At 59.6% G+C, this 104333-nt stretch carries 110 protein-coding genes, 3 other RNA genes and 2 pseudogenes; 83 read left to right on the forward strand and 32 right to left on the reverse strand.

Features of this window, described 5'->3' with window-relative positions:
- On the reverse strand, positions 1-3969 hold a 3969-nt coding region (locus VNV36_RS05730), incomplete at its 3' end, for a dermonecrotic toxin domain-containing protein (RefSeq protein ID WP_325716913.1).
- 336 nt (positions 3970-4305) lie between these two features.
- Entirely contained in the window at positions 4306-5205 is a 900-nt protein-coding gene (locus VNV36_RS05735) for a homocysteine S-methyltransferase family protein (protein WP_325716914.1), read from the reverse strand.
- Between the two features lie 114 nt (positions 5206-5319).
- Between VNV36_RS05735 and VNV36_RS05740 the strand changes: the two genes are divergently transcribed.
- From VNV36_RS05740 to VNV36_RS05750, 3 genes are all read left to right on the forward strand, one after another.
- On the forward strand, positions 5320-6141 hold the full coding sequence (locus VNV36_RS05740; protein WP_325716915.1) for an ABC transporter substrate-binding protein: 822 nt from the start codon (positions 5320-5322) through the stop codon (positions 6139-6141).
- A complete protein-coding gene (locus VNV36_RS05745; protein WP_325716916.1) occupies positions 6138-6974 on the forward strand; it encodes an amino acid ABC transporter permease in 837 nt (278 codons plus the stop codon). The genes VNV36_RS05740 and VNV36_RS05745 overlap by 4 nt, the downstream gene beginning before the upstream one ends.
- 192 nt (positions 6975-7166) lie before the next feature.
- Positions 7167-9401 carry an autotransporter domain-containing protein gene (locus VNV36_RS05750; protein ID WP_414705498.1) on the forward strand — a complete coding sequence of 745 codons (2235 nt, stop codon included), beginning with the start codon at positions 7167-7169 and terminating at the stop codon, positions 9399-9401.
- A 71-nt stretch (positions 9402-9472) separates the two neighbouring features.
- On the opposite strand, the gene oadA is transcribed toward VNV36_RS05750, so the two are convergent.
- Positions 9473-11281, reverse strand: coding sequence for a sodium-extruding oxaloacetate decarboxylase subunit alpha (gene oadA, locus VNV36_RS05755; RefSeq protein WP_325716918.1), 1809 nt, complete (start codon positions 11279-11281; stop codon positions 9473-9475).
- Between the two features lie 12 nt (positions 11282-11293).
- Positions 11294-12709 carry an acetyl-CoA carboxylase biotin carboxylase subunit gene (locus tag VNV36_RS05760; protein WP_024014853.1) on the reverse strand — a complete coding sequence of 472 codons (1416 nt, stop codon included), beginning with the start codon at positions 12707-12709 and terminating at the stop codon, positions 11294-11296.
- Positions 12710-12899: 190 nt separating this feature from the next.
- Here VNV36_RS05760 and VNV36_RS05765 point away from each other — a divergent pair, with 190 nt between their 5' ends.
- Positions 12900-13862 (forward strand): LysR family transcriptional regulator, encoded by a 963-nt coding sequence (locus tag VNV36_RS05765; protein WP_325716919.1) that lies wholly within the window; start codon positions 12900-12902, stop codon positions 13860-13862.
- Here VNV36_RS05765 and VNV36_RS05770 read toward each other — a convergent pair.
- The 3 genes from VNV36_RS05770 to VNV36_RS05780 form a co-directional block, all read right to left on the reverse strand.
- Entirely contained in the window at positions 13804-14007 is a 204-nt protein-coding gene (locus tag VNV36_RS05770; RefSeq protein ID WP_325716920.1) for a PA3496 family putative envelope integrity protein, read from the reverse strand. The two genes, VNV36_RS05765 and VNV36_RS05770, sit on opposite strands and share 59 nt — an antisense overlap.
- A gap of 163 nt (positions 14008-14170) precedes the next feature.
- Positions 14171-15037 (reverse strand): transcriptional regulator HexR, encoded by an 867-nt coding sequence (hexR, locus tag VNV36_RS05775; protein WP_007962240.1) that lies wholly within the window; start codon positions 15035-15037, stop codon positions 14171-14173.
- Between the two features lie 126 nt (positions 15038-15163).
- The gene (locus VNV36_RS05780) at positions 15164-18037 is read right to left on the reverse strand and encodes an EAL domain-containing protein (RefSeq protein ID WP_325716921.1); all 2874 of its coding nucleotides are present in this window, start codon (positions 18035-18037) and stop codon (positions 15164-15166) included.
- Here VNV36_RS05780 and VNV36_RS05785 point away from each other — a divergent pair.
- From VNV36_RS05785 to VNV36_RS05800, 4 genes are all read left to right on the forward strand, one after another.
- Positions 18036-18248: a hypothetical protein gene (locus VNV36_RS05785; RefSeq protein WP_325716922.1), complete on the forward strand. Its 213-nt coding sequence runs from the start codon at positions 18036-18038 to the stop codon at positions 18246-18248. The genes VNV36_RS05780 and VNV36_RS05785 overlap by 2 nt on opposite strands.
- A gap of 48 nt (positions 18249-18296) precedes the next feature.
- Positions 18297-20480, forward strand: a complete 2184-nt coding sequence (gene uvrD / locus VNV36_RS05790; RefSeq protein ID WP_325716923.1) for a DNA helicase II — start codon at positions 18297-18299, stop codon at positions 20478-20480.
- Positions 20481-20778: 298 nt separating this feature from the next.
- Positions 20779-21654 (forward strand): Tim44 domain-containing protein, encoded by an 876-nt coding sequence (locus VNV36_RS05795; RefSeq protein WP_325716924.1) that lies wholly within the window; start codon positions 20779-20781, stop codon positions 21652-21654.
- 137 nt (positions 21655-21791) lie between these two features.
- On the forward strand, positions 21792-22199 hold the full coding sequence (locus tag VNV36_RS05800; RefSeq protein WP_122596783.1) for an SMI1/KNR4 family protein: 408 nt from the start codon (positions 21792-21794) through the stop codon (positions 22197-22199).
- A gap of 21 nt (positions 22200-22220) precedes the next feature.
- Here VNV36_RS05800 and VNV36_RS05805 read toward each other — a convergent pair whose 3' ends face one another.
- A complete protein-coding gene (locus tag VNV36_RS05805) occupies positions 22221-23984 on the reverse strand; it encodes a cation:proton antiporter (RefSeq protein WP_325716925.1) in 1764 nt (587 codons plus the stop codon).
- 278 nt (positions 23985-24262) lie between these two features.
- Between VNV36_RS05805 and VNV36_RS05810 the strand changes: the two genes are divergently transcribed.
- Positions 24263-24745 carry an acyl-CoA thioesterase gene (locus tag VNV36_RS05810; protein ID WP_016772447.1) on the forward strand — a complete coding sequence of 161 codons (483 nt, stop codon included), beginning with the start codon at positions 24263-24265 and terminating at the stop codon, positions 24743-24745.
- Between the two features lie 104 nt (positions 24746-24849).
- Here VNV36_RS05810 and pdxY read toward each other — a convergent pair whose 3' ends face one another.
- Positions 24850-25722 carry a pyridoxal kinase PdxY gene (gene pdxY / locus VNV36_RS05815; protein ID WP_325716926.1) on the reverse strand — a complete coding sequence of 291 codons (873 nt, stop codon included), beginning with the start codon at positions 25720-25722 and terminating at the stop codon, positions 24850-24852.
- Positions 25723-25839: 117 nt separating this feature from the next.
- Between pdxY and VNV36_RS05820 the strand changes: the two genes are divergently transcribed.
- Entirely contained in the window at positions 25840-26253 is a 414-nt protein-coding gene (locus tag VNV36_RS05820) for a DUF3301 domain-containing protein (RefSeq protein WP_325717013.1), read from the forward strand.
- A 6-nt stretch (positions 26254-26259) separates the two neighbouring features.
- On the opposite strand, the gene VNV36_RS05825 is transcribed toward VNV36_RS05820, so the two are convergent.
- Positions 26260-27225: a GTP-binding protein gene (locus VNV36_RS05825; RefSeq protein WP_325716927.1), complete on the reverse strand. Its 966-nt coding sequence runs from the start codon at positions 27223-27225 to the stop codon at positions 26260-26262.
- Positions 27226-27265: 40 nt separating this feature from the next.
- Here VNV36_RS05825 and VNV36_RS05830 point away from each other — a divergent pair, with 40 nt between their 5' ends.
- Positions 27266-27622 (forward strand): NADH:ubiquinone oxidoreductase, encoded by a 357-nt coding sequence (locus tag VNV36_RS05830; protein ID WP_325716928.1) that lies wholly within the window; start codon positions 27266-27268, stop codon positions 27620-27622.
- A gap of 3 nt (positions 27623-27625) precedes the next feature.
- On the opposite strand, the gene VNV36_RS05835 is transcribed toward VNV36_RS05830, so the two are convergent.
- Both VNV36_RS05835 and zigA read right to left on the reverse strand, forming a co-directional pair.
- Positions 27626-28276 carry a DUF1826 domain-containing protein gene (locus VNV36_RS05835; RefSeq protein ID WP_325716929.1) on the reverse strand — a complete coding sequence of 217 codons (651 nt, stop codon included), beginning with the start codon at positions 28274-28276 and terminating at the stop codon, positions 27626-27628.
- Complete coding sequence (gene zigA / locus VNV36_RS05840; protein WP_325716930.1) at positions 28276-29481, reverse strand: zinc metallochaperone GTPase ZigA; 1206 nt, start codon at positions 29479-29481, stop codon at positions 28276-28278. Before zigA ends, VNV36_RS05835 begins: the two co-directional genes overlap by 1 nt.
- 195 nt (positions 29482-29676) lie before the next feature.
- Here zigA and VNV36_RS05845 point away from each other — a divergent pair, with 195 nt between their 5' ends.
- The 5 genes and pseudogenes from VNV36_RS05845 to VNV36_RS05865 all read left to right on the forward strand — a co-directional run bounded on the left by VNV36_RS05845 (position 29677) and on the right by VNV36_RS05865 (position 33526).
- Positions 29677-30054, forward strand: a complete 378-nt coding sequence (locus VNV36_RS05845; protein ID WP_325716931.1) for a glutamine synthetase — start codon at positions 29677-29679, stop codon at positions 30052-30054.
- Positions 30055-30209: 155 nt separating this feature from the next.
- Positions 30210-31105, forward strand: a pseudogene (gene folE2, locus VNV36_RS05850) (GTP cyclohydrolase FolE2).
- Entirely contained in the window at positions 31102-31770 is a 669-nt protein-coding gene (locus VNV36_RS05855) for a metal ABC transporter ATP-binding protein (protein WP_325716932.1), read from the forward strand. The pseudogene folE2 and the gene VNV36_RS05855 overlap by 4 nt, the downstream one beginning before the upstream one ends.
- The gene (locus VNV36_RS05860; RefSeq protein ID WP_325716933.1) at positions 31770-32639 is read left to right on the forward strand and encodes a metal ABC transporter permease; all 870 of its coding nucleotides are present in this window, start codon (positions 31770-31772) and stop codon (positions 32637-32639) included. The genes VNV36_RS05855 and VNV36_RS05860 overlap by 1 nt, the downstream gene beginning before the upstream one ends.
- 11 nt (positions 32640-32650) lie before the next feature.
- The gene (locus tag VNV36_RS05865) at positions 32651-33526 is read left to right on the forward strand and encodes a metal ABC transporter substrate-binding protein (RefSeq protein WP_325716934.1); all 876 of its coding nucleotides are present in this window, start codon (positions 32651-32653) and stop codon (positions 33524-33526) included.
- Between the two features lie 80 nt (positions 33527-33606).
- Here the strand turns inward: VNV36_RS05865 and VNV36_RS05870 are convergent, their stop codons facing one another.
- Complete coding sequence (locus VNV36_RS05870; protein WP_325716935.1) at positions 33607-34125, reverse strand: DUF3617 domain-containing protein; 519 nt, start codon at positions 34123-34125, stop codon at positions 33607-33609.
- 131 nt (positions 34126-34256) lie between these two features.
- Between VNV36_RS05870 and cls the strand changes: the two genes are divergently transcribed.
- A complete protein-coding gene (gene cls / locus VNV36_RS05875) occupies positions 34257-35696 on the forward strand; it encodes a cardiolipin synthase (protein WP_325716936.1) in 1440 nt (479 codons plus the stop codon).
- A gap of 12 nt (positions 35697-35708) precedes the next feature.
- Here cls and cfaB read toward each other — a convergent pair whose 3' ends face one another.
- From cfaB to hflK (VNV36_RS05900), 5 genes are all read right to left on the reverse strand, one after another.
- Positions 35709-36896 (reverse strand): C17 cyclopropane fatty acid synthase CfaB, encoded by a 1188-nt coding sequence (gene cfaB, locus VNV36_RS05880; RefSeq protein WP_325716937.1) that lies wholly within the window; start codon positions 36894-36896, stop codon positions 35709-35711.
- A gap of 177 nt (positions 36897-37073) precedes the next feature.
- Positions 37074-38981, reverse strand: coding sequence for a heavy metal translocating P-type ATPase (locus VNV36_RS05885; protein ID WP_325716938.1), 1908 nt, complete (start codon positions 38979-38981; stop codon positions 37074-37076).
- Positions 38978-40027: a protease modulator HflK gene (gene hflK / locus VNV36_RS05890; protein WP_325716939.1), complete on the reverse strand. Its 1050-nt coding sequence runs from the start codon at positions 40025-40027 to the stop codon at positions 38978-38980. The genes VNV36_RS05885 and hflK (VNV36_RS05890) overlap by 4 nt, the downstream gene beginning before the upstream one ends.
- Positions 40024-41067 carry a protease modulator HflC gene (hflC, locus tag VNV36_RS05895; protein ID WP_325716940.1) on the reverse strand — a complete coding sequence of 348 codons (1044 nt, stop codon included), beginning with the start codon at positions 41065-41067 and terminating at the stop codon, positions 40024-40026. Before hflC ends, hflK (VNV36_RS05890) begins: the two co-directional genes overlap by 4 nt.
- Positions 41064-43025: a protease modulator HflK gene (hflK, locus tag VNV36_RS05900; protein WP_325716941.1), complete on the reverse strand. Its 1962-nt coding sequence runs from the start codon at positions 43023-43025 to the stop codon at positions 41064-41066. The genes hflC and hflK (VNV36_RS05900) overlap by 4 nt, the downstream gene beginning before the upstream one ends.
- A gap of 210 nt (positions 43026-43235) precedes the next feature.
- Between hflK (VNV36_RS05900) and lpdA the strand changes: the two genes are divergently transcribed.
- Positions 43236-44636 carry a dihydrolipoyl dehydrogenase gene (gene lpdA, locus VNV36_RS05905; protein ID WP_325716942.1) on the forward strand — a complete coding sequence of 467 codons (1401 nt, stop codon included), beginning with the start codon at positions 43236-43238 and terminating at the stop codon, positions 44634-44636.
- Between the two features lie 112 nt (positions 44637-44748).
- Here the strand turns inward: lpdA and VNV36_RS05910 are convergent, their stop codons facing one another.
- The gene (locus tag VNV36_RS05910; protein ID WP_325716943.1) at positions 44749-45222 is read right to left on the reverse strand and encodes an Lrp/AsnC family transcriptional regulator; all 474 of its coding nucleotides are present in this window, start codon (positions 45220-45222) and stop codon (positions 44749-44751) included.
- Between the two features lie 143 nt (positions 45223-45365).
- On the opposite strand from VNV36_RS05910, the gene VNV36_RS05915 reads away from it, so the two are divergent.
- Positions 45366-45995 (forward strand): LysE family translocator, encoded by a 630-nt coding sequence (locus tag VNV36_RS05915; protein WP_325716944.1) that lies wholly within the window; start codon positions 45366-45368, stop codon positions 45993-45995.
- On the opposite strand, the gene VNV36_RS05920 is transcribed toward VNV36_RS05915, so the two are convergent.
- The 6 genes from VNV36_RS05920 to VNV36_RS05945 form a co-directional block, all read right to left on the reverse strand.
- A complete protein-coding gene (locus VNV36_RS05920; RefSeq protein WP_325716945.1) occupies positions 45992-48127 on the reverse strand; it encodes a hypothetical protein in 2136 nt (711 codons plus the stop codon). The two genes, VNV36_RS05915 and VNV36_RS05920, sit on opposite strands and share 4 nt — an antisense overlap.
- The gene (locus VNV36_RS05925; RefSeq protein ID WP_325716946.1) at positions 48114-49298 is read right to left on the reverse strand and encodes a DUF3142 domain-containing protein; all 1185 of its coding nucleotides are present in this window, start codon (positions 49296-49298) and stop codon (positions 48114-48116) included. The genes VNV36_RS05920 and VNV36_RS05925 overlap by 14 nt, the downstream gene beginning before the upstream one ends.
- 88 nt (positions 49299-49386) lie before the next feature.
- Positions 49387-50538, reverse strand: coding sequence for an acyltransferase family protein (locus VNV36_RS05930; RefSeq protein WP_325716947.1), 1152 nt, complete (start codon positions 50536-50538; stop codon positions 49387-49389).
- Positions 50528-51457 carry a class I SAM-dependent methyltransferase gene (locus VNV36_RS05935; protein WP_325716948.1) on the reverse strand — a complete coding sequence of 310 codons (930 nt, stop codon included), beginning with the start codon at positions 51455-51457 and terminating at the stop codon, positions 50528-50530. The genes VNV36_RS05930 and VNV36_RS05935 overlap by 11 nt, the downstream gene beginning before the upstream one ends.
- Positions 51454-52758, reverse strand: coding sequence for a glycosyltransferase (locus tag VNV36_RS05940; RefSeq protein ID WP_325716949.1), 1305 nt, complete (start codon positions 52756-52758; stop codon positions 51454-51456). Before VNV36_RS05940 ends, VNV36_RS05935 begins: the two co-directional genes overlap by 4 nt.
- Complete coding sequence (locus tag VNV36_RS05945; RefSeq protein ID WP_325716950.1) at positions 52752-54338, reverse strand: glycosyltransferase; 1587 nt, start codon at positions 54336-54338, stop codon at positions 52752-52754. The genes VNV36_RS05940 and VNV36_RS05945 overlap by 7 nt, the downstream gene beginning before the upstream one ends.
- A gap of 412 nt (positions 54339-54750) precedes the next feature.
- On the opposite strand from VNV36_RS05945, the gene VNV36_RS05950 reads away from it, so the two are divergent.
- The 8 genes from VNV36_RS05950 to VNV36_RS05985 are packed head-to-tail and all read left to right on the forward strand — an operon-like array spanning position 54751 to position 63739.
- Positions 54751-55665, forward strand: a complete 915-nt coding sequence (locus tag VNV36_RS05950) for a GDP-mannose 4,6-dehydratase (protein ID WP_325717014.1) — start codon at positions 54751-54753, stop codon at positions 55663-55665.
- Positions 55662-56633 carry a GDP-mannose 4,6-dehydratase gene (gene gmd, locus VNV36_RS05955; protein ID WP_325716951.1) on the forward strand — a complete coding sequence of 324 codons (972 nt, stop codon included), beginning with the start codon at positions 55662-55664 and terminating at the stop codon, positions 56631-56633. Before VNV36_RS05950 ends, gmd begins: the two co-directional genes overlap by 4 nt.
- A 3-nt stretch (positions 56634-56636) precedes the next feature.
- A complete protein-coding gene (locus tag VNV36_RS05960; protein ID WP_325716952.1) occupies positions 56637-58079 on the forward strand; it encodes a mannose-1-phosphate guanylyltransferase/mannose-6-phosphate isomerase in 1443 nt (480 codons plus the stop codon).
- Entirely contained in the window at positions 58080-58877 is a 798-nt protein-coding gene (locus VNV36_RS05965; RefSeq protein ID WP_325716953.1) for an ABC transporter permease, read from the forward strand.
- Entirely contained in the window at positions 58877-60130 is a 1254-nt protein-coding gene (locus VNV36_RS05970) for an ABC transporter ATP-binding protein (RefSeq protein WP_325716954.1), read from the forward strand. Before VNV36_RS05965 ends, VNV36_RS05970 begins: the two co-directional genes overlap by 1 nt.
- Positions 60127-61494: a glycosyltransferase family 4 protein gene (locus VNV36_RS05975; RefSeq protein ID WP_325716955.1), complete on the forward strand. Its 1368-nt coding sequence runs from the start codon at positions 60127-60129 to the stop codon at positions 61492-61494. Before VNV36_RS05970 ends, VNV36_RS05975 begins: the two co-directional genes overlap by 4 nt.
- A complete protein-coding gene (locus VNV36_RS05980) occupies positions 61478-62608 on the forward strand; it encodes a glycosyltransferase family 4 protein (RefSeq protein WP_325716956.1) in 1131 nt (376 codons plus the stop codon). Before VNV36_RS05975 ends, VNV36_RS05980 begins: the two co-directional genes overlap by 17 nt.
- Positions 62609-63739 carry a glycosyltransferase family 4 protein gene (locus tag VNV36_RS05985; RefSeq protein ID WP_325716957.1) on the forward strand — a complete coding sequence of 377 codons (1131 nt, stop codon included), beginning with the start codon at positions 62609-62611 and terminating at the stop codon, positions 63737-63739.
- 55 nt (positions 63740-63794) lie between these two features.
- On the opposite strand, the gene VNV36_RS05990 is transcribed toward VNV36_RS05985, so the two are convergent.
- The 3 genes from VNV36_RS05990 to VNV36_RS06000 all read right to left on the reverse strand — a co-directional run bounded on the left by VNV36_RS05990 (position 63795) and on the right by VNV36_RS06000 (position 66260).
- Positions 63795-64421 carry a glutathione S-transferase family protein gene (locus tag VNV36_RS05990; RefSeq protein WP_325716958.1) on the reverse strand — a complete coding sequence of 209 codons (627 nt, stop codon included), beginning with the start codon at positions 64419-64421 and terminating at the stop codon, positions 63795-63797.
- 128 nt (positions 64422-64549) lie between these two features.
- On the reverse strand, positions 64550-65452 hold the full coding sequence (locus VNV36_RS05995) for a LysR family transcriptional regulator (RefSeq protein WP_325716959.1): 903 nt from the start codon (positions 65450-65452) through the stop codon (positions 64550-64552).
- A 241-nt stretch (positions 65453-65693) separates the two neighbouring features.
- Positions 65694-66260 (reverse strand): acyl carrier protein phosphodiesterase, encoded by a 567-nt coding sequence (locus VNV36_RS06000; RefSeq protein ID WP_325716960.1) that lies wholly within the window; start codon positions 66258-66260, stop codon positions 65694-65696.
- Positions 66261-66502: 242 nt separating this feature from the next.
- On the opposite strand from VNV36_RS06000, the gene VNV36_RS06005 reads away from it, so the two are divergent.
- The 4 genes and pseudogenes from VNV36_RS06005 to VNV36_RS06020 all read left to right on the forward strand — a co-directional run.
- Positions 66503-66835 carry a carboxymuconolactone decarboxylase family protein gene (locus VNV36_RS06005; protein ID WP_325716961.1) on the forward strand — a complete coding sequence of 111 codons (333 nt, stop codon included), beginning with the start codon at positions 66503-66505 and terminating at the stop codon, positions 66833-66835.
- Between the two features lie 38 nt (positions 66836-66873).
- The gene (locus tag VNV36_RS06010) at positions 66874-67980 is read left to right on the forward strand and encodes an alkene reductase (RefSeq protein WP_325716962.1); all 1107 of its coding nucleotides are present in this window, start codon (positions 66874-66876) and stop codon (positions 67978-67980) included.
- Between the two features lie 30 nt (positions 67981-68010).
- Positions 68011-68229, forward strand: a complete 219-nt coding sequence (locus VNV36_RS06015; RefSeq protein WP_134175963.1) for a tautomerase family protein — start codon at positions 68011-68013, stop codon at positions 68227-68229.
- A gap of 128 nt (positions 68230-68357) precedes the next feature.
- Positions 68358-69046: pseudogene (locus tag VNV36_RS06020) on the forward strand (NAD-binding protein); the annotation flags it as partial.
- A gap of 57 nt (positions 69047-69103) precedes the next feature.
- On the opposite strand, the gene VNV36_RS06025 reads toward VNV36_RS06020, so the two are convergent.
- From VNV36_RS06025 to VNV36_RS06040, 4 genes are all read right to left on the reverse strand, one after another.
- On the reverse strand, positions 69104-69451 hold the full coding sequence (locus VNV36_RS06025) for a thioredoxin family protein (protein WP_325717015.1): 348 nt from the start codon (positions 69449-69451) through the stop codon (positions 69104-69106).
- 46 nt (positions 69452-69497) lie between these two features.
- The gene (locus tag VNV36_RS06030; RefSeq protein WP_325716963.1) at positions 69498-70196 is read right to left on the reverse strand and encodes a DsbA family oxidoreductase; all 699 of its coding nucleotides are present in this window, start codon (positions 70194-70196) and stop codon (positions 69498-69500) included.
- Between the two features lie 21 nt (positions 70197-70217).
- Entirely contained in the window at positions 70218-70628 is a 411-nt protein-coding gene (locus tag VNV36_RS06035) for a TetR/AcrR family transcriptional regulator (protein WP_325716964.1), read from the reverse strand.
- 491 nt (positions 70629-71119) lie between these two features.
- Positions 71120-71833: a S24 family peptidase gene (locus tag VNV36_RS06040; protein ID WP_325716965.1), complete on the reverse strand. Its 714-nt coding sequence runs from the start codon at positions 71831-71833 to the stop codon at positions 71120-71122.
- Positions 71834-72008: 175 nt separating this feature from the next.
- Between VNV36_RS06040 and VNV36_RS25730 the strand changes: the two genes are divergently transcribed.
- The 52 genes from VNV36_RS25730 to VNV36_RS06295 all read left to right on the forward strand — a co-directional run.
- Positions 72009-72371 carry a helix-turn-helix domain-containing protein gene (locus tag VNV36_RS25730; protein WP_414705499.1) on the forward strand — a complete coding sequence of 121 codons (363 nt, stop codon included), beginning with the start codon at positions 72009-72011 and terminating at the stop codon, positions 72369-72371.
- Entirely contained in the window at positions 72371-74509 is a 2139-nt protein-coding gene (locus tag VNV36_RS06045) for a DNA-binding protein (protein ID WP_325716966.1), read from the forward strand. Before VNV36_RS25730 ends, VNV36_RS06045 begins: the two co-directional genes overlap by 1 nt.
- A 48-nt stretch (positions 74510-74557) precedes the next feature.
- A complete protein-coding gene (locus VNV36_RS06050; RefSeq protein ID WP_325716967.1) occupies positions 74558-75289 on the forward strand; it encodes an AAA family ATPase in 732 nt (243 codons plus the stop codon).
- Entirely contained in the window at positions 75286-75534 is a 249-nt protein-coding gene (locus VNV36_RS06055; protein ID WP_325716968.1) for a hypothetical protein, read from the forward strand. The genes VNV36_RS06050 and VNV36_RS06055 overlap by 4 nt, the downstream gene beginning before the upstream one ends.
- The gene (locus VNV36_RS06060) at positions 75518-76093 is read left to right on the forward strand and encodes a hypothetical protein (protein ID WP_325716969.1); all 576 of its coding nucleotides are present in this window, start codon (positions 75518-75520) and stop codon (positions 76091-76093) included. The genes VNV36_RS06055 and VNV36_RS06060 overlap by 17 nt, the downstream gene beginning before the upstream one ends.
- On the forward strand, positions 76093-76452 hold the full coding sequence (locus VNV36_RS06065) for a hypothetical protein (protein WP_325716970.1): 360 nt from the start codon (positions 76093-76095) through the stop codon (positions 76450-76452). Before VNV36_RS06060 ends, VNV36_RS06065 begins: the two co-directional genes overlap by 1 nt.
- A complete protein-coding gene (locus tag VNV36_RS06070) occupies positions 76449-76628 on the forward strand; it encodes a hypothetical protein (RefSeq protein WP_325716971.1) in 180 nt (59 codons plus the stop codon). The genes VNV36_RS06065 and VNV36_RS06070 overlap by 4 nt, the downstream gene beginning before the upstream one ends.
- Positions 76625-77254: a DUF3164 family protein gene (locus tag VNV36_RS06075; protein ID WP_325716972.1), complete on the forward strand. Its 630-nt coding sequence runs from the start codon at positions 76625-76627 to the stop codon at positions 77252-77254. The genes VNV36_RS06070 and VNV36_RS06075 overlap by 4 nt, the downstream gene beginning before the upstream one ends.
- Positions 77255-77305: 51 nt before the next feature.
- Complete coding sequence (locus tag VNV36_RS06080) at positions 77306-77530, forward strand: hypothetical protein (RefSeq protein WP_325716973.1); 225 nt, start codon at positions 77306-77308, stop codon at positions 77528-77530.
- An RNA gene (locus tag VNV36_RS06085) (hammerhead ribozyme type II) lies at positions 77530-77599 on the forward strand. The genes VNV36_RS06080 and VNV36_RS06085 overlap by 1 nt, the downstream gene beginning before the upstream one ends.
- 6 nt (positions 77600-77605) lie before the next feature.
- Positions 77606-78019 carry a hypothetical protein gene (locus VNV36_RS06090; RefSeq protein WP_325716974.1) on the forward strand — a complete coding sequence of 138 codons (414 nt, stop codon included), beginning with the start codon at positions 77606-77608 and terminating at the stop codon, positions 78017-78019.
- A gap of 4 nt (positions 78020-78023) precedes the next feature.
- Complete coding sequence (locus VNV36_RS06095; RefSeq protein WP_325716975.1) at positions 78024-78269, forward strand: hypothetical protein; 246 nt, start codon at positions 78024-78026, stop codon at positions 78267-78269.
- Complete coding sequence (locus tag VNV36_RS06100; RefSeq protein WP_325716976.1) at positions 78262-78600, forward strand: hypothetical protein; 339 nt, start codon at positions 78262-78264, stop codon at positions 78598-78600. The genes VNV36_RS06095 and VNV36_RS06100 overlap by 8 nt, the downstream gene beginning before the upstream one ends.
- A 157-nt stretch (positions 78601-78757) precedes the next feature.
- Positions 78758-78961, forward strand: coding sequence for a hypothetical protein (locus VNV36_RS06105; protein ID WP_325716977.1), 204 nt, complete (start codon positions 78758-78760; stop codon positions 78959-78961).
- An RNA gene (locus VNV36_RS06110) (hammerhead ribozyme type II) lies at positions 78960-79030 on the forward strand. Before VNV36_RS06105 ends, VNV36_RS06110 begins: the two co-directional genes overlap by 2 nt.
- Positions 79031-79043: 13 nt before the next feature.
- Positions 79044-79508, forward strand: coding sequence for a hypothetical protein (locus VNV36_RS06115; protein WP_325716978.1), 465 nt, complete (start codon positions 79044-79046; stop codon positions 79506-79508).
- A gap of 2 nt (positions 79509-79510) precedes the next feature.
- An RNA gene (locus VNV36_RS06120) (hammerhead ribozyme type II) lies at positions 79511-79581 on the forward strand.
- Entirely contained in the window at positions 79581-79871 is a 291-nt protein-coding gene (locus tag VNV36_RS06125) for a hypothetical protein (RefSeq protein ID WP_325716979.1), read from the forward strand. Before VNV36_RS06120 ends, VNV36_RS06125 begins: the two co-directional genes overlap by 1 nt.
- 11 nt (positions 79872-79882) lie before the next feature.
- Positions 79883-80101 (forward strand): hypothetical protein, encoded by a 219-nt coding sequence (locus VNV36_RS06130; protein ID WP_325716980.1) that lies wholly within the window; start codon positions 79883-79885, stop codon positions 80099-80101.
- Entirely contained in the window at positions 80098-80505 is a 408-nt protein-coding gene (locus VNV36_RS06135) for a gp16 family protein (protein WP_325716981.1), read from the forward strand. The genes VNV36_RS06130 and VNV36_RS06135 overlap by 4 nt, the downstream gene beginning before the upstream one ends.
- 180 nt (positions 80506-80685) lie before the next feature.
- Complete coding sequence (locus tag VNV36_RS06140; RefSeq protein ID WP_325716982.1) at positions 80686-80892, forward strand: hypothetical protein; 207 nt, start codon at positions 80686-80688, stop codon at positions 80890-80892.
- Positions 80889-81404, forward strand: a complete 516-nt coding sequence (locus VNV36_RS06145; protein ID WP_325716983.1) for a Mor transcription activator family protein — start codon at positions 80889-80891, stop codon at positions 81402-81404. The genes VNV36_RS06140 and VNV36_RS06145 overlap by 4 nt, the downstream gene beginning before the upstream one ends.
- Positions 81405-81518: 114 nt before the next feature.
- The gene (locus VNV36_RS06150) at positions 81519-81845 is read left to right on the forward strand and encodes a hypothetical protein (RefSeq protein WP_325716984.1); all 327 of its coding nucleotides are present in this window, start codon (positions 81519-81521) and stop codon (positions 81843-81845) included.
- A complete protein-coding gene (locus tag VNV36_RS06155) occupies positions 81838-82326 on the forward strand; it encodes a structural protein (protein WP_325716985.1) in 489 nt (162 codons plus the stop codon). Before VNV36_RS06150 ends, VNV36_RS06155 begins: the two co-directional genes overlap by 8 nt.
- Entirely contained in the window at positions 82323-82592 is a 270-nt protein-coding gene (locus tag VNV36_RS06160; protein WP_325716986.1) for a hypothetical protein, read from the forward strand. The genes VNV36_RS06155 and VNV36_RS06160 overlap by 4 nt, the downstream gene beginning before the upstream one ends.
- Positions 82589-82891, forward strand: coding sequence for a hypothetical protein (locus VNV36_RS06165; RefSeq protein WP_325716987.1), 303 nt, complete (start codon positions 82589-82591; stop codon positions 82889-82891). The genes VNV36_RS06160 and VNV36_RS06165 overlap by 4 nt, the downstream gene beginning before the upstream one ends.
- Positions 82891-83199: a hypothetical protein gene (locus VNV36_RS06170; protein WP_325716988.1), complete on the forward strand. Its 309-nt coding sequence runs from the start codon at positions 82891-82893 to the stop codon at positions 83197-83199. The genes VNV36_RS06165 and VNV36_RS06170 overlap by 1 nt, the downstream gene beginning before the upstream one ends.
- Position 83200: 1 nt before the next feature.
- Positions 83201-83725 carry a DUF3486 family protein gene (locus tag VNV36_RS06175; protein ID WP_325716989.1) on the forward strand — a complete coding sequence of 175 codons (525 nt, stop codon included), beginning with the start codon at positions 83201-83203 and terminating at the stop codon, positions 83723-83725.
- Positions 83722-85260, forward strand: a complete 1539-nt coding sequence (locus VNV36_RS06180) for a terminase large subunit domain-containing protein (protein WP_325716990.1) — start codon at positions 83722-83724, stop codon at positions 85258-85260. The genes VNV36_RS06175 and VNV36_RS06180 overlap by 4 nt, the downstream gene beginning before the upstream one ends.
- A gap of 6 nt (positions 85261-85266) precedes the next feature.
- Positions 85267-86862: a DUF935 domain-containing protein gene (locus VNV36_RS06185; protein WP_325716991.1), complete on the forward strand. Its 1596-nt coding sequence runs from the start codon at positions 85267-85269 to the stop codon at positions 86860-86862.
- Positions 86859-88037, forward strand: a complete 1179-nt coding sequence (locus VNV36_RS06190; protein WP_325716992.1) for a phage head morphogenesis protein — start codon at positions 86859-86861, stop codon at positions 88035-88037. Before VNV36_RS06185 ends, VNV36_RS06190 begins: the two co-directional genes overlap by 4 nt.
- A 288-nt stretch (positions 88038-88325) precedes the next feature.
- The gene (locus VNV36_RS06195; RefSeq protein WP_325716993.1) at positions 88326-88604 is read left to right on the forward strand and encodes a type II toxin-antitoxin system RelE/ParE family toxin; all 279 of its coding nucleotides are present in this window, start codon (positions 88326-88328) and stop codon (positions 88602-88604) included.
- Positions 88605-88615: 11 nt separating this feature from the next.
- A complete protein-coding gene (locus VNV36_RS06200; protein ID WP_325716994.1) occupies positions 88616-88900 on the forward strand; it encodes a HigA family addiction module antitoxin in 285 nt (94 codons plus the stop codon).
- Positions 88901-89027: 127 nt separating this feature from the next.
- Complete coding sequence (locus VNV36_RS06205) at positions 89028-90116, forward strand: phage protease (RefSeq protein WP_325716995.1); 1089 nt, start codon at positions 89028-89030, stop codon at positions 90114-90116.
- Positions 90116-90514, forward strand: a complete 399-nt coding sequence (locus VNV36_RS06210; RefSeq protein ID WP_325716996.1) for a hypothetical protein — start codon at positions 90116-90118, stop codon at positions 90512-90514. The genes VNV36_RS06205 and VNV36_RS06210 overlap by 1 nt, the downstream gene beginning before the upstream one ends.
- Before the next feature lie 29 nt (positions 90515-90543).
- A complete protein-coding gene (locus tag VNV36_RS06215) occupies positions 90544-91446 on the forward strand; it encodes a Mu-like prophage major head subunit gpT family protein (RefSeq protein ID WP_325716997.1) in 903 nt (300 codons plus the stop codon).
- A 15-nt stretch (positions 91447-91461) separates the two neighbouring features.
- Positions 91462-91746, forward strand: coding sequence for an HI1506-related protein (locus tag VNV36_RS06220; RefSeq protein ID WP_325716998.1), 285 nt, complete (start codon positions 91462-91464; stop codon positions 91744-91746).
- Positions 91746-92243 carry a gp436 family protein gene (locus VNV36_RS06225; protein WP_325716999.1) on the forward strand — a complete coding sequence of 166 codons (498 nt, stop codon included), beginning with the start codon at positions 91746-91748 and terminating at the stop codon, positions 92241-92243. The genes VNV36_RS06220 and VNV36_RS06225 overlap by 1 nt, the downstream gene beginning before the upstream one ends.
- The gene (locus tag VNV36_RS06230; protein ID WP_325717000.1) at positions 92243-92758 is read left to right on the forward strand and encodes a phage virion morphogenesis protein; all 516 of its coding nucleotides are present in this window, start codon (positions 92243-92245) and stop codon (positions 92756-92758) included. The genes VNV36_RS06225 and VNV36_RS06230 overlap by 1 nt, the downstream gene beginning before the upstream one ends.
- A complete protein-coding gene (locus VNV36_RS06235; RefSeq protein ID WP_325717001.1) occupies positions 92758-93351 on the forward strand; it encodes a hypothetical protein in 594 nt (197 codons plus the stop codon). Before VNV36_RS06230 ends, VNV36_RS06235 begins: the two co-directional genes overlap by 1 nt.
- Positions 93352-93353: 2 nt before the next feature.
- Positions 93354-93728 (forward strand): DUF2635 domain-containing protein, encoded by a 375-nt coding sequence (locus tag VNV36_RS06240; RefSeq protein ID WP_325717002.1) that lies wholly within the window; start codon positions 93354-93356, stop codon positions 93726-93728.
- The gene (locus VNV36_RS06245; protein WP_325717003.1) at positions 93728-95212 is read left to right on the forward strand and encodes a phage tail sheath subtilisin-like domain-containing protein; all 1485 of its coding nucleotides are present in this window, start codon (positions 93728-93730) and stop codon (positions 95210-95212) included. Before VNV36_RS06240 ends, VNV36_RS06245 begins: the two co-directional genes overlap by 1 nt.
- 12 nt (positions 95213-95224) lie before the next feature.
- Positions 95225-95572: a phage tail tube protein gene (locus tag VNV36_RS06250; protein WP_325717004.1), complete on the forward strand. Its 348-nt coding sequence runs from the start codon at positions 95225-95227 to the stop codon at positions 95570-95572.
- A gap of 45 nt (positions 95573-95617) precedes the next feature.
- Entirely contained in the window at positions 95618-95962 is a 345-nt protein-coding gene (locus VNV36_RS06255; protein ID WP_325717005.1) for a hypothetical protein, read from the forward strand.
- Positions 95963-96043: 81 nt separating this feature from the next.
- The gene (locus tag VNV36_RS06260) at positions 96044-98233 is read left to right on the forward strand and encodes a phage tail tape measure protein (RefSeq protein ID WP_325717006.1); all 2190 of its coding nucleotides are present in this window, start codon (positions 96044-96046) and stop codon (positions 98231-98233) included.
- A 1-nt stretch (position 98234) separates the two neighbouring features.
- Positions 98235-99593: a DNA circularization protein gene (locus VNV36_RS06265; RefSeq protein ID WP_325717007.1), complete on the forward strand. Its 1359-nt coding sequence runs from the start codon at positions 98235-98237 to the stop codon at positions 99591-99593.
- On the forward strand, positions 99586-100638 hold the full coding sequence (locus VNV36_RS06270) for a phage baseplate assembly protein (RefSeq protein ID WP_325717008.1): 1053 nt from the start codon (positions 99586-99588) through the stop codon (positions 100636-100638). The genes VNV36_RS06265 and VNV36_RS06270 overlap by 8 nt, the downstream gene beginning before the upstream one ends.
- A complete protein-coding gene (locus VNV36_RS06275; protein WP_414705500.1) occupies positions 100638-101183 on the forward strand; it encodes a phage baseplate assembly protein V in 546 nt (181 codons plus the stop codon). Before VNV36_RS06270 ends, VNV36_RS06275 begins: the two co-directional genes overlap by 1 nt.
- Positions 101180-101626 carry a phage GP46 family protein gene (locus VNV36_RS06280; protein ID WP_325717009.1) on the forward strand — a complete coding sequence of 149 codons (447 nt, stop codon included), beginning with the start codon at positions 101180-101182 and terminating at the stop codon, positions 101624-101626. Before VNV36_RS06275 ends, VNV36_RS06280 begins: the two co-directional genes overlap by 4 nt.
- A complete protein-coding gene (locus VNV36_RS06285) occupies positions 101627-102691 on the forward strand; it encodes a baseplate J/gp47 family protein (RefSeq protein WP_325717010.1) in 1065 nt (354 codons plus the stop codon). It abuts the gene before it with no gap.
- Positions 102682-103281, forward strand: a complete 600-nt coding sequence (locus tag VNV36_RS06290) for a YmfQ family protein (protein ID WP_325717011.1) — start codon at positions 102682-102684, stop codon at positions 103279-103281. Before VNV36_RS06285 ends, VNV36_RS06290 begins: the two co-directional genes overlap by 10 nt.
- A partial coding sequence (locus VNV36_RS06295; protein WP_325717012.1) for a phage tail protein occupies positions 103281-104333 on the forward strand: 1053 nt, incomplete at its 3' end. The genes VNV36_RS06290 and VNV36_RS06295, both read left to right, overlap by 1 nt.

Consider the following 104333-nt stretch of genomic DNA (forward strand, 5'->3'; position numbering starts at 1 on the left):
TTGGAACAAGCGATGCGGGTTGGGTGTGCCGTAAATGATCCGGGTAAGATCGAATACCGCCGCATTGTCCAGGAGATTGACCAGCGACGGCGCATTCTCGAAGAGCGCTTGCTGGATGTCGGAGACTTCTGGCGCCACGTATTGACTCAGCTCCGGATGTTGATCGACATGATCGGCTGCTGCATTGCGCAGCCCCTGCATCGTGAACGTCTCCTGGGCCTGCCCTTCATTCAACCCCGCCGCCAAGCCATTGAATAAGCAATCGCCATCGGCATTGATCTCCACCACGCGCTCACCCAAGAGCAAACTGTAATGGTCATGACCGGTTCGTCTTAAAACGACATCTGTGCCTGCTCTATCCGGATGCTCGCCCACCGGATAAATCGTTTCATGTTGCCCAGGGGTAAAACGCACCGACCAGGCACGTCCCGCGGATATTTCATCAATGATCAGCAAGCTGCGGTTTTGTGGCCAGATCGCCAGACGCGTCATGATTGACGGCACCAGGTCCATGATCCGATTGTTCCAAGTGCCCGGTGTGCGTATCGAATTGGAAACAGCGGAAACCGACAGGGCAGGCTTCTTTGACGGGCCAGGTAGGGCAGGCGTATCCGCCGGGCGTTTGCCGCCGCCACGGCCAACCCCCACGGCGCGCCACTCGCCATTGGGCATCCGCGCCACGGTACTTCTCATCACCCCGACAGAGCGGATGTTCGATCCGGTAACAGGGTCCACCAGCGTGGCCTCGGTTGCGTTCAACCTCGTATGGTCGTGCACCCGGAACACGGTGCCATCGGGTTGTCGTACATAGACCGGGCGAGCAATAACCCTGCCGGTGGCCATATCGCTGACGGTCGCGCGATAAAAGCCGCGTGCGTCCGCTGTCAGCCCTTGTATCACCGAGGTATCCGAGACGGCATAGGATCGGTAGACCGTCGCCTCCAAGGGCAGCCCGGTCAGAGCCTCGTCCTGGCTTTGGCGAGCCGCCAACGCCCGGAAAGAGGATTGGCCTCGTGGCGCAAGCGTCACGTTTCGGACCAGGCGCCAGCCGCCATGGTTGGCCACGGTGTGCACGAACGCCAGGGTTTTCGGGTTCAGCGGGATAGAGCCGGTCCTGAAAATCAACAGGCCGGTCTTGATGGCGCTCTTGAGCATCTGGAAACCGGGGGCCAGGAACATCGTCGCCAGTTCCAGGGCAATCTCGACCGCCACCTGTCCAAACCTGCCGAGCGTTTGATAATGAACATCCAGGTTGCTATTGGAGCGGTGGTCGGCATGCGCACTGTGGAAGTTGACATGCGCCCGGTGAAGGGCCTCAAGCAGATCGCCGCTGATCAACGCGCCACGAATCAGCGGGCGGCCGCCTCGCTGGCCCAGGGTACGTTTGATCTCTTCAGGATCGCTGGTGGCAATGCGCGAACGGAAATACGCCTGCCACTCCTCTTGCGGCAATAGCCCTGCCACGCCATCGCTCAGATCGGCAAACTCATGGAAGTCGTCGCCCTCGGGGCTGTCTGGAAAATAAACGCCAACCGTTCCCTTGATGTCCGGCCCTTCCTGATCGGAAAAGATCAGCGGGCCATCGATGCTGAGCGCATTGCTCATCCTCCCATGATGTCCTCCAGCGCCCACGCTCCCTCCAAGCAGAAGACCATGGACGTGCACCCGTCGCGCCAAGACCAGGGGGCGTGTCTGTGCCGTCGGCGAGCGCAGGACCGCATCCAGCCAGAGTGCGAGGCGCTTGCACGGCTTCGGTGGAGTGCAGGCCGTATCGAGCACAGTACTCTTGAACACGTCATAGCCCCTGAGCGCGGCTTCGTAACCTTTGAATTTCATATTGGCCAGATACGCCGTTTGCCAGGCCTTCTTGTAGTCCGGCTTGTTCATCTCCTTGCCGAGCAGGGTTTGGTAGCTTCCTCCGGCATCGATGCTCGTCACCATTCGGGCCAGTTCACGCCCGGTCAACGTGACGAAATAACCGTTGGCCGGGTGCCGGATACGTTGCCCATCCTGATCGGCAACATAGACCGCCTGCACTTCCCGCAGGGCATTGGGGTACTGAGTCGGACGCAGGTTATCGAGCATCAACTGAGTCAAGCTGGAGATACGGGACTGCCTTGAGCTGGCACTTTTCCCGAAGGAAAACGTGACCAGGCACTTGTCCGGATCGGGATCGATGCCCGGGTGCACCGTTTGTTGAAGGTAGTGTTTGACCTTCTGGCGGGTGAACTGCCACAGCGTCTGGATATCGCGGGCCCCCAGTTCATAAGCCGCTTCCAAGACCTGTTTTTCCAAGTTGCGATAGGTCGACTGCTCCGAACCAGCCGCGCTCTTGTAGAAATCCGGACGACTGCTTTCAACCAGGACTTCCTGACGGACAGCCAGCGGTCCGGCAAGTGACAACATGGGTAAATCCAGCACATCTTCAACATTCAGCGCAAAGGTCGCCAAAGCGACCGTCTCGTTTTGCGGAGCATTCAGATACGTTTCCAGGGCGGTGCCTTGGGTCTGCAGCACGTCATCTGCCGCCACTTCAAAAACATGCCCGGACAATTCAGAGGAAATATCCCGGATCGTGCGTTTCTGCCCGTCGTAGGTAGGGCTTACTTGATTGACCAACGCCTGGAAAGAACGGAAGCGCTGTATTCCCCCTTCCAGGGAGTAGAGAAACAATGAAGGTTGATCCGTGCGTTTGATCACCATTGCAGCGGGCCATTTCTGCGCGGGCGCGCTGCCCATATCGAGCATGACGGCGTAGACATGGGGAATGGGGGCTCGCAGCAAACGGTTTCTGTCCGCCATGCCCGGATGGGTGGTGATGAGGTCCAACAGGCGATCTTCTTCACCCTGCTGGCTTCGTTCACTTTGGGTTAACGCAATGCCTGAATCCCGATCGGCCTTGTACAGGTCGAAAAGGTGCAGGAATCGTCGGGACAACAAGTGAGCGAAGGCCGCTTCAGCGCTAGACGGGGTTGAGGTCTCGAGCGAATCGCCCCAGTGCTTGTTACGGCGAAAGGCGATGAAATCGTCACGGAACTGACGTTTCAGGCTGTCATTGGTTGTGGGTTGGGCGATATAGAAGACCGCCTCCATGGCCGCCAGGATGTTCCTGTCCACCGGGCTGGCAAATACGCTATCCGTCTCTTCCACGGCATCCGGACGGGTGAAGAACCCCACGCCACCGACCGAGTAAGTGGGCGGTGTGTCCGTCGCCAGACAGCTCAATAGAACTTCGGTAAAACTCTGCGAGGCAATCAAGGAACGTCCACCGGCGGCGTCGATGCTGAAGTGGTTCACATACCAATGATCCGGATCGATATTCTCAAGCAGTGATGGACGAAATTTTGTCTCGGGGATCTTTATCTTGATCCTGCCGATCAGCAGGCTCTTGAGCACCGAGTCGAACGTGGGCAGGCCGGCGAACAAACGCGCCAGTTTCACCTGATTGCTGTCCAGCAGTGCCAACTGCCGGACTTGTTCCTTGCCACGGACACTGAGCAGATTGCCTTGGGCGTCCACCTCGGTGACAACAGGCTGGCCCGTGCCCTGGTAGCCGGGTGGAATGCCCGTTTGCAACTGCTGCAAGACGTCTCGCGAAAGGGCTTTACCGTTGACCCGCAGCGACGAGAAGTCCAGGGACATATGGCTTCGATGTGGATAAACCCAGCCCTCGCGCGGCGAATGGCCGGAGGGATAGACCCGGCTTTGATGGGCGAGCAAAAAGCCTTGTGTCACGGCGTCACGCAATGGCACCGATGTGCGCTGACTGATCGCGGCCGAATCCTCGGTCTCGACCTCTTGATACGTGACCGTCACCTGCGCCTCGCCGACAAGGCCCCACTGGCCCAGCCATTGATCGGCAAAGGCATGCGGTTGGAATCGAAGACCGTTGGATAATAGGGTGAGGGGTTTCAAGGGCACGACAGAAGGCGCGCCATGTTCATGTTCATTTTCAGAGAAGACCGTCATTTAAGTGTCCCGGTTGTGATCAGGGCTGGGACCCTATCGCGCCGTTCGAGCGCAAATGACATACATATGTATAGCGGTGGCTAGCGGGCTCGGGGAAAAGCGTAAGCCAATATGTTCTGCAAATATGCAACCCGATGGCAGGGTTGCATATTTGAAAGCATGGCTGCCAGTACATGAGTGGTGACTGACAATTGGCTATCGCGAGCAAGCTCGCTCCCACAGGGTTCTGTGTTGAACGCAGATTCTGCGGCCGCTGAAGATCACATTTGGGAGCGAGCTTGCTCGCGATGGCGGTGGACCTGTCAATGTTGCACTACCTGACAACCACCAAACGCCTCAACCCAGCTTTTGCGCCAACACCGCAATATGCTCCGGCCCGATCCCGCAACAGCCACCCAGATGACTGGCTCCACGCTGCTGCCAATCCGCCGCCCACTGCAGGTACCCCGGTGGATCGAGGTCTTCGCGCAGCGGGTCCAGGCCGTCGTTGGCCGTCGCTTCCTTCGGTTGCGGCGGGAAGGCGTTGGCGTAGGCACCGATGTGGATCTTCACCCCCAGGCGCTCGAAAGTTTCCCGTGCCGCATCGATGGCCGCGCCGATCACTTCCGGCTGGCTGCAGTTGAACAGCAGCACTTCGACACCCAGCTCGGCCGCGACCGCCGCAGCGTCCGCCACCGGTTCGCCGGAACGCAGGCGTGGCACTTCATCGGTGTCTTCATCTTTCAGGGTAAACGACAGCCAGAACGGCTTGCCGTCCTTGGGCAGCCCGGCGTGAATCGCCCGCGCTTCGACCGTCGAGCTTTGGGTCTCGGCCAGCCACAGGTCGACATGGGGCGCCAGGCCGGTCACCAACGGCGTCAGCAGTTCACTGGCACGGGATGCGTCGAACAGATCGGGCCGATAGGAACCGAACAACGGTGGCAGCGACCCGGCGACCCGTACCGCTTTGCCTGAGGCTTGCACTGCTCGCTGCGCCAACTCCCCGGCCAGCGCGGCCAAGGCCTGGCCTTCGGCGGCAAAACGCTCTTCACCGATGTGAAACGGCACTACCGCGTAGCTGTTGCTGGTGATGACATTGGCGCCGCTGGCAATGTAGGCCGCGTGCACCGCTTCTACCGCCTGGGGCGCTTCGCTCAAGGCCAGGGCCGACCACTCGGGTTGGCGGAACGGCGCGCCACGGCGTTGCAGTTCGCGGCCCATGCCGCCATCGAGAATGACTGTCGTTGCTGAGCCCATATGCGATTCACTCATAAGCTTATGAAAAATACTCACTACCGGAGTTGTTCTTATAACTATTTAATACGCAGCAATCGGTTAACTACAACTTATTTTTCTACCCAGGGACTTCACGTGAAACTACAACCATTGCTGGCCCTGGGCCTGACTCTGCTGGCCGCCTCGTCGCAAGCCTTCGCTGGCGCCACCCTGGACCGCGTCGAACAGAAAAAAGAACTGGTCGGTGTGTTGATGGAAAGCTATCCGCCCTTCTCGTTCCTGAACAATCAGAACCAGCTCGACGGTTTTGACGTCGACGTAGCCAAGGCCGTGGCGCAAAAACTGGGCGTGAAACTGCGCCTGGAAACCCCTTCCTGGGACGTGATCGCTGCCGGGCACTGGAGCGGGCGTTATGACATCTGCATCTGCTCCATGACGCCGAGCAAGGCACGCGCCGAAGTGTTCGATTTCCCGGTGCAGTATTACGCCTCGCCAGCGGTGATCGTGGTCAACGCCAAGGACAACAGCATCCACGGCGCCAAGGACCTGAGCGGCAAGAAAGTCGGCCTCACCAGCGCGTCCAGCTACGAGAGCTACCTGAACAAGAATCTGGTGATCGAAGGCGCCGAAGACACCCGCCTGAGCTATCCCTTCGAGAACGTGCAGATCGCCCCGTACGACACCGACAACGTGGCGTTCCAGGACCTCGGCCTGGGCGCCGGAGTACGCCTGGATGCGGTGCTGACCAACCTGGTGACCGCGCAGCCGCGCCTGACCGAAGACAAACGCTTCAAGCTGGCTGGGGAGCCGCTCTATTCCGAACCGAACTCGGTGGCCATCGAAAAGGGCGATGCGCAGTGGGACAGCAAGGTGCGTGAAGTCTTCGCCCAGTTGAAACAGGACGGCACCTTGAGCAAACTCTCGCAGAAATGGATCGGCGCCGACATCACCCAATGACCTCTTTTCCGTCCCCTTCTCGGCCACCGCAACCGGTGGCCGAGTCGCGTCTGCAAAAAATCTTCGGCTTTCGCACCCGGCTGTACCTGACCTGGGCGGCGATGCTGGTGCTGTTCGCGAGTTTTTTCCTGAGCTTCGACCTGAAGTTCTCCATCATCCTCGACAAACTGCCGAACCTGCTCGGCGTGCACCTGGCCCCCAACGGCTTTCTGCAAGGCGCGGTGCTGACGCTGTTTCTGTGCCTGTGTTCAATCGTCGCTTCGTCATTGCTGGGCTTCATCACTGCCCTGGCGCGGCTGTCCAGCAGCGCGGTGGCATTCGGCATCGCCAGTTTCTACGCGTCGTTCTTTCGCGGCACGCCATTGCTGATCCAGATTTTGCTGATCTACCTGGGCCTGCCACAACTGGGCGTGGTCCCCGGCGCCATCGCCGCCGGGATCATCGCCCTGTCGCTGAACTACGGCGCCTACCTGAGCGAAATCTTCCGCGCCGGCATCCTTGGCGTGCCCCACGGCCAGCGCGAAGCCTCACTCGCCCTGGGCCTGAGCGAAACCGTGATCTTCTGGCGCGTCACCCTGCCCCAGGCCATGCGCACCATCATCCCGCCGACCACCAACCAGTTCATCTCCATGCTCAAGGACTCCTCCCTGATCTCGGTGATGGGCGTCTGGGAAGTGATGTTCCTGGCGCAATCCTACGGTCGTTCCAGCTATCGCTATATCGAGATGCTGACGACGGCGGCGATCATTTACTGGTTGATGTCCATTGCGCTGGAGCTGATCCAGGCGCGGATGGAGCGGCATTATGGGAAGGCGTATCTCAAGCGCAGCTGACAGGACAGATCCGAGGAAGTTGTAGGGCGAAGCTTCAGGTCGTGGAAGCCAACGCGACGATGTCTGGATCGCAACACGACCAGCCTACAGATTTCATCTGCTGTGTCTTGCCCAAGGCGTGGCGTTAGCTGGCATCGTGGCCAAGGGTGGAATTTTTAAAGTGCGGACTCCTTTCAAGAGAGGCCGCATTCGATGTCTATTCAACACCTTTACCCACCCCAACACCTTGCCCTGGCAGTCGCCTTGGCGCTTGGTTGCGCCGATATTTCGATGGCTCAGCAACCAGCCGAGATCCCCACAACCGCCGAGCAACAAGAGCGCCTCAAGGCCTTCGCCGAAGCCACGGACACCAAGCAGCAAAATGCCAACACCTCCCGCAAAGGCGACGCGAAATGGACTGGCAAAAATGACTTGGTCATCATCAGCGGAAATGGAAAATTCCCCGGAATCATTGATGGCGGCGGTGGAAAAAACGTTCTGCGACTTGATGCCGCCAAACATCCAATATTGGCTGAAACCCGCAACTTCATAGCTTTGCAGGTTGCCAAAGGCGAATGGCAGCACACCGGGAGTTTCGCTGGCTGGGGAGTGATCGAGCCGGACACCACGTTGATCAACACTGGCCGAATCGACGGACAGCTAGGGGTTCTCGGCACGCTGGATAACAAGGGAGTCGTGGCCAATCGTGTGATTGTCGAGCCCGGCGCCCACATGATGAACTCAGGAATGGCCGGTCACGTGGAAGTGCGTGAGAAAGCCAGCTTCAGCGGCAATGGAACAGTGGAGTTCTTGAGTGTCGCGGGCCAGTTGGAAGTCGGCCCCGAAATAGGCGCACCCTCCATCACCAAGGATTTCTCGTTGGCGGAGACTGCCGAGCTGATCTACGGGGTCAATGCAGATGGCGGTAGCTCCACGATCAACGTTGAAGGCACCGCGTTCCTGAACAACGCGACGCTGACAGTTGCCGGCGTGCCGGGCGAATACATTGAGGCGCGCGAACACACGGTCATTCGCGCGAGGATGATCGAAGGCGCGTTCGGCACGGTTTCCAGTACGCTCGCATTCATGACGGCGACGCTGACCCCCACCGATACGCAAGTCAGCCTGACTTATGCCCGCAACGATGTCCCACTCAAGGAAGCAGCCACTTCCGATAACGGGCGAGCATTTACGGCCAGTATCGAAGAGCCGCAACCGGCCAAACCAGCCGAACCCATTGAGGTCCCCACCGTCGCACAGGCACCCGCAGCCCACCCAAAAACCGAAGGCCCAACAAACAAGCCCGCTGAACCGCCAGAAATCAACGGCACCACACCAAAACCCACCAGCCCATTGCACGCCGCCAAGGCAGTCGCCCAGCCCAAGGCCGCCATCAGCGCCCCGCTCGGCACCAACATGACGACCGCCGCCAAGCCAGAAGCAAAACCCAACAAAGCCATCAACGCCCTGCTCGGCAGCGATATGACGACCGCCGCCGACGCCATTGACCAACTGAGCGGGTACAACGCGGCTGACCTGGGCAATGCCACCCTGAGCAGCATCGCGCCAATCGGCACCGGCATGCTCTCGGCCATGGACCGGAGAAATTCGGAGAGCGTACATACCGACGGCCAAGTCTGGGTCCAGGCCATCGGCAACAGCGGTCGCATCGGGAAGCAATTGGGCAGCGATGCCCTGAAGCATTCGACCAAAGGTCTGATGCTGGGTACCGACTGGGCCGTCAGCCCGGATTGGCGCCTGGGTGTGATCGGCAGCAAGACGCAAACACGGCTGGACAGTCACCGATTCGACGGCCGGCTCGACAGCTGGCACGTGGGCGCCTATGCCTTGCATCAGGACGGTCCGATGGCACTGCGCCTGGGCGCCGTTTACGGTAGTCATGACGGCAGCACCAAGCGTCACGTAGCCTTCAACGGTTTCAGGGATCACCTCAAAGGTCGTTACGATGCCAACACCCAGCAAGTCTTTGGGCAACTCGGCTACAACCTGAACGTCGGGCATTTCGATGTCGAGCCCTATGTCCACGTGGGCTACCAACGCTATCAACGTGATCGCTATACAGAGAAAGGTGGCGACGCGGCGCTGCAGTTCAGTGGCCAGTCTCAGGACAATTACAACAGCAACCTGGGCCTGCGCCTCGCCCGGGCCTTCCCTCTGGACCAAGGCATGCGACTGACGCCCCGCTTGAGTCTCGGCTGGAAACACCTATACGGCGAGACCCAGGGCACTTCCCGCCAGCGCCTGGCCAGCGCCGGCAACACCTATACCGTCGAAGGCATCGAGCTGGACCGCGACAGCCTGCTCTTCGAAACAGGGCTGGACCTGGCCGTTTCGCCACGGCATACCCTGGGGGTGAGTTATAACGGGGAAACCGGTCAGGACAACCGCAACGGTGCGCTGATGGGTCAATGGCGAATGATGTTCTGAGCTTCTCGCGGGCAAAAAAAAGGGGAGCACATGCCCCCCCGAGGTTAAAACGTTGTATCGAGGCGGTTAAATCAGCCTTCGATCTCGATCAGGATCTCGCCCGGATTGACCCGGTCGCCCTTGGCCACATGGATAGCGGTGACCTTGCCGGCGATGGCCGCCTGCACTTCGGTTTCCATCTTCATGGCTTCGGTGATCAGCACCGCTTGACCGGCCTTCACCACGTCGCCCTCCTTGACCAGCACGTCGACGATGTTGCCCGGCATGGTGGTGCTGACATGGCCCGGCGCAGTGGCTTGCTTGCGCTTGCTGCTGCCGCCGCTGACAAATTCATTGAGCGGTTCGAACACGACCTCTTCGGGCATGCCATCGATGGACAGGTAGAAGTGACGCTTGCCTTCGGCCTTGACGCCCACACCGGTGATGTCGACGCGATAGGTCTCACCGTGAACGTCGATGACGAACTCGGTCGGCACGCCTTCGCCGCCCGCCGAGCTCACACTGCCCGCTTCAGGGATTGGCAACAGCACTTCTGGCGTCAGGGTGCCGGCTTCGCGTTCTTCGAGGAACTTGCGCCCGATGTCCGGGAACATGGCGTAGGTCAGTACGTCTTCTTCGGATTTGGCCAGCGCGCCGATTTCGCCGCGCAGCTTGGTCATTTCCGGCTTGAGCAGGTCGGCCGGACGCACGTCGATCACGTCTTCGCTGCCGATGGCCTGGCGACGCAGCTTCTCATTCACCGAACCCGGCGCCTTGCCGTAGCCGCCTTGCAAGTAGAGCTTCACTTCGTTGGTGATGGTCTTGTAGCGCTCACCGGCCAACACGTTGAAAAACGCCTGGGTGCCGACGATCTGCGAGGTCGGGGTTACCAACGGTGGGAAGCCGAGGTCTTCGCGCACTCGCGGGATTTCCGCCAGCACTTCGTTCATCCGGTTCAGCGCGCCCTGCTCTTTCAACTGGTTGGCCAGGTTGGAAATCATCCCACCCGGTACCTGATTGACCTGGACCCGGGTATCCACCGCGGTGAACTCGCTTTCGAACTGGTGGTACTTCTTGCGCACGGCATAGAAATACAGGCCGATTTCCTGGAGCAATTCCAGGTTCAGGCCGGTGTCGAACTCGCTGCCCTTGAGGGCGGCGACCATCGATTCGGTGCCCGGATGGCTGGTGCCCCAGGCGAAGCTGGAGATCGCGGTGTCGATGTGATCGGCGCCGTTCTCGATAGCCTTGAGCTGGCACATTGCGGCCAGGCCGGCGGTGTCATGGGAGTGGATGAACACCGGCAAGGATTGCTCGGCCTTCAGCGCTTTCACCAGCTCGCCAGTGGCGTACGGGGTCAGCAGGCCGGCCATGTCCTTGATCGCCACCGAGTCGCAACCCATGGATTCCATCTGCTTGGCTTGGGCCACGAAGGCTTCAATGGTGTGCACCGGGCTGGTGGTGTAGGCGATGGTGCCCTGGGCGTGCTTGCCGGCGGCCTTTACTGCTTCGATGGCAACCCGCAGGTTACGCACGTCGTTCATCGCATCGAAAATACGGAACACATCAATGCCGTTGACCGCAGCCTTGGCCACGAACGCCTTGACCACGTCATCGCTGTAATGGCGATAGCCCAGCAGGTTCTGGCCGCGCAGCAGCATTTGCAGGCGGGTGTTGGGCAGCGCCGCGCGCAGTTGGCGCAGGCGTTCCCACGGGTCTTCCTTCAGGAAGCGCACGCAGGCATCGAACGTCGCGCCGCCCCAGACTTCCAGCGACCAATAGCCGACTTTGTCGAGCTTGTCGCAGATTGGCAGCATGTCTTCGGTGCGCATGCGGGTGGCAAGCAGCGATTGGTGGGCGTCGCGCAGGATTGTGTCGGTTACGTGGATCTTCTTGGACATTGTCATGGTTCCTTACAGGCCTGCGTGGGCGGCAATGGCGGCGGCGATGGCCAGGGCCAGCTCTTCGGGTTTGCGCTTGATCGAGTAGTTGGTCAGTTCAGGGTGGCTTTCAACGAAGCTGGTATTGAATTGGCCGCTGCGGAATTCCGGGTTGCGCAGGATTTCCTGGTAGTACGCGGCGGTGGTCTTCACACCCTGCAGACGCATGTCGTCGAGTGCACGCAAGCCACGGTCCATCGCCTCCTCCCAGGTCAATGCCCAGACCACCAGCTTCAGGCACATCGAGTCGTAGAACGGTGGAATCGTGTAACCGGTGTAGATCGCCGTGTCGGTGCGCACGCCCGGGCCGCCGGGTGCGTAATAACGGGTGATCTTGCCGAAACTCGGCAGGAAATTGTTCTTCGGGTCTTCGGCGTTGATGCGGAACTGCAACGCGAAACCACGGTGCTGGATATCTTCCTGCTTCACCGACAGCGGCAGGCCGGAGGCAATGCGGATTTGCTCGCGAACGATGTCGATGCCAGTGATTTCTTCGGTGATGGTGTGCTCCACCTGCACTCGCGTGTTCATCTCCATGAAGTACACCTCGCCCTCGGCGAGCAGGAACTCCACGGTACCGGCGTTCTCGTAACCCACAGCCTTGGCCGCACGTACCGACAGGTCGCCGATGTATGCACGCTGCTCCGGGGTCAGCTGCGGGCTCGGCGCGATCTCGATCAGCTTCTGGTTACGGCGCTGGATTGAGCAGTCACGCTCGAACAGGTGCACTACGTTGCCGAAGCTGTCGCCAAGGATCTGCGCTTCGATGTGCTTGGGGTTGACGATGCATTTTTCCAGGAACACTTCTGCCGAACCGAACGCCTTGGTGGCTTCGGAAATCACTCGAGGGAAATTCTGTTCGAGTTCTTCGCGGCTGTTGCAGCGACGGATGCCCCGACCGCCACCACCGGAGGTGGCCTTGAGCATGACCGGATAGCCGATACGGTCACCTTCAACCAAGGCTTCTTCGATGCCGGACACATTGCCTTCAGTACCGGGCGTAACCGGTACGCCGGCCTTGATCATGCTGCGGCGAGCTTCGGTCTTGTCGCCCATGCGTCGGATGACTTCCGCCGACGGGCCGATGAATTTGATACCGCGCTCGGCACAGATCTCCGCCAGCTCGGCGTTTTCCGAAAGGAAACCGTAGCCGGGATGCAGCGCATCGCAACCGGTTTCCACCGCCAGGTTCACCAGCTTGCGCGGGTTGAGGTAGCCGGCCAGTGGCTCGGCCCCGACACTGTGGGCCTCATCCGCACGCTTCACATGCAAGGCATGCCGATCGGCGTCGGAGAAAATCGCAACCGAGCGAATGCCCATTTCGGCGCAGGCCCGTACGATGCGTACGGCAATCTCACCACGGTTGGCGATCAGGATCTTTTTTATCACTTGGAGGTTCCCTTGAGCCGGTGGCACCACGACCTGCTGGATCCAGGTCGACGCGTGACCAAATGTTTCAATTCAGTCGCAGGTTCACACTAGCGCTGCCAAGGGATTAACAAAAATGAATAAAAATTGGGTCAGGCATAAGTAAAGACTTATAGTCTTAGCACCCATCTGCCGCCAGAGCTCTAACAAAATGCGTAAGTCATTGATGCGTATGACATTGCGTCAAATGCAGGTCTTCAATGAGGTGTGCGATTTACGTTCCTACAGCCGCGCCGCCGAGGAAATGTCCCTCACCCAACCGGCCGTCAGCCTACAGATTCGGCAGCTCGAAGAACTGATCGGCCAGCCGTTATTCGATTATGTCGGCAAAAAACTCTACATGACCGAGGCGGCGCAAGCCCTTCAGCGCGCCAGCCGTGACATCTTCGGGCGTCTGGAAAACCTCGATATGCAACTGTCCGACATGCAGGGCTCGCTGCAGGGACAACTGAAACTGGCAGTGGAATCCAGCGCCAAATACTTCGTGCCGCACTTGTTCGCGGCGTTCAAGCGCCAGCACCCGGAAGTCAACTTGCAACTGACCGTGGTCAATCGCGGCCAGGTCATCCGCCGACTCTCCGACAACCGTGACGATCTGGTGATCATGTCGATGGTGCCGCAGGACATGGGGCTGGAGTTTCTGCCGTTTCTCAACAATCCGATTGTGGCCGTAGCGCGTCCGGATCACCCATTGGCGCACATGGGGCGGTTGCGCTTGCAAGACCTCGAGCCGTATACGCTGCTGATCCGCGAACCGGGTTCGGGCACGCGACTGGCTTGCGAGGACTACTTCAAGGAAAAACGCGTGCACTTCACCCAGACCCAGGAAGTGGCGTCCGCTGAAGCTCAGCGTGAATGCGTGCTCGCGGGTCTGGGCCTGGCGTTGTTGACGCGCCACGCCCTGAACCTGGAGCTGGCGACCGGCGGCCTGGTCGAGCTGCCGGTCGAAGAGTTGCCACTGCTGCGCAGCTGGTGTCTGGTGCAGGCCAAGGCCAAACGGCTGTCACCGGTTGCGCACGCCTTCCTGGCGTTTATCCGCAGCGAGCGAGCGCAGATTACTGCGTTGGTTGAGCGTTTCGACGGGAAGTTGCGGGCGCTGCCTGCCAATGAGTGATCTCGGGAAAATCGCCGATTTCGGCCTGAAGCTGGCGAAGTTCGAAGCGATCTTCAATCGCGCGGCGGAATTCCATGCGGCGCTGATCTTCCTGCTGACGACGGGTTTTCGCGGCGCTGTTGCGTTCTTCGTAGGGCTGAGCCATTTCGAGTCTCCCAGGGCGAGTACGGGAGTTTCACGATAGGCGTGAGGGATGACGGTTTGATGAAAGTCTCCGTCATAAAGCAAAAGATCGCAGCCTTCGGCAGCTCCTACAGGAGAACGCATTCCAAATGTAGGAGCTGCCGAAGGCTGCGATCTTTTTGCTCTTAATCATCCAGGGCTTTTACGGCCTTGGGCGACAACCGCAAGCTGCGCAGACTGCGCTTCACGCTCTTCAGGTGATTGACCAGGCTCGGCCCGCGGGCCATCGCCACGCCCATCGCCAGTACGTCGATCACAACGAGATGGGCGATGCGCGAGGTCAGCGGCGTATAGATTTCCGTGTCTTCGTGCACATCGATCGCCAGGTTCACGGTCGACAATTCCGCCAACGGTGTCTGGCTCGGGCACAGGGTAATCAGCGACGCCCCGCTCTCGCGCACCAGATTGGCAGTGATCAGCAAATCCTTGGAACGCCCCGACTGGGAAATGCAGATCGCCACGTCGGTCGGCTTCAAGGTGACGGCCGACATCGCCTGCATGTGCGGGTCGGAATACGCCGCCGCGGTCAGCAGCAAGCGGAAGAACTTGTGCTGCGCATCCGCCGCCACCGCGCCCGAAGCACCGAAACCGTAGAACTCGACACGCTGCGCCTGCGACATCAGCGTCACGGCACGTTGCAACTCCACCGGATCGAGCTTCTCGCGCACCTCCATCAAGGTGTGCAACGTGGTGTCGAAAATCTTCAGGCTGTAATCGGCGACGGAGTCGTCTTCATGGATCGCGAACTGACCGAAGCTGGCACCGGCGGCCAGGCTCTGCGCCAGTTTGAGTTTGAGATCCTGAAAGCCGGAACAGCCGATCGCGCGGCAGAAGCGCACGATGGTCGGCTCGCTGATGCCGACGCTGTGAGCCAGGTCGGCCATGGAACTGTGCATCACTGCCGCAGGGTCAAGCAGCACGTGGTCGGCGACCTTGAGCTCCGACTTGCGTAACAGGTGACGTGACTGGGCGATGTGTTGCAGCAGATTCAAGGGGCTGGACTCTTCTTATGGGCAAGGATGTAGCACGCTTGTAGTTATACTACATGAATGGGCATTTTGCCTGCTCAATGCGTAACTCAATGTCCCCGAATCAGGCACGATGAGGTCATGTAGCCCCTAGCGCGGATTTTCCTGATCGCGCAAAAGCCCGGCCAGACGCGCAGCCTCGACCGGCCTGCTGATCAAATAGCCCTGCACTTCATCGCAGCGCTCGGCACGCAGAAATTCCAGTTGATCCTGATGCTCGACGCCTTCGGCCACCACTTTCAGCGACAGTCCATGGGCCATGGCGATGATCGCGCGAGTGATTGCCGCATCCGCGCCGCCCTCGCTCAGACCGCGAATGAATGCCTGATCGATCTTCACGTAATCCACCGGGATGCGCTTGAGGTAACTCAACGATGAGTAACCGGTACCGAAGTCATCGATCGCCAGTTTCACCCCCAGATCGCGCAGTTGCTGGAACGTCGCGATGATGTGTTCGACGCTGTCGAGCAAATGGCTTTCGGTCAGCTCCAGCTCCAGGTAATGCGGCGCCAGCCCGGTTTCTTCCAGCACTTGGCGCACCAGGCTGACCAGCTTGCCCTGACGCAACTGATGCACCGACAGGTTCACCGACACGCGGATCGGCGCCAAACCCTGGCGCTGCCATTCGCAGGCTTGCCAGCACGCCTGACGCAAGACGAATTCGCCAATCGCACCGATCAAACCGGCTTCCTCGGCCAGCCCGATGAAATCCGCCGGAGGCACCTGTCCCATGCTGGGATGGTCCCAGCGCACCAGCGCTTCAACCGCGTTCAGGCGACCGCTCTGCAGACACAGTTTCGGTTGGTAGAACACCGTCAGTTGTCGCTCTTCAATGGCGCGGCGCAAGTGGTTTTCCAGCTGCAAGCGCTCAAGGGTGCTGGCCTGCAGGCTGTCGGTGAAGAACTGGAAATTGTTGCCACCCAGATGCTTGGCATGCTGCATGGCCATGTTCGACTGGCTGACGAGCGCGGAGATTTCCCGCGCGTTGTCCGGCAACAGGCTGATGCCCATCGAGGCGCTGACCACCAGTTCATGTCCGTCGACGCTCAGCGGCAAACGCAGCTTGCCCGATAACCGCGTGGCAACCCGTGCCAGGCTTGAGAGATTGCCGTAGGCATCGAACAGCACGGCGAACTCGTCACCGGACAAGCGCGCAATGGTGTCGGCCTCGGGCAAGGCATTGACCAGCCGCCGCGCCATCTTCTGCAGCAACTGATCGGCGACTTCATGGCCGAGGCTGTCATTGAGCAGTTTGAAGCGATCCAGATTGATGTGCAGCAACGCCAGACTGCGGCGCCCGCCCTGCCGAATCCGCTGATGAGCTTCATGCAGGCGTTCGCGAAACAACGAACGATTGGCCAGACCGGTGAGTTCGTCGTAATGGGTCAGATAGCGCATGCGCTCCTCGGACTCGCGCCGCGCCGAGAGATCGGCGAAGAAGCCGACGATATGGCTGAGGTTGCCGCGACTGTCGCGCACGGCATTGAGTTGCAGCCACTGCGGATACAACTCGCCGTTCTTGCGGGTTTCCACCAGTTCGCCCTGCCAGCTGCCGTGCTGCGCCAGTGCGTGACGGATCGCGAGGTAGTGACGGCGGGCATCGCGACTGCACGGCAACTCGACGACGTTGCGCCCGAGCATGTCGTCGATCTCGTAACCGGTGACGCGGCTGAACGCCTGATTGATCGCGATCAGCGCGTAGTCAGGGTCGAGAATCACGATGCCTTCGCTGGCCGCTTCGAACACCGTCGCCGCCAGCCGCTGTTGTTCTTCGAGACGTTTGCTGGCGCTGATATCGCGGCGGGTACCGACCATGCGGATCACCCGGCCGCTGGCGCTGCGTTCCACGGCACGGCCACGGTCTTCGATCCACACCCAATGGCCGTCGCCATGGCGCAGACGGTACTCCACCTGATAATCCTCAGTGTGCCCCTTCAGGTGCTCGACCAGCGCGAACTTGAGTGACGGTACGTCTTCGGGATGCAGCCGCGGTTTGAGGTCGCGCAGCAGCGCCGTGACGTATTCCGGGGCGAGGCCGAACAATTCCTGAATCTGTGTGTGGTGAACTTCGTCGGTCTGCAGGTTCCAGTCCCACAGCCCGAGCTCACTGGCCTTGAGCGCCAGCGCCAGGCGCGCTTCGCTTTTGCTCAAGGCCTGATTGGCCGCATCCAGTTCGCGGCTGCGCTGGGCCACGCGATCTTCGAGATCAACCTGCGCTTCACGCAACCGGGCTTCGGCACAGCGGCGCTGTTCGATCTCCCTGGCCAGTTCATGGTTGAGCTGTTCGCTGCGCGTCTGTGCTTGCTGAAGATGCTCGATCAGGTGCTGATTCTGGAAACGCCGGAGCAGTCCACGATCGATCAGCCGATTGACCTGCCACGCCACCACGCTCAGCGATCCGAGCAGAATCAAGCCAAGCCAGCCCCAACCCCGCGCCTGATCGTCACCGCCCCAGAACAGGTAGCCGATCGCCGGCAGCAGGCACGGCAAGGTAAACGACAGGAATGCCGGCAGGCTCACGGCGTAGGCGACGCTGGCGGACAGGGTTGCCGCGCCGATCAGGCCGAACACCCAGGCTTGCTCAATGAAGTTGTCGGCGGGCACCAGGGCAATACCGGCACCGGCCAGGGTCAGGCCAGTCATGGTCGAACCGAGCAGGAACATGCGGAACCAGATGGGTTGGGCCTGGCGATCGGGAATCGCCGAATCGAACGCGGCCACCTGGATCACCCGCAACGCGACCAGCGACAGCAGCCACACCAGCCAGACGCTGACCACGAAGTAGCGTTGCGGGCTCCAGAGCAGAGCGGCGCAGACCAGACCGTTGATCAGCATGAACAGGGTGGGCAACAGCGAGCCCTGATACAGCAGACGCGTGCGCTCCACCGCCATTTCGACGGCATAGTGCTTGCGGATCACCCGGGGTTCCACGGAGGGGCCCGACAGTTCGGCGCGGAGGGTCATGGGCAACGTTCTTGTTCTTCTTATAGGAGGGCGTGCGCCCGAAACGTGGACGGAGCATACACAAGCCGATCCGGTTGCCAAACTGCTGCAGATCACAATGGCGGCGAAATTTTCCGCCGCCCGGGCACGACTCAAAGCCCTCAGGCAAGACGGGCCGAAGCCTGCAGCCAGTGACCGACCGGTCGTCATCGGCAGCACTTTCATCGGCTAATGCAACGTGCGGTTTGCCCGGGCCTGCGGCGCACCCTAGAATGCCCCGATGCGCGATGATCTCTCCCTTCTGCTGAACTCCCTCAACGATGCCCAACGCCAGGCCGTAGCGGCCCCCGTTGGCCGTCAGTTGGTCCTGGCCGGCGCCGGTTCCGGTAAAACCCGAGTGCTGGTGCACCGTATCGCCTGGTTGATCCAGGTCGAAAACGCCTCGCCCCACTCCATCCTGTCGGTGACTTTCACCAACAAGGCCGCTGCCGAGATGCGTCATCGCATCGAGCAGTTGCTGGGCATCAACCCGGCCGGCATGTGGGTCGGCACCTTCCACGGCCTCGCGCACCGCTTGTTGCGGGCGCACTGGCAGGAAGCGGGCCTGAGCCAGACCTTCCAGATTCTCGACAGCGATGACCAGCAACGCCTGGTCAAGCGGGTGATCCGCGAACTGGGGCTGGACGAGCAACGCTGGCCGGCGCGCCAGGCGCAGTGGTTCATCAACGGGCAGAAAGACGAAGGTCTGCGTCCGCAACACATTCAGGCCAGCGGCGACCTGTTCCTGGCCACCATGCGCGGCATCTACGAGGCCTACGAGGCAGCATGCCTGCGTGCCGGCGTGATCGATTTCTCCGAACTGCTGCTGCGCGCCCTCGACCTGTGGCGCGATCACCCCGGCCTGTTGGCGCACTATCAGAAGCGATTCCGGCACATTCTGGTCGACGAATTCCAGGACACCAACGCCGTGCAGTACGCATGGTTGCGCCTGCTCGGCAAGGGCGGCGACAGCCTGATGGTGGTGGGTGACGACGACCAGTCGATTTATGGCTGGCGTGGAGCGAAGATCGAAAACATCCATCAGTATTCCTCTGACTTCCCGGACTCGGAGACGATTCGTCTGGAGCAGAACTACCGCTCCACCGCTGGCATCCTCAAAGCCGCGAATGCGTTGATCGCCAACAACACCGGGCGTCTGGGCAAAGAGCTGTGGACTGACGGTGGCGACGGCGAAGCGATCAATCTGTACGCCGCGTTCAACGAACACGACGAAGCGCGCTATGTGGTCGAAACCATCGAAAGCGCCCTGAAAACCGGCCTGGCGCGCAGCGATATCGCGATTCTGTACCGCTCCAACGCCCAGTCGCGGGTTTTGGAAGAAGCCCTGCTGCGCGAACGTATTCCGTACCGCATCTATGGCGGTCAGCGCTTCTTCGAACGTGCGGAAATCAAGAACGCCATGGCTTACCTGCGCTTGCTTGAAGGTCGCGGCAACGACGCGGCACTGGAGCGGGTGATCAATGTGCCGGCCCGCGGCATCGGTGAGAAAACCGTCGAAGCGATCCGTGAGCACGCCCGTCACAGCGATGTGTCGATGTGGGAAGCGATGCGCCAATTGGTGGCCAACAAAGGCCTGACCGGTCGTGCCGCGAGTGCACTTGGCGCGTTTATCGAACTGATCGAAAACCTCGCCGCCAAGTGCGCCGAGATGCCGCTGCACCTGATGACCCAAACCGTCATCGAGCAATCCGGCCTGATCGCTTATCACGAGGCGGAGAAAGGCGAAAAAGGCCAGGCCCGGGTGGAAAACCTTGAGGAACTGGTCAGCGCCGCACGCAATTTCGAGAACACCGAGGACGACGAAGAGCTGACGCCACTGGCGGCGTTCCTTGGCCATGCTTCGCTGGAGGCCGGTGACACCCAGGCCGACGAGCACGAAGACAGCGTGCAACTGATGACTCTGCACAGCGCCAAAGGTCTGGAATTCCCCTACGTGTTCCTCGTGGGCATGGAAGAAGGCCTGTTCCCGCACAAGATGAGCCTGGAAGAGCCGGGGCGTCTTGAGGAAGAACGGCGCCTGGCCTACGTCGGCATCACTCGGGCGATGCAGAATCTGGTGATGACCTACGCCGAGACCCGTCGCCTGTACGGCAGCGAAACCTACAACAAGGTCTCGCGTTTCGTACGCGAAGTGCCGAAGGGTCTGATTCAGGAAGTGCGCTTGTCCAACAGCGTCAGCCGACCGTTCGGCGGCAACCAGTCGATGAGCGGCAGCAGCCTGTTCAGCGGCAGCGAAATTCCGGAAACCGGTTTCGTGCTGGGCCAGGCCGTGCGTCATTCGATCTTCGGCGAAGGGGTGATCCTCAACTTCGAAGGTTCCGGCGCCCAGGCGCGGGTGCAGGTGAACTTCAGCGAAGGCAGCAAGTGGCTGATGCTCGGCTATGCCAAGCTGGAAGCCATTTGACGCCGGTTTCGCTTTTCTGTGGGAGCGAGCCTGCCCGCGAATGAAGTCACCGCGGTTGATCTGATATACCGCGGTACAGCTTTCGCGAGCAGGCTCCCTCCCACAGGTTGTCCGGCGCACCGAACACAATCCCTCTGAACCTATCGCCTTTTCCTACAGACAAAAGTACATCGGCCGATTGCCTTGCCAAGCTGAACGCGACCTGTCAGGCAAAAGCCCGAAACACTCTCTTGCTAGCCAGTAACACTTCAGCTGTGCAACATGGCGCGCGTGTCTCCACAAAACGGGAATACCCTTTATGAAACGTTTTCTTAGCATCGCCATGGCGTTGTGCATCGGCCTGACGATGAGCCTCGACGCCAATGCCAAGCGCTTTGGTGGTGGCAAGAGCGCCGGCGCTGCGCCGACGCACCAGACCAGCCAGATGGCTCCTTCTTCTCCAGGCGTGGGCGGCGCAGCAGCGACCGCTGGCGCTGCCGGTGCTGCTGGCGCCGCGGCCAAGGCCGGCGGTGCATCGCGCTGGCTCGGCCCACTGGCGGGTATCGCCGCCGGTGGCCTGCTTGCGTCGATGTTCATGGGCGACGGCTTCCAGGGCATGCAGATCTTCGACATCCTGATCATGGCCCTGATCGCGTTCGTGATCTTCCGCTTCATCGCCGCCCGTCGTCGCAAGCAGCAGGAGCAATTCGCTCCGGCCGGCGCGCCGATGCAGCGTGAAGTGTTCGAGCAGAAGCCTGCCGCCATGGGTTCGATCTTCGGTGGTTCGGCGGCTCCAGCTGCCGCCCGTCCGGTGATCAACGCACCAGCCTGGTTCAACGAACAGCGCTTCCTGGAAGCCGCACGCAGCCACTTCCAGTCGCTGCAGCAGCACTGGGACGCCAATGAAATGGACAAGATCGCTGAGTTCGTGACTCCGCAAATGCTCGACTTCCTCAAGCGTGAGCGTGCCGATCTGGGCGACGGCTTCCAGTCGACCTACATCGACAACCTGCAGGTGCAACTGGATGGCGTTGACGATCGTGCCGACAAGACCATTGCCACCCTGACCTTCACCGGCGTGTCGAAAACCTCGCGTTTCGACCAGGGCGAAGTGTTCAGCGAGAGCTGGAACATGGAGCGTCCGCAGGGCGACAACCAGCCTTGGCTGGTCGCCGGTATCCGCCAGAACGGCTGAATCCGTCCTGCGCTTCACTTGCGGTAACAGAACCCCGGCCTCGGCCGGGGTTTTTCATTTCACGGTTGCATCTATGGCGCGCTACTGTATAAACCGGCCCATATGAACCGCGCCATTCAAGCAAGAGGATCCCGGACGTGGAAGAAATCATCGAACAACTGCGCGAAGCCAACGAACCGGTACCGGTTCCCCTGGAGTTGCCTGACGAAGATCTGCTGGTCGAAATCGAAGAACAACTGTTCATCGATATCCCGTTTGTCTTCAAAGAGTTTCTGCTGACCGTCAGCGATGTGGTTTACGGCAGCCTCGAACCGGTAACCGTTACCGATCCCCAGTCCCATACCTACTTGCCTGAAGTGGCCGCCAACGCCTGGGATGTGGGTGTCGATCGCAGCCTGATTCCGATCTGCCAGGATGGTGATGACTACTACTGCGTCGAAGAAGACGGCACCGTGGTGTTGTGGCAGGCCGAAGAAGAGCTGATTGCCGAAGAAACCTGGGAATCGGTGTGGCACTGGGCGCGGGACGTCTGGCTGGAAAGCTGATCCGCCAGGCTCCCTGGCCGGTCAGTGCCCCGAAGACTCCTTGTGGTTGTCGAGGGTTTCCAGCAAGGCCACCTGCATGCGCGTATGCACACGGATAAACCAGCGCCAGAGCAGCGCCGCCACGGCGGCCGCGACTACGGCGATCAGTACCAGCAACTTGTTGGTTGGCAGAATACTGGCCGACAAGGCTGACAACAGCAGGAAAATCACCAGCAGCGAGAGAATCGGGATCACCTCGGCGATCACCCGACGCACTCGCTGCGTATGACGCCCGGCCATCTCCGGCTTTACGCCCATCTCGGCCAGCAGCATCGACAGCGCCTTGAGCTTGCGATAAGCGGCAATCAGAAACGCTAGCGAGACCAACAGCGCACCGCCCCAGATCAGTGCCTTCTGCCAGCTCGGATCACTGATCCAGTCCTGCAGCCACAGCGACATGCGCTCGGCGAAATACGCCCCGGCGAAGAAGATCGCAATCACCAGCGCCAGATTGACCCCGACCTGCAACAGAATCCGCCGGATCATCGACGCCAGCATCGCCCCCTCGCCTTGCGGCTGAATGCTGCGCAACCACTCCCCATACATGCCGAGCACACGGCCCAGACGCTTGGGCACGGCCGCTGACAGCTTGATCGACAGCGGATCTGCCGCGCGAATCAGATAAGGCGTGAGCAGCGTGGTGATCACTGATACGGCTACGGCCACCGGATAGAGGAAGTTACTGGTCACCTGCAAGGTCATGCCCAGAGCGGCGATGATGAAGGAAAATTCGCCGATCTGTGACAGACCCATGCCGACTCGCAGTGAGGTTCGTCCATCGTTGCCGGCGATAAACGCACCGAGGCCGCAGGAGAACATCTTGCCGAGCACCACTGCGACGGTGATCACCGCGATCGGCCAGGCATATTCGATGAGAATCAGCGGATCAAGCATCAGCCCGATGGCGACAAAAAAGATCGCGCTGAACAAATCGCGAACCGGCTCGACCAGCCGCTCGATCTTCAGCAATTGCCGCGACTCGGCCATGATCGCACCGATCAGGAACGCGCCGAGCACCATGCTGTATTCGAGCTTGACCACCAGCAGACAGAAGCCGAAACACAGGCCAAGCACGGTAATCAGCAGCATCTCGTTACTTTCGAATTTGGCGACATAGGCCAACAGGCGTGGCACCAACAAAATGCCGATGACCAGCGCGACGATCATGAACAACGATAGTTTGCCGACCGTTGAGAACACTTCCCCCGAACTCACTGTGCCGCTGACGGCGATGCTCGACAGCAGCGCAATGATGCCAATGCCGAGGATGTCTTCGACAATCAGGACGCCGAAGATCAACTGGGCGAAGCGCTCGTTTTTCATCTTCAGATCATTCAGCGCTTTGACGATGATGGTGGTTGAAGAAATGGCCAGGATCGCGCCGAGGAACAACGAATCCATGGTGTTCCAGTCGAACCAGCGGCCGATTTCGTAGCCGATCCAGATCATCAGGATGATTTCGAGGAACGCCGCAATAAATGCCGTGGCACCGACCTTGAACAGCTTGCGCAGGCTGAATTCCAGACCGAGACAGAACATCAGGAAGATCACCCCCAGCTCGGCGAGGGTCTTGATGGTTTCTTCGTCGTGGATCAGGCCGAACGGTGGGGTGTGCGGGCCAATGATGAAGCCGGCGACGATATAGCCGAGCACAACCGGTTGCTTGAAACGGTGGAACAGCACAGTCACCACACCTGCAACCAACATGATCACGGCCAGATCCTGAATAAAACTGATGGCATGCATGGTGTGGGCTCCTTGATGACGAACTCGGGGACAGACGTCAGAAAAGTCTGCTTGAGTAGGGTAAAAATCCGCTTCTGGTGTGGGAAACGCCCTTGGGCAGGGCTTTTGCAGGTTAACACCGCGACTTCTTTCTGGAGGACGGTGCAATATATGGAAACAGATCGATATCAGCGTGACGGCGGCCCGTTGCACGGCGTCCCGATAACGGTGCTTTTTGAAAAGCGACCAGGCGCTCGCAGAGGCGCTTCCAGCAATCAGCCTTGATCCGTGAGAACGTTATGGAACCCGGAAACGCCCAGCTGTCGATGACGGTACTGATGACCCCCGACATGGCCAATTTCTCTGGCAATGTCCACGGCGGCACCCTGCTCAAATACCTCGACGAAGTCGCCTACGCCTGCGCCAGCCGCTATGCCGGCCGTTACGTGGTGACGCTGTCGGTGGATCAGGTGATTTTCCGCGAACCGATTCATGTCGGCGAACTGGTGACCTTTCTGGCCTCGGTCAACTACACCGGCAACACGTCGATGGAAGTCGGCATCAAAGTGGTGACCGAAAACATCCGCGAACGCTCGGTGCGCCACACCAATAGCTGTTTCTTCACCATGGTCGCGGTGGATGACCAGCGCAAGCCAGCCGCGGTGCCGCCGCTGCAACCGCAGAACAGCGAAGACAAGCGCCGCTTCATGCAGGCGCAACAGCGCCGGCAGATTCGGCAGGAGCTGGAGAAACGTTATCAGGAGATCAAGGGCGACGCCTGAGACAAAAAGCAAAAGATCGCAGCCTTCGGCAGCTCCTACATTATGGAATGCAAACCCATGTAGGAGCTGCCGAAGGCTGCGATCTTTTTTGAACGACGACGAGATTACAGACTGATCGCTGTAGCCTCGAATTTCACCCGCGGATGGGCAATCCGGTCCTGTGCCCGCACCAGTTGCAGCTCATAACTGGCGCACGCCTGTGTTTCCAGCAACACCTCATGCACCGCAGCTGCGGTGAATTCGAACGCCGTCAGCAGGTTGTCGCCAAGCAGCACCCGCGCCAGGAACAGGCCGGACGTCAAATCGCCCACACCCACCGGCTGACGCGGAAACGCCAGCAATGGTCGGCGCAGATGCCAACTGCCCTCGGCTGTCACCAGCAGCATCTCGAAACCATCCACCGGTTTGCCCGGGTAATCCAGATGCTTGACCAGCACCGCTTTCGGCCCGCGCGCCAGCAGCGCCCGCGCCATCGCCAGGCAATCGAACAGCGACTGCGGCTTGCGCCCGGAAAAACTGTCCAGCTCCAGTTGATTCGGGCACATGATGTCCGCCACGGCCGCCGCTTCCTCAAGGAGGAAGTCGCTGACCTCGGTGGGCACGCTGCAGCCCTTCTCCGGATGGCCCATGACCGGATCACACAGATAGAGCATCTTCGGATTGACCGCTTTGATCCGCGCCACACCGCTGAGAATCGCCCGTCCCTGCGCGGCGCTGCCGAGGTAGCCGGACAGCACCGCGTCGCAGTTGCCCAGTTCGCCAATCGCGGCGATGCCTTCGATCAACGCGGGAATCTGCTGCGGTGGCAGCACTTCACCGGCCCACTGACCATACTGGGTGTGGTTGGAAAACTGCACGGTGTTGAGCGGCCAGACATTGACCCCGACGCGCTGCATCGGAAAAACCGCAGCGCTGTTGCCGGCGTGGCCAAACACCACGTGGGACTGGATGGCGAGCAGATGGGGCGTACGTTTCATTCGGGTCATTCCGTAAAACGATTGAAATTCAAGCCGCGCAGTATGCGACGAAACGCAGCCTGTACGACAGACCGGCGACGCAGTTAAGCTGACGGCAACTTTTGGAGTTCGATGTTGATGCTGACCCTGGAAAACATCTTCGTGCTAATGCTGTTCGCTGCCGCAGGAGCCTGGCTATGGCACAACCACGGCTTGCGCGAGCGCGCGCTGGAGCGGGTCAAACAGCATTGCATCAACGTCGGCGTCGAGTTGCTGGACGGTAACGTCGCGTTGAAAAAGATCGGCTTGATCAAGGATGCCAGCGGCCGCCGCCGACTGGCGCGGGTATACAACTTCGAGTTCACCGTGACCGGCGAAACCCGGCACAACGGCACTGTCACCCAGTTCGGCGCGCACAGTGCGCAGATTGAACTGGCGCCCTACCCGGCGCCGTTTGATGACACGCCCCCTGTGGTTGAAGTGCACAAGCCGCGCGCGGAGGTCATCGAATTGAGCCAGTGGCGGCAAGAACATACGAAGTGGAAGCCTTGAGCTGATTCACTGCATTCGGCATCGAGCCAAACCTGACTGTAGCTGACCGGTGTCTTGCGGCTTGGCGAAGATCAGTTCGATCCGCGAGTCTTTTCGCCATTCGCTGGCCTGCCAACTCAGCTCGGCATTGTCCAGCGCATTGGCCGACACCCAGCCATCAGCGCTGTGAACAACCAGTTTGGCCCGCTTCCAGTCGAGACCGGCCAGCCAGTCGGCGATGGTTTCTTGCTCGAATCTCTGTCCTGGATGCCAGCGCCAACCGATACTCCAGCCGCCCTCCTGTACCTGACTCAGGCAGATCGGCACTCCCGGATCACTCCAGATCGCAGGCATCTGCGTCAGTTCTTTGGGCAGAGCCAATTTATCCACCCCCTCATTTGCCTGCGCTGTCAGCCCCGGTAATTGCTGCAAAGACAGCTGTGCTTGCTGCGTCCAGATCAGCCTGACGGCCGGCAACTGACTGGCGATTTTCTGCCGAGCCGCTTCATCAAGGTTTTCAGCCTTGTTCAGCAACAACAAACCCGCGCTGGCCAACGCTTGCTGTTGAGCATCCGGCAAGGCTTTCCCTGCGTACAGCGCTTGAGCATCCAAGACCAGAATACATGGCTGAACCGCCAGCACGCCCAGCCACGGCGTCTCGTTCAATTGCTTGAGGAGCTGCGCCGGGTGACCCAGTCCGGAAGGCTCGATAAACAGTCGATCCGGCCTGGCTTTGCGCAGTAATCGCCCGAGGCCGATCTGGAACGGCGCACCATTGACGCAACACAGGCAGCCCCCGGCTACCTCGCCCAGTGCGATACCATCCGCGTCGTGAGTCAGCAGCGCAGCGTCCAGACCGATCTGGCCGAATTCGTTGATCAGCACCGCCCAGCGCTCGGCCGGGGGCCGTTGCGCCATCAACTGGCGGATCAGGCTGGTCTTGCCGGCGCCCAACGGGCCGGCGATGACGTGGGTCGGAATGTTCTGCAACATGGCGAGTAATTTTCTGCGGACGGTTATTGAGGGGACAAAGATGCGCTGTATGGGATGGTCGTTGCTGTGGGCGCTGCTGTCGAGCGAAGCCTGGGCTCAGGCCTGTGTGGTGCACACTCAGGGCGAACGGCTCGACGTCAAAGTCTGTCAGCAGAACCGCACGATCCCGCAGAAACTGTTCAACGATGGCTTTTGTCAACCGACGCTGGCCGGGCAGAAGGTCGAGGTGCAATACGTCGACCGTTGCCCGAGCGGGGCTTTCGGCGTGTGCAACAACGCGCAAGTGGCGAACATGCCTTATCGCCAGGATATCCACTATTACGGCGTGGCCACTGATGCGGCGTATCTCAAGCCGTACTGCGAAAGCCAGAGCCAGGGTGCTTGGCTCAAACCCTGAGTATCAACCGAGCCAGTCGAGAGTCAGCAGCAGACGGCGCTCACCGGGTGCCGGCTGCGGCGAACGATGGATCAGTCCGAAGCCTTCATTGCCGTGCCATTTCTCTCCTTTAAACAGAGCGACGTCACCGCTGTCGAGCTGGCGAATGGACAGTGGGTCTTGCGGTTCAGCATTGGCCTGGCCAAGTTGCGCGCGATCCATCGCCCCCTCCTCGAGCCATTGACTGCCGACGCCGGCATAGGTGGTAATCAGCCGTACGGGCACATGATCGACATGGAAACGCGGACACATGGCCTTGTCCAGCACGCGCAAACGCACACCGATACGCCGCGCGCCGAGCAGGCAGGCAAAAGCACTGATCAACCATTTCAGGTCGGCCATGAAACCTTCGCAACCCTCCAGATCACGGAGCCCGGACGCGAAGCCGGCGAGATCCGGCTCGGCGTCTTCGTCGGGCAGTTCCAGGCAAAGCGACTCCGCCAAGGGTTCTTTGAGTGACAATACCAACCGAGCGAAGTCGGCGATATGCAACGGTAGCTGGCGCTGCCAGACGGCGAGATTGGTCTGGTCATCAAGGATTCGCGTCAGTGTCTCAGGCGTCTGGCCCTGGTACTGATGACGAATACCGGTGTGCACGGGTTCGAGCACCAGCATCAGGCGACCTCATCGTGCCAAGGGCCGAATGGGTCGGGCAGCACTTGCCAGCCTTCTACACCCATTGCCATCTCTTCATCGGTCAGCAGACAGGCATCCAGTTCGGCGGCGAGCTGTAGGAAATCGATGTTCTGACCAATGAAAACCAACTCCTGGCGGCAGTCTCCTACGCTCGGCGTCCAGTTTTCCATGATCGCCTGGACGCTTTGCTGATCTTGCGGCCACTGGTTCTTTGCCACGAAACGCCACCAACGACCGGCAAAGCCATGACGCATCAGCCCGCCGGCCTGTGACCAGCTGCCAGCATCAGTGGGCTTGCTGGCCAGCCAGAAGAAGCCCTTGGAGCGCAGCAATTTGCCGTTCACCCATGGTCTGTCGATGAAACTGAAGAAGCGTTGCGGGTGAAACGGTCGGCGTGCGCGGTAAGCCGTAGAGGCGATGCCGTATTCCTCGGTCTCCGGCAGGTGCTCGCCGCGCAATTGCTGGAGCCAGCCCGGGGCTTGCGCAGCTTTTTCGAAATCAAAACGGCCGGTGTTGAGGATTTTCTCCAGCGCCACCTCGCCCATCACCATGGGAAAGATTTCGGCTTGGGCATTGAGACGCTTGAGAATCGCGGTCAGCTCTTCGCGTTCGCGCTGACTGATGAGGTCGATCTTGCTGATGAGCAGGACGTCGGCGAACTCGATTTGCTCGATCAACAGATCGGTGATGGAACGCTCGTCGTCTTCGCCGAGGGTTTCGTCGCGAGAGGCGAGGCTTTCGGCGGCCTGATAATCGAGGAGGAAGTTGACCCCATCGACGACGGTAACCATGGTGTCGAGGCGAGCAATGTCGGCGAGACTCTGCCCTTGGTCATCGCGAAACGTGAAGGTCTCGGCCACCGGCAGTGGTTCGGAAATGCCAGTGGATTCGATCAGCAAGTAATCGAAGCGGCCATCGCGGGCAAGCTTGCTGACTTCTTCGAGCAAATCTTCGCGTAACGTACAGCAGATGCAACCGTTGCTCATTTCGATCAGCTTTTCTTCAGCGCGGTTCAGGCTGACATCACGCTGGACTTCACTAGCATCAATGTTGATCTCGCTCATATCGTTGACGATCACAGCTACCCGAAGGCCCTTTCGATTACGTAGTACGTAATTCAAAAGCGTACTCTTTCCTGCACCGAGAAATCCTGAAAGTACGGTAACGGGCAACTTGGCTGACATTGGATAATCCTCTAAACGGCCGCCGATTTGCGCTTTTTACTGCGCATCGCGTATCTGCGCTGCGAATGCAGACGCGTTGAATCGGACAGCTCAGGCTGGCCTGCCGCGTATGTTATAGTATAACGGACAGAATTAACCAGTCCCCGCGCCCTTTTAAACAGTGGCGCGCTAACTCACCCTTTTGCGGAAATCGAGATGATACGTTCGCTGAGATACTTGCTGTTGAGCCTTAGCCTTTCGTTTGCTGCACCTGTCTTGGCGCAGATGCCAGCCCTGGCTAAATGCACACGCAGCGCTAACCTGCTCGCATGTGAAGACGCCGACGGCAACTCGTACAGCGTGCACAGCGTCGGCGGTACGCTTTATCTGCGAGGTTTCGAAAGGGATAGTCACCGCTATTGGGCTCAAACGAACAGCCGCTTTGGCCAACTGACCTTCTTTACCGGTATCGCATCTGACGGGGAAGCCTGGGTCGGCTACACCCGTCGCGTCGGCTGGACCACCATCAACCGCTTCTCCAGCTCGGGTGGCAGCAGTGGCAAATTCACGTGCAGCCGGATTAACGGCTGTTAAAAAATACGCTCTGCGTCGGTAGCGCAGAGCTGCAAATGTTTCACGTGGAACCTGCAATTCCGAAGGATATGAAAATCAGTTCATGAAAAAGTCATCGTCGATCATATTGTTATAATGTAACATTAATTCAGATCAACATGACCACGGTCCCGAACATGAATTCTCTGACTCTTCCGGATATCGCCACACAGTCTACCCGCCAGGCATTGCCACTCGACTGGGTGGGTATGCGCGGAATAGCCATGCCAATTTTGCTGGAAGGCCAACGCATCAACGCCAAGCTGGACGCCGGCGTCAGTCTCGACGACGGTGAAGCGCGTGGGATTCATATGTCGCGCCTGTATCTGGCACTTGAGGCATTTGCGGATCAGAGCGTTTGCCCCGCTCTCCTGAATCAGGTGCTGGAGCATTTTTTGGAAAGCCACGAGGGCTTATCTGATTGCGCTTACCTGGCTATCCATACCGAATTTCTACTAAAACGCCCCGCGTTGATCAGCCCCTTGGCCGGCTGGAAATCCTATCCGACGGTCCTTTCAGCCAGCCTGAAAAAGCAGATGTTCCACGTGGAACTCAAAATCGAAGTGCCCTATTCCTCGACTTGCCCCTGCTCGGCCGCTCTGGCGAGACAGTTGATCCAGCAGCAATTCGTCGACGATTTCGCCAATACATCGCTGCAACACGCAGATGTCCTGGCATGGCTTGGCTCGACCCGAGGGATCGTCGCCACGCCCCACAGCCAACGCAGCTACGCACAACTGAGTATCCACCTCGATGATTCATCGATGAGATACCGCTGACCGCGATCATCAATGACGCCGAAGCCGCGCTCGGCACCGCAGTCCAGACCGCGGTAAAACGCCCCGATGAGCAAGCCTTCGCTCTCGCCAACGGGCAGAACCTGATGTTCTGCGAGGATGCCGCCCGTCGACTTAATTTCGCATTACAGCGGACTCCCGGCATCAATCAGTTCCACGTGCGCGTCATCCACGCCGAGAGCCTTCATGCCCATGACGCAGTTGCCGAGAGCCACTGGCAACGGGAGCAAGCATGATTCGTTGCCAATCTCTGACCTGGGGCGCGCCCGGTCAGCCGCTGACGACGCCCCTCACCCTGGAGCTCAAAAACGCGAGTCTGACCGCTGTCATTGGAGCCAACGGTTGCGGAAAGAGCAGCCTGCTGAAAGTCATCGCGGGCCTGCAAAAGCCATTGACTGGAAAAGTCGAAATGGCTGTTCCACGCCACAGCGGCATCTCTTTTCTGCCGCAACAGCAGCATCTCGATCGCCAATTTCCGATCAGCCTGGAAGCGTTGGTCGCAGCCGGTTTTTGGGGACGCCGGCTCTCGGCCCAGTTGCGCGCACAGCGGTTGAGAAGCGCACTGGAAGACTGGCACCTGAGTGGTCTCGAGCAGCGTCCATTGATGGCCCTGTCCGGCGGTGAGTTACAGCGCGCCCTGCTTGCACGATTGAGTCTTGCGGACACTCCCGTCCTCCTGCTCGACGAGCCTCACTCAGCACTCGATGAGCTCGGCCAACAATTGCTTTGGCACCACATTCACGCTTGGCACGCTGAAGGTCGGACACTCGTTGTGGTCTGCCATGACCTCGCCGCCGTACGCCAACACATAGCGCAAACGCTACTGATCAAAAATGGCCAGTGCCTATATGCAACGAGTGCTGAGTTGATCCAGCCGACAGCGCATATGCAGGTAGCCTGATGCTCGCCACCGTCATGCATTTCTGGCAACCGTTCAGCGAGTTTGTGTTCATGCGCCGCGCACTGCTTGGCGGACTGGTGCTGGCATGCAGCACCGCACCATTAGGTGTTTTTTTGATTCTCAGGCGCATGAGTCTGATTGGTGATGCCGTGGCCCACGGTATTCTCCCGGGAGCGGCACTGGGTTTCTGGATTGCCGGTTTGAGCCTTCCGGCACTGACGCTCGGTGGCCTCGGTGCGGGCTTGGGCATGGCCGGGCTTGCCGCGTGGATCACCCGGCGAACGGGTCTGCGTGAGGACGCGAGCCTAGCCGCGATCTATCCGATTTCGCTGGCCAGCGGCGTATTGATTCTGGGCATTGCCGGCAAGCGTCTAGACCTGCTGCATCTGCTGTTCGGCTCAGCATTGGCCGTGGACGGCCCAACGCTGAGCGGCATGTTGTGGGTCTCGGCCATCAGCCTCGTCGCCATGGCCGTGATCTACAAACCGCTGGTGCTGGACACACTGGACCCGTTGTTCTTGCGAACCGTCAGCCGTCTCGGGCCGCTCGCTCATGCTGTGTTCCTGACGCTTGTAGTGCTGAATCTGGTGATCGGTTTTCAGGCCATCGGCGCACTGATGGTGGTCGGGCTGATGATGCTCCCCGCCGCCGCGTCACGATTCTGGAGTCGGCGTCTACCGATCCTGATAGCCGTCGCCGCCATCTTGGGTTGCCTGTCGGTATGGCTTGGGCTGCTGGTGTCGTTCTACTACTCGCTGCCCAGCGGCCCGGCCATCGTGCTGGTCGCCGGTGTCGGTTATCTGCTGTCTGTGGTGCTTGGTCCGGTTCACGGCCTGCTGCGCCGCCCGCCTTTGCTCACATCCCAATGAGGTGTTCACCGATGCGCGTTCTACTTGTGCTGTTCAGCCTGATGCTGTCGATGTCATTGTCGGCTGCCGAAAAACTGCCGGTGGTCACCAGCTTCAGCATCCTCGCCGACATGGTCCATCAGGTCGGGGGCGAGCATGTGCAAATCACCAGCATGGTCGGTCCCGACGCCGACGCTCATACCTACGAGCCCACCCCGGACGATGCCAAGGCATTGCTCAAGGCTGGATTGATCATCAAGAACGGTCTCGGTTTCGAGCCATGGCTTGATCGCCTGGTCACCAGCACTGGCAGCAAGGCGACGGTCATCAGTGCCAGTCGCGGGGTGATCCCCCGCTCACTCGATGAAGACGGCGAAATCGTCCCCGACCCGCATGCCTGGCACAACCTCGCCAACGCCGAGGTGTACGTCGCCAACATCACCAAAGCGCTGATTGCGGTAGACCCGGCAAACAGAGCCGACTATGAGCGCAACAGCCAGACTTATCTCAAGCAGATCTACGCCCTGCTCGCCGAAGCCAAAAGCAAACTCGGTGCGCTACCGCCGGGCAATCGCAAGATCGTCACCAGCCATGACGCCTTCGGCTACCTCGGCCAAGCGTATGGCATCGACTTCATCGCACCACAAGGTTTGTCCACCGAGCGCGAACCCTCCGCTGCCGAGGTCGCTGCGCTGATCACGCAGATTCGCCAGGCCAAGGTCAAAGCGGTGTTCATGGAAAACATCAAGGATGCACGCCTGCTCAAGCAGATTGCCGAAGAAAGCGGCGCGCATATTGGCGGTACGCTGTACTCGGATGCGCTGGCGGCGAGTGGCCCGGCGAGTACTTTCACTGGTCTGTTCGAATACAACCTCGACACGCTGTACAGGGCGTTGAGCCAGCCATGACCTGTGTGCTGTCCTGGTGATGCGCGAGCAGGCTCGCTCCCACAATGAAAACAGATTCAACTGTGGGAGCGTGCCAAGGTTTAAGCGCGAGGTTTTACCGCGCCGCAATCCTGGCCCAGCCAGACGGCGCGGGTCTCCAGACTGCCTTTCTGGTTAATGCCGATGGCGTTGAACGTACCGTTGGCGACGGTGGTGAACTCCCGATCGCTGAGGAAGGTTGCCACGCCGGTGCCCTGAGCTTTCGGGCAACTGAAACGGAATTTCCATTGATTGCCTGTGCGCTCGGTAATCTGCTGTTTGCAGCCTGACCGCGGGTCGGCCAATGGAATATCGTTGGTCGCCACTTGCTGTGGTGTCAGACAGGCGCGGATGCCCTTGCCGCCAATATTGATGCCATTCTTCTCCAGGGCAGCGCGCTGTTGCGGCGTGATCTGGCCCTGGATCTGGCCAAGGATCGATTGCACATCCATCGCTTGATCATCGACCTTCAGATTGCTCGAAGTCATCTCCCATAACCCCGGCTGCAGCATCTGCGCCTGCGCCACCATCGGCAATGCCAAACCCAGGCCCAGCGCCAAACCCAGCAGACGAACGTTCATCGAGAAACTCCTGATCAGTTGTGGCCGTTAGACGCCGGCCGTTTGCTTCGGTTCATGCACCGATTAAATAGAGACATTCATGGCAGAACATGGTCTGTTAAGCATTGATTCTCGCGGAGCAAGGCTGCCCCATGGATTATTTTGGACCGCACATTTTCGGTTACCTGATCGCCCTTCTGCACACCCTCGGTTCGATTGCTGCGATCCATGCGGTACTCACCGTGCGCACCGCGCAAGGCTCGATTGCGTGGGCATTGTCGCTGATCTTCATTCCCTACCTCACGCTGATCCCGTATCTGGTATTTGGTCGCAGCACCTTCGATGGCTATATCAAGGCGCGCCGCCAGGCCAACGAGCAAATGCGCCTGGCGATCTCCGAGCTGAACTGGCGCCCATGGGTGGAAGAAGCCCTGGCTGCTCGCGCCTCGAATGCCTACGCCTCCTTGCGCGCCATGCCCAAACTGGGGCGCATGCCGTGCCTGGCAAATAACGAGGTGCAACTGCTGGTCAACGGCACAGCAACGTTCGATGCGATCTTCCAGGCCATCGAGCAAGCCAGGGAAGCCGTACTGATCCAGTTCTTCATCATTCACGACGACCGGCTCGGCCGGCGCTTGCGTGATTTGTTGCTGAAGAAAGCGGCTCAAGGCGTGTCCGTACACTTGCTCTACGACCGCATTGGCAGCCACGCCCTGCCCCATCACTACGTACAGGGACTGCGCGATGCCGGTGTCGAGGTCAAAGCCTTCGCCACGCGCAGTGGCTGGCTCAACCGCTTTCAGGTCAACTTCCGTAATCACCGTAAAATCGTGGTGGTCGATGGCGTGGTCGGCTTCGTCGGCGGGCATAACGTCGGCGACGAATACATGGGTGAGAAACCACCGCTGGCACCGTGGCGAGATACCCATGTAAAGGTGCGCGGCCCGGTGGTGGCGTGCATGCAGGAGTCGTTTGCCGAAGACTGGTTCTGGGCGGCACGCACGCTGCCGCCATTGATACTCCCGGATGAATACCCGGCAGATGGCGTGCTCTGCCAGCTGCTCGCCAGCGGCCCGGCCGATGCCTACGAAACCTGCTCGCTGTTTTTCGTCGAGGCCATTCATGCGGCGACACAGCGCGTGTGGATTACCAGCCCTTACTTCGTCCCGGACGAAGCCGTTTTTGCGGCGCTGAGGCTGGCGGTGTTGCGCGGCGTCGACGTGCGGCTGCTGCTGCCCTCGCGGCCGGATCACCGCATCGTCTATGCCGCCTCCAGCCTGTATGCGTTCGAAGCGGTGCGGGCCGGGGTTCGGGTGTTCCGCTATCGCCCGGGTTTTCTACATCAGAAAGTCGTGTTGATCGACAGTGAGATCAGCGCCATCGGCAGCGCCAATCTGGATAACCGTTCGTTCCGCCTGAATTTCGAAGTGATGCTGCTGACCGTCGATAGCGAATTCGCCGCGGCGGTGGAGCGCATGCTCAACGAGGATTTCGCGCAGGCCGATGAAGTGGCCAAAGAAGAAAGCCGGGAGATCCACCGCCTGCAACAGATCGGTATGCGGATCGCCCGGCTGATTTCTCCGATACTCTGACAACTGCTCAGACTAAGGGTGGTAGATGTCGTCCCGGGTCCATGGCAATTCGTGGCTGCCATCCGGATGCGCTTTGACGGCGAGGATCTGGTGCAGATTGATCCAGCCACGGGCGAACGCATACGCGCACCCGGCCAGATACAGACGCCAGATACGCAAGGCCTGCTCGGGTATCAGCTTCGCTGCGGCCTCAAGGTTATCTTCCAGCCTTTCGCTCCAGTGATCGAGGGTGCGCGCGTAATGCAGGCGCAGACTCTCGACATCTACGATCTCCAGGCCTGCCTCACTGATCTTGGCAGAGATCATCGCCAAGTGCGGCAGTTCACCGTTGGGGAATACGTACTTTTCAATGAAATCACCGGCACCGCGCCCCACCGGACGGCCATCGGTGTGCTTGGCGGTGATGCCATGATTCATCACCAACCCGCCGTCCTTTACCGCACCAAACAGGGTTTTGCAGTATTCGGCGAGATTGGCATGCCCGACATGTTCGAACATGCCGACGCTGACGACCTTATCGAAACGGCCGTCCTGCGGTAGATCACGATAGTCGAGCAGTTGCAGTTCGACCTGGTCTTCCAGCCCCTCGGCTTCGACCCGCTCACGGGCCAGCGCCAATTGCTCTTTGCTCAGAGTGATACCGAACACTTTCACGCCGAACTCACGCGCCGCATACCGCGCCAGACCGCCCCAACCGCAGCCAACGTCCAGCAGGTACTCGCCCGGCTGCAAGCGCAGTTTGCGGCACAGATGACGGAACTTGGCTTGCTGCGCCTGTTCGAGGGTTTCGCTGCCGGTTTCGAAGTAGGCGCAGGAATACGCCATGTCACTGTCCAGCCACAGCTGGTAGAACGCATTCGACAGGTCGTAGTGGTAGGAAATGGCTTTGGCGTCGGTGTCCTTGTCGTGATGCGCACGCACCGGGTGACTGCCTTCGTCTTCGTCGAGCAGCGCGCTGCTCAACTCATCGCAGACGCGGATGACCTCGCTGATCGAGCCTTCCAGTTCCAGCTTGCCCTCGACAAACGCCGCCCCCAGCGCATCCAGGCTTGGGTGGGTAAATTGAGTGACCATCTGCGGATCCTTGACCACGATGGTGACGCTGGGCGTCGGGCCCAGATTGAACTCGTGGCCGTCCCAGAGGCGCAGGCGAAGTGGCAGCTGCAGGTTCTGTAGGGCCGGTGGAAGTTGCGCAAGCATGGAAAATCCCCCCTTGTTTCAGACGTCTGATCTGAGGGTAGACCAACCTGGAAAAATAGCAGGCTATCGATTTGATTAGCCTTGTCTATCGTCGCCGGCGCTGCGGCTGCACGCCAGAGAACACGCGCCTTACGATAAATGACTGCTGGCGTGCGCCACGGTTCGATGAATTTTCTTTCATTTATCGCCGGCATCAAGCTTGAGCAAAGGCTCTTGAAAACGCAGCAACCGTCCAGCGTTACCCAATACCAACAAGGTACTCAGGTTATGCAGCAATGCCGCGATCATCGCACCGGCGGCACCGAGCCAACCGAAGGCAGCGAACATTACGATCGCCAGCGTCCAGCCCAGACCGATGATCACATTGACCTGCAAAGTACGCCGGCATTGTCGACTCAAACGCACGCACGTACCTAGCCTGCGCAAATCGCTGCCGATCAGGACGATATCCGCCGAGGCCAGAGCGATGTCCGCTCCTCCGGCGCCCATCGCCACACCGACCACACCGGCCTTGAGTGCGAGGGAGTCGTTGATGCCATCGCCCACCACCATCGGCCGAAAGCCCTTATCAATTTCCCTGAGCACTCGATTCAGCTTGTCCTCAGGCAGCGCTTGCGCCTGGACTTCTTGCAGCCCGACTTCATTCGCGAGGTTTCGGGCAACACTGTGACGATCGCCCGTGAGCAGTAATTGTCGTCCCAGGCCCAATTCGCGTAATTCACCCAGGGCAAATCGAGCTTCCGCTTTGACGGTGTCGGCCAGCAACAGCCAGGCGAGGAATTTACCGTTCAAAGCCAGACCGGCGATCGGGCCGTCGTGATCAGGCACAGCCGTCGTGGTGATGCCCAATTGCGCGAACAGCTCAGGGCGACCAAGTGCCGCTTCGCCCTCCTCCGTCAGCGCAACAACGCCCAGGCCTTGTCGTTCGTGGATATTTTCCAGCGGCCAATAGGCTGGCTGATCAATCAGCCCCGCCAATGCGCGACTTACCGGATGACTACTCGCCGCACCAAGACTGGCGGCCAGTGCCTGCACCTGGACGGCATCCGCGTTCAGGCTGTCGATCGACTGCAAACGCAAGGTGCCGTAAGTCAGGGTGCCGGTCTTGTCGACCACCAGCGACGTCAGATCGGCGAGCTCTTCGAGGAAGGCCGAACTGCGAATCAGAATGCCGTGGCGCGCCGCCACCGCCACACCGGCAATTGCCGTCGCCGGTGCCGAGAGCACCAAAGCGCACGGACATGCCGCAACCAACACGGCGAGCATCGCCTGCGCATCGTTGGTGACGAACCAGGTCACCGCCGCCAGGAGCAATACCAGCACCATGTAACTGCCGGCATAGCGTTCGAGCAATCGTGTGATCGGCGGCTTCGAGCGCTCGGCGTTTTGCATCAGGGCGATGACTTTGCCCAAGGTCGATTCATCGCCAGTGCGGGTAACTTCGACGCGCAGCAGGCCATCCAGGTTGATCGCGCCACCAAACACAGGCATGCCGACGCCGGCTTCTACCGGCACGGACTCACCGGTAATTGACGCGGTGTCGAGGCTCGCCTGGCCTGACAACACCCGACCGTCCGCTGGCACGCGATCGCCGGCCCGCACCTCAACAATATCGCCGGCGCTGAGCGTGGCGTTATCCACCTCAATGATCGAATCGTCGGCTTGCAGCTTGCGCGCGTGGCTGCGGGTCAACTGGCCGAGCGCATGGATCGCTTCCTGGGAACCGATGACGCTACGCTCTTCCAGCACGTGGCCGAAAATCATGATGATCGGCAACAAAGCGGCGGTGAGCAGATCGCCGGTCGCCCAAGCACCGAGCATCGCCAGGGCAATCAATTGATCGGTAATGCCGTGCAGGCTCGGGTAGCGCAGGCTGTACCACGCCGAGCGCATCACCGGAACCGCCACCAGTAACGAGGCAAAACCGAGCAGTAACTGACTGACGCCCATTTGCTCCGGGAGCAGCCAGCGCCACAGCAAACCCAGACCCAACAGCCCAAGCGCGAGCATTGCCAAGGTCAATTGACGCGCGGCGCGCCTTTGTTCGACAGACGACAGCAGACTCGGTGCAGTGGTCGCAGTCATTGGCTGGCTCCCTGGATGATCAGACGGGCATCGTCTTGCGGATTGACGGTGGTCACGTCACTGGCCTGACCGAGAATTTTTGGCATGCGTTCGCGGTACAAACGCAGGAGCATTTGCGGATCGGCGGACTTGGCCAGACTCACAACGGTTGCGGTATCGGCCGAGGCTCTGGCCAATCGCTCTCCGGCCTGTGCATGCGCCACTTGCAGCGTGCGGTCAGCCTGTTCGTTGGCAGCCTGGGTGAGTTTTTCGGCCTCGGTACGAGCATTGGCCACGGCTTTGTCGGCCTGCTGACTGGCGGTCAGAACCGCATTGAATGCGCTGACGGCAGACTCCGGCAGACTCGATTGCACATCGACCCGCGAGACTTCAATACCGATGCCCTGCCCGCTGGCCTTCAACGCGGCGAGACGCTCGTTGATGCCTCGCACCAGATCGCCGCGCAACCGTTCACGACGCTCGGCGGCTTGATTGTCAGCGCCAATCAATTCCGGGCGGGCAACCAGAATGGTGTCCAGATCCCGCGCCGCTGTCAGTGTCACGGCGCTGCGCGTCACCACCCGATCCAGTGCAGGCAATACATGTTCGCCCTGCAACACGAACTCGTAGGGATCAGAGACTTTGTAAAACACTCGCACGTCCAGTTGCACCACGCCGGCATCGCCGGTCAGTAAATAACCAGATCCGGCAAGGGCATCGCTCAGCGGCGTGGCAAAGGACGCAACACGATCAGCCTTCAGCGCCTCGTCGCTGCGAAGCAGATTTTCCACCCGACGTTCGATCACTCGATCTGCCGCGGGCAACACCTCCACCTGCTCAAAGGGTTGCGGCCATGCCCACAACAGCCCTGCGTTCTGGATGCGATCCAGTGCGCCGAAATGCAGTACGACAGCGCGATTTTGCGGGTCGATCTGCCGCACATTGGAGAACGCCCATGCCAACGCGGCCAACACCGTGACCGCATACAGAGCAATAAACGCCAGACGTCCGGCCTCAATCCACGGACTGTTCAACGTATGTGTTCCACGTGGAACTTCGTCAGTCATGGCTGCGATCCGGATTTGGCGTCGAGCATCGGCGGGCCGTCAACCAGTACGCGAAACGGCGCTGCATCGGTGCGCAAAATCAGTCTGGTTTCCGGCGTGACGATAGTGCCGAGGGTGTCCAGCGAGCGCAGCAGGTTGTAGAGCTGCGGCGAGCTGGCGTAGGCACGACCATAAACCTGTGCGGCTTCGACACGGGATTGCGCTTCGATATCGGCGGCTTTCACCGTTGCATCGGCCTGCACGATTCGCGCATCACGCTCGGCGGCGGAACGGATTTGCGCCGCTTCGCGTTTACCGATAGCCGTTCGCTCGGTGGCGATGGTTTCACGCTCAGCGCGCATGCGATCAACGGTGGCACTGAGCGTTACGGACGGCAGCGTCAGCCGCTCGATACCAACCTGCACCACTCGCACACCGTACGTGGCGAGCAGTTGTTGATCGATCTGCTGGCGCAACTGCGCTTCGAAGTCAGCGATGCGCACCTGGCTGGCATCAGTGTTGACCAGATTGGCCAGATCGAAACTGCTGGCCGTGGTTTCCAGTGCCGAGCCAACAAAGGTGCGAATCTGTCGAGCGGCTTCGTCTGGCTGGTTCTGCACGGCGCGCATGAAACGCTGCACATTTTCAGAATCGCCCTGCACCTGCCATGCCACATACGCCTGAACAATGATGCGCAAACCATCGCGGGTGCCAACGTCCTGCAAACCGCTGGAGGTTGTACGCAGACGCAGATCCACCGGAATCGACGCTTCGAACGGCGCGGGCCAGCGCCAGCTCAAACCGGGATCAAGCAGCACTCGTGACGGATTGCCGAAACGGGTGATGACCGTGGCCTCACCGGAGCGCACCTGCACCAGACTCGCGGCGGCAATGGCAAATGCCACCAGCAACGCAGCCCAGCCCATGCGCCGCCACGGAAACGGCCCGGCTTCTTGTGGATCACCGTGATGGTGATGATGACCATGATGATGGTGATGCCCGCCATGGCCGTGATCGTGGCCGCTGTGGTCGTGGGCGTCGTGAACAGGCGACTGGCTCAATGGGTGGCTCCTGGTTGAGCGGTGGTACGGGAAGGCGTCGGGTCAGCCGGCAGCGTGAAAGTGCGCAGGTCGATGGTTGGCGCTTGATGGCTACCACCCAGTCGGTGATCGAGGAGCAGCAGCCTGGCTTTGCTCAAGCCTTGGCTGAGCTGGCTGAGGTATTGCTCCAGTACAAAGGCTTGGCCGGCGCTGGCGAAGGCTTTTTGCTCGGCGGTGAATTTCAGATCTGCAGTTTGCGCGGCAGCCTTGATCTCCCGCGCGTTGGCGGTCGCCTGATCGCGCGCCGTGCTCGCCTGCAACTGCGCCTGATTGCTGGCTTGCGCCGCTGCGCCTCGTTCGCGGGCGATCAATGCCTGCGCGCCGATCTGCGCTGCTTGCACATTGTGATAGGCATTGGCGGCGCCAGCCGGCGGATGAATCGCCTCAACGACCGTAGCGAGAATTTCCACGCCGCTGTCGAGCTTGTTCAAATCGCTTTGCACGGCGTGCCCAATTTCATCGGCCAATCCTGCCCTGTCATCGCCGAGTAAACCGTCGAGGGTTCGCGAGGCGAAATCGTGAACCAGAATGCGACTGGCGGTGCTGCGAATCAGCGTGGGTACATCGGCGTTGTTGTAAGTCGCGGCGAGCGCCGCTTGGTCGCTCAGGCCAATGCGGTAAACAAAACGCACGTCCATGTTGACGATTTGCAGACTTTGTTGCGCGCCACGGCTACTGGCGATGACCTGGGACTTGTCATTGACGTGACTGGCGTCCCACAAGCGGTTGGCCGTCAGCGGGGCTGGACCTTCAGCAGAGTCGCTCGGCACCGCCACGGATTTATCACCGACGCTGGTGGCCAGTTCGTGCACAACACCGTTTTCAACGCTCAGCACACGCCCGAGCGGCCAAGGCAAACCGGTGTGCAAACCCGGACCGAAGACCTGCACCGGTTTGCCGAAGCGCTCGTAGATGCCACGTCCTTGCAGCGCAACTTCATGCACCCCCGTCAGCAGCCAACCGCTGACCATCACCAGCGCCAGCACCGGCAACAGTGCCCGGCGCATATAACTGAAGGCCCAGATCTGGCGCAGATCGATGCCAAAGCGGTTGTGCAATTCATGCTGTAAAACAAACCACGGCTGCGGCGGCCAGCGCAGCATGTCGGCAACAAAACTGCGCGCCAGCAAAGTCGGTTCGAGTTGTTCGCGACGGGGGCTGAAGGCTGACAGGATCGCGCGCAACAGCAGTTCGATGGCCACCAACAGCGGCAGGATTGCGCTCAGCACTGCAACGCGAACCGGCCATAATCGGTTTTCGCTGGCGAACAATAGACACAGCGCACCGATCACCAACGTCATGATTGCGACCCGCGTCAGTTGTGCGAGTGCAGGCGCTTCCGGCCATTGCGTCGCTGGCTCGCGCGCCAGGTGCCGCTCCATCACCAACAAAGCGAACGCCAGCGACAAGGCCAGTGCGGCGCCGATGCTCGCGGACTGACCCATCGCCGTCGCAGGCAACGCAAGATTCCACGCCCGCTCGATACTGAACAGCACCAACAACGCCCAGCCACCCAGCCATAAAGCGGGGGTGCCGATTTGCCCGAGAAGATGGCGGCTGCGCTGGCTCAAACCTTCCAGAAGGCGCTCGTACCAGCCATCGGCTGCGGTGCCCTCCTCCGCGGCTGTCGGTTGCGACGCTGTCGGATTCATCGCCCGTGCACGCCACCGGGTCACCGACCACGCTGCTTGCAACCCGGCGAGCAGCACCAGCAACGCTGCGCTGACGTTAAGCAACAACGGCACCCACAACGATTGTGGCGCAAACAGCCCAACGAAAAAGGCCAGCACCCAGCCCAGCCCGGCCAATCCGCCGAGGCCATAAGCCAAGCGGCGCAACTTGCGCTCCTGTGCGGCCGCCTGTTGAAAGCGCGGCAGCCCGGTCACTGATGTGGCGTCCATTTCAAGATCGACTTGCATATCACTCCGATAACGTTGGCACAGCACTCATATCGTTACGATATAACGGGAAGCGTGAAATATTTGTACACAATTGCGCTTATTCAAAGATGACCCACCTGTCGCTTGGCTGAAGCCTTGACCGAAATGTCCGGCAAAGCTCATATTACGAACATAATTTTTATCACAGCTAACCTTGGCTATCCCCCTCGAGCAATCTGGAGCAAGCACATGAGCAACTATGACGTAGTGATTCTGGGCGGTGGCCCCGGCGGGTATAACGCAGCCATCCGTGCCGGCCAGCTGGGCTTGAAGGCGGCTTGCGTCGAGGGGCGCTCGACTCTCGGCGGCACTTGCCTGAACGTCGGCTGCATGCCGTCCAAAGCCTTGTTGCACGCTTCTGAGCTGTACGCCGCTGCAGTGGGTACGGAGTTCGCCAACCTCGGCATCGAGGTCCAACCGACGCTGAACCTCGCACAGATGATGAAACAGAAAGACGAAAGCGTCGCCGGCCTGACCAAGGGCATCGAGTTTCTGTTTCGCAAGAACAAGGTCGACTGGATCAAGGGCTGGGGTCATATCGACGGCCCGGGCAAAGTCACGGTAACCGACGATCAGGGCAACAAGACCGAGCTCAGCGCCAAGGACATCATCATCGCCACCGGCTCCGAGCCCACGCCCCTGCCCGGCGTCGAGATCGACAATGACCGCATCCTCGATTCCACCGGTGCGCTGTCGCTGAGCGAAGTGCCCAAGCATCTGGTGGTGATTGGCGCGGGCGTGATTGGCCTGGAACTGGGTTCGGTATGGCGGCGACTCGGCGCTCAGGTCACCGTGGTCGAATACCTGGATCGCATCTGCCCCGGCGTCGATGGTGAGGCCGGCAAAACCTTGCAGCGCTCGCTGAGCAAACAAGGCATCGCCTTCAAATTGAGCTCGAAGGTCACCAGCGCCACAAGCTCCGCCACTGGCGTGCAATTGAGTGTCGAGCCCGCCGCCGGCGGCACAGCCGAACGGCTTGAAGCCGATTATGTGCTGGTGGCCATCGGGCGCCGGCCGTACACCCGAGGCCTGGGCCTGGAAAACGTCGGCCTGAGCACCGACAAACGCGGCATGCTCGCCAACAAAGGGCATCGCACCGAAGCCGCCGGGGTCTGGGTGATCGGCGACGTAACGTCCGGGCCAATGCTCGCGCACAAGGCTGAGGATGAGGCCATGGCCTGCGTCGAGCAGATCCACGGCAAGGCTGGCGAGGTCAATTACGCGCTGATCCCCAACGTCATCTACACCCAGCCGGAACTGGCCAGCGTCGGCCTGACCGAAGAACAGCTCAAGGCCGAGGGCCGGGCCTATAAGGTCGGCAAGTTTCCCTTCACCGCCAACAGTCGAGCGAAGATCAATCATGAGACCGAAGGCTTTGCCAAAGTCCTCGCCGACGAGCGCACGGACGAAGTGCTTGGCGTGCACCTGGTCGGGCCGAGCGTGAGCGAGATGATCGGCGAGTTTTGTGTGGCGATGGAGTTCAGTGCGTCGGCCGAGGACATTGCCCTGACCTGCCATCCGCACCCGACCCGGTCGGAAGCGTTGCGTCAGGCAGCGATGAATGTGGAGGGGATGGCGACGCAGATGTAGTCAGCGAAATACGGACGTTTGGTTAACCGCCATCGCGAGCAGGCTCACTCCTACAAGGAGCATCGCATTAACTTGCAGGAGTGAGCCTGCTCGCGATAGGCGCGACTCGGTTTCAAAACGGAAGATGCCCTAACGGCAACACGCCCGGGGCTTTCACCGTATGAATGGCAAAGTTGCTGCGAATATCGCTCACCCCCGGCAACTTGAGCAGATGCCCACTGACAAAGCGGTCATATGCACGCAAGTCAGGCACCACCACCTGCAACAGGAAATCCGATTCCCCGGAAACCAGAAACGCTGAGATCACCTCCGGCAGTGCAGTGACGGCCGCATAAAAAGCCTCGGCGCGTTCTTCGTTATGCCGCTCTACCTTGACCCCGACAAACACGGTCAGCCCCAGCCCGACTTCATCGCGATCGAGATTGGCCTGGTAGCCGCGAATCACCCCCGCCTCTTCCAGCATGCGCACCCGACGTAAACACGGCGAGGCCGACAGGCCGATTTCCTCTGCCAGCTCGACATTGCTCAGGCGCCCGTTGCGTTGCAGCGCGGCGAGAATCTTGCGGTCATAGGCGTCGAGTTTCATCGTTGGCAGATCCCAATGGTTCTTGCGTAGAAAACCAGCAGGTTATGCCAAACACACGTGGTTTTGAAGCTAACTACGCAAGCACCTGCCCCGCCCTCTCGCTCTAGACTGCGCAGGCGAATCGACCACGAAAAGGGTATGGCATGGCAAATCTCTGGCTGTTTTTTCTCACACTGGCGGTGGTTCTGTTGCTCCCGGGACCGGACATGATCCTGCTCTTGCAAACCGGTGCCCGCCAGGGTCGTGGCGTGGCATTTGTCACCGCATTGGGCCTGGCGGTCGCGCGCGCCTGCCACGTTGCACTCGCGGCATTGGGCATGGCTGCGCTGTTCAAGGCGGCGCCATGGACCTTTGACGTGGTGCGCATGGCCGGGGCGGCGTATCTGTCGTGGATCGGCATTCAATGCCTGCGCAGTTCGCTGGTGCCGAACCTGAGCGGACAAGAGCTGGCTCACCACGAGGGTCAGTGGCGAGAGGCAATCCGTCGCGGCCTCCTGACCAACCTGCTCAATCCCAAAGCCTTGCTGTTCTGTTCGGTGCTGCTGCCACAATTCATCGTCAGTCATGGCGCGCCGGTACTGACTCAGTTCGCCGTACTTGGGCTGGTGCTGGTCGGTGTCGGTCTGCTGTTCGACAGCGCGTTTGCCTTGACCGGCGCGGCCCTGGGCCGTTGGCTGCAACACAGTCCAACGGCCCAGCGCATTCAGCAATGGCTGTTCGGCGGCCTGCTGATTGGTTTTGCCGTACGTCTGAGCTTCGTGCAGCAGGCTTAACCTTTACGGATCTTGCGCTGGCGACGGGTGATCAGCAGCAACGCGGCAGCGGCGAGCAGCACGAACGCGCCGATCTGCACCGGCCACTTGTACGGTCGCAGGGTCGCGCGCACGGCATCGGTGACCTGCGTGACGTAGCGCTTGTCGGCATTTTCGAAGTCCGGATAAGGGCACTGATTACCGAAGTCTTGCGCCCAAGGTACGTAAGGTCCTTCCTTGACGTAGCGCTGATACAACGCGCTCTGATCGGCAAGGCTGCTGTCCCAGCCGGCGGCGTTGCACAACACTGCGGCAAACGCCTGACTGGTGTGCGGCAGGTTATCGGCGGCGCGACTGGCCAGTGCCGTGGCGACGAAACGGTAGTGGTAACGCTGATCCGGTTGTGCGGCGCTGGCCTGCTGGCGCTGCGCTTCAGCGGCGGAAAGCAGCGGGCCGACGTTCAGCTCGGTGCTTTCCAGTGCGTAATTGCCGCCGAACGTGGCGTAGTCGGGCGCCATCTCGTAGCCAAGGATGTCCATGCCCCACTCGCGGGCCGTCCACGCCGCGTTGTACAGCGCACTGGCACGTTTGCTCGGCCACCACGCAGACTCCGCCTTGAGCCGTTGCTCGCCATAAAGTCGCGCTTTGTGCTTGAGATCGTCATTGGCGAAATAACTCACCGCTTCCTCGTAATGACCCTCACGCAGCAAACGCCGACCGAGCAGATTGCGCAGATTGGCGGCAACCGACAGGGGCACATAGTTATCGCGCTCCTGCTGAGTCAATGGCGGCGGCGCCGGCACATGCTCATCGACGTACTGCTTGAGCTCAGCGACCGTCAGCACCCGTTCGGCAACGGTGGCGGCATCGAACCAGTAGATATCCTTGCTGCGATACAACTGCACAAAGGCTTGCAGGTATTCGCCGCGCTGCAGCGCCAGGATCGCGCTTTCGCCATCGACCCGACATTTCGGCTGCACCGTTTCGTACGCCCAGTCCGGGGTGCGGCGATAGCCCCAGTCTTCGTTCTGCGGAAAGGCCTGCGCGGCTTTGGCGTAGGCTGCTGCGGCGGCAGTCGTGTCGCCATCACGCACCGCCAGTTTTGCCCGCAGCCACCAAGCGAGCCCACCGTCGCCAGCGTTTTCGAGAAAGGCCTTGGCAGACGCGTAATCGCCTTGTTGATAACTCATCGCCGCCAGTCGATCAGCATTATCGAGGGTGCCACGGGTGCTGTTCTGCAACAGCGTCACCAGTTTCTTCTCGTTCGGCGGCTGCTCACCGAACGACCAGCCCTGGCGACTCACCAGAGACGCGGTAACCAATTGCTGCACCGCCGGCTGCTGCAGCAGTTTCGCCAGCTCGGCCTCAGGCAACTCGGCCAGTTCGTTCATCAATTGCTTGAGCGAGGTGTAACCGACCGCTGAGCCGTGCAGGTTCTGTGCTTCGTACAATTCGATGGCGCCGCTCCAGTCGCCGGTACTGAGCAACACTCGAGCTTCCTCGCCGAGACTGGCGACGCCCAGTTCCAGCGGATCGCTGAAGCCGTCGATGCTCCACTGCCGCGTCTGACGGAACGCCGCACGGGCCTGCTCCAGTACATCGATGCGGTCATGCGCCTCGCTGCTGCGGGCGAAGGCGATGCGCCCGAGGGAATACGCCGCCCAGGTACTGCGCAACGGACGCTGTTCTGCCGGCAGCGCCAGCACCTTGTGGAAATACTCCGTGGCCAGGGGCTGATCGCCCGTGGCAAACGCCACCGCACCCGCCACGTACAAGCGGATTTCCGCCGGCAGACTGGCGCCCTGCTCTTCGGCCTGACGCGCATCGCTGAGCCCGCGCAAGCGTTTGACCAAAGCCTGCTGCGCGGCGCTCAGGCCAAGCTGCTCAGCCTGTTCGCGGGCAAGTTGAGCTGCATTGTCTTCGGCGTAGTCGTTGGGGTTGTGGGTCGCAGCGGTGACGTTTTTCAGCCCGACAATGGTTTTACCGAGGCGACTGAGTTCGAAGCTGAAGCTGCCCTCGGGCAGATCGGCCAGCGTCTGCGCGCGATTGTCGAGCAGGCGCATCGGGAAGTCCGGGCCGCAAGCCAGCGCCGATCCCAGCGGCAGGCTGAGGCTCAGGCACAGCAGGTGGCGGGGCCAGTTACGGGTCAACATGCGAACCTCCTTGATCAATATTTGCACAACGCGCCCAACCGATAGCGCGCTGCCCGCCCGCCGGCAAGCGGCCGTCACGCAGGCGGGTGAAGGTAAGCAGATTGGCACTTTGTTGCAACGAGTAACCGGCGAGCGCATCGGCGCCAGTACAGTCCTGCGCCTTCAGCGTGATTTGCGCGGGCCACGGGCTGTCGAGATTGCCGCGGTTTTCGAGCTGGATGTCATAGAGTCCCGCCTGCCCTTCGAACGACAGGCCCAAGTGACTGCTGAGCAAGTCGCCTCGAGCGACGGCGCGCAAAGTGGTCAGGCTCCAGGCGCGACGATCGTTGGCCAGGGGCAGACGAAACCAGATCAACCCGGCAAGATGCTCGGGCGGATCTTCGCGCAAGGTCTTGCCAAGTTGGCTGAGCTGCAGCGGATCGGCGAGCAGCTCGCGGCGCTGACCGCCGCGCTCAAGTTGCACCTCGCTTTCCACTACGGGCGCGCCGCCGTCAGTGTCCAACAGCGCAACGCCGTAGGCCGGCAGCGCCAGATAGAACGGCTTGTCGCTGACGCGGGCCCAGGCCTTGGCCCACTTCAACGCCTGCTTGGGATCGAAAAGACCCAATCGCGGATCGCTCACGGCGTGGACTTGCAATACGCTGCTGTCGACGCTTTGCAACAGTGCCGGCAAATGCACGCTGTCGAGCCAGGCTGGCAGCGCGGTGATGCTCAAAGGCAACGATGGCGGCAAGGTCGCGCGCAGATCTCTGAGCAATTGGGCATATCCAGGCAGCCGTGCAGTACCGGCGTCGTGATCGATCTCGACGCCGCTCAGCGTCAGGCCTTGCGCCTGCCAATCGGCGATGACTTGCAGAATCTGCGCGGTGACCTGCTTCTGCTCCAGCGACTGCAACTGGCCATCGAGGCGAATCACGGCGATCAGAGGGCGGCCATCAGCCTTCAACAATGCCGGATTGACTTGCGCCCGGCTCCAACGCTCGCCAGGAAAGGCCTGCAATGCCAGCACGCGCAGCGTCGAGAAATCATCGCGACTGTCACGCAATGCCGGTTCATGGGCCGACGTCCATTGGCGCTGCCAGACGTAGAGTTGTTGATCGAGAGCTGGCGCCTCGTCTTGCTCGCAACCGGCCAGCAAGACGCCGATGAGCAGACCCACAATAAACCGCATACCTTGAACATCCTTGAAACCACGAGGCAGCAAGGTTACACAAAACCCAGTGGAAGCGAGCCTGCCCGCGAAAGGGATCAAAGGTCGATCAGAGCACAGCTTCAGAGGACGCAACAGGCGTTCGGGACGTACTCAAACGTTGCACCAGTGCGGCGCCACGGTTGCGCATGGGCATTTCGACCACGCGATAATTCAGTTCACTAAGCAGGGCAATCAAGCCGAACGCAAACAGCAGAGTGAGGATGGGATGCCCGGCCGGACTCGGCAAACCCGCCGCCTGCAAACGGAAAATCACTTCACGGACCAGGAAATACACCGGAATGTGGATCAGATAGATGCCATAGGAACGACTTCCCACCCACGCCATCACCTGCTGCAAGCCTCCGGCGGGCAACAGGTAATTCTGGTTGTAAGAGGCGATCCACACCAACACCGCACTCAATATGGCGATGGCGCCGATGCGGTAGTGGCTCGCGGAAAAAGCATCGGTGGCCAGGTAACTCATCAGCAATCCGACGCCAATCAGCGTCGAGATCCCCGTCCAGGGGCGAATCAGAAACGTCGGCTGCCAGCGCCGATAACTCGATTGCGAGCTCCACATGGCCAATAGCACGCCAAGGGCCAGCGCATCGGTTCGCACCACCATCAGCAGCGGCGTGCGTACCATTAGCAGTTGCACTGCAACCAGCGCCAGCAGCACCCAGACCAAATATCTGCGGCACAGCACAATCAGCAGCGGAAACAACAGGTAGAACTGTTCCTCCAGGGCCAGACTCCAGTAGACGAAACTGCTGCCGTACTCGTATCGAAAGAACGCATCGGCAAAGCGGAAATTGGCGTACTGCAATACCCCGGCCAACGTGGCCTGAAGATTGGCGTGAACCGTGCCGAATGCTCCGGAACGGTTGAAAAACATGCACATCAGCAACACCAGTGCCAGCCAAAGCCAGGCCGAGGGCAGCAGGCGGAAAGCGCGGCGCAACCAGAAATTGCGGGTCTGCTCCCAGTACTGCTCACGCGTGCTGCAACTGCGAAGCGTGGGAACCAGACTGCGAGCGATCACGAATCCGGAAATGGCGAAGAACAGATCCACGCCCCACCAGGGCTGCGCCCAGGCATGAATGGCTTCAAGCAGCGGCACCGGATCGCGGAACAGATTGCCAGCCAGGTGATGGAACAGCACACCCAGCACGGCAATGGCACGCAGCACCTCGATGTCCATGATGCGTTTACTGCTCATCCGGCATCTCCGCATCCAGCGGTTTACGGGCAATGATTACCTGGCTTTTGGGCATGAACTGGTCAAGCACCTGTTTGATCGCAAGCCCGTCTGGCCGGTCGAGCATTTCTTCCCAGGTTCTCGCCCATCCACCCATCAGATGCGGAAAAGGTGCCTGAATGCGATCGCGCACCGCGCCACCTGGATCCTTGCCGGCCGCTTTTTCGCTGGCCCAGAAGAAAATCATCCCCATCACCCAGAAAAAGCCGGTGGACTGCCGATGTTCGATGATCAGCCCCGCGTCTTCGACCAATGCAGCAAAGCGCTGCGGGTCAAAAATCTGCACGTGGTTGGGCGGCTGGTAATAACTCTGCGGAGCGATACCTTTCTGCAGGTGCTCGCCAACCGGGTCAGGCACGCTCAGCAGATACAACGCACCGGGACGCCCCATACGCGCCAGTTCGGCCATGAACGCTTCGGGTTCGTCGACATGCTCCAGCACTTCCATGCATACGACCCGGCTGGCGCAGCCATCGGCCAACGGCAATGGCAAGGTGTTGCTGACCAGTCCCAGACTTCGCCGGGTGCTGCGGTCTTCGACCTGACGCGCCAGTTCGCGAACCTTGTCGTATTCGCTGTCAGTGAAAATCACCGATGCGCCCTGTCGTACGGCAAACAATGTCGCGGCGCCCTCGCCACAACCGACGTCGAGCAAGGTGTCGTCAGGCGTAATGGCAAAGCCCTTGAGCAATTCGCCGCTGTCATTGAGAAACCAGCCGTCCAGAACCGCATCACGCAAACCGACATCACGGGGCGACCAGACAAACAGCGGTTCAGGTTCTGCATCCGGCGTCTGTTCAACCATCTGTTCATCGACGGGTTCAACCACTTGCGGCGGTTGCGGCTCGGCAAAAAATCGACGAAGCAATCGACTTATCATGCGCGGGTTGCCTCCCGGGCCAGCTGACAGCGCTGCTCCAGCAACTGCGCCAGAAAGGCCTGCAATCGCTGCTCGGCCACCGCTTGACTGCAAAATGCCTGCAAACTCTCGACTGCCTGCGCCGACATCGATGCGTAACGCCGGGGATCGCTCCTGGCAACATCGTAGCTGGCTTGGTAGGCGGTACAGATCGACGCCCAACTCGTTGCATGGCGCAGGGTCCGATAGGCCGAACGCGGATCGTGGGGCCAGGCCGTAAACTCCTCGGTCGACTCGATCAGGAAGGCGTTATCGGCATTCAGATAATCGATCATCGCTGTGGTGCGCGGCGCCACCGCCGGTTTGCCGCAGGACATGAATTCCATCAATGGCAGGCACTGGCCCTCGCCGTAAGAGGTGTTGACGACAAAGCGCGTCGCCTGTACCAGGCGTTCATAGTCGGCATCGGCCAGGTAGCCATAGATCAGCACAATGCGGCAGCGATAAGGCTGGTTCTTGTACAGGTGATGGAGGATGTCGGTGAGTGCTTCTTCGGCATCGTGGTGGGTGAGTTTCAGCACCAGGGTTGCGTCAGCGTTTTCACGCATAGCGGCACAGAAGGCACTGATCATGTCTTCCCAGTTCTTGCGCCCGTCGCGCGGGTTGAACACCGACGTGTACACCACACCTTCAAGCAACAACTCCTGCTCGGTGACCGGCGCAAGGAAATCGATTCCGGGCCCACGGCGCAATTGCACAGGAGCGAAAGCATTCAAGTCGATCTCACGACTATCAACCACCAGGCCTTTGATTTTCAAACGGACTGAATCGACGGCCGGCTGCCCCTGTAACTGGACGCCTCGCTCCGCAAATCGATCCCAGACAGGTGCCGGAACGGCGACTATCGGGTAATCAGCCGACATTGCCTTGCGCACGGCATCAACCGTGTAACTGGAGTGGGTAATCGCGGCACCGCAGGCGGCAAGTACCGTGCGCCAGTCGTTCAGCGGATCGCCAGCGAATGGCTCGTCGGGAATGGTGCTGAACTCCCAGGCAAATACCGGCAAGGTCGGACAGGCCAGATGCACCGGAGTGCGGTGCGGTGGTGAGAACGACAGAAATACGCAAGGCTCGCCACGTGCCTGGCACTCTGCATACAACGCATCGACTTCGCTGTTCGGGTCCATGACCTCGATCACCCGACCGAGACGTTCGAGCACCGGCCGATATTCCTTGAGCACGAAGTAATAGCTGTACTCCGAGCGGCCCAGGTTGCGGCTGATGGTGTGCTGATTGGTTTCCGAATGGATGATGATCAGCATGGAGCACCATCCGTAACCTGGGCAACGTGACCGGACTGTGGTTCGAGCCGGAAAAAATCCTCGACACGCTTTTGCAGCACCGAAAACGCGCTGTAATCCTGCATGCGCTGCGCGGCAGCCATCGACATTCGCTGATAATCCTGAGGCTGTGTCGTGGCCATTCGGTAACTGTCTTCGTAGGCTTTTTTCAAGGAGCCCCAGTCTGGCCGGTGACGATGCGCGCGAAACAGCATGCGCGGGTCGTGAGGCCAAGTGCACGCCTCAACGCTGGAGTCGACCACGAACGCCACAGACTCGTCGATATAGTCCTGCATCGCCGTGTGGTCGGGAGCGATCACCGGTTTGCCGCAGGCCATGAACTCCATCAGCGGCAGACACAGACCTTCACAATGCGAAGCGTTGACGTAAAAACTCGCCGACTGGTAAAGCCGCGCGTATTGCGCATCGTCCATATAACCGTGAATCATCATGACCCGGCAGGAAAAAGGCGCCAGTTGCGCCAGCGGGGTCATCAAGTGTGCATAGACGGCCGCCAGGTCGCTCTGGGTAAATTTCATCACCAGTGTGGCGTCGGGAGTGTCGCGAAAGGCCGCGCAGAAAGCGGTGAGGATCTGTAGCCAGTTCTTGCGCCCGTCCGCAGGGCGGAACACCGACGCGTAGACCACACCGTCGACCTTGGCTTGAACCTGCAGTGAGGTGTCCGGCATATCTCGCGGTGGCGGTGGCGGTTGCACTGACACTGGCAAAGGTAGAGGGCCGGCAATACCGGGCAGATGTCTGGCGAGCCAGTCCTGCCAGGAATGCCCAAGCAAGTCGTGGATCCCCTCCCAGTACCAACTCTGCAAAAACCTCACCCGTGGCACCACGGGGGTCTGATCATGGCCGGCATTGAGCAGCCAGAGGCGCAGGTAATGCTTGGCGATGACCAAGCGTCGCTTGAATGTCAGCGGTGGTGGTCGCGAGGCCTCCAGCTGAGCTTCGATTTGCGCGAGTTCTTCGGCGGTGAGGGGCTTGGGCAGCAGATTATCCGGATGCAGGTTCATCTGGCGGGAATCGAAAATGCACCCTTTGAGCGTCAACGTCGTACCTGTGTTGACCGGTGTGCTGAGGTGCTGCTTGCGGATGGACGCAAGACCCTCTCCGAGCGGGGCGGGCAATACCAGCACAGGGAAATCCTCTCCCATCGAGCGACGAATCGCTCGGGCGGTATGGCTGGACAGTGTGATCACACGACCATGGCTTGCCAACATGCGCGTCCAGTCCTGGCCAGGATCATCGCCCCATTGTTCATCGGGAATCGAGTCGTACTCCCAGGCCACCACGCAGACGGTCGGGCATTCGAGGTCGATCGCGGTTTTCTGTGGCCGGGTAAACGAGAGGAAAACACTCCGCTGGCCGGCGGCGAGCAACTCCCGATAGAGCGGATCGACCTCCGCGACAGCAGTGACGACGTGAACTCGCCCGAGCGTTTCGAGCAACGGACGATAAGCCTTCAGCACGAAAAAATAGCTGGCATCGGGATGCCCGAGGTTCTGCCTGATGGAATGTTCGTTGATGTCCGAATAAAGAATGAAATTCATGGCATTCCACAATGAAACCGCCTTCCCGGCAGCCTCATGTTATGACGGCCAGGCGTCGAACCGGATCGGTGTCGGTTCTTCGCCTCAAGTCCCGTCTTGTTCTTGTTTTAGTGGTCGGTTTCACCTTTTGCACGATGAGCCTGAGATCCCGGGCGACCGTGACGAGGGCCATTCTAAACACATCCATCGCGACTCCGGGAACCGCCCGGCGAGAATAAATCGGCTACGCTGACGAGAACTCACCGGTCACGATCTGCCCTGTTGAAATTGCCGCGCAATTGGCCCAGATTGGCAGCCAAACAACTACAACAACGGCTTCGCCTGCTGTTTCCCCGGATATTGGCTCCGGTCTGACAGACTTATCCCCAAAGCATGCGGATACAGGCGCGAAGTCATGACCAAGGGGTCGCTGTTGAAAAAACGTCTGTTCGTCACAGGCCTCAATGGCTTCGTGGGACAACACATTCAGTCGCGTCTGGCCTTGCCGGGTTCGTCGTGGGAACTGCTGCCTGCCGCTGCGACCTACGATCTCACGGACGCCGACAGCCTCATCGATCTGTGGCCACAATTGCCGGATGCGGTGATCCATCTGGCCGGTCAGACCTTCGTGCCGGAAGCCTTTCGTGACCCGGCGCGCACCTTCGAGATCAATCTTTTCGGCACGCTCAATCTGCTACAGGCGCTGAAAGCCCGAGGCTTTGCCGGCACCTTTGTGTACGTCAGCTCCGGCGACGTCTACGGCCAGGTCAGCGAACAGAATCTGCCGATCACCGAACAGCAACCACCGCTACCGCGCAATCCTTATGCGGTGAGCAAACTCTCGGCGGAATTTCTCACCCTGCAGTGGGGCCTGAGCGAAGGCTGGCCCGTGCTGGTCGCCCGCCCCTTCAACCACATCGGCACGGCGCAGAAAGACAGCTTCGTCATCGCCAGCGCCGCCCGGCAGATCTGCCGCATCAAACAGGGCCTGCAAGCACCGCAACTGCAAGTCGGCGATATCGACGTGACCCGCGACTTTCTCGATGTCGGCGATGTGATTTCAGCCTACTTCGCGCTGCTGGAAAACGGTGCACCGGGGCAGGTCTACAACATTTGCTCGGGCCGCGAGCAGAGCATCCGCAGCCTGATCGAGCAACTGGCCGATCTGGCTGAAGTCGACGTTGAGCTGGTGCAAGACCCGACCCGCATGCGCCGGGCCGACCAGCGCCGCGTCTGCGGCAGCCATGCAAAACTGTCCAACGCCACCGGATGGGCGCCAGCCACCACCACACAACAATCCCTGCGGGCGATCCTGTCCGACTGGGAGACGCGAGTACGACAAGAATGACAAAAAGTGCACTGATCACCGGCATCACGGGCCAGGACGGCGCCTATCTGGCCAGACTGCTGCTGGACAAGGGGTACAAGGTTCACGGCCTCGTCGCGCGACGCAGCAGCGATTCGCGCTGGCGCCTGCGCGAGATGGGTATTGAAGCCGACATTGTCTACCTCGACGGTGACATGGCCGATGCCTGCTCGGTGCAGCGTGCGGTAATCAAATCGGCACCGGACGAGGTGTACAACCTCGCAGCTCAAAGTTTTGTCGCCGCCTCGTGGGATCAACCGGTGACCACCGGTATCGTCGATGGTCTGGGCGTGACGCACCTGCTCGAAGCGATCCGCCAATTCAGCCCGCACACGCGTTTTTATCAGGCCTCGACCAGCGAAATGTTCGGCCTGATCCAGGCTGAGCAGCAGGACGAGAACACTCCGTTCTATCCGCGCAGCCCTTACGGCGTAGCGAAGCTCTACGGCCACTGGATCACCGTCAACTACCGCGAGAGTTTCAACCTGCACGCCAGCAGCGGCATCCTCTTCAACCATGAATCGCCGCTGCGCGGCATCGAGTTCGTCACTCGCAAGGTCACCGACGCCGCTGCGCGGATCAAACAGGGCAAACAGCAGGAGCTGGCCCTGGGCAACATCGACGCCAAGCGCGATTGGGGTTTTGCCGGCGACTACGTCGAAGCCATGTGGCTGATGCTGCAACAGGACAAACCGGACGACTTCGTGGTTGCCACCGGCGTCACCACCACCGTGCGCGAGATGTGCCGGATCGCCTTCGAGCATGTCGGCCTCAATTACCGTGATTACGTGAAGATCGACCCGGCGTTCTTCCGCCCCGCCGAAGTCGAAGTGCTGCTCGGCAACCCGGCCAAGGCCCAGCGCGTGCTGGGCTGGAAGCCGAAAACCGACCTGGACAGCCTGATCCGCATGATGATGGATGCGGACATGACACGTGTCGCCAAGGAGTAGGCCATGCTGATTCCGGTGATTCTGTCCGGCGGTGCCGGCACCCGTTTGTGGCCAGTATCGCGCGAAGGCCATCCCAAGCCGTTCATGACCCTGCCCGATGGCCAGTCATTGCTGGGCAAAACTTACCAGCGTGCAGCGGCGTTGCTCGATGGCTGGGGCGACATCGTCACAGTGACCAATCGCGAATACTATTTTCAAAGCAAGGATCACTATGGCGCGGCGCAGGTCTCGCGTCATCGCGGGCACTTTCTGCTCGAACCCGCCGGGCGCAATACCGCACCGGCGATCGCGGCGGCGGCGCTGTCGTTACAGGCGCTGCACGGCGACGAAGCGATCATGGTGGTGATGCCGGCGGATCATCTGATCGTCAATCAGGACGCACTGAAAAGTGCTGTCGAGCACGCCGTGAATCTGGCAAAGGACGGTTATCTGGTGACATTCGGCGTGGTTCCGACCACACCGGAAACCGGCTTCGGCTACATCGAGACCGGTGCGCCGCTGGATGCCAGAGGCGCCGCCAAGGTGCAGCGCTTCGTCGAAAAACCCGACCTGCAAACCGCCACGCATTATCTGGAAAGCGGCAACTTCCTATGGAATTCGGGGATGTTCTGCTTCACCACCGCGACCCTGATCGCCGAGTTGCAACTGCACGCATCCGAGCTATTGGAACAGACTCGCGCCTGCATGGCCGCCAGCGCACCGGTCGAAACGGTTGGCTGCCTGCAACAGGAGTTGTCACCGACGCTGTTTGCCGAAATCACTGACATTTCGATCGACTACGCGCTGATGGAGCGCTCGGAAAAAGTCGTGGTGGTGCCCGCCGGTTTCGACTGGAGCGACATTGGTTCGTGGAACGCTGTCGCTGCGCTGACTCCCGCCGACGCCGACAACAACCGCAGCAGTGGTGAAGCGATCTTCATCGACAGTCGCAACAACTTCGTGCAGAGCGAAGGTCGGCTGGTGGCGACGGTGGGTGTGGATAACCTCATCGTTGTCGACACCGCGGACGCGGTGCTGGTCGCGCATGCCGACCGCGCGCAGGATGTGCGCCGAGTGGCCAGGCAACTCAAGGACAAGTCCCACGAAGCCTATCGCCTGCACCGTACGGTCAGCCGTCCATGGGGCACTTACACCGTGCTGGAAGAAGGTCCACGCTTCAAGATCAAGCGCATCGTGGTCAAGCCCGGTGGCAAGCTCTCGCTGCAAATGCACCATCACCGCAATGAACACTGGGTCGTGGTCGAGGGCATGGCCAAGGTCACCAATAATGGCTCCGGCACGACGCTGGTGGCGAAAAACGAATCGACGTTCATTGCCGCCGGACACAAGCATCGTCTGGAAAACCCGGGGGTGATCGATCTGGTGATCATCGAAGTACAGAGCGGCGAATACCTGGGCGAGGACGACATCGTGCGCTTCGAAGATCAATACGGCAGGACGGTCTGAATGCTGCTTCCCCTGTACCGCTCGCTGCACAGCTATCGTGGATTCATTCTTGGAAGCGTGCAGCGGGAATTTCAAGCGCGTTATCGCAACTCCCTGTTCGGTGCGCTGTGGCCGATCTTCAATCCCCTGTCGATGATTATCGTCTACACGGTGATCTTTTCGCAGATCATGCGTGCGCGCCTGCCGGGTGTTGACGACAGCATGGCCTACAGCGTTTACCTGTGCGCGGGACTGCTGGCGTGGGGGTTGTTTTCGGAAATAACCCTGCGCAGCCAGAACATGTTTCTTGAAAACGCCAACCTGCTGAAGAAAATCAGCTTCCCGAGGATCTGCCTGCCGGTAATCGTGTTGATCAACGCCGCAATCAATTTCGCCATCATCGTCGCCCTGTTTCTCGGATTTCTGCTGATCACCGGGCGCTGGCCGGGCATGGCCTTGCTGGCGCTTGTTCCACTGATCGCTGTGCAAATGATGTTCTGCGCCGGGCTGGGCATGGTGCTCGGGGTGTTGAATGTGTTCTTTCGCGATGTCGGTCAATTGTTCGGCATCTGCCTGCAATTCTGGTTCTGGCTGACGCCGATCGTGTATCCCATCACTATATTGCCCAATTGGCTGCAGAGCCTGCTGCGATTCAACCCTCTGACCAGCCTGATCGCCAGTTATCAGAACGTATTCCTTTACGGTCAGTGGCCAGACTGGAGTTCGCTGCTGCCAGCACTCGTGATCGGCGCAATTTTCTGCGCTATCGGCCTGCGCCTGTTCCGTCAACGGGTCGGTGAAATGGTGGATGAGCTCTGATGGGACATATCCGTGTGACCGGACTGGGCAAAGCCTACAAACAATACCCCAGTCGCTGGAGTCGTCTGGCCGAATGGCTGATTCCTTTTTCCCCATCGCGGCACAACCAGCATTGGGTATTGCAAGACCTCACGTTCGAGATCCCTGCCGGCCAGGCCGTGGGCATCGTCGGGGTCAACGGCGCGGGCAAGAGTACCCTGCTGAAGATGATTACCGGCACCTCCCGACAAACCTGCGGCACCATTGAGCTTTCCGGCCGGGTCGCCGCTCTGCTGGAACTGGGCATGGGTTTTCATCCTGACTTTACGGGCAGGCAAAACGCCGTGATGGCCGGGCAATTGCTCGGCATGCAACTCGAGGAAATCAACGCATTGATGCCACAGATCGAGAGCTTCGCGGAAATCGGCGACGCGATTGATCATCCGGTACGTACTTATTCCAGCGGTATGCAAATGCGCCTGGCATTCAGCGTCGCCACCGCACGCCGTCCCGACATCCTTATCGTCGACGAGGCCCTGTCCGTTGGGGATGCGTATTTCCAGCACAAGAGCTTCGAGCGTATCCGCAGTTTCCGCGCGGCTGGCACGACCCTGCTGATCGTGTCCCATGACCGTTCGGCAATTCAGTCAATTTGCGACACCGCCATCTTGCTCGATGGTGGCCGTCTGGCCATGCATGACAGGCCTGAAGCCGTCATGGATTTCTACAACGCCTTGCTGGCCGAACGCGAAGGCCAGACCGTACGCCAGCAAATGCTCAGTGGCGGCCAGGTGCAGACCGTGTCGGGTACCGGTGAAGCCGGCATTGTACGAGTGCGTCTGCTCGATGAATCCGAGCGTTCGATCGAGGCCGCCGAAGTCGGCCAGCCAGTGGTCCTGGCAGTGGACGTCGAGGTTCGTCAGGACATCGAGCGGCTGGTGCTGGGTTTCATGATCAAGGATCGGCTCGGCCAGCCCATGTATGGCATCAATACCCATCGCCTCAATCAGGCACTGGAAAATCTGCGCGCCGGTGAACGCATCACCTATCGCTTTGCTTTTGTAATCGGCCTGGGAAAAGGCAACTACTCTGTCGCTCTGAGCCTGTCGAGGCTGGACTCGCACCTGGACCGAAACTTCGAATGGCGCGACTTCGGTCTGGTGTTTCACGTCATCAACAATCGACGCGAAGATTTCGTCGGTTGCGCATGGCTCAATGCACAGACCACCATCAGCCGTGACACCGAAGCCAGCCGCGTCGAGCACACGCCATGACCCGCCTGTTGGTCGAGTGCACCCACGTGTTCAAACACCCGACGGTCAATTCAGGGATCCAGCGCGTGGTGCGCAATGTCATCAAGCAGTTGCCCGCCAGCGCTGAAGGCATCGAATGCCTGCCGGTGGTGCTGATCAATGGCCAGCTCTATCGCGTGCTGCAACTGGCGCCGCTCGATACGCCGTTGTGGAACACTCTGCAAACCTTCGGTGAGCGACTGGAACGTCTGGCTCATCGATTCTGGCAGTGGCATCAGCGCCGGGACGCGCAATGCACGGCGAAACTGGCGCGACGGGGACTCTATGTCGGCTATCGATTGACTCAATTCGCGGTGTTCGGCGTGCCGATCCGGCTGATCCGGCTGATCAATCGCAGGCAGCTGCTCAAGCGCTGTTCGCCGCTGCAGCACCAGCCTGGCGATCAACTGGTGCTGCTGGATTCCTCCTGGCACTCGGATTTTTTCGCCCACGTCGAACAGCTCAAACGCGACGGCGTCGGCATCATCGCGGTGGTCTACGACCTGATTCCGCTGACGCACCCGCAGTTTTACGACACGCGTCTGGTCGAGGTCTTCAGCGAATGGTTCGACTGGATCACCCGCACGGCCGATGGCTATATGGCGATCTCCGCCACGGTGCGTGATCAGGTGCGTGAAGAATTGCAGCGCAGAATCGGTGCCGAGCAGGCCGACAAACGCTGGTTCGATTTCTTCCATCTGGGTTCCGAGCTCGATCTGCATCACAGCGCCGCGACGGTCGAACCACGCCTGAAAAGCCTGTTCGCTGCGCCCGAAACGGTTTTCCTGATGGTCAGCACCATCGAGCCGCGCAAGAACCATGCGTACCTGCTCGATGCCTTCGAGTGCGCCTGGGCTGCCGGCTCCACGGCACGGTTGTGCATCGCCGGGCGGATTGGCTGGAAGTGCGAGGCGCTGCTCGAGCGCATTCACAGTCACCCGGAACTGAACCGGCGCCTGTTCATGTTCAATGACCTGAGCGATACCAGCCTGGAATACGCCTACGCCCATGCCAGCGCGCTGGTGTTTCCCTCGTTCGTCGAAGGCTTCGGCCTGCCGCTGGTAGAAGCCATGCAGCGTGGCTTGCCGGCAATGGCCAGCGACATCGCCGTGTTCCGCGAAATTGGCGGCGACTTCATGGCTTACTTCAATCTGCAGGATCCCCACAACCTCGCCGCTTTGATCCAGGTCTATCAGCGCACAGGGCAGTTTCCCGCCGCCCGCGATGTCGCCGACTGGTGCTGGATCAGCTGGCGCGAGGCCAGTGGGCAATTGGCAACACGCAGCCTCCACCAGGTTCAGCAGGCCCCGCGCGTGCAAGCGAGGCCGCATGCGCATTGCTCTTAATGCCCGCATCCTGCAAGCGCCGCGCACCGGCATCGGCCATTACGTCGCTGAACTGGTCCATGCCCTGCGCACTGAAACCGAAGTGGACGTGAGTCTGTTTCACGGCTGGGGCTGGAGTTCGGCCCTGCCGGAAGCCGCAGTGCCCGGCTATTCGCGCATGACGCCGCTGCTGCGCCAGATTCCCGGTGCTTATCAGGCCCGCCGCTGGCTGGAGCAGAAACGCTTCGATCAGGGCCGCGCGCAAGGGATCGACCTTTATCACGAGCCGAGCCTGTGGCCGCTGGCTTTCGACGGCCCGACCGTGATCACCTTGCATGACCTGACGCACCTGCATTTCCCCGAAACCCAGCCGCCCACACGCCTGAGGGAGATTGAACGGCGCCTGGCCGCAGGCCTGGAACAGGCGCGAGTGATTCTGACCGATTCGCAGGCGATCGCCGACGAGGCGCAAGCCTGTTTCGGCCTGCCGGCACAGCGATTCGTGGTGGCGCCGTTAGGCGTGGCCGCGCGCTTCCATCCTCGGGAATCCCATGAGCTCGAAAGCGTGCTCAAGGCTCACGCCGTCCAGACGCGGGAGTATTTCCTGTGTGTCGGCACCCTTGAGCCGCGCAAGAACCTGAGCCTGGCGCTGCAGGCCCACGCTCTGCTCCCAGAGGCAGTGCGCCAGCGCTTTCCCTTGTTGATTGCGGGGATGGCGGGTTGGCAGCGCGAGCAGTTCAACAAGCCGTTGCGCCAGGCCCTGGCGAGCGGCCATGTGTGCCTGCTCGGCTATCTGCCCGATGAACAATTGGCGCAGTTGCTGGCCGGCGCCCGCGCGCTGATATTTCCATCGTTGTATGAGGGCTTTGGACTGCCGGTGCTGGAGGCCATGGCCAGTGGCACGCCGGTGGTGATTACCCGTTCTTCGGCGATGCCGGAGGTGGCCGGCGACGCTGGCAACTATATTGAAGCGGAAGATGCCGAGGGCCTGCGCGATGCGCTGAGTCGGCTGATCGACGATACGCAGCATTGGCAGGCATGCCGCGACGCAGGATTGCTGCGGGCAGGACTTTTTTCCTGGAAGCGTTGTGCACAGGCTACGGCCGGTGCCTACCGTCAGGCCATGGGAGGTTGAATGCGCGTTCTTCATTTCTTCAAGACGTACCTGCCCGACTCGGTCGGCGGCATCGAACAAGTCATCTTCCAACTTTGCGAAAGCGGCGCCCAGCACGGCATCGATGCACGGGTGCTGACCCTCAGCACGGACCCGACACCGCCCGTGATGCAACTGGGTCAGCATGAAGTGCACCGGGCAAAACTGGATATCCAGTTCGCCTCCACCGGGTTTTCCTGGAGTGTGTTCAAGCAGTTCCGTGCATTGGCTGCCGAGGCCGACGTGATCAACTACCACTTCCCGTGGCCGTTCATGGATCTGGTGCATTTCGCCAGCGCCATTGATAAACCGACGGTGGTCACCTATCACTCGGACATCATCCGCCAGAAGCATTTGCTCAAGCTGTACCGGCCGCTGATGAACCGCTTTCTCGCCAGTGCCGACCGTATCGTCGCCGCATCGCCGAACTATCTGCATACCAGCGACGTGTTGCAGCAATTTCAGGACAAGACCCGCGTTGTCCCTTACGGCTTGAACAAAGCAGGTTATCCACAGCCCGACTCCGCAAGGATGAACCGCTGGCGCGAACAGCTTGGGAATAAGTTCTTTCTCTTCGTTGGAGTCATGCGTTATTACAAGGGTTTGCACATCCTGCTCGACGCACTGAAAGACGTCGATTATCCGGTAGTGATCGTCGGCGCTGGTCCGCTGGAGCAGGAACTGCATGCACAGGCCGCCGCGCTGGGCCTGCGCAATATCCATTTCCTCGGACGTCTGAGTGACGAGGACAAAGTGGCGTTGCTGCAATTGAGCTATGCGATCGTTTTTCCTTCGCACCTGCGTTCGGAGGCGTTCGGAATTTCGTTGCTCGAAGGTGCGATGTACGGCAAGCCGATGATTTCCAGCGAAATCGGCACCGGCACCAGTTTCATCAATATCCACAATGAAACCGGGCTGGTGGTGCCCCCAAGTCATCCACAGGCATTTCGCGAAGCCATGCGCACACTGTGGGAAAACCCCGAGCGTGCCGCAGCCATGGGCGTCAAAGCCGAAGCGCGCTATCGGCAGCTGTTCACCGCCGATGAAATGGGCCGCAAGTGGACTGAGTTGTATCAGGAACTGCTGGAAGAAAAGGCACTGTCCTACGCGTGAGATCTGCAACCAGGCGGCCGCGAAGTTGCTCGCGCCCGCCTGCCCGGCCGGCACATCACGCAGTCTTCTGCAACCCCGCCACGGTGCGTGGCATCGGGACGAAACCGGGCAAGGCTTCAATCCGCGCAAGCCAGGCGCGAACGTTAGCGTACGCGTCGAGCGCGACATTACCTTCCGGCGCGTGAGCAATGTAACTGTAGGCGGACACGTCAGCGATAGTCGGCTCGTCACCGGCCAGATACGCGGTTTTGCCCAACTCCAGCTCCATGACTTCAAGCAGGTTGTGGGCGCGGGCAATGACTTCCTCGGCGTTCAGTTGCGCACCAAACACTGTGATCAAACGTGCCGCCGCCGGGCCAAATGCAATCGGTCCCGCCGCTGCCGACAACCAGCGCTGCACACGGGCTGCGCCTACCGGGTCAGCTGGTAGCCAGCGACCGTTGCCATACTTGTGCGCCAGATAAACCAGAATCGCATTGGAATCAGCCAACACCACACCGCCATCATCAATTGCCGGGACCTGGCCGAAACTGTTGATCGCCAGGTATTGCGGCTGCTTGTGCTCGCCTTTGGCCAGATCGACGAAGATCAGCTCGGTGGGCAGTTGCAGCAATGACAGCATCAACTCGACGCGGTGAGCATGGCCGGAACGGGGAAAGTTGTAGAGTTTGATCGCTTGCATGGTCGACTCCGCTGAAAAGTGACGTCGCTACGAGGATGAGCGCGCCGATGAAGTCATCATCCTCGAGTTGCCAAAACAACAGAATCACCAACGGATGCAATCGATTATTTCAGCTGCTGCAATAACGTTTAAGCGATGAGTGCCGGATGCTCGCGCAATGCTTTGACCGCGAAGTCGACAAAGCTGCGGATCCGCGTCGGAGCCTTGCGCCCGCCCTGATACACCACATGGATCGGCAAGGGCGGCAATTCAAAATCGGCGAGGACGATTTCCAGCTCGCCGGCCGCCACTTTATCCGCCACTTGATAGGACAGCACTCGAGTCAGTCCCAGCCCTTTGCGCGCTGCGGTAATCGCCGACTGATTGGCGGTGACGGTCAAACGCGGTTCGGTACGCACACTAAGGGCTTGGCCAGCGTCGAAAAACGGCCAGTTGCGTTGTTGACCGATCGCCGACGTCGCCACCACCGGCAGCCCGGCCAGCGCCTGGGGGTGATCCGGTCGGCCATGCGCCGCCAGAAAATCCGGCGATGCGCAGATCACCCGCCGCACTTCCCCGACACGAATCGCATGCTGATTGCTGTCCGGCAGCTCACCGATGCGCACCGCGACATCGATGCCCTCCTCAACCATGTTCACGACCCGATCGAGCAACAGCGCGTTGATCGATACGTCCGGATAGCGGCACAGATAATCGGCCATGACCGGCGTCACGAACAGATCGCCGAACAGCACCGGCGCGGTGATCGTCAATTGCCCGCGCGGCAGCGTATGGCTACCCGCCGCTGAATCTTCGGCCTCCTGCACCTCGGCGAGGATCCGCCGGCAATCCTCGCAATAACGCTGCCCCGCTTCGGTCAGATGCACGGTGCGCGTGGTGCGAACCAACAGTTGCGTACCAATGTGCTGCTCCAGCGCCGCCACTGCCCGCGTGACACTCGCCGCCGACAACCCCAGACGCCGCGACGCCGCCGAAAAGCCCTGCTCCTGGGCAACGACGACGAAGATCTGCATTTCCTGAAAGCGGTCCATGGGATTCCTCGTCAATTTTGAGTGAAGTCTTTTTAGAGAGAGGCGGAACCTCCGGTGATGACCGAAAGACCGCATGTTGGTAGATGTGACGCAGCATGATTCATCCGACGGGGTAGCCTCGCCAGCCGCCCCTCCCCTACGCTGATTTGCCGAGGGACCTCCGTTGACGACATCTGCTTTCAAGGGAAGGCCTTACCTCGACTTGTTCTCATCGCAAAATCAATGCGCCCTCCGTTTCTGTTTACCTGAGCCTCGCAAATCGTTCCAGCAGTGGATAAAACTCCGCAAAATCTGAACTCAGCGGTTCATAGAGGGATGTCAGCTCCTCAAATGCGCTACATAGCTGCTCAGGCTCCGATAGTCGTTTGGATATGACATCCAGCCCATGGCCGATCATCGAAAAGTCTCTATACGCACCCAACCAATCCTCCGTAACGATCAAAGGCGCCAACCGAGCTAATGGCTCCGGCAAGGAAGGTTCGCTTCGTAGAAGGGCGTAAACCCTTTCCGAAAATTCCTTCAGGGTGGTTTCTGAGTACTGATCCCGATCCCGAGCCAAGCAGTGATCAAAAAACATGTCGAGGGCGATCCCACCATACCGACGTCGCGTGATCGTGAACCGATCTAGAGCTCGTTTCACCACAGCGTGAGAATCAGTGAACACGTCGATCTTGCGATGAAGGTGGATCGCTTCTTCTGTTTTTACAGAGAACCGTCCAGACAGTGCTCCCTTTACGAAATCTCCGTAAAGGCTTCCCAGCTGTGCAGGATCCTGCCCCCCGAGATGAAGGTGCGCTAGGTAATTCATGGCCACTCGCTATCGAGATATCTGATTGATTTCATTTGGCCTGGGTGAGTGCCGCAGGACTTGTTGTGAAACATACCATCCTATAGGTAGGCAAAAAATAGATCACTTATACTTCAGCTGAATATCCTCGATAGTTAATATCAATCAAACCACATTGTATGCCTACCTACTGGATGGTAGCGTATGGGTAAGTTTTCTGACTGCTTAGAAATCGTCGTCCTCCCATACCTGTGAGAATCCCCATGCAAGATTGGAAGCAAACCCGCAAAGACATCAACACACGGCTGGTTGATCTCAATGGCCTGTCCCCCGAGACCATGAAAGGCATGGCTGCGCTAGGCGCCGCTGGCGGCAAGACCAACCATCTGGACGCCAAGACCCGCGAGCTGATTTCTTTGGCCGTGGCTGTGACCACTCGTTGCGACGGGTGCATTGCCTTTCACGCGGCGGAAGCCAAGAAGCTCGGTGTCACGAGCGAAGAGGTCGCGGAAGCGCTGGGCGTCGCCATCAACATGAACGCTGGTGCTGCGCTGGTCTACAGCACCCATGTGCTCGACGCGTTCGACAAATCCTGAATTCCCGACCTTCCACTCTTACTTACGTCGAGATAATCATGAATAAACTGTTCACTCCGTACGATCTGTCCGGTGTTCCCATGAAGAATCGCGTAGTCATGGCCCCCATGACACGGACCCGAACGCTAGACAACATTCCAAACGAATCCAATGCGCTGTACTACGCGCAACGGGCTTCCGCCGGCCTTCTGATCACCGAAGGCCTGCCGATTTCCGACGAAGCACGCGGCTACCTTTACACGCCTGGTATTTACGCAGATGAGCACTTGCCAGGTTGGCGCAAAGTCACTGACGCAGTGCACGCTAAAGGCGGAAAGATTTTCGCGCAGTTGTGGCACGTAGGCCGAATGTCCCATGTCTCGGTGCATGGCATAGCGCCCGTCTCCTCGGGGACTGTGCCTGCTGTGGACACCACTGTTTATGCCTGGGTCGAGCCTGGCAAATCAGGCCCGGTTCAACCTAGCGCACCGCGTGCGCTGGAAACTGATGAAGTGAAACGTGTCATAGCGGACTTTGTGAAGTCTGCGCGCATGGCGATGGACGCCGGTTTTGATGGCATCGAAATCATGGCTGCCAACGGCTTCCTGTTCGATCAGTTCCTGAGCAGCGCCCTGAACACTCGCACCGACCAGTACGGTGGCTCTATCGCTAATCGTCAGCGTTTCTTGCTCGAAACCATTGACGCAATTGCAGCTGAAATTGGCGGTTCGAAGATCGGCGTACGTTTCTCCCCATTCGGACGCCTGTATGACTTTGGCGTGTACGAAGGCGAACAAGAAACCTGGATGAGCATGGCGGCTGCGCTCAACGATCGCGAGTTGGCGTTCGTTCACCTGAACTACCAGCCGACCATCCTCGCCGCACAAACACCACCTGGTTTCGGGGCCGCATTCCGTGAGGCCTACAAAGGCACCTTGATGGCCGCCGGCGGCTTCACCAAAGAGATCGCAGAGTCGGAACTGGCCAAGGGTGAACTGGACCTGGTGGCCTTCGGCACGGCTTACATTGCAAACCCGGATCTCGTAGAGCGCATGCAAAACGATTGGCCATTGGCCGAGGGTGATCGTGCGACCTACTACGGGGTCAGCGGTTCGATTGATAAGGGTTATACCGACTATCCGGAATATGCCTCGGCTAAAGCCTGATATTCTTTTTCCAGCATTCAGGAGCACACCATGCCACTCGTAACGATCAAAGGTATTGAAGGCGTTTTCTCCGATGAGCAAAAAGCCGAGGTAATTCGCAAAGTGACTGACGCCATGGTGTCGGTAGAAGGCGAAAACATGCGCGCCCTCACTTGGGTCATCTTTGAAGAGGTCAAGAGCGGAGATTGGGGCATTGCCGGCAATCCGGTGACAGCGCAGGAAGTATTGAAGCTGCAAGCCGGTAAATAAGGGCTTCACCTTCAAGTCTTTGGCTCCCCGGACATTGAGTGCATTTGTGCTCAGTGACCGGGGAGCTTTTTGCGTTCTGAAAGAACGCCCAGGTTTGTTGGGGATTAATCTGTGATTCTGATCATTAACAACGCACTTGGCAGGCTGTCTTTCTGGGTCAAGACAGTGAGTTCGCTTTCGTCGTGTTTGGTGCCGCAACGGTTGCCGGGATTCTGGTCGACCCTTGGGGCAAAAGCCTCACTTTGGCGGTGGCGATCATCGCCGGCTTTGGTCGATTCGGCCAAATCGCCGGTCGACTACTGATGTCATGTGGGTTTGAAGTCGTAGTACTGGATCCCGATCCCGATCCCGATCCCGATCCCGATCATATCGAGACGTTGTGCAAGTTCGGAGTCAAGGTGTTCTACGGCGATGCGACCCGCCTCGATTTGCTCCACGCTGCTGGCGCTGCGCAGGCAGTGGTGCTGATCAACGCAATCGACAATCGGGAAGACAACCTGGCACTCAGCAGACTGGCTCAGGAGCATTTTCCATCTCTGAATCTGGTTGTACGTGCTCGCGACATGGGGCACATCATCACCCTCCGCCAGTTGGGGATTGAGGCAGTTGAGGGGGAAACTTTCGAAAGTGCTTTGTCATTGGGACGCAGAGCGCTGGAACAGCTTGGGATCGGGCGCTACGAGGCTCGATAGCGCGCGGATAGATTCCGCCGGACGACACCGAGTTTAAACACGACGCCTACAAGCGCGCTAACGCGCTGCTGACAGAAATATTCAATGAAGATCGCACTCACCCGTTCGATAACAGGGGGGAAAACTCTACCTGCAATCAAGGGCAGAAACGCACCAGACTAAGCCATGGAGCTGAGGCTCGACTAACGAGCCTCTTCCAGCTCTGCCAGTATTACCTTCTTCAGGGCTGAGACGGATCGAGATCCAGGCATGACCCGCAAAAGTCGGCCCTGATGGAAGACCGCCAAAGACGGCACCGCGCGAATGCCATACATTTGCGCAATCGTCGGCGACACCGCGACGTCTATCTTCCCAAATACTGCCAAGGCGTGAAGCTTTTCCTCCAGCGCATGAAAGATCGGCTTCATCTCCTGACAAGGCTTACACCAGGATGCTGAAAACAGCACAACGCTACTGCCTTTGGCAATAAATCGGGCGAACTGTGGAGCGCTTAACTCAACGATACGGCTCATGAGATCCTCTTGCTCCAGACTGTGGGAGGTGCGGTACTGCTAGGTACCGCACAACCAATGCCTATCAAACTTTGCAGCCATCGATACCGCAGACTTGTCCTGCGAAATCCTCTTCCTTGACCTGTACCTTCGCCTGCATCTTATTCAGCGCTTCGAGAAAAACAGCCTCAGGCTGAGCACCGGACAACGAGAACTCGTTGTTGAAGACGAACATCGGCACGCCCGATCCCAATTGCGCAGCGAAGTGCTCGTCCTCTTCCATCTCAACGCGCAGCTCTACGGATGACCATGCGAGCTTGATTGATTCTTCCGACACGCCCACTTCCCGCGCAATCGCCTCCAGACTGGATCGATCAAACAGTGACTTGCCATGGGTAGTGCTCTGTTCAAACAACGCCTCCACGAGGCGTTTTTTCACCGCGGACTCTTGAACCGCTTTAACCAGGACATGGGCGTCCGAGGTATCCCCAAACTGCATCGAGGCAAATCGATAATCCAGACCCGCATCGTTGCCGTACTTAATTACGGTGTTCATCATCGCTTCAGCGGTGTCTGCGTTCCAGAGTTTGCGCTTGAGAGCAGCAATCATAGGTTCAGGTGTGTGGTTCGCCGCCAAGCGATAAGCACGAATATTTATCTGAACGGCGTCTTTTTCGTCAAAGCGATCCAGCGCTTTTTCAAAGCGACGCTTTGCTACCCAGCACCAAGGGCAAACAAAATCAGACCAAACATCGACAACGAATTTTTTCGAAGAGGTTTGCATGTCTCATCCTGCGAGAAGAAATTAAGACCGTATTGCCAGCGTTTCAAGCAAATGGTTGAAGCCAGCTAAAGGGTAGGTTGATCGGCCCAATGCCCAATCGATGAGGCTTGAGCCCTCTAGCGTGCTCAGCAGCATGAAGGCGTATTCCTCAACGGGTTTATCCAGCAACCAGTGATGAAGTTGGACTGCGTCATTGAGGGTGGCTGTCAGCCAGTCGAGCTGAGACTCAAAGAACTCCCGAGTGAGCTCTTGCAGCGAGATGGGCAATGCCGCCATTTCTGCCGCCAATGCACCACACAGTGGAAGTAGCCCGTCATGGGCGCTGGCGACGAACAGCTGAGAAAACTCACGTAGCCGCAATAGCGGATCCGGATGCCTGGCTTCTATCGAGCCAAGCGTCTCTGTGAATCGATGGATGTAATCCTTGATCAATTCCGCGCCCAGACATTCCTTGGTCGGGAAGTGATGATGAATACTGGCTTTCCTGATGCCGATCTGTGCTGCTAGGTGTGAAGACCTGAAATGTTTGGCAGTGGCCGAAACAAGTGGGGTGAGGCGGGGTGAGGCGGGGTGGAGCGCAATGAGTCGGCCTGAAACCCCCGGCCACGTTGATCCTAGTGGCGAGACGCCAAGGAAGGCCGCTGTTAAACCACTGCCAAACATCGCGGGAAGGAAAAAGGCTATTTTCTACCCTGCTGGGGGGAAATTCCCGAAATGTTTGACAGTGAGGCAAACAGGTCAAACGCCCATGCGCACGGCGTTAGAGCAAAATTTTGCATCCGATACTACGACGAGGAAACGGAAGCAAAGCGAATCCCGTGGGCTTAGGCAAAAATCGAAATAACCAACTGATTTATAACGAAAATTTTGTTACCACCTCTGAAACGTCAACGGATACAAAAGGAACACGTTTTTTCCTTTTCTCAGTCTAGCCAGCTACCGACCCAGACCACTCTCCCTACAATTTGAAGTGAGTCCAACAGCTCCTTCGGTACCTGCATATCCTTGTAAGCCTTGTTTTCGCTAATGATATGCACAGACCCGTCAAACTGGCGCTGAAGTCGTTTGGCGTATAGATAGCCGTCTAGGACTATGACGTAGATGCCTGCGCCTTCCAACACCGTATGGCGGATATCGATAAGTATGGTGTCTCCCGCATGCAGAAGAGGCTCCATTGAGTCCCCATCAACTCCGATCGCGCATATATGTTGGGATTGGAGGCCCTTTTTTCGTAGTGAATACTTTGTGAAGGCAAGGTGGGTTAGCGTTTCAACGCTCTCGTTCCATCGCCCCCCACCTGTGCTACATCGCGCATCATAGAGAGGGATGTAGGCATAAATATCGTCCTCCCCGAGCGTCTTAGCCCCTTCATCCTCCGGCCTCATGGGTTCTTCACCGGCAGCTAGCCAAGCAATATTCACACCTGCCGCTCTTGCGATTGCCACCAAGTTCTCAGTTCCTGGCAAAGACCCCGAGAGGTACTTCCGGATCAGGCTATCGCTGATACCGCATTCCTTTGAGAATGCCAGCACTGACCTTCCCTCCAGCGCCAACCCCAATCGCTCGCTAAATTTTCCTGTTTCAGCCTGCCTGGTCGAACTTGAAAGCTCTGATCTGTTGCCCCCTGTTTTTTTCAACCTTCGTATCCTATTGATTTTAAAAATATTATTTCTCCGAAAAACCGGAAAGCTAAATTTTTAGCTTGAAAAAGCTTTCTAGAGCTTTCTTTCAAGCTGTTTACTGCTAATATGCTTTCCTAGTTAACGTTAGAAACCCCTAAATAGTTCGAACTCAGTAGCGAGCAAGACAGTTATGGAACCAAAAATACCGAGAGATGACCCGGTCGCTGTTTGGGAGTGGGTCAAGTACCAGCTGCGGATCAAGGGCGTGCCGATGGCCGAGTTAGCACGGCGGCACAGAGTCACGCCTCAAGCGTTTGCTAGGGTCAAGCGTGTGCCTTACCCGCGAATGGAGAGGGTTATTGCAAAGGCTTTGCAGCTGAGGCCAATAGACATTTGGCCAAAGCGGTGGACATGCGACAGCGTCCCAGTAAGGCAGCGGCCAACCCGCGCAGAAAAAAGAGCGTACAAAACCGAGCTGTTTAGTGCAACCAATGCCGGCGGCAATCCAAAAATGGGTAATGCAGCATCATCTGCGCAGAATGGTGCTTGGTGATGAACAGTAAAAGCTCTGTAGTTTCGATAGAGATACCCGGATCCGCCTTTGAAGTTTCAAAAAAACATGGCTCGTGGTATTCGCCACAAGAAATTGCGGGTCTGCCCGGCCTCCCTGCAACAGTTCAGGGCGTGAACGCCCGAGCAAAGAAGCAAGGTTATGAATGGCGCGCCCGAAAGGCTTCCGGCGGAGGTCGCGAGTATGCGTTTCGCAGCTTACCGAAGGAAACGCAGGACGCCATTCTCACTAAGCCGTTAACAGAAAAACAGTCAGGTGAGCCAGAAGTAGGCGCAGTCGTAAATTCGGCTCGCAACACTTTGTTTTGCGTGTCGAGAGCGACCGACTCGCAACGAGCTGTGATGGTTGCCCGGTTGGCCTTCGTTCGTGAAATCGAACACATGTGCAAGGTCGTGAGCCAAAAGCGAGCCATCGAGACACTGCTGGAGCTCGTCAGACTTGGCGAGCTTAGCCCTTACCTGTCGGCACAGCTGGTGATCGCCAACAACCGCAAAACCGAAGACCGCACACTGTCAGAGCGAACCTTGCTCCGCTGGATCGTCGCCTTTCGCGAACACGGCGAGGCAGGCCTCATTCCCGCTGTCCGTCAAAAAGAGATGGGGGTGCCCGTCTGGTTTGCAGCGTTTCGCAAACACTACGCCAATCCAAACAACCCAAGCGTTGCCTACTGTTATGGCAAATTCAAAGAGGAATATGACGGCGTCTGCCCGAGTATCGAGCAGGTCCGCCGCTTTCTGGACAAACTGAGCCCGGAGGCCCGCGAGCAAGGCCGGAAGAGCCCGCAGGCCCTGAAAGCCCTTCAACCCTTCAAGCGGCGTGATGCCAGCATGCTCTGGCCGAACGATGTCTGGATTCCAGATGGCCACAAATTTGACGCTGAGGTTATTGATCCGATTTCCGGGCAACCGTTCCGCCCGGAAATAACCATGGTTATTGATTGGGCGACTCGTCGGATCGTGGGTTACGGGGTCAGTTTGGCCGAGTCCGCCTTCTCCACCATTGATGCATTCAAAGAAGCTGTTACGCGCTGCGGCATGTACAACATTCTGTACTCCGACAACGGCAGCGGCTTTGTCAACGAAACCGTTAAAGAGATTAACAACCGGTTGGGCGGCACGCACACCACGTCCCTGCCGTACAACTCTCAGGCTCGCGGCATCATTGAGCGGCCCCACAAAACCATCCTGGTTCCTCTGGCGCAGACCTATCCTTCATATATAGGTGCGCTCGTCGACAAGGAGGCAGCGACAAAGCGTCACCGGATTTCTCGCAAGCAACTCGCTGCGGGCTTTAAGCCGATCAATATCCCGTCGTTCGAGCAATTCCTGTACGACCTTGAGCATGCGCTTAACGACTACAACACGCGGCCACATTCCGGCCTGCCGCGAATCCGCGACGCGGAAACCAATTGCCTTCGCCATCTCTCCCCACTCGAAGCGTGGAAACAGGCTATCGCAGAAGGCTGGGAGCCGTTGAAGGCCCCGGCGAATGTGGTCGAGGCGCTGATGCGTCCTCAGGTCGGGCGCAAGACCCATCGTGGCGAAGTGCGCTGGAACAATGGCATCTATTTCCTCGACGCCCTGCGCGACTTCCACGGCGAAGACATTCGTATCAGCTACGACATCCGCGACCCGTCAAAAATTTTGGTATGGACGTTGGAGGGTGCTCAGATCGGCGAGGCCACTCTGGGTGGCAACTCCCAGCCCGCCATGCCGTTGAGCATGGTCGATAAAGCCCAGGAAACCCGCGAGAAAGGCCAGCTTTCCCGGATCGTCAAAAAAGCCAAGACCATTACGGGTAAGGACGTCGAGCTGCGGGTGCTCTCGCAAGATTCGAATTTCGAATTCAGCTCTCAGCAGCGCCTGATTGCCCAGGAAACCGCGAAGCAGATCACAGCCGAACAATCAGCGCCGCCCGCTTGGGCGCCTCCGAAAAAACCGTTGAGCAAATACAGGGCATGGGAGCAGCTAGATGCTCGCGTGCAAGCAGGAGAGGTATTGAGCGACGCGGAAAAAGACTGGTGGGGTCGTTACCCCCACCTGCCTGAATTTGCGATTGCCAAAGAAACGTTGGAGTTCAAGCCCAACGACAAGCGTGACGCCCGTAAGGCAACCGCCTAACAACATTGCAATAGGAGCAACACCATGAGTCTAGACCAAAACCTACCGTTGACCAACATCGGCCACCTGGCCACCGCCGTCAAAGTTGCAATGGATCGCCCTCAAGGCGTGCCTGGAATCGTTGTGATGTACGGCCCCAGCGGGATTGGCAAGACCAATGCGGGCGAGCGCGTGGAGCGTCAGCTCAAGGCTTTTCGGGTTGAATGCAAGGATATCTGGACCAAGAAAGCCTTCCTGCAAAGCATCCTGGCCGAAATGAATATCACCCCAGAGCGCACGCTGTCAGCGATGGTTGCGCAGATCGCCCAGGGACTGATTGGCGCAACAAAAATGAAGCCGCGCCGGGCGCCGGTGTTGATTCTCGACGACGTGCAATACGTCCTGGACAAGGCTTTTGCCAACGTATTGACCGACATCTATAACGCCAGCGGCCAGAGCACGCTGGTGCTGATCGGCGAAGAGCGGGTGCCGAACAGCCTGGCTAAATTGGAGCGCCTGCACAACCGTGTCCTGGAGTGGGTGCCCGCCGATGATGCTGATCTGGATGACGTGAAGTGTTTAGCGGCGGCGCACTACCCGGATTTGACGCTCGCTGACGACTTGCTCGAAAGCTTATTAGATGCCGTCAATTTCTGCCTGCGCCGGGTGGTCGCGAACCTACACCGTATACAGCGGGTCGCGCTGAATGAGGGCTGGACATCCGTTGACCTGCAATTGTGGGGCGACAACGGCTGGTCAACCGGGACTCACCCGACACTGGATCGGAGTCGCAGGAAATGACCCGGCCCGTCGACATCTCCGCCTGGGGCAATGAGCCGCCCCGCTGGGTACTGCTTCTCGCTGAGGCAGTACGCCGCGAAGGCACCCGAACCAAGGTCGCCGCGATCATTGGTTATGACCGGGCCTCCGTGGGCACCGCGTTGACCAACAGCTATCCATCGCCCTCCACCGACGGCATCGAGCGTGCCGTGCTGCGGGCGTTCGACTCCGATTCAAAGGAGGCCAGTGATGCGCCCGCTCAATAAAAAGGCCAGCCAAGTGGCTCTGCCGCTTCCATCCAGTAGCGAATGGCTGCGTCTGCTGCGCACCGAAGCCGAACTGCAAACCATCACCGGCGCCGCCAAGCGAATCGGCTGCGCCCGCTCCAAGGTCAGCATGCTGCTATCGGGCAAATACCCGGCAAAAACCGTCCGGGCCGAGCGTCAAGTGTTGAGAGTGCTGGGAAGCGTCCAGTGTCCCGTGCTCGATGGCGAAACCATGGAGGGCTCCTGCTGCCAGGCGCATCGGCTGCGAGCAGCGGGCACGCCACCCACAAACAACTCTACGGCAATCTTGTACTGGCGCAGCTGTCAGGTCTGCCCGAATAACGGCGCCATCGTGATCAGCGTCCGCTACTCCGCCATGACATACGTCGCCAGCAATAAAGAGCAAAAAGCTACAGCCAGCAACACGATCAGTGCCGAGCAAGCTGCCGTGGCCCTGCTTCGAAAGATGGACTTCGATCCAGAGTTGCTGGAGTGCGTCAGCTCCAGCGAGAGCAAGGGTCAGGGCACTCATACCTTTATCTACCGGGAGGTGCAGTGATGCACACACAAACCGCTTTGCTGCACCAACCAAACCGCTTCGCTATCGCCTATGAGCGCGAAGGCCACCAATTTCGAGTGCTGACCCCGGAGCTGGCCGAGGATCTGGCGAACTTCAACTGGGTGGGTCGTGAACTAACGCGCCTGGGCGTGCCAATCCTCATCAGTAGCTTTTCAGAGCGCTGCATTGAGCTGTCCCCCACTGAGGCCAAACGGCTCTACGCCGAGCGGCTGGATATCAGTACCTGGGCGTTTCAGCCAACCGCTGGTGGTTGTCGCGTTCGAGTGTGTTGCCGAGGGATCTACCTGCACTGGTTCGAATCGATAACCACTCGCCCGATTTATGAGGTGCTGCGATGAGCCTGGCTGAGCCGACCTTGAGGGATCTGATCATCAGCCATCAGGACAGCCTCAACCGTTTACGGCTGGCAGCACCGAGATGGATAGCTTCAGAGCGCAAACGCGGTACCCAAAGCATGGCCTTTTTGACGGCCGAAATCGAAAAACTGAAGAAGCTGGAAGGAAAGAAAAGATGAACACCAAACCTACTGAAAAGGTGATCCCCGAAGGCTACCGCGAGGACGCTCAAGGTCGCCTGGTTCACAAAGACATGATCAAACCAATCGACGCCGAGCGCGACCGCCTGGTGTGCGAAATCGTAGAGCGTGCGGTAGTGCTCAGCGAATCCCTGACCAACTTCAAGGCTAGCGCGTTCGGTGACATCGACGCGTTTGTAGATATGAGCCTTGAGCAGTACGGCGCGAAGGTGCGCGGCAAAAAAGGCAACTTGTCGCTGCTCAGCTTCGACGGTCGCTACAAGGTTCAGATGGCCGTGCAGGAAAGCATCGTATTTGACGAGCGCTTGCAGGCAGCTCGCGCATTGATTGACGAGTGCGTGACCGATTGGACGCAAGGCGCCCGGCCTGAGGCGATCACCCTGATCAACGACGCCTTTCGGGCGGACACTCAAGGCGAGATTCGCACTGCCCGCGTCCTTGGATTGCGTCGACTGGGCATCGAGGACGAGCGCTGGAAGCGGGCCATGCTCGCCATCGGCGAAGCGTGTCAGGTAGTGGGTTCCAAGTCCTACGTCCGTGTGTACGAGCGTGTCGGTGACACCGACCAGTACCGCCTGATCAGTCTTGATCTGGCATCGGCGTAACCACTCGGCAGCGTCAAAAAACAAAGACCAACGATCCAGGAGGCAACCGTTATGCAGATCTACCACACCACTGACAGCGATCCTGTCCCGCTTGGATCGCTGGATCACGATCAGGCCCGCGCCGAGCTGAAAGCTTTGATGGATGACTTCGAAGCGCGAGGCGGTCGCGTTCAAACGTTCGGTTTCAAGATGCTTGGCGCGTCCGGCGCATTCACTGGTGCCAGCGTTTACGGGAAGCGCCCGAAGACAAAAAAAGCGGGATCAACGCACCACTAAAGCGAAACCACCCCGGTCTCCGGGATGGTCTGCCGGGCGTGGTTGCCCGGTACTGAAGAGCAGCCGAGGGACGATATGACGCAAGAAGACTGGGATGCGCTGAAAGCGCAAATGGATCAGCCATGGGGGCAAATGAAGCTGCAATGCGACCAGTTCGAATTGCTCCTGGTGCAGAGCGCATCCGTTAGGCGCAGATGCTGGGAAACCATCGTGTATGTCGGTGGATTTATGAGGACGGAATGGATGCAGGTTGATGGCGATGGCCAGGCACTGCACGAGGAAGCGCGCCGCTTCATGCGCAAAGTTGTCCGCCCTCTGTATTCAGCCAGGGAGGTCGAAGGAATTCGCAATACATATGGCAAGCGCAGGGCGACCGAGAGCAAAGCCAAGAAATTTGTCATCTTCGATTGTGCCTGGAAGAACTTCAACAGCCTGAAAAAACACCTGTTGGCGAACAACACCAGCATCACCCGAATTGTCGAGGCTTGACGCTATGCCTAAGAGATTGGATTTAACCCCGCGTGACCGTATCGCAATTGAGGCCATGAAGAAGTTTTTACCCAACTGGATTGACCTCGCCTATATGAAAGAAGGGACGACGTCCCGTGAAGTGTTCGAGTGGGCCGCCAACGCCTCTTACTTCGTTGCTGACGCCATGCTGAAAGCTCGCAGCGGGTTGCTGAAAACCAGAGAACTCAAAGCCGATGACAATGAACTGAAGGCGACGACCAATGAATAAGCAGAAATATATGAAGGGCAAGGCCGTGGTATCGCTGGTCAGCATTCTTCTCAGTGTGGCTTTGCTGTACAGCAATGCAAGCGTGCACCAGTTCGCGTTTTACGTCGTCCTTGTTCTCAACATCATCGCATGGGTTTTCGCGTTGCTTGGCGGGATAAGCGACCTGGCGGCAGCCAATATTCGCAAGGGGTTCTGGGTCACCCTGGGTACCGCCGGTTTTTCAATTGTGGCGTTGATTATTACAGGCCATCTCGCTCTGGCGGCGTCAGTCTCTGCACTTCAGGCCCTGTGTTGGATCCTCGCCTTCAATCAAACCGAGGTGAAGGCATGAGCCTAACGGACATCCTACTTACCGCGATTTTCTGCGGGCTCATCGCGTCGACTGCTCATCACTACGTTCGCCTACGGCGACAAAATCGGTCCATCGAACAGCAGCGTGCGTTCCGTGCGCATAAGCGTGAAGTAGAGCGCGCCGCAAGGAAGGCGCTATGAGCTTCGATTTGATCAATTACATGAGTCTGTTGGAGATCCTCGTTTTCGCGATTTACTGCGGGCTCATCGCTTCGTACGCTCATCGCTACGTATACCTGCGGCGAGAAAAACGAGCCGCACAGAAGGCTCGGCGCGCTGCTTTTTGGGTGGGGTTCGGATTGGCGCTGTTATCGGCTATGAGCTTCGATTTGATCAATTAAGCGAAACCGCCCCGATCTGTCGGGGAGGTCTGCCAGGCGCGGTGGCCTGGTACTGATGAGCAGCCAAAAGAGGATTGTGGCGATGAATAACGTACCGATTGCGCCGCAGGAATACCTGCATGGAGTAAAGGTCGTGCAGATTGAAGACATCCGGGTTGCCCGTGGACTCACTCGTCGACCTTTATCATCGTGCACGCACAGAAAGATGGTCTATGACGGCAACGAGCGTCGCATCTGGTGCACCGACTGCGAGACCGAAGTCGAAGCGTTCGACGCGTTTCTTCATCTGGTTGAGAGGTTCGGCGCCGCAGAAGCCCGCATCAATCACCGCGCTGCAGAACTGGCCGAGGCGGAAAAATTCCAGATCCGCAGTCGTGCCGCCAAAGTGATGGACGAAGCCTGGCGCAGCACAAAGATGGCGCCGCTGTGCCCTCACTGCAATGCCGCGATCCTTCCTGAAGACGTAGTCGGCGGCGTGGCTAGCGCATCGAAAGCATTGGTCGCTGCGGCGCGCAAACGGCAGCAGCCCCCAAGCCCTAGCAGGTAAGAAAGCGAAACCGCCCCGATCAGTCGGGGAGGTCTGCCGGGCGCGGTGGCCCGGTACTGATGAGCAGCCAAGATGACAACTGAGACAAAAGCTGACCGTAAGAAACGCCTGGCACGTGAGCGCAAGCGTCGGCAGCGCAAGGGAAACCACCAGCGCCGCGAGGCGTTGGGCGCACGCGTAATCAGCTTTGAGTCGTACGCCGAAACCCGCGAAGCGCTGGAGCGTATGCGTCAGCGCCATGACTTTTCGTGCAACGGCGAAGCCATCACGCACTTGATTCACGCGGCGGACGAATTAGCAAAACGTGACATGTCACGCTATGGCGATTTGTTCGGCGTGACCTGTCACGTTTCGGAAAAATAGAGGCATGAATCATGTCACTGATCAGCCAGGCCAACCCGCAGGAATCCACTCCACCACCCAAGCTTCGCCTGGAGTGGTACGGCGTCGAGCGCTACTGCGTGCACTGCCGCGAGTATTGGCCTGCTGACAACGAGTTTTTCCGGGTGCGTGCCGATGACGGCAAGTTTTCGAGCTGGTGCCGCGCCTGTGAATACGAAGCCCGCAACAACAAACGCCGAGTGAAACGATGAATATTCGAAACATCAACCTGGCCAAGATTCATGTGGCCAAAAAGCAACTCGGTCTGGATGACGAGACGTATCGGGCGATTCTGGCCCGTCTCTGCGGCGTCAAATCCGCCAAGGATTTGAATGCCCGGCAGTTGCCGCTGGTGCTGCAGGAGTTCGAGCGCCTTGGCTGGCAGCCCGTCAAAACCAAGCATGGCAAGCGCCCGAACCCGCCGGATAACAAAGCCGCCTTGATGAGCAAGATAGAGGCGCAACTGTCCGCTGCCAATCGATCCTGGGCGTACGCCGACGGCATGGCCATGCACATGTTCAAGGTGGAAAAGGTCGACTGGCTGGGCGGTGATCAACTGCTCAAGCTGGTCCAGGCACTGGCGATTGACGCCCGTCGCCATGGTCGCAAGACCTAGCCAGCGACACGAGCTGGAAGGGGCGCAACGCCCCTTCGCTGCCCCGGCCGGGCTAGCCGTCAAAAAAGAATTTGAATTTTTACTCTAATTTTCCGCTGTTTTACCCCCATTCCGGCTGTCACCCCCTCTCCGAGCGTTTAGCATGCGGTTCTTACTGAACTCTTTCTGAATGGTCATCCCATGAGCTTTACCGCCTCCGCCACCGTCAAGCGCATTGACGCCCAGTGCCATGCGCACCGGATCTGCCGCAACGTGTTGACCGGCAAGCGCTACCGGATCCTCTTCGAATCCGCCACCAGTGCCGAGCTGGAAAACATCGAGCACCACATCGAGGTCAAGACGCAAGCGGAATTGGCCGACCGCACGGTATGGGAGTTCATCGCATGACGCCGCCTAAACTACGCCTGTCCGATGTTAGCGAGCGATTGCCCGGCCACATACGCGACCTAGCCGAAGTGATCGGCCTGCCTGCATCGATTCGCCTGGTGGAGTCCATGGGCGGCACGACCATTCAGATTTCCACCTGCCGCACCCATCGCGGAGAGGCACACCACAAGCTGTTGGTGGCCGTGATTGGCAAGCGTTACGCCACGGCCATTGCCAGGCACTGGCCGAATCAGGCGATGTATATTCCGCGTTGCGCCGAGGCGTTACGGGCCATGCGTAACCTGGAGCTGTCGTTGCGCTTTGAACAGGAAACTGCGGCGGGCCAGCCCAGTCAGGTGGTGGTGACCCAACTGGCCCTCGACTACAAACTGTCCGACCGGCATATATGGAGTATTCTCAAGCGCTCGGGTGGCTGCCTGTGGATGCTGGAGGAGCGCACGCCCGACCTGTTCGACTCGTTCTTGCCGCCGCTGCCAGAGCCCAGTCGCAACGCCGAACACATGAACGGTTGATCCGTTGATTGGCCGCAAAGCCCCGCCCCGAGCGGGGTTTCGTGTTTCTGAAGACTCGAATCCTACTGAACAGGTTCGCTGAGTTCGCCTGTTACCCGCCTACAAAATGGCGGCATGAAAACCAAGCCCACCGCACTTGCCCTGACCTCGCCCCGCGCCTATGCGTGCGCGATCCTCAAGGCGCCCGATGAGCAGCGTCGTCAGATGCTCTTGCAGGCGTGTCCGGAGCATTGGCGCGCCCTGGTGGCCAGCCATCTGGCCACTGCAGCGCTGACCGCCAAGCCGATCAAGAAACCAGCGCCGTCGCGCCCGGCAAGCAAGCCACCCGTGACGGTCGACTACATCCCACCGCCACCGCGTTCGACCGCTCGCGCCGTGGGCCGGGAATACCTCTCACAATTACACGCCGCTATCGGCACCAGGAGTTCTGTTCGTGAGTAAAGGACTATTGCCTCGGGGCATTCGCAACCACAACCCCGGCAACATCGTGCACAGCACAAATGCCTGGCGGGGAAAGTCGCTCAACCAGACCGACCCTCGCTTTGTCGTATTTGACGATCCGCTGTGGGGCATTCGTGCCATTGCACGAACCCTGTGCACCTACCAGATGTACCGCCTTGCCACCGACGGCAGTTGCATCGACAGCGTGCGGGAGATTATTTCGCGCTGGGCGCCCCTGACCGAAAACGATACGCATGCCTACGTTCACCATGTCGCAGCCTGCCTTGAGGTCGACCCGGATGACCCAGTGGTGGATGTCACCGACTACCACACCCTGCGCCGACTGGTGCTCGCCATCATCGGTCACGAAAACGGCGAAGGCCCGATGCCTTGCGGCGGCTGGTATCCAGGCTACGTGATCGACGGCGGTTTGTACGCGGCCGGTGCGATGCGATCAGCGTCGGCAGCAATCCCGGCATGAAGACGGTTATGGGCTTGCTGATGAAGCTTTATTGCTACTGGACGACGTTGCCGCCAGGTGTGCGCAGCCTGGGCGTGCTGACAATCACGCGGTATTTGCACGGCCTGTTGCGACTGGTGATGTCACCCCTCAAGGCGCGCTTGCTGGTGGCCGGTCTGCTGTTGACCGGCATGGGGGCGCTGATACTGGACGGTCACGAAGTCGCCCGCGCTTTGGATGACGGACAGGCCGCGTTGGAAATGCTGCTGGGAGAACTGCAGAAATGACACAGATCAATCTTTGGGAATTGCTGGGCACGGCCGGTGCATTTGTCGTGGCGATGTTTGCCATGCTGCAAATCATTTTGCGCAATTTTTACAAGCACCTGGACGGGCGTTTTTTGACGCTGGAAAAGGAGCTGGAAAGCGTGCGCAAGCTGGAAGAGTGGCTGCACCAGCTGCGCGCCGAGCTGCCCAGGCATTACGTCATGCGTGAAGACTATATCCGAGATCGCGCCGCCGGTGAGGCCAGAGTCGACGCACTGGCCAAGTACGTTTATAGCGTTGGAAAGGAGAACAGGCCCTGATGGACATCTCAAAATCACGGCGCGAAACCATGCGCTGGACCGCGTTATTGACGCTCAATGAAGCACGGCCGGTAGGCGCGCATGGCGCCCTGGTCTTGTCAGTGCTGCGCACGATGTTTCCAGATGCCACCACTCTGGAGCTGCGTCGGGAAATGGAGTACCTGGAAGCGCGTGATCTGGTCGAGGTCATTGCCGATCCCGATGGTAGCTACGCCGCCAAACTGACCCGCGACGGCATCGATGTCGTGGAATACACCGTCGACTGCGAGCCGGGAATCGCTCGACCGCCCCAGCATTGGGCGGATTGAAATGACGGCTCGCAGCAAAGTGGTTCGCCTGCCCGCCGCCGTAAAGGCTTGGCTGGACAAGGCGTTGGTGGAAAACGCCTTTTCGCAGTACCAGCTGTTAACCGATGAACTGGCGGCGCGGGGCTTTGAAATCAGCCAGTCATCGCTGTGTCGTTACGGCAAGGCATTCCAGGAGCAACTGTCGGCCTTGAAGATGTCGAACGAGCAGGCCAAGGCGCTGCTCGCGGCCTCTCCAGACGACGAAGGCGCCGTATCCGACGCATTGATGCGCCTAACCCAACACAAGCTCTTCAATGCCCTGCAAACGCTTGATATCGATCCCAAGAAACCTTTGAGCCTGCCCGCTGCGACCAAGGCCGTGGCGGATCTTGCGCGGGCCACCGTCACCCACAAAAAGTGGCAGGCCGACGTGCGCGAAAAGGCGCGCATAGCGGCCGATGCGGTTGATGAAATCGTAGAAAATGCCGGGCTGACAAAGTCGGTTGCAGCAGAAGTCCGCCGTAAAATTCTTGGAGTCGCAGAATGAGTAGGAAGCCTGGCAAACAAACCACGCCCATGGTTTTGCTGGAGTACCAGCAACGCTGGCTTGGCGATGAAAGCCCCGTCAAAGTGGCCGAAAAAAGCCGTCGAGTCGGATTCTCCTGGGCAGAAGCCGCCGATGCGGCGTTGCTGGCCGCTCAAACCCACGGCATGGATGTCTGGTACGTCGGCTACAACAAGGACATGGCTCGGGAGTTCATTCGTGACTGTGCTGACTGGGCGCGCGCCTACGCCTTGGCCGCGGCTGAATTTGAAGAGACCAAAGAAATCTTCCAGGACGGCGATGAAGAAAAGGCCGTATTGGCCTACGTCATTCGCTTTGCCAGTGGTCACCGCATCACTGCGCTGTCCTCGCGCCCGGCCAACCTTCGCGGTAAGCAGGGCCGGGTCATTATCGACGAAGCGGCGTTTCACCCTGACCTGAAGGGATTGATCAAGGCGGCCATGGCCTTGTTGATGTGGGGTGGTCAAGTCCACATTTTTTCCAGTCACAATGGCGACAGCAGTGAATTCAATGAGCTGGTCAACGAGATTCGCGCCGGTAAAAACGACTACAGCCTGCACCGCGTGACCTTCGAGGATGCCGTCCGTCAAGGGCTGTTCGAGCGCATCTGTCTACGCCTGAAAAAGCCATGGACCGCCAAGCTTGAGGCGAAATGGGTGGCGGAAATTCGCGCATTCTATGGCAGTGACGCCGATGAAGAGCTGGACTGCATCCCGTCCAAGGGCGGCGGAACTTACCTGAGCCTGGCACTGCTGGAGTCCCGGATCCGCAAAGGCATTCCGATCCTGAAATACACCTGCAAGCCAGGCCATGAATCCATTCCCGAGCCCATGCGGCTGTCAATGGCCAAAGCCTGGTGCGACCTGTACCTGCAGCCGCTGCTGGAGGAATTGCCTCGTGAGGCGCGCTGCTTCTACGGTATGGACTTTGCGCGTAAGTGCGACCTGTCGGTGATCTGGCCACTGGTGCAGGTTCACAGCCTGACCCGCAAGACGCCGTTTGTGATCGAGCTGCGCAACGTGCCGCACGAGGAGCAGAAGCTGATTCTGTTCTACGTCGTCGACAGCTTTCCGCTGTTTCTCGGTGGCTGCAATGACGCCGGGGGCAATGGCAGCTGGCTGGCCGAAGCCGCCGCCGTCAAATATGGCGCGCTGATTCAACAGGTAATGCTGTCCGAGGCCTGGTACCGCGACAACATGCCGCCGTTCAAGGCTGCCATCGAAGACGGCACGCTGGATGAATTGCCCGACGACGTGGACACGATTGACGACTTCCGTTCTCTGGAGTTGGTCAAGGGCGTGGCGCGCATCCCGGACAAGCGCAAGACCGATAAAGACGGCAATAAGCGCCACGGCGATGCAGTGATCGCCTGCGCCCTGGCTCACGTCGCCAGTCGCCACCCGGCCGGGCCTATCGAGTTTCGCGCAGGCCCAAGCAAGCTCAGTCGCTGGAGCGAGGACTGTAATGACAATGATGACTTTTCGAGCAGTCGCTGGAAAAGCGGCGGAGCCTGGTAAAACAACATGAGCGTAATCGTAGATGCCTATGGCAACCCGCTCTCGGCGCAGGCCTTGAGACGGTCGCTGGACGAGCCGCAGACGGCTCAGATGGCCCAGCTGAAAAACGAGTTTTCCAATCACCCCTCCAACAATTTGACGCCGCCCCGACTGGCCGCGATCTTGCGCGAGGCTGAAACCGGCAACCTGCAGGCCCAGTGCGAGCTGTTCGATGACATGGAGGATCGCGACGGACATTTGCTGTCGGAGATGGTGAAACGCCGTAACGCCTTGGTTATCCCGGATTGGGACGTGCTGGAGCCGCGTGACGCCACGGCGGCCGAGAAAAAACAGACCGAGCTGGCCCGTGAACTGTTACGAGCCATTCCGGATTTTGAAATCGTGGTATTCGACATGCTCGACGCCATCGGCAAGGGCTTCAGTTGCCTGGAGATCGAATGGATACGGCTGGGCACCATGTGGCTGCCGAAGGCGATCACCTATCGCCCGGCCTCCTGGTTTCAGCTCGATCCAGCGACGCGCAGCGTGCTGCGCCTGCGTGACGGCACGGTCGAGGGCGTGCCATTGCAGCCGATGGGCTGGCTGGTGCATACCCATCGGGCAAAGTCCGGTTATGCGGCCCGTGGCGGCCTCTATCGCACCCTGACTTGGCCGTACCTGTTCAAAAGCTACTCTTTCCGTGACCTGGCTGAGTTTCTGGAGATCTACGGCCTGCCCTTGCGTCTGGGTAAGTACCAGGCCGGGGCCACTGAGAACGACAAAAACACCTTGTTGCGCGCCGTGGTCGAGCTTGGGCATAACGCAGCGGCGATCATTCCCGCCAGCATGGAAGTGGACTTCAAGGAAGCCGCCAAGGGCACCCATGAGCCGTTCATGGCCATGAGCGACGCCTGTGACAGGATCATGAGTAAGGCCATCCTCGGCGGCACGCTGACCAGTCAGGCGGACGGTAAAAGCAGCACCAATGCCCTGGGCGAGGTGCATAACGAGGTGCGCCATGATTTGATGCGCTCCGACGCCCGTCAGGCGGCTTCGACGCTGAACCGTCTGATCTACATGCTGCTCTCGCTCAACTCCCGCGAGCCTGTCGATCCGCGCCGCTGTCCGAGCTTTTTCTTTGATACGGCGCAGCCAGAAGATGTCACCACCTACGCCGACGCCCTGCCAAAACTGGTGGGCATCGGAGTCAATGACATCCCGCTGGACTGGGTGCACCAGGTGCTGCGAATTCCCAAGGCGCAGGAAGGCGAAGCGGTTCTGCAGGTGGCTACGACCACTCCCGCACCGGTAGCCGCGCTCACCCAGCGACTGCCCGCCCCGGCGCCGGTGGGGACTCATCTCAGCGCCTTGAAAAGTGAGATACCGACACCGGACGCCGATCCGCTGGGCCTGTACGCCGAAGGGCTGGCCAGCGAGTGGGAGGCGGTCATGACGCCGGTGGTTGATCCCATTCGCCAGCTGCTCGCGCAGTGTTCCACTCTGGAGGAGTTTCAGGCTCGGTTGAGTGAAGTCGTTCCGACGCAGAACGTCGACCCGCTGGTCGATACCTTGACGCGGGCGACCTTTGCCGCTGATCTGGCCGGAAGGACGGGGCTGGTATGAGCGATGACGCACCGGTTGACTTCAAGAGCCTGACGCCCAAGCAGGCAGTCGAATTCTTCGAGCAGAAAGCGCTGGCAACCGGTTTTAATTACCAGGATGTTTGGCAGTCTCAGCATCAGTCCAGTTTCACTGTGGCCAAGGCCGTGACCACCGACATCCTGCAGGACATCCGTGATGCGGTTGATGCGGCGATCAAGAACGGCACCACCTATGCCGAGTTCCAAAAGCACCTGACGCCACTGCTCCAGGAGAAGGGTTGGTGGGGCAAACAGCAAGTCATCGATCCATTGACTGGCGAGACCGTCACCGCGCAACTGGGCAGCCCGCGCCGCCTGAAGTTGATCTATGACACCAACTTGCGCACGGCGCATGCCGAGGGGCAGTGGCAGCGAATCCAGGCTAACAAGGCAAGCTTTCCCTACCTGACCTATGACGGCGCAAACTCGGCCGAGCCACGGCCTCAGCACACCGCCTGGGACAGGTTGACGCTGCCCGTCGATCATCCGTTCTGGTTGAGCCACATGCCGTGCAAGGCCTACGGCTGCAAGTGCCGGGTGAATTCCAGCACAGCCAAACAGGTGGAGCGCGAAGGCCTGACCATCGGCCCGGCGCCCGAGGTCGAGCACGTCCAGTTCGTCAACAAGCGCACTGGCCAGGTGCAGATGATCCCCAAGGGTGTCGATCCATCATTCCACTACCCGCCGGGCGGTCGCCGGGCCAGCCTGACCCAGGCACTCAACGAGAAACTGGAACGGCATACGCCCGATCTGGCGCGAGCCAGCACCGCCGATCTGGTCAACGGCCAGACCTTCAGCCAGTGGTATCAGAAACCTGCCGGAAGCTTTCCGCTGGCCTACATCAGTCCGCAGGTCAGCGCCCTGGTCCAGGCTCGCACGCAATTGCTGACCTTGCCCGAAGCGGTTCTGGCGCGTCAGTTGACTGATCAGCCGTCCATTACCCAGGACGATTACGCCCTGGTGCAGGAGCTGCTCGATGACGGCGAGCGCTATCAGACCGCGCCCAATGCGCTGGCCTTTGTCGCCATGGACGGTGACCAGGTGCTGATGCTTGAGGCCGTCCAGGAGCAGGGCAACCTGTCGGTGAGTCGCCTGCGACGATTGACGGCGGAAGCGGCGGCCGCTGATGCCGCGTTGCAAGCGCTCCTGGACGAATAACGCACCTGCAAACCCGCTCAAGATCGCCGAGCGCCTGTGATGCGTTTTGAGGGGCCTTGCGCGCCTGAGTGCGGCATAGGTACGGAAAAAGATCGATCGTCGTTTTTGACGGGGGTTTGACGTAGTAGACGGGGCGGTCACGAGCGCTGCAATGGCCGAACAAATCGAAAATTTGTCGTTTGCCGGTCGCGAAGGATTAGGCGCAGAGGAAAAGTGGCCGACCGACTGTCCGGTGATACCTGACAGAAACCGCTTGTCGAGTGTCCGGTATTACCTTACAGTGCCGCCATGATCACGAGTTTTAAACACAAAGGCCTGAAGGCGTTTTATACCAGTGCAAGCACTCGGGGTATTCAGGCGGTCCATGCGCCGCGCCTGTTGCGGATGCTGTCCGCATTGGACGTCGCTGCAAAACCAGCCGACATGGACTTGCCCGGTTATCGTTTGCACCCCCTCAAAGGCGATTTGGCGGGGTTCTGGTCGATCAGCGTTTCAGGCAACTGGCGCGTGATCTTTCGGTTCTGCGGCTCCGATGTGGAGCTGCTGGATTACTTGGACTACCACTGACAGGAGGCGCTATGCCTGTACACCACCCCTCCCATCCCGGTGAAATTCTGCGCGAGGATGTGCTACCCGCACTGGAACTCACCGTCACGGCGCTGGCCGCGCACCTGGGTTACTCGCGTGGCCAGTTGTCGGCAATCCTCAACGGTCACGCCCCGATCCGTGCAGACTTGGCAGTGCGTCTGGAACAGGCTGGCCTGAGTACGGCTCGCCAGTGGCTAGCCATGCAGGCGGCACGTGATATCTGGGAAGCCGAGCACCGCGACCATCCACAGATCGCACGCCTGCAAGTCGCCTGACCATCCCACCTGATCAAGCCCGGCCAATGCCGGGCTTTGCTTTCCTCCCGAACTCTCGTCCACCCCGTATCAATCCTACTGAACAGCCTCGGTAAGCTCCCCGCATTCGTCGCCCCAAAATGGCGGCATGAAAAAACACACCCCCACTCCAGACAAGACCCCTAACAGCGCCCCCGCTGTAGCGGCCTGCGTCTTCGAAATTGAAGCCAACGGCAAAGCGCTCAAGTTGCTACCGGCCGGTGCCTTTCGTGCTCGGGATGGTCGACCGACCAATGCAGTGCACTGGTTTATCGATGCCACCTTGGCCTCTCAGGTTATCGAGTTGAACGACAAGGTCGGCATAGACCTGGTGATCGACTACGAACACCAAACCATGAATGCCGCATTGAATGGTCAGCCCGCACCCGCTGCCGGATGGTTTAGCCAGCTGGAGTGGCGCGAAGGCGACGGCCTGTACGCCACGGACGTGCGCTGGAACAAGCGCGCCCAGACGCTGATAGAAGACAAGGAATACCGCTACCTCAGCCCTGTATTCCTTTACGCCGAACATACCGGCCATGTGACGCGGCTGCTGCACGTCGCGATCACCAACAACCCCGCACTTGACGTGCTGCCAGACCTGCAACAGCAGGCGGCAGCCCATTTCAACCTGGCCGCTCTGGTCGCCACTCCTCCTGCACAGGAAACCACCGATGTGAATCGAGAACAGTTAATCGCGAAGTTGCGCCTGTCGGCTGATGCCACTGACGCGGACATTGAGGCCGCGTTGACTCAGCTTCAGACCACCAACACCACCCTGACCGAGCAACTGGCAGCGGCCACGAATCAGCCCGGTGGAAATGCCATCGACCTGAGTCAGTACGCACCCATCGCTGTGGTGCATGGTCTGCACGCGCAGATTGCCGCGCTGTCCGCTCAGAGCAACACGCAGGGCGTGGACGCCGTCGTCGCGGAGGCGCTCAAGGACGGTCGCCTGCTGCCCGCCATGGAAGGCTGGGCGCGTGATATGGGCAACCAAAACATGGCCGCGCTGACGGAGTACTTGGGCAAGGTCCAGCCAATCGCGGCATTGACCCAGACCCAAACGGGCGGCAAGCCGCCTGCCAAAGACGTCAAGGATGACGCCAGCGAACTGCCTGCCGAAGCCTTGGCGATGTGCAAGGCCATGGGGCTCGATCCCGTCGAGTACCTCGCCACATTGAAAGGAGAACAGTGATGGCTGCGCTGACTCGTGATCGCAATACCCCCAGGCAGGACGCGAATCTTGTCGCGGTTCCCGTGGAGGCCAGCACCAAAATTCATGCCGGGAGCCTGGTCGTAGCCAACGCAGCCGGGTATGCCGCGCCTGGCACGACATCCACCGTCATTCGCTACATCGGTCGCGCCGAGGAAACGGTAGATAACACTGGCGGTGCTCGTGGAGCCAAGTTGGTAACTGTCCGTCGATTGAGCGCTTTCAAGTGGGCGAACGATGGCTCCATCACTCAGACCCATCTTATGGAAATCGCCTACATCGTGGACGACCAGACAGTCTCCTCCACCGATGGCACCAGCACCCGCTCAGTTGCCGGGATCATCGTCGGCGTCGATCCAGACGGCGTCTGGGTGGAATAAGCATTTTTCTGAAAAGGAGTTAAGCCAGCATGCTGGTCAACAAAGCAAGTATTCAGGCGGCGTTTGTCGCGCTGAAAACCATTTACAACAAGGCGTTCGCGGCGGCTCCGACCTCCTGGGAAAAGATCGCCATGAAGGTTCCGTCCACTACCGGACAGAACGACTACGCCTGGCTAAGCGCGTTTCCAAAAATGCGCCGTTGGATCGGGGCCAAGCATGTCAAGAACCTGCAAGCCTACAAATACCCTGTGGCCAACGAAGACTTCGAGGCCACTGTCGAGGTGGATCGCAACCACATCGAAGACGACCAACTGGGCATCTATGAGCCGCAAGCCAAGATGGCGGCCCATTCTGCGGCGCAGCTGCCGGACGAAATCGTTTACGAGGCGGTGAACAAGGGCTTCAGCACCCTGTGCTACGACGGCCAGTACTTCTTTGACAGCGACCATCCGGTGGGGAATGGGTCGGTCAGCAACGTGAGCGCTGCGCCGCTTTCCAACGCCTCTCTAACGGCGGCCAAGGCCGGTTACGGCGCCGCACGGACAGCCATGAAAAAGTTCAAGGACGACGAAGGCCGTTCGTTGAACATCACCCCCAACATCCTGCTGGTCGGCCCAGCGCTGGAAGACACCGCTCGCGCCTTGTTGAAAAACGACAAGCTCGCCGACGACACCGAGAACCCCTACAAGGGCACCGCCGAGCTGGTGGTGGATGGTCGCATCGAGTCGGACACCGCCTGGTTCCTGCTCGACACCACCAAGCCGATCAAGCCGTTCATTTATCAGGAGCGTAAGGCTCCGGTGTTTGTGCAGCAGGTCAACCCGGAGTCGGAAAATGTCTTCTCCCTTCGCAAATACAAGTTTGGTGCGGAAGCCCGTGCCGCCGGTGGCTACGGCTTCTGGCAGCTCGCTTTCGGCTCGACAGGCGCCTAAGGGAGGATTTGAACCATGGCAGCGAAATCGAAAACCCAAACCCCAAAGAGCGCCCATCCGCATAGCTCCGATCCCGTAGGGCGTACCGTACCGGGAATCCATGTACGCAGCTTTGCGGACACCTTCCGGCGCGCCGGACTGGAATTCACCAGCGGCGGTATCGAGCTGCGCCTGGATGATTTGACTGGTGCGCAAGAGGCTGCGATCCGGGCCGAGCCAATGCTCAGCGTGAAAGACATCGACATTGTCGTCAGTGATGCACCACTGGGCGATGGTGAAGCCGAAGCGGAGACAATCTGATGGCTTACATCAGCGTCTCCGACCTGCTGGATCGTTACGGCACGGAAGAAATTCTGCAGCGCACCGACAAAACAGAGTTGGTTAGCGAGGAGCTGATGGAAGCTGCCGTTGCTGGCGAGGATTTGTCGGGCTACCCCCCCGAGGAACAGGCGGCTGTCGCCGATGCCATTCGCCTGGCTGAAATTGCCGCGAACGATGCGACCGACCTGATCAACGGCTACATCGCCGGTCGCTATCAGCTCCCGTTGATGCCGGTTCCTGGCGTGTTGATTCGGCTGTGCAGCGAAGTGGCGCGCTACAACCTGTACGACGATGCGCCGACCGAAGCGATTCAGGATCGCAAAACCGCCACGCTGAAGACTCTGCGCGACATCGCCGATGGCCGGTTGTCGCTGGGCGCGGACAAGCTCGGTGCTGCTCCGCAGACCGCGCAGTCGGCGGTAATGGTCAGTGATGGTCGGGTATTCGGCCGTGAATCGACCGGGGGCTTTATCTGATGCCAAGCATACAGCTGGACGGAGGCTTCGACCCAGTCGAGCGGCTCTTTGCGCAGCTGAAAGCCTTTGCTCGTCATCCAAAAAAGCTCATGGAAGAGCTGGCTTACCAAGGGGAGGCCAGCACCCGTAGACGCTTTGAAACCGAAACCGACCCCGACGGCGATAAATGGCAGAAGTCATTACGCGCCGAGTTGTTCGGCGGCAAAACCTTGACCAAGGATGGTCATTTGGCCGACTCGATCAGTAGCGATGCCACCGATGAGGTGGCGGTCTGGGGCTCCAACCGTATCTATGCGGCCATCCACCAGTTCGGTGGGGCTATTCATGCCAAGACCTCTAAGGGGTTGGCTTTCACCTTGGCTGATGGCCTCAACGTCGTGGTCGACACGGTCGTGATGCCCCAGCGGGCCTTTTTGGGCCTGTCCAACGAAGACCGCGAAGACATGCTCGATATTACGGAGAAATTTATTGATGACCTGTTGGCCGAAGCGCGTGGCGTCCAGGGAGGTGCCTGATGCTTAAAGAACTGGAAATGGATTTAGTCGACTTGCTGCGTGAGCCCCTAAAGGGGAAAGCACGAGTCGGCACCCTGCCTGATACCAGCCAGAAAGACCTGGTCAGGCGCTGGGGCGCGGATGCTCCTGCCGTGTATGTCACCCCGCAACCAGGCACGATCAGCGGCGACATTCATTCGGCTCGCTTCACCCTGATTCTGGTGGCCAAAAACGCTCGTGGGCATAAGGCGGCACGGCATGGCGACAAGAACACCATCGGCTTGTACCCGTTAGCGGATCAAGTCATGACCCTGATCCACCATGCACGGCCTGTCGTGGCGAACTGGCAAGTGAATCGTTACACGTTCCTCACCGAGCCGGTGTTGCGCGACGCGGGCTTGTTTGTCGCGATGATCGAGGTCGGCGCCGAAACCGACATGCCGTCCGCTGAAGATTTTGACGCGCTGCCGCCCTTCACCGACTTCCACGCCGACATCGACCTCGTTCCGCACAGCAGTCACGCCCAGCACCAGGAGTGGGCCGACGAAAACTACGGCGGGCCGGAGCTTCCCGACCTGCAAGGGCATACCGGCCTCAGTGGCCCGAAGGAATAGACATGACCAAGCAATACCTGATTCCCACGCCCGGCATGAAAGTCCGCAACCCCCAAGGGGGTTACCTCAGGGATGAGGGGCAAAGCGTCACCATGACTCCCTACTGGCGGCGCCGGATAGCGGAAGGTGGTTGCGCTCTTGGTGAGCCACCCGCGTCCGTCAAAAGCGTCGAGGGGCAAGTCGAAACGCAGCCCCAAAACCCGCCCGTCAGCGCCGAGCAGTTGCCTGCGCCGGAGGTCGGTGACGGCGCACCCGAACAGTTACCGGCGGGGCCAACCACCGAGCCGTCCCCAGAGCAAGTTTGTGAACCGGTGGTCACCGCCACCGCTGTGCCAACCCCAAAAACGCGTCAAACCAAACGCAAGGAGTCGGTGTAATGGACATCAGCTTCGACGGAATTCCGGACAATACCCGCACCCCCGGTGCGTTCATGGAAATCGATCACACCCAAGCCGGTGGCGTGGGTACAGAGCAGCACCGTCTGCTGTTGATCGGCCAGCGTAACGCATCTAGCACCGGCGTGTTGCATGAGGCTGTGCGCATGGGCAGTCAGGCTGACGATCAGGCTGCGACGTTGTGGGGTGCTGGTTCCATGCTGCACTCGATGGCGAAAGCGGCGCGAGCCGCCAATGCCAACGTGGATATCTGGGCCGTCGCGCTGGATACCAGTGCTTCGGGAAATGACGCAGCCACCGGACTGATCCGGTTCACCGATGGTACAGCGCTCGAAAATGGCATGGTTAACCTGTACATCGCAGGCACCGCCGTGCGCATACCCGTGTCGGTCGGTGACACCTCCGACGACCTTGCCTGGGAGTTGACGGTTAAGATTAACGGCATGCCGGAACTGCCGGTCAGGGCGACGTACAGTACGGGGAATGTGGGGGCGGCAGACTGTAGTTTGCAGTGCAAATGGGCGGGCGCCATCGGCAACCTTGTCACTATCCGCCTCAATCACTACAGCGGCGAAACCACTCCGGCCGGGGTGGTGATTACGACTACAGCCTTCCTACAGGAAGGTAATGGCTTGATCGACATCACTCCGGCGCTGGATGCGATTGTAGCCCAGCAGTATTACAGCATCGCCTGCCCATTTATCGACCCCGACACCCTCGTGGAGCTGGAAACGGAGATGGACCGCCGGTACGGCCCAATGGTTAGCAAAACCGGGCACGTGTTTAACGTGCTCAACGCTCCGCACTCCGCGTTGACCAGCTTTGGTAATTCGCGCAACTCGCCACACCTAAGCACCTTGGGTGGCTGGGGTTTTTTGACGGCGCCTTGGGTGATCGGCGCGGTCTGGGCCACGGTGGTCGAATACTACGGCAGCCAGGATCCGGCGCGACCGTTCACCACGTTGCCGCTGCCAGGTGTTCTGGCGCCGCACGAAAAAGACCTGTTTGACCGCGAAGAGCGCAACCAGCTGCTGTACGACGGTATCTCGACCTTTACCGTGAGTCAGAGCGGTCAGGTACTCATCGAGCAGGTGATCACCAACTACCAGGTCAACAGCTACAACCTGCCCGATGAGGCGTACCTCAAGCTCAACACCAAGTGGACCGTCGACTACATGCGCGAGCGGTTCTGCAACGCGGTGGTGGCGGCTTTTCCTCGCTACAAGTTGGGCGATTACAGCGCGCCTGGTCAGCCGGTCGCGACCGTGGAGAGTGTGCGCGGCGTGCTGGTGGCTGAAGCGATCAAGCTCAACAACGAAGGGCTGCTGGAAGATCTTGAAAACTTCAAGGCCACACTGATTGTGCAGCGCTCGACCACCAACAAAAACCGCATCAACGCCGTGCTGTCGCCGAACCTGGTCAACCAGTTCGACATCTTCGTCGGCAGCATCAAATTCATCATTTAAAGGAGTCTCTCCATGCAGTATCACGGCCGCGCCGCAATCTCCATTGACGGACAGACCTACCGCTCCCGGCCGGGGGCCACGCTCAACCTCGGCGGCACGGCGCGTGAAGCGCAGGCGCTGGACAACGGCGAGGTGGGCTACGTCGAAAGCACGGCCCCGGCCACCGTCGAGTTTTCCATCCCGTTGACCACCGACCTCAACGTCGAGCGGTTGCGCCACTTCACCAATGCCAACGTGGTGTTTACCAGCGACGTGGGCTTGTCCTGGTTGATCGCGGGTGCCTTCACCACCGATCCCGTTTCGCTGGCTGCCGAAGGCCTGGCCTTTCGGATGAGCGGGCCACCGGCCACGCAACTCTGATTGATCTTTTTTCCACGCTTAACTTTGTTCCAGGAGTAAACCGCAATGTTGACCATTGAAGGCACCTTTAAACACGGCATGTCGATTGCCGGTGTCGTGTACACCAAATTCAAAATGCGCGAAGCCGATATGGTCGATGTGTTCGCCGTTGAGCGCGAAACCGGCTGCGCGCCCGACTCGCTGGAGTTCGAAGGCGCGCTGGCCATGCGTCAGCTGGTAAGCGTCTCCAACGACGAGCGCACGTTTACCGGCCCTTTTGAGCTGGTGATGCTGAAAAAGAAAGGGGATTTTCTCGCCCTGCGTAAGGCCCAGGCCGAGCTGGACAAGCTGGGAAACGAACCGCCGACTGGCACCGAAACAACTGGGACGCCGTCTTCCTCATCGCAATGAAAACCGGCTGGTCGCGAGCAGAGATTCTCGCGCTGCCGACCAACGAACGTAACCACTACCTGAGGCGGTTGACTGAAGCCCATGAGCGCCAATAAACGCAATTTGAATGTCGCGCTGAACCTGACCGCCAACACCAAAGGCCTGGTTAAAGGCCTGGATGACGCGGAAAAGGGACTGGGCGACGTTGAAAAGGGCGTCAAGGGCCTGGGCAAGACGGGCAAGACCTCGCTGGTCCCGCTGGCCGATGGAGTGGCCAAGGTCGGCAAGGAAACCGAGAGACTCGGGAAAACCAGCAAGACCGCGCTGACCCCGCTGACCGAGTCCCTCAAGAAAACCACCAAGGCCACGGACGCCCTGGGCAAAACCAGCAAGACCGCCTTGACCCCAATGCCGGACACGCTCAACAAGATCACCAAAGCCTCGGACAGAGCTGGTGCGTCATTGGAGAAAACGGCCCGGCGCGGTGCCAACGCGTGGGAGCGCATGGGGCGCGTCGCCAAAAACGAGCTGAATGCCTTGAGCAAGTTCAAGGACTCGACGTATGGCCAGCTCGGCGGGCTGGGCGTGGGTTTTGGGGCGGGCGCGTCGGTCGTCAAATCGGCGCAACTGGACAAGGGCGTCACCCAGCTGCAGCTGACCACCGGTGGCACGAAGCTGGAAGCCAGTGGTCTGCGCAAGACCTTGCTGGCCACGCAAGTCCAGACCGGACAAAGCGTCGATCGCTTGAAGCAGGCCTCCGATGCACTGGCCGCCGGTGGTCTGAGTATGGCGCAGATCGAGGGCACCATGGCGCCGCTGGGCAAGACCATGGCGGTGTCCACCACGGATCCGGCACAGCTGGCCAAGGCAGCCAGCGTGGGTTCGACGTTTTTTGGTATCGACTTGACCAAGGCTGAGCAGGTCGAGTTGATGTTCGACAAAATGACCGTGGCCGGTCGCGAGGGGTTCGCTGAACTGGAGAACCTGCCGGACATCTTTGCTCGCGTCGGGATAGGCGCGAAGTCGGCCGGTATGAGTTTTGATCAAACCCTGGCGTTCGTTGAGACGCTGTCGAAATTCGAGCCCAACAGCGAACGCCTCTCCACCCTGGCCGATAGCACCTTGCGCCTTTTTACTAATGCCGATTACCTGTACAAGGCGGAAGTCGGTAGCGGTGTCAAATTTTACAATAAAGACGGCTCCCGCCGTGACCCGATGGCGGTCATCGCGGAGATGAGGGGCACTTATAGCCAGCTGAAAACCGACAAGCAGCGGGCTACGTTTATCGAAAGAGTGGCTGGCGAGGACGATCTGGACACCCAGAAGGGTTTACGGATGCTGCTCACAGAGGGCTCTTTGGAGAAATTCAATGAAATTGAAGCCAAGCTGGCCAAGTCCCAAGGCACCATCCAGCGTGACTTCGAAGTGGCCACCGATAACGCCGTCGATCAACTGGGCCGCTTGAGCGGTGCGCTGCGCACCACCACCGACATGCTGTCTGGGCCGGTCAATGACGCCTTTACCGACCTTGTCAAAAAAGCTCTGGCACCCAAATCGGAAGGCGGTTATGGGCTGACCGGTGGCGACATCATGGGTGGCGCAGCAGCCGGTGCGGCCGGGTTGTATGTGGCCAGTCGCCTGGGCAGCGCCGCCGTCAAAAAAGCGGTTGGCTCTCTGGGCGGACTGACCAAAGGCGTGACCGTCGGCAAAGTGCTGGAGGAGAGTGTCGGCGTGACGCCGGTGTTCGTGGTCAACATGCCCGAAGGCCTCGGTGGCGGTGTTGGGGGAGTGCTGGGCGATGCCGGTGACAAGGTTCTCAAGGGCGGCAAAACCCGAAAATACGCCCAATCCTTGCTATCCCTTTCCCCGTTAGCGGCTCGTTTTGGCCCCAAGGGCTGGGCGGTCGCGGCAATCGTCGGCGCCATCGGTGGGTTGGGGCTGCTGCTGGCCAACAAGTTCGACAACGATGATCCCGACAATACTGACGCTTGGGTGCGTCAAGTGTTGGCTGGCAAACGTCCAGTGCCAGGTGTTCCGGGCTCGGCTGTGGCGCAAATTGGCGCGCCTTGGAGCAATTCCGGCGACTTTGGCGACCGCGTCGCTGAGGCAGTGAAGCGTTCCGTCACGAACGAACAGAAACAACCGTTTCTGCCAGTCCCGCTTCCGCCGCAAGAGGTCAGCGGTGCTATCACCATCAAAGTGGATAACGGCGTTGGCAAAGTCACAAGCTTGGAAAGCTCCGGCCCCGTCGTCCTGAAATCCGCTTATACCGGCCGAGCCATGGGGTATTGATATGACGTGGCGCCTTGAATACCGCCCCGGCAAATTCCGTGGCATCGAGTTCAACCTGGAAACCTCCTCCGCCACCGGTGGCCGTCGCACCGTGCTCAACGAATTCCCGTTGCGCGATGAGGGCACCACCGAGGACATGGGGCGTCGCGCCCGTCAATTTTCCTTAGATATGGTGTTTATCGGTCGCGACTACATGACGCGCCGTGACGCCATGATCAAGGCGCTGGAGGAGCACGGCACCGGCACCTTGATCCACCCGTTTCGAGGTGAATTCACCGTCGCAGTAATAGGCGAGTACCGCTGCGAGGAAAGCACCCAGGAAGGCGGCAAGGCTAAAATCACTCAGACCTTCGTCGAAGATAATGGCCTTAAAAAAACGGAAAACGAAACCCCGCCCGACGTGCCGGTAAACGAATCGGCCAGCGAATTCGAACTCAAGGCCATGGAGATTTTCGCCAAGGTTTTTAACGTCCTGGATCAGGCCAGTCATGTCCTGGAAGACGCGATCAAGGTGATAGACGAAATCACCGCCAAGATCATGGCCATCGGCGGGCTGCTGGACGGCGTGGAGCGCTTGAGCAAACTCTATGCCGAGCTGTGGCGCAGCGTTGAAAACCTGATCCTGGCCCCGCGCCGCCTCGCCACCCAGCTGGCGGGCATGGTGATGAGCATGTCGCATGCCTCATTGCCGCTGCAGGCCCTTAAGGCCATGCGCGATGTGAGCAGCGACGACGGTTCGGACGTTTCCGTTCCGCCACCTGCTACACCGCCGACGCCTCCGAGCGCGCCGCCGACGCCGTCGCAGATGCAAATACAGGTCAACCGCCAAGCGTTGTACGACCTGGTCGACCGCGTCGCGGTGAGCGAGGCGTCGCGCTTGGCCATTGGCAAAGTCCAGCTGTTCACCTTCAACCTGGACGGCATCGATACCGACACCGGCTTTCCGGTCAACGTACCAGGTGTGCCCGCCACCGAGGTGGGCAAGCCGACAGACATTCCGGGGCTGAACATTTTGCAGACCCAGACCAAGCCGGGCGTCGAGTACGACAACCAACAGCATGCCGTTGAGGTGCGTGACGACCTGGTCGGCGAACTGGACCGCCAACGTGTCAGCGCGCCGAGCGAGATTTACCCGTACATGACCCAGTTGAACATCGACCTGGTGCGCGGCATGAACACCAAGGCCGCCAGCTTGGTCTCGATTTCCCGATACACGCCCTCGATCACCCTTCCGGCCCTGCTCCTGGCACATCAGCTGTACGGCGATGCCCGGCGCGCCGATGAGCTGATCGAGCGTAACAACATTACCAACCCCGGCTTCGTGCCCGGCGGCATCGCTTTGGAGATTAAACGTGTCTGATATTCGTCTGGTAATCGATGGGCAGGAATGGGGCGGCTGGCAGGCTTATAGCGTCCACCTGTCCATGCAGGAACTGTCCGGCTCGTTCACGCTGCAGGTGACGGATCGCTGGGCTGGCCAGGACACCGTCCGCCCCGTGCCTGCCGGTTCCTTTTGTGAATTGACGGTCGACGGCGAGGTGTTGATCACCGGCTACGTGGACGTCCGGGCGCCCAAGTACAACAGCCAGTCACATCAGATGACATTGAGCGGGCGGGACAAGACCGCCGACCTGATCGACTGCACAGCGGCCAATACCCAGTGGATCGGGCGTGGCCTGGCCGATGTCGCTCGCACATTGGCCCAGCCGTTCGGGATCAAGGTCATTGACCTGGTCAACGTCAATGCGCCGTTTTCCACCTTCAAGCCCGACGACGGCGAGACCGTCTTCGAAGCGCTTGATCGGGCGGCACGGATTCGCGGCGTACTGCTGACCACCGACGGTATCGGCAACCTGGTGTTGACCCGAGCAGGCTACCTGCGTGCCCATGATTCGTTGGTGCTGGGCGAGAACATTTTGACGGGCCAGCTGCAGGTCGACCTGCGCGACGTCTTCAGCCACTACACCCTCAAAGGGCAGATGCCAGGTACTGACGACTATTACGGTGAGACCGTTTCCGCCGTCATGGCCACGGCCGTGGATACGCGAATCGGCCGGTACCGGCCGCGCACTCTGATGGCCGAGCAGAACGTGGATAACGCGTGCGCCAGTGACCGGGTGACCTGGGAGCGCAACGTCTGTTGGGGACGTGCGCAGGCCATCACCTACGAGGTGCAGGGCCACCGTCAGAGCAACGGCGACCTGTGGCGCCCCAACATGCTGGTCTCGATCACAGACGCGTATGCCGATCTGGTGGAGGTCCAGTGGCTGATCACCGATGTCGCCTATTCGCTGAACGAAAACGGCGAGCGGGTGGAGCTGACAGTGATGCCCAGGGAAGCTTTCGACATCGGCCCGCTGCCCGAGCCCAAGGCAAAAAAATCTCGCACCGGGGAGAGCCAGTAATGGACGGCCTCAATCGCATTCTGGCCCCGCTCAAGCGCCGCCTGGCGCAGATGCTCGCCCGCTCGGTCGTCTCTCTGGTCGACGACACCAGCAAGATGCAGACCCTGCAGATGAAGGTCTACGCCGAAGACCTAGGTGGTGGTGTCGAGCACTGGCAGGGCTATGGCATGACCAGCGTGCCCCATCCCGGCGCCGAAGGCTTGTTGGCGTGCATCGGTGGGCATCGAGAACACAGCGTGGTCATCGCCTGCGCGGATCGCCGATATCGGTTGACTGGCCTCGCCAGTGGCGAGGTGGCCCTGTACACCGACGAAGGCGACCGCATCCATTTCAAGCGGGGCCGGATCATCGATATCAACACAGGCACGCTCAATATCAACGCCTCGGTCGCCGTCAACATCGACACACCGACCATCAACCAGAGCGGCGCAATCACCGCCCAGGGCGACGTGGTCGGTGCAGGCGTCAGCTTGAGCACGCACCCGCATGGCGGCGTCGAGGGCGGCAGTGACCAAACCTCGGCTCCGATACCGGGTGCCGAATGAGCGACGTAACACTGGTTTGGGGGACTGAGGGCGGCGACCTGGGGTACGAGAACGGCGACCTGGTACTGGAAACCGGATTACTGAGTTCGGCTCTGGTCAGCTTGTACACCCATCGCCGCGCTCGAAAGGACGATGTATTGCCCGGCGATGCCACCGACCTGCGTGGTTGGTGGGCGGACGTCTATACCGAGGTTCCCGGCGACCAGATCGGCTCGCGCTTCTGGCTACTTAGTCGGGAAAAGCAACTGCCAGAGGTGTTGCGCCGAGCACAGGATTACGCGCAGGAAGCCTTGCGCTGGATGCTGGAGGATGGCGTCGCAGCCAAGGTGGAGACGGTGGCCAGCGTGCCAGAAACCGGCGTGCTGCGTCTCCAGATCACTATTTACCATCACAACGGCTCCGTTGAATCGGGCCAATACGACAGCTTGTGGGAGATCCACTAAATGGCATTTGACGTTCCTCCCTTGCCGAAAATCCGCGACCAGATCGCGACCGACATCGAGGGCCAATTGCCCGGCGCCGAAGCGCGTACCCGGCGTAGCGTGCTGGGTGTCATCGGCACGGCCATCGCTGGGGCGGTGCATGGCCTGTACGGCAAGCTCGTGGCCCAGGAGAAAAACTTTCTGCCCGATGAAGAGGCTGATGCGAGCGGCGTAGAGCGTTGGGCGAAGATGTACGGCCTGTGGTACGCGCCGGCCACTTACGCCGTGGGCGGTGCCGTGGTCAAGGGCAGCATTGGCGCTCGCGTGACAGCGGGCACTCAGCTCCAGAGCAAGCAAGGCGTCGTGTACCAGGTGACCGCCGATGTCACCCTGACCATCGCCACTGCGCCGATTCAGCTCATTGCCGTCGAACCAGGCGCGGATGGGAATCAACCGGCCGGGGTCAAGCTGAGCTTTTTGACGCCTGTCGACAACCTGGAGCCGACTGCGACAGTTGACGATCTGGGCCTTGGCGGTGGTTCGGATAAAGAAGGCCTGGACGGATTGCTGGAGCAGGTGCAGACCCGCATGCGCACACCGCCACAGGGTGGCAGCCTGAAGGATTATGAAGTCTGGGCGGTGGAGTCGCATCCCGCGATCACCCGTGCCTGGGCCACCGAGCACGAGATGGGCACCGGCACCGTCAGCGTGCGGATTGTCTGTGATGGCCAACCCGACAGCCCGATCCCCAATCAGGAAATCATCGATATTTGCGCGGCTTACATCGGTGACCGTCGCCCGGCCGGTCGACCAGGGGTGTACATCCTTGCGCCAATGCCGACCCCGGTACCGTTTGACATCCGGGTATATCCCGACACCACGGCCACGCGTACGGCGGTCACCGCCGAGTTGCGCGACCTGTTCCTGCGCGAGGCCGTACCGGCAGGCTATCTCTTGGTCAGCCATATGCGTGAGGCCATTTCGGTGGCTCCGGGCGAAAAGAACCACGTGCTGAATTCGCCCGCCAATGACCTGGTGTTCACCACCGGCCAATTGCCGGTGCTGGGAGACATCGTATGGGAATGAGTGGAGAACAGTACCGCCAGCAGATGAGTCAGCTTTTGCCGCTGGGCTCCGCTTGGGCTCGGGAGCGCGACAGCATCCTGCAGCGGCTGCTGCGCGGGCTGTCCGAGTCCTTGGCTCGCGTCGACCTGCGTGCCGACGATCTGTACCGGGAGACCGATCCGCAGCAGACCTATGAGCTGCTGGAGCGCTGGGAGCGCGCCTTGGGGCTGCCCGACGAATGCACCGTGCAGGGCAGCATGACGGTCTACGAACGCGTCCGCGCCGTGGTGGCGAAGCTGATCCACGCCGGTGGGCAAAGCCGTCCGTATTTCATCGCTCTCGCCGAGGCGCTGGGCTACCCGGACGCCACCATTACCGAGTTTGGCCCGGCTCGGTTTGGGATGTATTTCGGCAGCTATTTTGGCGGGCCTGACTGGTATGAAGTTTGGCGCTTGAATCTGCCGGAAACTCAGGTGATTCCGATGCGTTTCGGGCGTGCCGCCATGGGAGAGCGCCTGCAGGTGTGGGGCGATGCGGAGCTGGAATGCATCGTCAATAAACGTAAGCCGGGCGGCTCAATTGCGTTATTTGGTTATGGGAGTAAAGCGTAGTGGATTATCCGTTCAGTGAAGCAAGTGTAGGCCTGCTCAATGGCAAGTTTACCGATGGCAACCCGGTGGCAGGCATAATGCCGTCACGCGTCACGGATTCGTGGGCCAATGCCCTGACTGACGAGCTATTGAACACGATCCGGGCGGCAGGACTGACGCCAGACGAGTTTAAATACGATCAGTTGTTGCAGGCGATTCAACTGCTGGTAAACGGCGGTGTGACCAACTTGAAGTGCCTGCTGGCCGACAACAACCTGAGTGATGTCGACGATGTGGTCGAGGCCCGAAACAACCTGGGGCTGGGCAGCGCGGCAACTATTGGAAAGCAAACAAGCAAGACCGACGACACTCCTGGGGTCGCCTTGCTTACTGGTGCGCACGGCATGGGTGGCGGTGGTATCGTTGTTCCCAACGGAACCGACATCAATACCCTGGTTAATTATGGTGTCTACCGATTAGCCGATGGGCCGAATATTCCGGCGGGTTTCAGTCAGTCAACGCTGCTTGTAATGGTCGGCCTGGATGTTGCCACTCAGTTGATCATCAGTAACCAAACCGGTGTCATGGCAACACGAGGTGGCATCGGCGGCAGTTCGGGCTGGGGGCCGTGGAATATTCAGTGGGGCAGCAGCAATTTCACCCCTGAACCCCCGTCCACCAATCCTTTGGCGGCTGTTCCCGTCGGTATCCCAATCTACTGGCCCTCGACTGCCGTGCCTGCTGGATGCATGCAGATGGCAGGGCAAGCCTTCAGCGCCACGACTTACCCGATATTGGCCCAGCGGTATCCGTCTTTAGTGCTGCCGGATTTGCGAGGCCTATTTGTTCGTGGGTTGGGGGCTGGCTCGGCGGTGGATCCTGGCCGAACGCCGCTGAGCGTGCAAGGCGCCCAAACCAACAATCTCGATCAGGTGAATTCCGACCGAGTTCCCGTTGATGCATCCTATGAAACCATCACCATTCCCCAAGACGGATCATTTTCCCGGCACGTGTACACGGGCGGCATTTCCGGTACCGAGATGTCCTCGGCATTCAAATTAAGGGGCGTAGAA

This window comes from Pseudomonas sp., from assembly GCF_035554175.1.
In the GTDB taxonomy this organism is placed as follows: Bacteria; Pseudomonadota; Gammaproteobacteria; order Pseudomonadales; family Pseudomonadaceae; genus Aquipseudomonas.

Bases quoted from the DNA above. Each gene is read 5' to 3' on its own strand.
- VNV36_RS06215 (WP_325716997.1), top strand. From the start codon at position 90,544: ATGCTGGTCAACAAAGCAAGTATTCAGGCGGCGTTTGTCGCGCTGAAA.
- cls (WP_325716936.1), top strand. From the start codon at position 34,257: ATGGATTATTTTGGACCGCACATTTTCGGTTACCTGATCGCCCTTCTG.
- oadA (WP_325716918.1), bottom strand. From the start codon at position 11,281: ATGTCCAAGAAGATCCACGTAACCGACACAATCCTGCGCGACGCCCAC.
- VNV36_RS05820 (WP_325717013.1), top strand. From the start codon at position 25,840: ATGCTGACCCTGGAAAACATCTTCGTGCTAATGCTGTTCGCTGCCGCA.
- VNV36_RS06275 (WP_414705500.1), top strand. From the start codon at position 100,638: ATGGACGGCCTCAATCGCATTCTGGCCCCGCTCAAGCGCCGCCTGGCG.
- VNV36_RS06000 (WP_325716960.1), bottom strand. From the start codon at position 66,260: ATGAATTACCTAGCGCACCTTCATCTCGGGGGGCAGGATCCTGCACAG.
- VNV36_RS06080 (WP_325716973.1), top strand. From the start codon at position 77,306: ATGCAGATCTACCACACCACTGACAGCGATCCTGTCCCGCTTGGATCG.
- pdxY (WP_325716926.1), bottom strand. From the start codon at position 25,722: ATGAAACGTACGCCCCATCTGCTCGCCATCCAGTCCCACGTGGTGTTT.
- VNV36_RS06285 (WP_325717010.1), top strand. From the start codon at position 101,627: ATGGCATTTGACGTTCCTCCCTTGCCGAAAATCCGCGACCAGATCGCG.
- VNV36_RS06220 (WP_325716998.1), top strand. From the start codon at position 91,462: ATGGCAGCGAAATCGAAAACCCAAACCCCAAAGAGCGCCCATCCGCAT.
- VNV36_RS06200 (WP_325716994.1), top strand. From the start codon at position 88,616: ATGCCTGTACACCACCCCTCCCATCCCGGTGAAATTCTGCGCGAGGAT.
- VNV36_RS05925 (WP_325716946.1), bottom strand. From the start codon at position 49,298: ATGCGGTTTATTGTGGGTCTGCTCATCGGCGTCTTGCTGGCCGGTTGC.
- VNV36_RS06280 (WP_325717009.1), top strand. From the start codon at position 101,180: ATGAGCGACGTAACACTGGTTTGGGGGACTGAGGGCGGCGACCTGGGG.
- VNV36_RS05945 (WP_325716950.1), bottom strand. From the start codon at position 54,338: ATGAATTTCATTCTTTATTCGGACATCAACGAACATTCCATCAGGCAG.
- VNV36_RS06195 (WP_325716993.1), top strand. From the start codon at position 88,326: ATGATCACGAGTTTTAAACACAAAGGCCTGAAGGCGTTTTATACCAGT.
- VNV36_RS06045 (WP_325716966.1), top strand. From the start codon at position 72,371: ATGAACAGTAAAAGCTCTGTAGTTTCGATAGAGATACCCGGATCCGCC.
- VNV36_RS06130 (WP_325716980.1), top strand. From the start codon at position 79,883: ATGTCACTGATCAGCCAGGCCAACCCGCAGGAATCCACTCCACCACCC.
- VNV36_RS06125 (WP_325716979.1), top strand. From the start codon at position 79,581: ATGACAACTGAGACAAAAGCTGACCGTAAGAAACGCCTGGCACGTGAG.
- VNV36_RS05975 (WP_325716955.1), top strand. From the start codon at position 60,127: ATGACCCGCCTGTTGGTCGAGTGCACCCACGTGTTCAAACACCCGACG.
- zigA (WP_325716930.1), bottom strand. From the start codon at position 29,481: ATGTCAGCCAAGTTGCCCGTTACCGTACTTTCAGGATTTCTCGGTGCA.
- VNV36_RS05825 (WP_325716927.1), bottom strand. From the start codon at position 27,225: ATGTTGCAGAACATTCCGACCCACGTCATCGCCGGCCCGTTGGGCGCC.
- hflK (WP_325716939.1), bottom strand. From the start codon at position 40,027: ATGACTGACGAAGTTCCACGTGGAACACATACGTTGAACAGTCCGTGG.
- VNV36_RS05910 (WP_325716943.1), bottom strand. From the start codon at position 45,222: ATGAAACTCGACGCCTATGACCGCAAGATTCTCGCCGCGCTGCAACGC.
- VNV36_RS06185 (WP_325716991.1), top strand. From the start codon at position 85,267: ATGAGCGTAATCGTAGATGCCTATGGCAACCCGCTCTCGGCGCAGGCC.
- VNV36_RS06140 (WP_325716982.1), top strand. From the start codon at position 80,686: ATGAGCTTTACCGCCTCCGCCACCGTCAAGCGCATTGACGCCCAGTGC.
- VNV36_RS06150 (WP_325716984.1), top strand. From the start codon at position 81,519: ATGAAAACCAAGCCCACCGCACTTGCCCTGACCTCGCCCCGCGCCTAT.
- VNV36_RS05835 (WP_325716929.1), bottom strand. From the start codon at position 28,276: ATGCTGGTGCTCGAACCCGTGCACACCGGTATTCGTCATCAGTACCAG.
- VNV36_RS06010 (WP_325716962.1), top strand. From the start codon at position 66,874: ATGAATAAACTGTTCACTCCGTACGATCTGTCCGGTGTTCCCATGAAG.
- VNV36_RS06175 (WP_325716989.1), top strand. From the start codon at position 83,201: ATGACGGCTCGCAGCAAAGTGGTTCGCCTGCCCGCCGCCGTAAAGGCT.
- VNV36_RS05830 (WP_325716928.1), top strand. From the start codon at position 27,266: ATGCGCTGTATGGGATGGTCGTTGCTGTGGGCGCTGCTGTCGAGCGAA.
- VNV36_RS06165 (WP_325716987.1), top strand. From the start codon at position 82,589: ATGACACAGATCAATCTTTGGGAATTGCTGGGCACGGCCGGTGCATTT.
- lpdA (WP_325716942.1), top strand. From the start codon at position 43,236: ATGAGCAACTATGACGTAGTGATTCTGGGCGGTGGCCCCGGCGGGTAT.
- VNV36_RS05855 (WP_325716932.1), top strand. From the start codon at position 31,102: ATGATTCGTTGCCAATCTCTGACCTGGGGCGCGCCCGGTCAGCCGCTG.
- VNV36_RS06290 (WP_325717011.1), top strand. From the start codon at position 102,682: ATGGGAATGAGTGGAGAACAGTACCGCCAGCAGATGAGTCAGCTTTTG.
- VNV36_RS05995 (WP_325716959.1), bottom strand. From the start codon at position 65,452: ATGGACCGCTTTCAGGAAATGCAGATCTTCGTCGTCGTTGCCCAGGAG.
- VNV36_RS05735 (WP_325716914.1), bottom strand. From the start codon at position 5,205: ATGGGCTCAGCAACGACAGTCATTCTCGATGGCGGCATGGGCCGCGAA.
- VNV36_RS05920 (WP_325716945.1), bottom strand. From the start codon at position 48,127: ATGTTGACCCGTAACTGGCCCCGCCACCTGCTGTGCCTGAGCCTCAGC.
- VNV36_RS06210 (WP_325716996.1), top strand. From the start codon at position 90,116: ATGGCTGCGCTGACTCGTGATCGCAATACCCCCAGGCAGGACGCGAAT.
- VNV36_RS05780 (WP_325716921.1), bottom strand. From the start codon at position 18,037: ATGACCCTCCGCGCCGAACTGTCGGGCCCCTCCGTGGAACCCCGGGTG.
- VNV36_RS05865 (WP_325716934.1), top strand. From the start codon at position 32,651: ATGCGCGTTCTACTTGTGCTGTTCAGCCTGATGCTGTCGATGTCATTG.
- VNV36_RS05750 (WP_414705498.1), top strand. From the start codon at position 7,167: ATGTCTATTCAACACCTTTACCCACCCCAACACCTTGCCCTGGCAGTC.
- VNV36_RS05745 (WP_325716916.1), top strand. From the start codon at position 6,138: ATGACCTCTTTTCCGTCCCCTTCTCGGCCACCGCAACCGGTGGCCGAG.
- VNV36_RS05785 (WP_325716922.1), top strand. From the start codon at position 18,036: ATGGGCAACGTTCTTGTTCTTCTTATAGGAGGGCGTGCGCCCGAAACG.
- VNV36_RS06255 (WP_325717005.1), top strand. From the start codon at position 95,618: ATGTTGACCATTGAAGGCACCTTTAAACACGGCATGTCGATTGCCGGT.
- VNV36_RS05795 (WP_325716924.1), top strand. From the start codon at position 20,779: ATGAAACGTTTTCTTAGCATCGCCATGGCGTTGTGCATCGGCCTGACG.
- VNV36_RS06065 (WP_325716970.1), top strand. From the start codon at position 76,093: ATGCACACACAAACCGCTTTGCTGCACCAACCAAACCGCTTCGCTATC.
- VNV36_RS05915 (WP_325716944.1), top strand. From the start codon at position 45,366: ATGGCAAATCTCTGGCTGTTTTTTCTCACACTGGCGGTGGTTCTGTTG.
- VNV36_RS06100 (WP_325716976.1), top strand. From the start codon at position 78,262: ATGAATAAGCAGAAATATATGAAGGGCAAGGCCGTGGTATCGCTGGTC.
- VNV36_RS05980 (WP_325716956.1), top strand. From the start codon at position 61,478: ATGCGCATTGCTCTTAATGCCCGCATCCTGCAAGCGCCGCGCACCGGC.
- VNV36_RS06060 (WP_325716969.1), top strand. From the start codon at position 75,518: ATGCGCCCGCTCAATAAAAAGGCCAGCCAAGTGGCTCTGCCGCTTCCA.
- VNV36_RS05985 (WP_325716957.1), top strand. From the start codon at position 62,609: ATGCGCGTTCTTCATTTCTTCAAGACGTACCTGCCCGACTCGGTCGGC.
- VNV36_RS06135 (WP_325716981.1), top strand. From the start codon at position 80,098: ATGAATATTCGAAACATCAACCTGGCCAAGATTCATGTGGCCAAAAAG.
- uvrD (WP_325716923.1), top strand. From the start codon at position 18,297: ATGCGCGATGATCTCTCCCTTCTGCTGAACTCCCTCAACGATGCCCAA.
- VNV36_RS06190 (WP_325716992.1), top strand. From the start codon at position 86,859: ATGAGCGATGACGCACCGGTTGACTTCAAGAGCCTGACGCCCAAGCAG.
- VNV36_RS06145 (WP_325716983.1), top strand. From the start codon at position 80,889: ATGACGCCGCCTAAACTACGCCTGTCCGATGTTAGCGAGCGATTGCCC.
- VNV36_RS06225 (WP_325716999.1), top strand. From the start codon at position 91,746: ATGGCTTACATCAGCGTCTCCGACCTGCTGGATCGTTACGGCACGGAA.
- VNV36_RS06260 (WP_325717006.1), top strand. From the start codon at position 96,044: ATGAGCGCCAATAAACGCAATTTGAATGTCGCGCTGAACCTGACCGCC.
- hflK (WP_325716941.1), bottom strand. From the start codon at position 43,025: ATGCAAGTCGATCTTGAAATGGACGCCACATCAGTGACCGGGCTGCCG.
- VNV36_RS06170 (WP_325716988.1), top strand. From the start codon at position 82,891: ATGGACATCTCAAAATCACGGCGCGAAACCATGCGCTGGACCGCGTTA.
- VNV36_RS06105 (WP_325716977.1), top strand. From the start codon at position 78,758: ATGAGCTTCGATTTGATCAATTACATGAGTCTGTTGGAGATCCTCGTT.
- VNV36_RS06205 (WP_325716995.1), top strand. From the start codon at position 89,028: ATGAAAAAACACACCCCCACTCCAGACAAGACCCCTAACAGCGCCCCC.
- VNV36_RS06230 (WP_325717000.1), top strand. From the start codon at position 92,243: ATGCCAAGCATACAGCTGGACGGAGGCTTCGACCCAGTCGAGCGGCTC.
- cfaB (WP_325716937.1), bottom strand. From the start codon at position 36,896: ATGCTTGCGCAACTTCCACCGGCCCTACAGAACCTGCAGCTGCCACTT.
- VNV36_RS05885 (WP_325716938.1), bottom strand. From the start codon at position 38,981: ATGACTGCGACCACTGCACCGAGTCTGCTGTCGTCTGTCGAACAAAGG.
- VNV36_RS25730 (WP_414705499.1), top strand. From the start codon at position 72,009: ATGGAACCAAAAATACCGAGAGATGACCCGGTCGCTGTTTGGGAGTGG.
- VNV36_RS05810 (WP_016772447.1), top strand. From the start codon at position 24,263: ATGGAACCCGGAAACGCCCAGCTGTCGATGACGGTACTGATGACCCCC.
- VNV36_RS06030 (WP_325716963.1), bottom strand. From the start codon at position 70,196: ATGCAAACCTCTTCGAAAAAATTCGTTGTCGATGTTTGGTCTGATTTT.
- VNV36_RS06015 (WP_134175963.1), top strand. From the start codon at position 68,011: ATGCCACTCGTAACGATCAAAGGTATTGAAGGCGTTTTCTCCGATGAG.
- VNV36_RS05970 (WP_325716954.1), top strand. From the start codon at position 58,877: ATGGGACATATCCGTGTGACCGGACTGGGCAAAGCCTACAAACAATAC.
- VNV36_RS06240 (WP_325717002.1), top strand. From the start codon at position 93,354: ATGACCAAGCAATACCTGATTCCCACGCCCGGCATGAAAGTCCGCAAC.
- VNV36_RS05930 (WP_325716947.1), bottom strand. From the start codon at position 50,538: ATGAGCAGTAAACGCATCATGGACATCGAGGTGCTGCGTGCCATTGCC.
- VNV36_RS05805 (WP_325716925.1), bottom strand. From the start codon at position 23,984: ATGCATGCCATCAGTTTTATTCAGGATCTGGCCGTGATCATGTTGGTT.
- VNV36_RS05960 (WP_325716952.1), top strand. From the start codon at position 56,637: ATGCTGATTCCGGTGATTCTGTCCGGCGGTGCCGGCACCCGTTTGTGG.
- VNV36_RS06160 (WP_325716986.1), top strand. From the start codon at position 82,323: ATGAAGACGGTTATGGGCTTGCTGATGAAGCTTTATTGCTACTGGACG.
- VNV36_RS05940 (WP_325716949.1), bottom strand. From the start codon at position 52,758: ATGCTGATCATCATCCATTCGGAAACCAATCAGCACACCATCAGCCGC.
- VNV36_RS06235 (WP_325717001.1), top strand. From the start codon at position 92,758: ATGCTTAAAGAACTGGAAATGGATTTAGTCGACTTGCTGCGTGAGCCC.
- VNV36_RS06095 (WP_325716975.1), top strand. From the start codon at position 78,024: ATGCCTAAGAGATTGGATTTAACCCCGCGTGACCGTATCGCAATTGAG.
- VNV36_RS05860 (WP_325716933.1), top strand. From the start codon at position 31,770: ATGCTCGCCACCGTCATGCATTTCTGGCAACCGTTCAGCGAGTTTGTG.
- VNV36_RS05765 (WP_325716919.1), top strand. From the start codon at position 12,900: ATGCGTAAGTCATTGATGCGTATGACATTGCGTCAAATGCAGGTCTTC.
- VNV36_RS06180 (WP_325716990.1), top strand. From the start codon at position 83,722: ATGAGTAGGAAGCCTGGCAAACAAACCACGCCCATGGTTTTGCTGGAG.
- VNV36_RS06090 (WP_325716974.1), top strand. From the start codon at position 77,606: ATGACGCAAGAAGACTGGGATGCGCTGAAAGCGCAAATGGATCAGCCA.
- VNV36_RS06265 (WP_325717007.1), top strand. From the start codon at position 98,235: ATGACGTGGCGCCTTGAATACCGCCCCGGCAAATTCCGTGGCATCGAG.
- VNV36_RS06055 (WP_325716968.1), top strand. From the start codon at position 75,286: ATGACCCGGCCCGTCGACATCTCCGCCTGGGGCAATGAGCCGCCCCGC.
- VNV36_RS05845 (WP_325716931.1), top strand. From the start codon at position 29,677: ATGATACGTTCGCTGAGATACTTGCTGTTGAGCCTTAGCCTTTCGTTT.
- VNV36_RS05990 (WP_325716958.1), bottom strand. From the start codon at position 64,421: ATGCAAGCGATCAAACTCTACAACTTTCCCCGTTCCGGCCATGCTCAC.
- VNV36_RS05935 (WP_325716948.1), bottom strand. From the start codon at position 51,457: ATGATAAGTCGATTGCTTCGTCGATTTTTTGCCGAGCCGCAACCGCCG.
- VNV36_RS05965 (WP_325716953.1), top strand. From the start codon at position 58,080: ATGCTGCTTCCCCTGTACCGCTCGCTGCACAGCTATCGTGGATTCATT.
- VNV36_RS05870 (WP_325716935.1), bottom strand. From the start codon at position 34,125: ATGAACGTTCGTCTGCTGGGTTTGGCGCTGGGCCTGGGTTTGGCATTG.
- VNV36_RS06245 (WP_325717003.1), top strand. From the start codon at position 93,728: ATGGACATCAGCTTCGACGGAATTCCGGACAATACCCGCACCCCCGGT.
- gmd (WP_325716951.1), top strand. From the start codon at position 55,662: ATGACAAAAAGTGCACTGATCACCGGCATCACGGGCCAGGACGGCGCC.
- VNV36_RS05770 (WP_325716920.1), bottom strand. From the start codon at position 14,007: ATGGCTCAGCCCTACGAAGAACGCAACAGCGCCGCGAAAACCCGTCGT.
- VNV36_RS06075 (WP_325716972.1), top strand. From the start codon at position 76,625: ATGAACACCAAACCTACTGAAAAGGTGATCCCCGAAGGCTACCGCGAG.
- VNV36_RS06005 (WP_325716961.1), top strand. From the start codon at position 66,503: ATGCAAGATTGGAAGCAAACCCGCAAAGACATCAACACACGGCTGGTT.
- VNV36_RS06070 (WP_325716971.1), top strand. From the start codon at position 76,449: ATGAGCCTGGCTGAGCCGACCTTGAGGGATCTGATCATCAGCCATCAG.
- VNV36_RS06250 (WP_325717004.1), top strand. From the start codon at position 95,225: ATGCAGTATCACGGCCGCGCCGCAATCTCCATTGACGGACAGACCTAC.
- VNV36_RS06115 (WP_325716978.1), top strand. From the start codon at position 79,044: ATGAATAACGTACCGATTGCGCCGCAGGAATACCTGCATGGAGTAAAG.